The sequence below is a fragment of the Moraxella sp. DOX410 genome (assembly GCF_032248735.1).
Taxonomy (GTDB): domain Bacteria; phylum Pseudomonadota; class Gammaproteobacteria; order Pseudomonadales; family Moraxellaceae; genus Faucicola; species Faucicola tetraodonis.
Genome location: NZ_CP135138.1, coordinates 2,016,110 through 2,131,452 on the forward strand (window position 1 = coordinate 2,016,110; position 115,343 = coordinate 2,131,452).

Genomic DNA, 115,343 nt, shown 5'->3' on the forward strand with positions numbered 1-115,343 from the left:
TAGCTTGTTACAACCCATCATTTAGTCATTGGTATGAAATAACAAAAACAACTCAACGATGTTTTTTTCTATGGCTTGTGCCATTTGGCTCATGGTTTCTGGGTCTTTGAGTAGCTCTTGCATATCCGGTTGGTCTTCATCAATGCCACTAAACAAAATCATCGGTAACGTCAGCATTGCCACATCTTCTTCGCTGTCGTCATCATCAAACCAATCATCTTCTTCGTCATCGCTGGCATACATGGCATCAACAAAGCCCACTGACCATTCGCTGATTTCTGAGTTTTCAATATCGAGATAGTCAGTTTCGTCGACATCAAAAGGCAGCTCAATTTCACGCTCATCTTGCAGCATGGCTTGCAGCTCATCACGCCACTGTTCAATGGCTGATAACACCTCTGGCTTGACTTGTTTTTCATGCCCTTCAAAAAGATAGGTTTGCCAATTGTGTAAAGGTTTGCCGACGATAGAGGCGGTTAAAAAGCCGTGTGTAGCGATACTCGATAGCCCAAATTCGTTGTCATCACTGTCTAAAAAATCGATTAAATCATCAAAATCCATGGTGGTTATCCTAGTATGCTATCAAAAAAGCGGATTGAAAAAAGAAAGGTTAATACCTAGTGTATTAACCTTTTGCTTGACTTACAACTCATCATCGTCAAAATCGTCGTCATCGTCTAAGTCATCAAGATCGTCATCAAAACTGTCTTTAAGTGAGCGCTCTAGACGCTTTTCTTCCAATAAATTATCAATCAAACGACGTTTTTCAAGACTACTTGCCCGACTTCGACCCGATGCGTCGTCATCTACGAGTCGCGCGTCATCGTCATCATCAAAATTGTCATCTTCAAAGCTATCATCAATATCTGGATCAGCCATTTATTGCTCCTTTCGCTGGTCGATTCGATAAATTTGCAATTTCATAAAGCCTTATAATGGGTTTTGTCGGTCAAGTCAAGTGGCGAAAGAAAAAATAGCCATGATTCTTTTATTTTTCTGTGGCGGTCAAAATATCATCGCGTTTGGCAATGAGTTCGGTCATCAAGGATTCTGATAAACCGTTGTACCAAACCATCTCACGCTCTGTGATAGTGGTCGGATGTTGCAGGTTTTTAAACTGCACTTTACCATCTAACGTTTTAAGTAAATCCAGCGGATACAGGAGCAATAAACCATCTTCTTTGGCGTGGTTTGCCATCAGTTTTTGTACGTCATCGAATTGATGACTGATACTGGTACCGATGGTTAATGGCAAGGCAAAACGCGATAGCTCACGGTGTTTTTCGTATACCACTTGGTTGAGGATAATCAACAATTTTGACAACAGCACCGCTGCCAGTGGCAATTGCTCGGCTTTACCTGCTAGATGAATGACCGCGCCTTTGGCATTAAAATGCGAGTTGCCTTTGATATACACGTCTTTGATATAGCGATTTAACACATTGTTTGAGGAATTAAACAAGCTGTTTGATGCGCGCATCAATAGCTGATTACACAATTGAAAATACGGTTTTGCAACTTCAGGTGCCACCCGTTTTAGCAGATGATACTGGTCGTAAAAATGAATTTGTAATTCGATTTCAGGCTGTTTTTGACTGTCTACTGTCGTTTCTTGAGCCAGATTGACAGTCGCCTCAGTCGCTGTGGGCTGGGTTTGGGGAATGTCTTTAGCAGATTTTGATTTTTCTCGATTTAAAAAATCATTGATGGTTTTGCCAGTGGCGGCAGGTTGCGCGGTCGCGCTGCTATCCCCTGCTTTATTGTACAAGGTGTCTTCGTCTAACTGCAATTCACCACCCGCTGTCAATGCAGGGTTGGTGGATGCTAGGCTACCACGCGCAAGCGCGATATGCTGCTGGACTTTTTCCCCCAATTGCGCAAGCTGTTCCTGCGTTGGGCGCGCCATATAGCCATAAATCAACCATAAGAACCCATGCAAAATTGCTGACCCTAATACAAACAACCATTGACTACTGACAATCTCGCCTTTGGAGACCGCTTTCATGATGATGGTGGCGTGACCGAGGACTTGGTTGTTTTGGATAATGGGTTTGTCAATCACCTGCCCCACTTCGTTTTGTGCTTGTCCCGTTTGCACCAGCGGCTGATTGTTTTGGTCACTGATGACAAGCTTGGCGACTTCCTGATCAACTTGGTAGCGGTTTGCCAAGACGCTCAGGCTAATTCTATCTTGGCTCGTGATGCCCACCATGGCTTCTTTGGCTAACTGTTCAACAATTTTTTCACCCTTTTGGGTACGCTGCTCGTATTGGGATTTTTCACTACTAAAAGTAAGCATCAAAAAATGTAAACAAAAACTAATAAGGAGCACAATAGCGAATTTGCCTTGACGGGGGGCTAGATGATTCATGGGTAGATTAAACTTTCTTTAGGAGCGATTAAATGCTACATTATCATGTTTATTTTTTTGGCATACAAGGGGTAAACTACCATGACGACGAATTTTTTGTATCAACTTAATCAGCATTTCCCCCATAGTTACGCGATTACCCTAAGCGCTGCCAAGTTTGAATTGGGGCTATTGAACCAAATAACCCAAACCCTTGCAAGCCTTCACCCTGCCATTCGCCTCTTACATCAAGACACCCTAGTCAATGAGCTTGATTGGCAAGCCAATGACACGCTCGCCCAAGCTGAGCAAACCAGCCCTGTGACGACGATTCGCTGGATTGTGACGCTGGAATCAGATAGCGATATCAACGACTTACCGCAACGGATCAAACAAATCGCCACCAACAACCTCTATCACGTAGATATCAATGTCATGCCCCTTGCGACATTGGTACGCCCGCATAAACTGGCGTTGTTTGATATGGATTCGACGTTGATTGAGCAAGAAGTGATTGTGGAATTGGCAAAAAAAGCCGGGATTGGTGAGCAAGTCGATACGATCACCGAATCTGCCATGCGTGGGGAAATTGATTTTGCCGAAAGCTTTACTCGCCGTGTGACTTTGCTTAAAGGGTTATCAAGTGAGGTGCTCGAAGACATTATTGCCAATCACATTACCTTTAGCCCAGGGGCAAAACGCTTGATTAGCGCATTGAAAAATCATGGTTACTATGTGGTATTGGTCTCAGGCGGCTTTAACTATTTTGCCGAATACGTGAAAAACAGCTTAGGGATGGATGAAAGTTATGCCAATGACCTAGATATCGTCGATAATCTAGTGACAGGTGAAATCACCTCAGCGATTGTAGATGGCAAGCGTAAAGCCGAAATTTTGCAAGCCGTGGCACAGCGTCTAGGCATTAAGCTGTCAGAGACTGTCGCTGTCGGCGATGGCGCTAATGACTTGCCAATGCTAGGGCTAGCTGATATCGGTATAGCCTATCGTGCCAAACCGATTGTGCGCGACCAAGCGAATTATGCGGTAACGGTCGCAGGACTCGATGGGGTGATGACTGTCTTGGGATTGAGCGATTCATGTTAGCGGTTAGTTTTAAGCATTAGTGTTAAAGATGAGTTTTAAAGATTATAAAAAAGCCACCCAGATTATCGAGTGGCTTTTTTGTTTTTTTGGATAAAAAAGCTATATTGGCAATTTCGCCACGACTTTATCGACGATGACTTGTAATTTTTGCCTCACTATCGGTGATAAAATGACAATACCGCCTAGCACACCCATGAGACAGCCGAGCACGGTATCCCAAAACCGCGTGACGATAATCTCACTGATTGCGGTAGGCTGCACCGCGCTGTACTCTGCCAAAAAGATGGTCAGTGGGGTGATAAAAATAACCGCCACCCCATAATGGCGTACCACAAAAGTCTCAATACAAAACATCATGCCAAAAATGCCTAGTGCCACACCCATATCGCTCAAATGCACCGATAGCAATAGCCAAGCTAGCAGCATACCAATCGCTGTACCCACAATACGATGTATCTGCTTGATCCATATGCTTTGAAAATTCATCCCTTGCATGATGACATAGCAGCTCATCGGCACCCAATAGGGCTTAGGCATCTCTAGCCACAGCGCGAGCAGCAATGATAAAGCAATAAATGCCGATACAATGAGCGTATCACCCAAAATCACTTGCACGGGCATCGGTGCCTTTACCGGCAAGACAGGCTCGTTATAAATCAGTAGTAACGCATAAAAACATGCCACCATCCCCGCAAACAACGCGCCCAATGCCACCACGCCAATCAGCTGTGGGATTTGTGACACGGGTGCAGGCATAAACAGCGCAATCGCTGATGCCATGATGATAAACAGCCCAGCAGGCGGTGGTAACTTATAATAACGGCTAAAAAGCGTACACCAAAAGGTCACAAAAAACATCAGGGGAATTGTCAGGATGGGCACGTTATGGGCAACCAAGCCAACGGCAAAACACGCGACCATCCCAAAACTACACGCCAATACCGTGGTCATGCGAGACAATAAAGACCCAGTATAGGGTAAGTTTAAAATCACCATCGCACCGAGTGACGCGAGTAGCCCCATGCGCAAATCACCCAGATACGCCCCGACCATCACTGGAAAACTAATCGCAAATGCCACAAACAACGGCATATGCCAAGGTCTGGGATTGCGATTGAATTGGGTTAAGGTGGTGAGCGGGTGCTTGATATATTGGTGAGTGATAATGTTGTCCAAATGAAAGACTCTTTTGTTAATCATATTGAGGGCTAAAAATTTAAACTTAAATTTAAACTTAAATAACCTGCTAAAAACACAAAACTGGAGCAAGCCCCAGTTTTAGATGTTTATCTATTTCACATGTCATCCAAATTTAATTGGACTTAATTAGATTCGCTGTAGCGATTAGCTAGCTTGATGAATGCGTCCGATTTATCGACCTGACTCATCAACCAAAGACACGCCAATACGCTGGGCAACTTCTTCATAACCTTCGACCACATCACCTAGGCTTTGACGGAAACGGTCTTTATCCAGTTTTTTCTTGGTTTGTTTGTCCCAAACGCGGCAACCATCTGGCGAGAACTCATCGCCCAGTACGATACGGTCTTTGAATACCCCAAATTCTAGTTTGAAATCCACCAACATCAAACCACCGTCATCAAACATTTTTGATAACACGTCATTGACTTTAAAGGTTAAGGCTTTCATTTCATCCAGTTGAGCTTGCGTTGCCCAGCCGAGTGATACCGCTAACGAATCATTTACCATCGGGTCGCCCAGACCGTCATCTTTATAAAATAATTCAAAGGTAGGTGGAGTCAACGCTTGACCTTCTTGCAAGCCTAAGCGACGTACTAGGCTACCTGCCGCATAGTTACGTACCACACACTCGACGGGAATCATTGTTAGGCGTTTGACCAGCACTTCTTCATCCGATAATTGCTGTTCAAAATGGGTTTCGATGCCTGCTTCGCTGAGTTTTTGCATGATAAAGGCATTAAAGCGGTTATTGACTTTGCCTTTACGCGCTAACTGTTCGATACGCTCGCCGTTGAACGCAGAGGTATCATCACGAAATTCTAAAATCAGATAATCTGGATTGTCAGTTTCGAAGACTGATTTTGCTTTGCCTTTATAAAGTAAATCGAGTTTTTGCATGGTAATTCCCAAATGGCTGTTTAAGATTGGCTAAGGTTGGCTCAGTGTAGCTAATTTATGACAGTTGCATTGATTGGCTGATACGCGGTTAGCAACACCATCTGCAAACTATCATAGATGCTGTCAGCCACTCTCTATTTTACGGTACTAATTGGACGCGGTAGCTCAAAACGCTTACTGCCTTCTTTTGTGATTTTTAACGTATTTTCACCCGATTGCGGCACTGCATAAACTGGCGTAAAAGGTAGCGTTTGTGCATCTGCCGGTAATTGGATGGGTTCAAGTTTTTTGGTCTTTGTATAGTCCAAAGAATTGTCGCCAACTTTACGTTTAAAAGTAGTACAGCCTGTCATAGCAATGCTAGCAGAGGCAATGATAGCTAGGGCTAGCTGGGCGTTGAATCGATTGTGGTTGGTGCTGCGTGTTTTTTTCATAATAAACCTGCTTTGGCAAGTGCTTCATCCATCACTTGTTGGTGTTCTGGGGTAAGCCAAGTTAATGGTAAACGGATACCTTGCTCGATATGACCCATTTTGTATAAGGCATATTTTGCAGGAATGGGACTTGACTCGATAAATAAATCTTGGTGTAAATGGGCTATTTTTTGGTTTAATGCTTCGGCTTGTTCAAACTCACCTTTGAGTGCCAAGCCAAAAATTTGGCTCATGATTTTTGGTGCGACATTGGCGGTCACTGAAATATTGCCTTTTGCCCCATGACGCATCAGTGCTAACGCGCTTTCATCATCCCCTGACCATACAATCATGCGACCTTTTACTGCTTCAATCAGTTTGGCACCACGCGCCACGTCACCTGTCGCATCTTTAATCGCGATGATATTTTCGATGTCCGCTAAGCGCTCGACCGTTGCTTGCTGCATATCAACAACAGTGCGCCCGGGTACGTTGTATAGCACTTGGGGAATGTCTACGGCTTCGGCAATGGCTTTATAGTGTAAGTATAGCCCTTCTTGGGTCGGTTTGTTGTAGTAAGGCACTACAAGCAGCGCGGCATCAGCGCCCGCCTGTTTGGCGTGCTGGGTCAGCTCAATGGCTTCAACTGTATTGTTAGCGCCGGTACCCGCGATGACGGGAATACGACCACCCACTTGCTTCATGGTAAATTCAATGACATCCACATGCTCTTGCATGGATAAGGTTGCGGATTCACCGGTCGTACCAACCGATACCAGTACGTCCGTACCTTGCTCGATTTGCCAATCAATGAGATTTGCCAATGATTGCCAATCGACGTCACCATTGCTATGCATAGGTGTAATCAGCGCGACCATAGAGCCTTGTAGTTTATCTAAAATGGGGGTCATAACAATACCTTGGACAAAACCTTAAGTAGAATATGTAACAGCTGCGACAATTTTTTGAAAATTTTTGTCTAGTGTAGCATACATTTGGGGCGAAGTTTAAGCGCTTTGATAGCAAACGCAAGTTTCTCCACCGCTGTAGCAAATCAGGTTATAGACCCCACTCAACCAGATAATAAGGCAGCAACTGGTTTATAGTGGCTGGCTTACAGTGGCGAATAATATGGGTTAAGTATCAGCCGTTTGAACTTGGATGGTTAGCACATCAATGGTAGGGGGACAATTAAAACGAAACGGCAACCCTGTCACCCCAATTCCGGTATTCACCCATACTTGGTAGCGTTTGCTAGGTTTGTTAGCCGCATTGAGTGGTTGGTGAGGATGGTTGGATTGTTTGGGTATATCGGGTTGACGTAACCCTGCCGCCAGTTTATTGCCTGTCAATGCTCTGACCATCAGCGGTGTCACTATAGGTATATTGACCTGTCCCCCATGGGTTTGTCCCGCAATCACCAACGTATCGTTGTTGGCGTCACTTAAGGTTCGCGGATTGGCTTCTAACTGCTTGATATCATGGGTGGCAATCACTAAAGGCTGCCCCGCGCTGCGCTGCTGTTCAATCACGCGCGGTAAATCCATTGTACTGCCATTATGAATACCTATGATGTTAATCCCTGCAATACGCAAGCCTTGCTCAGGCAATAATTGAATACCGAAGGTTGGCAAAATGTTCATTAATTGCATATTGCTAGCAGGTTCGCTATTTTGCGCATCATCGACAACCTGCTGGGTATCGGCATCGCTAAGGACGGTATAGCAAGGCTTGTTGAGCGTTTTAAATGGGCTTAGTTGAGCATCCAAAGTTGTCGCTTGATATAACCAATCACCCAAAATCAGCACCGCATCAACATCTAAGCGATTAAGGCATTTTACCAAACGCGCTAACTGATGCGGGTTAGAAAATATACCGATGTGGATATCACTCAGCACCGCAATTTTTGCAGCTTGTCGTTTGATAGGTTGTCGTTTGATAGGTTTTGACGATGACGCAGCCAGTGAAATATCGGTCGCGGTCTGATAGGTCGCAGATGCGGTCAAATTGATTGAAAAACGCGAAACGCGCAGCCGATTGGGCTCAACCCAGCTCATATAGATATACAATAGCGATAACGCGATAAGCAGCCAGTAGATGGCTTGGTTGTCATACAGCAGTTGCACGTTTGCCCACAGCAACAACCAAACAAACCAATAGCGCGCGTAGAAACTGACCAGTTGTAGCAGGATTTGCAGGTTATCCGTCCGGGCTTTGAGTTGCACGGTTTTTAGGCACGACCATAGGATTACCAAAACGGCAATGAGCGCTCCAAGATGACCTAGCCAACTGCCAATCATGCTACCACCCATATAAAGCGTTACCTAAATTTACTGAATAATCAATAATTTGCATGACAAATACGTATAAAAAAAAGCGCCCATTATAAATGGCAATGATGAATATGACAATTTAAACTATCATCATATCGCAAAAAATGGATGAACAGCTAGGCGAGTTTTTTGTATTTAACTCATCCAAAAATGCCTAAATTTGCGTTTTGATCGCGTTGTCTGGTAGCGACGGCAAAACAAAGACGAGCGCTTTTTCTACATCGCACCCTGTTTAGCCTTAACCATGGGCTATTTAGATGGGCTAGCTACTTAAAAAACAAACCGTGCAAAAAATCCGCCATCATTTATAAAAGCTGATATGATAGCTTATTTTCACATGGCTTTTTAAACCTAGCTTTTTTAACCATAGCCTTTTAACCATAGCTTTTAAAATAGCCTTTTAAACACAGCCTTTTAAATGTAGCACGCTGATCCAATTTTCTCAGCGCTTGCTTAGTTTTTTTGGCTCTTTAACTCATTAATTTGAAGGACGTCAGCGTTATGACAGCAAGCGTTAATGTGTCAAACTCCCCTATCAAAGAAACTCTCCAGCCGCAAGCACAGGCTAACCATCGCCACGCGTTTGATGTGGTAATTGTTGGCAGTGGCGGTGCAGGTTTATCGTTAGCTTTATCCTTGCCAAGCCATCTATCGATTGCGGTTTTGGCAAAAGACAAGCTCACCGAAGCCAGCACTTTTTATGCCCAAGGCGGCGTGGCAGCAGTACTATCGGATGATGACTCGGTTGATGAGCATGTCGATGATACCTTGATTGCAGGGGCAGGTCTTTGCCATGAAGATGCGGTACGTTTTACGGTAGAGCATAGCCGAGAAGCGGTGGAGTTTTTGCTCAAACAAGGTGTCAAGTTTACCTTGGATGAGAACGAAACCTTGCACCTGACCCGTGAAGGTGGTCATACCAAACGTCGTATCATCCATGCGGCAGATGCCACTGGGGTGGCCATTTCTACCACGTTAGTCAAACGTGTCAAACAATGTCCGAATGTCAAACTGTTTGAGTATGTCGCTGCCATTGATGTCATCACCACCAACAAACTTAGCAAACACAACTACAGTCCGATTAGCGAGCCCAATCGTGCCGTGGGGCTGTACGCCCTTGATTTGGCCACCAATCAAGTCATTACCTTTACCGCGCCCTTTATCGCCTTGGCATGCGGCGGGGCATCAAAAGCGTATTTGTATACATCCAACCCAGATATTGCCACGGGCGATGGTATCGCGATGGCATGGCGCGCAGGTTGCCGCGTTGCGAATTTGGAATTTAATCAGTTCCATCCTACTTGTCTATATCATCCAGAAGCGCGTTCGTTTTTAATCACCGAAGCCATGCGCGGTGAAGGTGCCTACCTGCGCCTGCCAGCAACCAAAGAACATCCAGAAGGTGAGCGCTTTATGCTTCGCTTCGATGAACGGGGTGAGCTGGCACCGCGTGACATCGTGGCTCGCACCATCGATTTTGAGATGAAGCGTTTGGGAATACGTCATGTTTGGTTAGATATTACTCATAGAGACCCAGCGTTTATTAAAGGTCATTTCCCTATGTTATATGAGCGGCTACTAGAGCTGGGCATTGACATGACCCAAGATAAAATCCCCGTGGTACCCGCCGCTCACTACACCTGTGGTGGGGTGATGGTCAATGAAAACGCCCAAACCGATGTGTTCAATCTATATGCCATGGGCGAAACGTCATTTACGGGTCTGCATGGCGCCAATCGCATGGCGAGCAACTCGCTATTAGAATGTTTTGTGTATGGGATGACTGCAGCGCGCCATATTGCCGCCGCATTTGCAGAAAATCGCGTCCCCCCCATTCCTGCTATTCCTGATTGGGACAGCCAACATGTAACCGACCCTGACGAAGAAGTCATCCTACTACAAAACTGGGATGAATTGCGCCAAAGCATGTGGCACTACGTTGGTATTGTGCGCTCAGACAAACGCCTACATCGCGCACTCAACCGCATTTTGTTGTTAAAACAAGAAGTAAATGATTACTACGCCAACTTTGTGGTCAGTAAAAATCTGATTGAATTGCGTAATTTGCTGCTAGTCTCTGAGCTTATTGTGCGCTCCGCGCTACGTCGCCACGAATCGCGCGGACTGCATTACAACAAAGACTTTCCACAAACTTTGCCAATCGCGGCAGACGTGATTTTAACCCCATCTATGCCATAGTATGGGTTGAATAAAAAAGGGGAAGTTTATCATCCCCTTTTTTTATAATAATTCTAAAAGCTTTATGATACTAAGTAATAACACTAAATAACGACATTAAATACCCAGCTGTGTTAGCACTTTTGCCAACACTTCATCAGGAGTACCCTGCGCATCAATGCGTTTGACGCGCTGCGGTTCTTGCTGTGCTTGATAAGCAAACCCTTGATGCACCCGCTCAAAAAACGCTAGCTGATTTTGCTCAAAGCGGTCTAGTTTGCCGCGATTTTTGGCACGGCTCATCCCTTCTGTCACCGGTAAATCTAGCCAAATGGTCATATCTGGCATTTTTGCCACAAAATGCCTAATCAGTAATTCAATTTTGCTAAGTTCTGCCCTATCGCCCTGTTTGCGCCCAAACCCTTGATAGGCAATGGTGGAATCGGTAAAGCGGTCGCACAGCACCCATTTACCCTGAGCGAGCGCTGGCAAAATCACTTGCGCCACATGATCGGCACGTGCCGCAAACATCAATAAGAGTTCACTGTCCTCTGTCATGGTGGTTGCAGGGTCAAGTAACATGGCGCGTAACTGCTCAGCAAACGGACTGCCGCCCGGTTCACGGGTCTGGATAAAGTCGATGCCTTGCGCGGTCAAATGCGCTGCGACATTGGCAATCAAGGTGGACTTACCCACCCCTTCGGTACCTTCAAATGAGATAAATTTTTCGCTAATGGGGGCTTTCGCAGCTGTTTGCATGGGTATCGTTTTTTACTGACCTGATTGGCTGTTTTGGCTGGCGCGTTTTTCACGCATCACCCGCAGATAATCTTGCACCGCTTGGTTATGGTCTTCTAAATTACTGGTAAATTTATGACCGCCATTGCCCGTTGCCACAAAATATAGCGAATCGGTTTGATTTGGGTGGAGTGCCGCTTTAATGGATGCAATACTTGGCAAGGCAATCGGTGTCGGTGGTAAGCCGTCAATTTGGTAGGTGTTATAAGCGGTTTTTTCTTCAAGGTCAGATTTGCGAATATTGCCATCGTAACGATCGCCCATGCCATAAATCACGGTGGGGTCGGTTTGTAGGCGCATATTATTCTTCAGACGATTGACGAACACGCCTGCCACTTCACCCCGCTCACTTTCGACACTGGTTTCTTTTTCAATAATGGATGCCATAATTAGCGCTTCATACGGTGTCTTGTACGGGAGATTGGCTTGGCGATTGTTCCAATTTTCCATCAACGCCGTGTGTTGACGGGTAAATAAATCCGTTAGCACTTTTTTATCGCTACTGCCTTCATTAAAATAATAGGTGTCCGGTGAGAACCAACCTTCAAGGTTGCCATTCGGATGGTAGTCAGCAGGGATATTGAGCCCAAGTTTATCGACGTCAACTTTGCTACCATGGATAACTTCGTTTTTAATCCCTTTATTGTCCGTCAAATGTTGATATAAATCTTTGGCTGTTTTGCCTTCAATGATTTGCACTTTAATAAAAGCGACTTTTTCACCTTGTTGCAGCATGGCTAAATAATTGGCAAAACTTGGATTTTCAGGCAGTTGATAGACCCCTGAATGGAGCGGTTTATCCACCGTCATTTTGATATATAGTTTGGCAAGTGGCGCGACGAACAGCTTTTTCTTTTTATCCCAGTCGTCTACCAGTGCATAGTAGGTTTGACCTTTATTGATAGTCACCATCTGCTTTGGTTGGGTGATAGTGCCATATAAGGTGTTATACCAAGCAAATAACAACCAGCCTAGCACCAATACAATAAACCCCACTAGCCCCAGTAGACGGTATTTATTTTTTTTGTTTCTACCGGTGATGTTGTCATTGAATTCTCGCGTTGAACGATTAATCAGACAAGCATCGTTAATATTGATGTTTTTGCTATGAGGGTCTTCGTCATCCTTATCCTTGATATCCTTATCTTTGCTATGATTGTCCTGCAATTGAGAATCTGGAATATCCGCGGCGTGAGGTGCGTCACTGTGCTGAGTAGGATGATGCTCAGAACCGTCTGAGTTACTAGACATATTATTATTAGATTGGTCGTTCATAGAGAAAGCTTGTATTAACTCAATTAGCGAGAATTTAACAATTAATGACAAAAATAGCAATTTTTTTTGGTTACCAGCAACACGATTTAAGTTAATTTTTGCGCATAGATTGGGGCCAAATCAAGCGCCTTCGACTGCCCATTGGGTAGCATCAATGCTTGAATGGGCAAAATCCCCCGTACCGCATTGCAAAAGAACAAGCTTGTGATATTGGCTAAATCCTCGCTGGTTAAATATCGCTCTTCATGCGCCCTATCGGACTGGGCAAACTTAGCCAATAACACCTGCCGCATCACCCCTTTTACCCCTGAGCGGTTGATGGGCGGTGTGTACCACATGTTTTCATGATTAAGCTGATAAAACACATTGCAAAAGGTACCTTCTACCCAATACCCCATCACATCTTGTACCAGCCCATCAATCATTTGCGCATTTTGGGTTTGGTGCTGCCACAGCTCGTGACTTGCCATCACTTTATCTTGGGCGTTTAGTAGCTTAAGCCCTACCAAGGGTTTGGGTAGACACGCAATTTGCTGCGTAAGACAAATCGCGGTAGCGGGAGGTTGGATGATGACTTGATTGGCTTGCTGTGCTAATGGCTTATCCGTGGGCATAAGCTTAATAAAAGCGTCAAATTGACAGTTACAAAATCCATAGCCTTTGATAGGTTGGTTTTTTCGGCAAACTATCAGCTTGAGCATACCGTGATTGAGGGTTTTGGCAAAATTGGCTAACTGGCTATTAAAGTACGCGCGGATAGTGTGATTGGGGGATTCTAAATTGCAGGCGTCTAAATTGGAGGCGTCTAAACTGGCTGCGTCTAAGTCCGCGTTGGTTAAATTGAGTTGTAACGCCTGGGCACTCTCGTCGATTCTATCTAAATGGTAATTTAGCCAATTGATTTGTCCTGCCACCACCGCCATGGTGGTAAAAAACCCATCGCCATACGCTATCACCCGTGAGTCAATATCGATAGCGGTGATTGGCTTGGCATACTGAGTATCAGATAATGAATACCACATGGTTATTTGGCTACTTGATTAAATTGATAGTTGACCGTATGACAGTGAAAGCCGCAGCAATTAGCCGCTTTTTTTAGCGGTCTTGGCGGTGACAGTCGGTTTTCTGACCACCAAATCACAATGATAATTGTCACAGCGTGCTAATTCTACCAAAATTCCGTGGTAGCTCGTATTTTTAATCGGCTGTCCTTGCACCATTTGCGCAACAATGTCTGAGCCATCTTGCCCAAACCAATTTTGGGTCAGATGAAACGCTGTTTTGGCATGCTGGATACTGATGTTTTTGACGCTGGCATTGTCATAGGCACTGGCATAATACCACTGTAGCTCAATATACATAGGCGAATCAAGTAAATCAAAATACGGCTCACCGATTTTGGCAAAACTATATTTACTTGCCACATTGCTTCGGTAGTCCAAACTTTGCTTATCAATGGTGATGGGCTGACCTAATAATAACGTCATGGCTTCGGTATCGTGGATACTGACTTTATTTGCCAGCGTTTGTTGCTGCCACTCATTGATGGGATAGACCACAGGCGTTGGCTGCGAGTTAGGGTTGATAGACGGATTGGCGGCTGTGGTCGATGCGGTAGTGCTAGCGGTCACACTGGCATTGCGTTGTGAGGCGATTTGTTTGACCTTATCACAGCCAGTTAAGGTGAGTGCTAAGATAACCCACCCCCAGCCAAGATTGTTTGGCCAAGTGGGTTTATTTTGGCTAGCGCCTTTTTGGGCAGCGCATTTTTGGGTAGTACCTTTTTGGGTCGCGCCTTTTTGGGTAACGTTTATCGGATGTTCTGAGCGGTTTTGACGCGGTAAAAAAAGCGGTTTGCGGGCAATTAGCTTCATTGTGTAGTATATAACGGGTTGGTGTGAATAGCGCATTGTAACAAGGCATTGGTGGCGGTTAACAGTACGCTTTTGTTGTTATTTTTAGCCAAATCGATGAAATGCTGCGCTTTACACCCACCCAATCAAAACCTAGCCAATCAAAACCCAGCATTGATATAGTAGCCACAGTTATTGTAAAGTGAGGGGGATTGCTAATTTTGCTCATCGTATTATAGGTTTTCTCATGTCATCAGTTCCTGATTCAAATGTCCGTTATCATTGCATGGTAATCGGCAATCCGATTGCCCATAGCAAATCGCCTGATTTGCACCAAGCCTTTGCCCAACAAACGGGCATCACCTTGTCTTACCAACGCCAATATTGTCCCAACGATGTCGACAGCTTTACCGCGGTCATCGAAGCATTTTTTGCAGGTGGTGGCACAGGGGCAAATGTGACCGTACCTTTTAAAGAGATGGCATTTGCGCTGTGCCAGCAGCGCGGTCAACTATCTGAATACGCGCGCTTGGCAGGTGCAGTCAATACCCTTGCCATCAAAGCCGGCAAACTGTATGGCGACAATACCGATGGTCGCGGTTTGGTGGCGGATTTATTGTCGCAAGGCGTCAGGTTAAAAGACGCAAACGTGGCTATTTTGGGGGCAGGTGGGGCGACTCGTGGCGCGATTTTGCCGTTGCTAGATGCGCAAGTAAAATCGCTGCATATTGCCAATCGCACAGTAGAAAAAGCAAAGAATTTAACCCGATTATTTGATACCGATAAGCTCACCTTTTCAAGTTTGACGGATTTGCCCAACGATATTGAGGTGATTATCAATGCAACGTCGATAGGTCTAAGCGGTGACACATTGCCGTTCGCCAAGGATATGACGGTCGATTTTGCCTATGACATGATGTATGGCAAACCATCCGCGTTTTTGGACTTTTTTAAGGCGAAAAATACCAAAACCTCAGATGGCTTGGGAATGCTGGTCAATCAAGGGGCATTAAGTTTTGCGCTTTGGACGGGTAAACAAGTCGATTTGACGAATTTTCACTTTTAGCTGTTTTATAAAAAAGCAGTCAGCACTCGCCTACGCTTTAGATAAACGCTTTAGATAAAATAGACAAAACCAAAATTTGACCAAGACAGCGCAATAAAACCCAATAAAAAAGCCAGTTTTGTCACTGGCTTTTTTAGTCATGCTAATTTAGCGATTCGCCTTGCCTAATTGCGCCAAAATATCACTGATTTCATTATTGGCCTGACTCTCAGTTTGGGTGTCGCCATTTGGCGTCAAGTTGTCAAATAACTGTGGCAAAAGCTCCGCCATACTTTGACGGACTTCGCTTTGGTCGACACCAGTTTGTGCCGCAACTTGCGCCAACTCATTATTATCAAATAGCTGATTGATATCATTGGCATCCAGCGGTTGGTTTGATTGGTCCGCACTCATCCAAGAATTGGCTTGATGCCCAAATCCCATATTTTGGATTTTATTAAAAGCACCTGATAGACCCCCATTACGCTGAATAAACATCAGCGCGATTGGCAACAAAGCCGCCATTAACATACCTTTACCACCAAAGCCACTTTGGCTTTGTGGAAATTGGTTCATACCCACGTTATTGCCCATACCACCATTTAGGCCGCCGCCCATGCCACCGCCTAGCACGCTACCTAATACTTGTCCTAGCACGCCACCCTGAGACATTTGCGACATACCTTGATTTTGGTTCATCGCCATACCGATGATATCATCCAACCCAAAACCATTTGATTGCATTTGTGGCTGCTGCACTCCGCCGCCTAAAACATTACCAAAAATATTCCCTAGGCCGCCCATATCTGCTTGGCTTTGACCGCCCATTTTGCTTTGAATGGCATTTTGCGCCACTTGTGTTACTAGACTTGTTAATAGACCCATGGTCATTCCCTTTTATCTTTTTCAATGATTGTCGTATATCACCAATAATAATGCACTGATGCACGCCCATTGCCAACTGCACTTAAGTTCAAGCTAAAATGCGCAGTCGCCTCAACACTTGGTTGATTTAATTGTAGCAATATTGAATATAACTTATATACCATTTTTGTTATCGCTCCAGCGTGTTCGCTAGCACCTTAAATTGCCGCCATGTATCGCGGTCCACTTGGTCTTGCCAAATGGTTACGCTGATTTTAGCTGGGGCTGATTCTATCAAGCCAAATGTTAAAATCACCAAGCACCCCATATCAGCGATGCCCAGCAAATTTGCCTGCCACACCGCTTGCTTATGATGTCTAGGTACTTTGACAACCCCACGTACCCACTGGATTTGCCAGGTTAAAAAATCAAAGTTGTCATAGGGTGAGGTTTGATTGTTACTTTGCGGTTTGGCGTGTAACGATGAAATGGCCAATAAGTGACAACTAGAGACTTGCCCGAACCAAAGACTGGCTATAGCGACCATACCTAGCAATAGTTTATAAATAAGCGCTAAAGGTACAAGTGTTAAAATACCAATTACCACCCATAAACAAGCCCCCCAAAGCAGTTTTTTATCCACACTGGGTTTGAGCGTGGCATCAATGTCAATAAATGAGGTGTTATGACGCGATAAGTAGCGTTCGTTCATCTAAGTCAATTAAGAAGATGCTTTTAATGATTTGAGCTTGGCTATCAAATCAGCAAATTCTGGCTTGGTCGGCTGATTGTGTAAAAACCAGTCTAGCAAATCAGGATCTTCTTCTTTCACCAATTCTGCAAAAATTTGCTGCTCTTGTGAGTCGGCTTGTAAATAGTGCGCTCTCACATACGGGTCAAAATAATAATCGAGTTCTTTTAGCCCCCGTCTGGCACGGTAGATAACTTTGCGCTGCTCTAATGTAGGTTCGGTCATAGTCTTCTCTGATTATATTTATCGTCAGTCTAAATAAAAATCAAATTCCATTCGTTTCGCAGTTTCATTTGCCATAGCAATCTTGGATAGCTTGGCTACCGTATATAGGCTAGCATGAATACCTGATGAAATACCACCTGATGTGATAATTTTGCCATTATCAACATAGCGTTGATTCGTTACCACTTCAATCTTTGGATAATCTTTTTGAATTTGCGCTACATCCATCCAGTGGGTCGTCGCTTTAAGATTATCCAATAAGCCAATTTTTGCCAGCAAGAATACCCCTGTGCAGATAGATAATAGAATGCTTACTTGGTTAGATTGCTGTTTTATCCATTCTAATAATACAGTGTTATGAATCTCAATCTGTTCAGCACCATAACCACCAGGTATTACCAAAACATCGATTTTTGGATGGTTGGTCAAATTATAATCTGCCAAAACTGTTAAGCCGTTTCTAGCTTTGATTACGTTATTTTGGCTAATGACAATGACATTAAACAGTTTCTCACCTTGTTCGTTTTCAGCTAATGAAAACACTTCAAACGGTCCTGCAAAATCCAATACTTCAACTTCATCAAATAAACAAATACCCACTGTTAGCATAGATTTCCTTTACTTAGTAATTTATAGAAGTAGTATTACTACAATTGATCGCTTGCCACATAGCTAATCCTGCTTTGGTCGCAGCCACATTGTGAGTGCGTACGATACATGCCCCTTGCTGAACCGCAAGTAATCCTGCAACCATACTGGCGATGTCTCTATCAGTCGCTTCATGGGGCAAATTAGTATGTTTAAGCACTTCACCGACAAAGCGTTTACGTGATAATGCTACCATAACCGGTAGATTAAACGTGTGCAACCGATAAAATTCATTCAGCCATGCCAGATTTTGCTGGGCGTTTTTGGCAAAGCCAAACCCTGGGTCAATGATAAGATTATCACGTCTGACCCCACCCGCCACAACTTCATCAATGCGCTGCTGTAACTCGGTAATAACATCGGTATATAAATCTTGATAATTATCCAGCTGATTCATGGTCGTTGGCTCACCGCGCATATGCATAAGCATGACAGGGATATCAAGTTTGGCAGCGGTAGCAATGGCATCGGGGCGCGTCAAGGCTCGTACATCATTCCAAATTTTGGCACCGACTTGACTGGCGAGGGTCATCACGGTCGGGTTACTGGTATCAACCGACACCCACACTTGCTCACCAAAGTTATGATTAATCGCTTCAACCACTTTAATAACGCGGTCAATTTCTTCTTCCTCACTCACAGGACTGGCGTTTGGGCGAGTAGATTCACCACCCACATCAATAATCGTCGCCCCGTCTTTGATCATCTGCTCGGTATGACGCAAGCCTTGGTCGATATGATTATATCGACCACCATCAGAAAATGAGTCTGGGGTGACATTTAAAATACCCATGATATGGGGATAAGATAAATCAAGCGTTTGATTATGATAATGAATGGCAAAGTTGGGAATGGGCTGTAACTGCATGATGTCCACAATGATGGCTAAAATTTTTTACTATTTTAAGTGAAAAACAAAAAAACCGCTATCAAGTTGGTAGCGGTTTTTGGGTAACTCATATCATGGATAATTTACATTGCAGGTAACGGCGGCGGGGTTAAGCCCGAACCACTTGAGGGTGGATTACTTGGTTTATCAAAATTTACTCTAACAGGCTCTTGATAAACTTTAGGCTCGCGTGGTGGGATACCTGCCATAATGTCTTGCAATTGGTCACGGTCAATAGTTTCCCATTTCATTAACGCATCGACCATGGCATGCATTTTGTCCGCATTACCTTCAATTAATGCACGTGCGATATCATACTGCGCTTCTAGGATACGACGAACTTCATCATCCACTTTTTGCTGGGTCGCTTCTGAGATAGTACGAGATGAGGCACCAAAGTAACCTTGATTTTCATCTTCTTCATACACCATTACACCCATGGCATCTGACATACCGTATTTGGTAACCATCGCACGCGCCATTTTGGTGGCACGTTCAAAGTCATTTGACGCGCCAGTCGATTGCTGATTGATAAAGACTTCTTCAGCGATACGACCACCAAATAAAATCGCAATGTCATTTAGCATTTTTGATTTATAGACGCTAGTCTGATCATGCTCTGGCAATTGCCAAGTGACACCCAATGCCCAGCCACGAGGCATAATAGTCACCTTATGCACAGGGTCAGTACCCGGTAGCATTTCAGCCACTAAGGCATGCCCTGCTTCATGATAAGCCGTTGCACGACGCTCTTCTTCACGCAGTACCATCGATTTACGTTCTGGACCCATATAAAGCTTGTCTTTGGCTTCTTCAAAGTCATTCATATCGACTGACGCTTTGTTGTTACGTGCAGCAAATAGCGCTGCCTCGTTCACCAAATTCGCTAATTGCGCACCACTAAAACCTGGGGTGCCACGCGCCAATGAACGAATATCGACGCCAATTGTTGAGGGCAATTTTTTCATGTGTACACGAAGAATTTGCTCACGGCCTTTGATATCAGGCAACCCGACTTGCACTTGACGATCGAAACGACCTGGGCGCAACAATGCTTTATCGAGTACATCGACGCGGTTGGTTGCAGCAATCACGATCACCCCATCATTGCCTTCAAAACCATCCATCTCAACCAATAACTGGTTTAAAGTTTGTTCACGTTCGTCATGACCACCGCCCATGCCTGCGCCACGATGACGACCGACAGCATCAATCTCGTCAATAAAGATGATACAAGGGGCATTTTTCTTGGCTTGTTCAAACATATCACGCACACGGCTTGCACCGACACCCACAAACATCTCAACAAAGTCAGAACCTGAAATTGAGAAAAATGGTACTTTGGCTTCCCCTGCAATCGCTTTGGCAAGCAAAGTTTTACCAGTACCAGGCGGACCTACCATCAACACACCACGTGGAATAGTCGCACCAAGTTTGGTAAATTTTTCTGGGTCACGTAAAAAGTCGACAATTTCTGTCACTTCTTGCTTGGCTTCATCACACCCTGCCACATCCGCAAATGTCACTTTAATTTGGTCTTCTGATAACATTTTGGCTTTAGATTTACCAAAACTCATCGGACCCATGCCGCGACCACCACCGGCACCACCACCGCTCATGTTACGCATGATGAACAAGAACAAACCAATGATCAATAGCACTGGGAAACTTGCAATCAGTAATTGCATCATTACGCCTTGACGTTCAGGGGTGGCGCCTTGAACTTCAACATTATGCTTGATAAGCTTTGGCATTAGCTCAGTGTCAGTGACCGCAGGACGCACTGTCTCAAAGGTTGAGCCGTTTTTCTTTTCGCCAGAAATTTGCTCACCATCAATTTTGACACTTTTGACCTGGTCAGTTGCCACTGCAGTGACAAATTGGGAGTAATTGAGCTTATCAGGTTCATTGCGGGTATCAAAATTGCTAAAGACTAGCACTAATACCCCTATCACAACTAACCACAATAAGGTATTTTTTACCATGTCGCTCACGTTGTTTTTCATCCTTCGCGTTAGGGGGTTGATTAAAAAGTGGGGTTAAATCAAAATGTTTACCAAAGATAGGTAGATGTTTCACCAAAAATAGACGTTACATTAATCTTTCAATATAGCATGATATATGGATTTACCTTAACATTATCAAGCGAATTCTCTGTTATTTTCTAGTAAAAACATATTACCAATTTTTATCCAGTCAACTTCACGGATACACTGAATCAAATTACATTATTTGGTGGCAATCCAATACATTTCTTTTGAGCGTGCGCGTGACGCTGCAGGCTTGATACTGCGCACTTTACTAAAACGCTGCTGCATATTTTTTCGTAAGGCATCAGAGCCTTCGCCCTGGAATACCTTAATCACTAGGGTGCCACCTTCAGGGAGCACTTGCTCGGCAAAGTCCATGGCAAGTTCACACAAATAAATCATGCGTGGCTGATCGACTGCCGTAAAACCAGAGGTGTTGGGCGCCATATCAGACAGTACCACTTCCACTTTTTTATCAGCGACTTCTGCCATAATGTTGTCAAACACTGATTGCTCACGAAAATCCCCTTGGATAAAGGTCACATTCTCTAGCGTATCCATCGGCAGTATGTCTGAGGCAATGAGTTTGCCATTGTCACCGACTAGTTTGCCAGCAACTTGCGACCAGCTGCCTGGGGCAGAACCCAAATCGACCACCGTCATGCCTTTTTTAATCAGCTGCAGTTTTTCGTTGATTTCTAGCAATTTGTAAGCCGCTCTTGCCCGATAGCCATCGCGCTGGGCAAGTTTGACATAGTGGTCGTCAATGTGCTCTTTCATCCACGCACGGCTACTTTTGGACAATTTTTTGTTGGTAATACGCGTTGCCATAATTCTCTACAAACTACCCTTTATAGTTTAAAAATTCTTCACTTGGGATTTGGCTAAAAAACCCAAAGCCATCCTAGAATGACCATCGGCAAATTTTGACAATCTCAAGACTTAAGGCTGTTATTTTAGCATATTTCACCCAGTTAGCTTATGTTAACTCATGGATTGGCTATTGATTTTTTTAATTCAGTGATTTTTACAGATTGATAAATCATGGCAGCATTTTTGCCTATGTGTTTTTGCCTATGTATTGCCCATAATTTATTAGGCAAAATGATTAATATGGTATAATGCTAGCTAATTTTTTTATAGGTCAATTGACAGTTATGGCAAATTCAAGCTTATCAAATACGGATATCAAACATTTAAAAGGCATCGGTCACCAGCTAAACCCTGTGGTAATGATTGGGGGTCAAGGCGTTACCCCAACCGTTATTGAAGAAATTGGGCGCGCACTGACCGATCATGAGCTGATTAAAGTAAAAATTCCAGCCGGTAGCAAAGCAGATCGTGACGCTGTGGCAAATGCGATTGCTGAAGCCACTGATGCGACTTTGGTCACCAGTATCGGTCGTATGGTGCTATTATTACGTCGCAATCCAGAAGCCAATCCTAAGTTATCAAACTTGGCACGTTTTGGCTAAGGCTACAATGGACGCGTTACAGGGTGTGACATTCGCACTGACGAGCACGGTTGAACCACTCACCGTATCGGCAACACTGGATTACCGGCTCTCAGTACATGTGGTTGCTGATAGTAAATTTTTAACGCTCTTATTTGATGCTACCCATCCCAAGATTGATGATAGTCAAATCGCTCTACAAGCTGGTCTATGGGCAAATTTTCCGACATTTAGCCCATTGGCACTTGAACATGTGATGCGCCAAGATTATTTATGGCAAGCAGATTGTTTTGAGTGTTTTATTGCCAAAGATAGCCAAGCGGATAGCCCGTATCTTGAGGTCAATTTGGCGACCAATGGTGAGTTTAATCTTTATTATTTTGACAGTTATCGGACACCGAATACATTACCCCCTCGGCGCTTGCCTATCACAGCGCTGACTTATGGTGAGGATATCAATTTTTTTAGCCAGGCAGTTACACAAGATACCGAGCTTCCGCTTGTTTTTTGGTGTTCTGCAAGTCCAATGCTCCTCACCCATGTACGAGCGGTACAGCAGCAATATGCGTTTAGCAGCGGTACATTTCGTGTCGGTATGACATTTGCCAAATCAGCATTGGACAAGTTGGTTGGTGCAAATAGTAATTATGCGCTAAATCCAACGCGTGTGATTCAGCAACCGCCAGACAATAGCTTAGCAGATAGCTCAGCTCCAACCGTCGATGAAATGAGTTATTGGGCCATACAGCATGCACACCCAGCGGACTTTCATACCAAGGCACACTGGATAAACATCTAAATTATGATGGTTTTAAACCGTTTTAAACCATAGCCCAGCGAAAAATAAAAAACTGGCTTAAAGCCAGTTTTTTTATATACCGAGATAGTGTAACGATTAACGCGCTGGCGCCATTGCCAAGTAAGTTTGTGGATTGACGGTTTGACCATTTTGGCGTACTTCATAATGTAAGTGGGCGCCTGTTGAACGACCCGTGTTGCCTACCGCCGCGATTTGCTGATTTGCATACACCGTATCGCCAACGTTAACATAGTTTGCAGAGGTATGGGCGTAACGGGTGACAGTACCGTTGCCATGATCCACTTCAACATAACGACCATACCCGGTACCCCAACCTGAGAAAGTCACCACACCATTACCGGTGGCATAAATAGGGGTGCCAATGGGAGCAGCAAAGTCCATCCCTTTATGAAACTGTGATTTACCAGTGACCGGGTGGATACGATAGCCAAAACCTGAACTCATGCGTGCAGATGACGTAATTGGGCGCAACGCTAACATGCCATTACCCGCATAGCTGCCCGTGGTAGGCATATTGATGATGGTGGTGGTTGGCTGAGTCGATAGCTTTTGTGCTAAACTTGCGAGGCGGTCTTCTTTTTGCTGGGTTTGTTGGCTTAAATTTTTGATGGCGGCATTGACGGCATCTGAAGGCAGATAATAATCTTCACCATCATCTTCACGGACAATAACTTGACTGGTTTTACCGGCATTGGTAATCGATAGAATTTGAGCTTGTGCAACACTCATTGTGGTTAAAGCAACAACTGGTAATGCGATTAGAGCTAACTTCATCTTTTATCCTTTGTTAAACCTTATGCTATTAAACCTTGTGCCAATATTGTATAAGCGCTACTACAGCGCATTGGCAAGATTTAATTCACTATAATTTGGTCTTAAAATCACCTACACTAACACTAAGACCCAATACTAAGACTAAATCAAAATTTTTGTCGCTTAACTACCCACCACACTGCTCATTGACTATGAAAAAACCAACCAACCATCTTGCTTCCCGCACTGAGCGTCTTGCCAACTATCAATTACCGTTTCAAAAAAAGCTGCAGCAGTTACAGCAATTGACGAACGATGTTCGCAGCGCTTGGCAAAACGTGTTGCCTCAAGAGGTCTTAGCAAGCTTACAAGTAATTGCTTGTGAATCGTTTAGACTTGTGGTGAGTACGACCAGTCACACCCTTGCCAATCATCTCAATTACAACCAGCAGCACCTACTGTCAACATTGCAAGCGTTCGACAACAATTTTCATCATTTTAATCAGTTACGATTTCGCGTGGTGATTGTCAAAGCTAGTTATGGCTCGCAAATACCAGATTTACAGTGTAATCATAATGTTAGCAATGTAAAGAATTGTGAGCTAAGCGAATCTACGAAGCGAAATATAACACAGCTATGTGACCTTGTCACGGACAACGAGCCACTTAGAATGGCGTTACAAAAACTGATAAAAGACTAAAGCTGCTGATTTACAATGTAACTTTATGTAAATTATGTTACTGATGTCGCAAGATTTATCAATAGATTAATAGCTTGTGCAAGTGAAAGTAAAAAACCAGAAAAAAATTTACAATTAATAGGATAGATGAAGATATCTTTTTTTTTATTTTTACTGCGCTTATAGTAGCCAATGGCTAAAAAAAAGATATCCAAAAATGAAATGTTAAAGTTGGTTGGTTACGTTTATTTAGTGTAATAAAATGATAACTTCTTGATAAAAAAATGTTACTAATCAAGCCATCTGTAAAATTTTTTCATTAGTAAAAATACACAATAAAATTAATAAAGTTAAATAAATCTAGTTAACATTGTTATACTTTGTTACAACTTTATAGTTATTTTCATCACTAAATAAGGCTCGTAACAATTTATTATTGAGCGCATGCCCTGACTTATACGCATAAAACTCGCCCAAAATCTGGTGCCCGGCAAGGTATAAGTCACCAATCGCATCTAATACTTTATGGCGTACAAATTCATCGTCAAAGCGTAACCCTTCAGGATTAAGTACGCCGCTATCATCTAAAACAATGGCGTTTTGCATACTACCCCCTAGCCCTAAGTTATTGCTTTTTAGGTACTCAATATCTTTTAAAAAGCCGAATGTGCGCGCTTTGGCAATATGCTCGATAAAATTGCCTTCATTAAAATCCAATTTAAACTTTTGATGTGAGCCATTAAACGCAGGGTGATTAAAGTCAATTTGGAAATCTAACACAAATCCATCGTAGGGACGAAATCCAGCGACTTTATCCTCCACGCGAACCTCAATCGGTTGCAACACCTGAATATAGCGTTTGGCAGACGTTTGCTCGGCAATACCCGCTTGCTGCAATACTTGTACAAATTCGATGGCACTACCATCCATGATTGGAATTTCAGGCGCTGACACTTCGATTTGTAAGTTATCAATTTGAAGCGCAGCGATGGCACTCATCAAATGCTCGACTGTCCCAATGCGCTGACCTAATTCATTGGTGAGATTTGAGGACATCATGGTATCGGTTACCGCATGATAGATAGCGGGTATGGGCTGTGCATCTGCCACATCGCTACGTAAAAATTGAATCCCATAGTCAATGGGTGCAGGAGAAAAGCGCAGGTGTACAGGGTTACCGCTATGTAAGCCGATGCCTTCAAGATTAATGGGTTGTTGAATAGTACGCTGCTGCATAATGCCCCCTAGTAGATTGCACTCATCCTTAGCCAAAGCTAAGTTGATATAATTTGTTACATTTGGCTATTCTACCATTGTCCCTTTCCACATCATAGTGATGCTTGATTGATTTTATCGACCTTTATGATTAACTCCATTGATAAAAAAACCCCACAACGATTAAGCTGTGAGGCTGTTAAAAGTCATACGGTATTTTAGCGATTTTGCTGACGACGTAGATAATCTTGAATACTGTTGCCTGTGCGTTGTGGCTGCGATGATTGCGGTTGCGCTGGCGCAGGCTCAATAGCTTGCTGTACAGGTGGCTGAGGTGCAGGGATGGGTTGTGGTATATCACGGCGTGCCGCATACGCAGGTTCATGCGTGCCTGCTTCTACTTTGTGGGTGCTAGAGGCATCTGAGACAAAATCTCTAGTTGTATGCTTTGGGGTATTATCTAGTGTAAGACCTGTTGCCACCACGGTCACTTGGATTTCATCGCCCATGTCTTCATCAAATACCACGCCATAGAAGATGTTGGCTTCATCAATATCCACCAAGCTATGCACTTTTTGGGTGATGCGCTCTTGCTCTTCAAAATTGAAGTCTGAGCTAGCCACCACGTTGACCAAGAGACCTTTGGCATTTTTAAGTAATAAGTTGTCAAGTAATGGGCTTTTGATGGCTTTTTCGGCAGCGATCTCAGCGCGGTCTTCACCACTGCCTTTACCGATACCCATCATCGCATGGCCTCGGGAAGTCATTGCCGTGCGAATATCGTTAAAGTCGATGTTAATAAAACCATCTTTTGAAATCATATTAGAGATACCTTGCACCGCTTGAAGTAAGACTTCATCGGCTTTTTTGAAGGCATCTTTCATAGAGATTTTGCCATACACTGTCATCAATTTATCGTTAGGGATAGTGATGATGGAGTCGACAAAGTTAGAAAGCTGCTCAATACCTTCTCTAGCCACTTTATTGCGTCTGCCACCTTCAAAGGTAAATGGCATGGTCACCACCGCAACGGTCAAAACGCCCAGCTCTTTGGCTAGTCTGGCGATGACTGGCGCAGCGCCTGTACCTGTACCACCGCCCATACCTGCGGTAATAAATACCATGTCAGAATTTTCTAGCAATTGGCGAATTTGTTCTTCATCGCTCTCAGCTGCTTCACGACCTACTTCTGGGTTGGCACCTGCGCCCAAGCCGCGGTTGTTATTTTTGATACCGAGCTGGATTTTATTGGGCGCTGACAGGCGGTCAAGCGCTTGTCTATCAGTGTTGGCACAGACGAAGGTAATGCCTTTTACACCATTTTGTACCATGGTTTCAACGGCATTCCCACCGCCGCCACCGACACCGATGACGGTTAAACGGGCTGAATCGGCAAATGTATCAGTGTGATCTTGTACAATACTAAACTTCGCTTCCATAATTGAAAATCTCCGTATACTGTCAAGTAGGCTTGAGCAGCATAAATAGCAAACATATTAAATTAAATATCAAATAAATCATTACACAATTAGTGGATTTTAGAGTCAATCATAACATGAGCACTCTTAAAATACTAAACATCTCTTTTTTAGAAAAATTTACCAAAAAATTTATTCACAATTTTGAGTTTTTCTCGCATGGGCTGAACCTGCAAAGAGTCGGGTGAGCTTTTCTCGCTATGATGAAATGCCTCACTTTGACTATATAACAGTGTGCCAAACGCGGTTTGGTATTTACGCTCACCAATCATCGTCGCAATGGTGCGAAGCTTGTCATCATCACCATATTGGGTGTAGGCAGAAATCGCTGAGTGTTGATTGACCTTGTTTACTTTATTGGCAAAGATTTTTTTGGCTAATGGCAATAATCCACGCATTTCAGCACCACCGCCCGTGATCACATAGCCTTGTTGTAAAAACTCATTTAGTCCTTCTTTATCCAGCTCTTTTTTAATATGACCTAAAATACTGATATAGCGGGCTTCCGTGACTTCAAGTAGCTCAAGCATATTAATGGTTTTTTCATCGTCATGCTGTGAACGCTTGATGGTAAAAAATTGGCTTGAGTCAATCCCATGACGATCAACATTGGCTTGGGATTTTTTCATATTCTCTGCTTCAGCAATGGTGACATCTAGCAGCATAGAGATATCCAGTGTTGCGTGATGTCCGCCTTCGGCAAAACAATGGGTATAAATCAGCTTATCTTCACGGTAAACGCAGATACTGGTCGTCGATGCCCCAATATCAATCAGACATACGCCATGGTATTTTTCTTCAGGCAATAGGCCGTATTCGGCGGTAGATACCGCATCAAATAGCATTTGGTCGATACTGACATCACATTCTTGCAGCAGTTGCTGTAAATTTTGGCGACCTTTGACCGGCATCATCATCAGATGATAGAGTACCATCAAGTCACTCGCTTGCATCCCAATCGCATCATCAATCATCTCAGCATTGCCATCTAAAGCAATACCTTGCTGGGCATAATGCATCAAATACAAATCATCTTGGAGATGTTTATTTTTGGCTTGGGTTAGCGCGGCGACCACGTCTTTGGCTTGTACGATATCGTGTTTGATTTTGACTTCGCCCACACTATTGACGCTTTGTAAATCTGGGGTAGAAAAACTAAGCCAAACACTGTTTACGCGGCAATTTGCCATGTCTTCAGCGTTTTGAATAGATTGTTTGATGGCAGATTTTAGACGTTCGCGGTGGCGAATGGTGCCTTGGGCGAAATCATGGTTTTTGACGGTAGATAAACCGATAATACGAATATCTTGCGCACTGTGGATTTGACCAATCACAGTATGAATAGCGGTAGCACTTAGGTGGACGACGACGATCAGATCTGGCTTTTTCATAGAACACTACAAAATTATGTTTCACCTAATGGCTGGGGTTGGCGGTGGTTTTTAAGGCGTTAGTTTTCGAATCGGTTGTTGAGTTGGCATCGGTCACGGATTTAGTATCATCCGATTTGGCATTGACGGCAGCTGTATCACCAGCTTGCTGTATCACAGGTCGTTTGGTAATTGCCATGCCGTTTTTATAGCGTAAATCCACCGTTTGCAGCGTTTTGAGCTGTGGTTTAAGCTGATTTTGTAACATGATGCTTAGTCGATACAGTTTTTCTGACGTATTGTCATTATCAACCAGTACCCGAAGTCCGTTATCAAAGCGAAATAACCATGCCATTCTGGGCGTTACGATGACTTCTTCAATTTTCATACCCAGTGGCATAAACCAATCACTAACTTGCTTGATTTGCTGCATCATGACAACGGCATTTTGGCTATCGCCTTGTAGCTGCATCAAGCTGGCATTATTTAAGTCATTGCTATCGGCAGGTTTAAATACCGTACCATTGGCATCGACTAAACGTTCACTACCAAACTTGGCAACGGCTTGGCGCGGTACTACATTGACCACAATACCTTGTTGCCAATCACGGCGCACATCGGCTTGCCCTACCCAATCTACCGTCTCAAGTTTTGCTAGATAGCTTTGTAAATCAGCCTTGAGTAAATTTGTGTCTGCTTTTTCGCCCAATAATTGCTGAAGCTGCAGAGTTTGCTGGGTATTTAACCCTTTATGCTGCAAACTAATTGCTGCATTGGGTAATTTATTGAAAACATTAATCGCCAAAGCCGCTAATATCAGCAACAATAACACAACGCCAAGCATTAACAACTTTGGCAGCAGCTGATGAAAGCGATTAGGGAGCGTAGTATCTAGAGAAGCAGTTGCCACAAATGAATTTGCCATATTGACCAATCATAACTCGGTCTAAAATTATTAATTACTAAAATCTCAACAACAAAAATCAAAATAACTAAAAATATTACAAGGATTTATGCTTAGAAGCATATCATAGCAAATTCAATGAAATGAATGGTAAATAGATAATACGCTTCTAGACAATTCAAGTACTTTTTTTGTAAACAAATATAAACGAAAACGACTTAATTGCTCAACGTTTGTTCTAAGATACGCACGCATAGCGTCGCAAAATCCATGCCACGCGCTTTTGCTGCCATCGGCACCAGACTATGACTGGTCATACCTGGCACCGTATTGAGTTCAAGTAGATATAGCGTGCCTTCGTCATCTCGTAAAAAATCCACGCGTGACCAACCTTTGCCCCCAATGGCGGCAAACGCTTTTCTGGCGATTTGTTGCATGGTTTGTTCTTGCGCCTCGCTCAAATCTGATGGGCATTGGTAGACGGTATCATCACGATTGTATTTGGCTTCGTAGTCATAAAACTCGGTCGTTGGGATGATGCGAATACTGGGCAACACCTCATCACCGAGGATTGAGCAAGCATACTCACCGCCTGTGATGGCTTTTTCTGCCAAAATAGCGCCGTGGTATTGTTTAAGCTGTGGGTAGGTCTTGGCAAGCTCACCCGCTTCTTTAATTTTAAAGACGCCGACACTACTGCCTTCGGCGGCGGGTTTGACAAACAGCGGCAAACCTAGCTGCTGTTCGATAGCGGTAAAATCGGTATTGTCATCAAGCACGACGTAAGGTACGTTTGGTAAATCTAACGCTTGCCAAACTAGGCGGTTGCGAAACTTATCCATGGCAATTGCAGAGGCTAACACGCCACAACCGGTATACGGAATATTAAAACCGTCTAGCACCCCTTGTAGGCTACCATCTTCACCAAAAGTGCCATGCAGCACATTAAATACGCGGTCATAGTCGCGCAGTTTTGAGATATCTGTTTCTTTGGGGTCAAAGTGATGGGCGTCCACGCCTTTAGCGAGTAGCGCATCAAGCACAGCTTTACCGCTAGTTAGCGACACTTCACGCTCGGCACTCCAGCCGCCACAGACAACCGCCACTTTACCAAATTGTTTGACATCGATAAGCTCTGACATATTGATTCCTAATCTTTTGTTAACCGAATTTATTGCTATAATTATTTCACACAAATTTTTTAAACTATCGCTTGGCTATGACTTGGCAATTTTTTTCACCCATAAAATAATCGCCTGCTGGCAGCATGGGCAAGCTACAACAGCTTTTCAATAGCTTAGTTTCATAACCGTTTACCGCCTGGTTTTCAATCAAGCGGTTGTTCAATCAAACGGTTATTTGTCCGCGAGAAATAAATTGTTTTTTGCCAAATCTAGACAAAGTTGACCCACGTTACCCGCCCCTTGGGTAATCAGCAAATCATTGCCTTTTAACATACTGCCTAGCACCTGACGGATTTGATCCATGTCATTGATGTTCAGCATAATTGGCTCAACTTGTCCGCGGGTACGGATGGTACGGGCAAGACTGCGACTATCCGCGCCTTCAATCACCGCTTCACCCGCGCTATACACATCGAGTAGCATCAACACATCGACTTGTGACAATACGTCCACGAAGTCATCGAAGCAATCGCGGGTACGGGTAAAACGGTGGGGTTGGAAAATCATCACCAAGCGGCGATCGGGATAGCTTTGGCGAGCGGCTTTGATAGTCATTGCCACTTCGGTTGGGTGGTGACCATAGTCGTCAATCAATAGCACATCGCCTGCGCCATCTTTGACAGGGTAGTTACCATTGTTTTCAAAACGTCTGCCCACGCCGGCAAATTTTTTGACCGCCTGACAAATGGCTTCATCACTGACACCTTCATCGGTGGAGATGGTAATAGCCGCTAAGGCGTTATAGACATTATGAATACCGGGAATGTTCAAAGTAATCGGCAGTGGCTCACGGTCTTTACGCAGTACGGTAAAATGGGTTTTGGTGCCGTCTGCCACCACATCAATGGCTTGTACATCGTTATGTTTTTCTAACCCATAAGTCAACACAGGGCGCGCGATTTTATCAATCAGTCCGTACAATTCTTTGTCATCACCGCACAATACCGCCAACCCATAAAACGGCATATTTTGTAAAAACTGCACATACGCCGCTTTTAGTTTGTCAAAACTGCCGCCATAGGTTTCCATATGGTCTTGGTCGATATTGGTGACAATCGCTGCCATTGGACGCAGCGATAAAAATGACGCATCTGACTCATCCGCTTCCGCCACCAAATAACGGCTTTGACCTAATGACGCATTTTTGCCTGAGGCGTTAAGTTTACCACCAATCACGTAAGTAGGATCTAACCCTGCTTCGGTTAAAATCATGGTAAGCAGACTCGTGGTGGTAGTCTTGCCATGCGCACCCGCTACTGCAATACCATGACGGTAACGCATCAGCTCACCTAGCATATCGGCGCGGCGTACCACAGGAATACGTCCTGACAAGGCGGCTTGGATTTCTGGGTTGGTATGATCAATGGCTGATGACACCACGACCACATCGGCTTCACTGATGTTTTTGGAATCATGCCCGATAAACACTTGAATGCCCATTTGGGTCAAACGGTCAGTCACTGGGCTTTTTTTGATGTCTGAACCGCTAACCATATAGCCATGATTATGGACAACTTCGGCAATACCGCACATCCCTGCCCCACCAATACCGACAAAATGCACGTGGCGAATACGACGCATCTCTGGAATTTCGACCACACGCTTGGTAATTTTTTTGGTGACAGTTTTGGTTTTTTCAGGTTTTTCAGTAGATTGGGCAGTGGCAGTTTTGGCTGATTTTGACATAGACAGGCTCAATGATAAATGACTTATAAGTTGTAAAAAATAATTAGGGTTTTAATTGGGATAAAATGGCATCGGCAGCCAGCTGTGTGGCATTGGGTTTGGCAAATTCACGTGCTTTTTCTGCCATCGCTAAGATTTGATGACGGTCGAGCTTGGCTAAAATAGCACTTAAACTCTCTGCCGTTAATTCTTTTTGCGGCATTAAAAACGCGGCGCCATGTTCTGATAGGGTTTTGGCATTGGCCGTTTGGTGATCATCGACTGCATGGGGCAGCGGCACAAACACCGCAGGCAATCCAACCGTAGCAACTTCTGTGACCGTGAGCGCCCCAGCACGGCAGACAATCACATCTGCCCAGCTGTATGCTTCTGCCATATCTTTGACAAATGGCAAAATCTCATATTGGGTTGATTGGAGCTGTGCTTCGCTATATACCGCTTGAGTAGCCTCTTGGTTGTTTTTACCACATTGATGCCGCACTTGCCACGGCTTGGCGTCTGGCATACTTTCTAATTTTTTTAGCGTGGGCGCGATATGATTATTTAGTGCCTGAGCACCCAGAGAACCGCCAATCACCAATAGCTTTAAAGGACTGGTATCATTGACATCGATACGGGCTTCTGGTGGCGGTACTTGTACGATAGCTTCACGTACGGGGTTGCCAACTGTCATTACTTTATTAGAAGGTAGTTCGGTAAAGGTATTTGGGAAGGCTTCTAACACTTGATTAGCAAGCTTAGATAGATAGTTATTACTCATGCCTGCGATGGCATTTTGTTCATGAATGAGAATTGGTATTTTACAAAATTTGGCGGCCAATCCGCCAGGTGCGGTCACATAACCACCAAACCCTACCACGATGTCGATTTTATTGGTTTTGATGATTTTGATAGCCGCTAATGTTGCTTTGAGTAAGGTTGACGGGGCTTTAAATAAGCGTTTGATACCGTTACCGCGTAACCCCTGCATATTGATGGCATGGTAGGTAAAGTCGTAATGTTGTAGTAACTCATTTTCCATACCGACTAGGGTGCCGAGCCAATGCACTTGGGCGCCTGATTGTTGTAACGCTTGAGCCACCGCAATCGCTGGAAACACATGCCCACCCGTGCCTGCTGCCATCATCAGCACGCGCGGTTTTTGCATCGTTGGCTCACTCATTACAAAATCCTTATTCAATCGATATATTCATTGGGATTATCCCATCATAAAAGACCGATTATTTGGAAAAACAATCACCATAAAAATGGCAAAATCATAGCATTTTTTTTATACCTTTAAAAGATAAAAGGTTATTTTATAAAAAAACCCTTGAATCACTGTTCAAGGGTTTTTGATAACTTTGTTGCGTGTTTAACTTATGTTAATGACTCACCTAAAATCACACCGCCGTCTTTTTTGGTAATCATCACCGTCGCTGAACGTGGTGTAGTACCACCAGTAATCGCGCCCCATGTGACCCCTGGTTGATCTTCGCCTGGATGTTGGATATTGATGAAGAGTGTTTTAAAGTCTGGCGTTAAGGTGATACCCGTTACTTCACAACCTTTTGGACCCACAAAGAAACGTTTGATATTTTGTTCTGTAGCTTGCATACCAACGCGGGTTTTGATACCCGCTGATGTGGTTACTTCTTTACCATCATTGACTTTACCTGGCAACGCAGCTAGTAGCATACAGTTGGTTCTGCTAGTGTAAGCACCGTCATCGGTTTGAATCCATAATACGCCACGTGGGTCGAAGTATAAGCCATCTGGTGAAGACAAATCGTTATTGGCATTTAAACCAGACAAATTTTCTGCGGTTAAATCATTTGGCGCTGCAAATAGGTAGATATCCCAGTTAAAGCTGGTAGCTGTATGGTCGTTACCTTTTTCAGCCCAACGAATGATATGTCCGTTACGGTTACCCTTGTTGGTAGCATAGTTACGTGGGTTAGCTGCATCTACCGGATATGAAACGCCACGATTAGAATTGTTGGTTAATGTGACATAAACTTCACCCGTCACAGGGCTGACCGATACCCATTCTGGACGATCCATTCTAGTTGCACCTAGTGCGTCACCCGCAATACGAGCATGTACCAACACATCAGCTTGGTTAGCAAACGCGTATTTTGCATAAGACGCAGTTAATGCGCCTGTACCAAACGTTAATGGTTTCCATTCACCTGTACCATCATCTTTAAATACTGCAACGTACAAAGTACCTTTATCTAAGAACCTGTTCACGATTAAAAAATATGTTAGGATAGACGCTGCTCAGTGGCCGGTTCTGCCAAGCGGTGATGTCATCCAAGATGTTGTCAGTGACTCTGGAAACCAAGCTGCTTGAGATGTCGACGTCGTAGATGTCCTTGATGGTTTCGACAATCTCAGTAGTGGTTTGACCTTTGGCGTAAAAGCTGATGATTTTGTCATCAAGACCTGAAATACGGGTTTGGTGCTTACTGACAAGTACAGGCTCAAAGCTACTGTCGCGGTCTCTTGGGGTGGAGATCTCAAGCTCGCCTGTGTCGCTACGGACTCTCTTTTTAGTGTGCCCATTGCGCTTATTAGGCCTGTCTGCCTTTTCATGCTTGGGGTAGCCGAGATGCTCTTCCATTTCTGCTTCTAGGGCAGTGTCGATGAAGGACTGCATGAGCTGCTTTTGAAAGTCTTTGATGTCATCGAAGCTTTTCATGCTGCTGGCCATTTGCTCAGCCAGTTTCTTGATGTCAGATTGGTTAGTCATTGCTTATTCTCCTGTTAGTGGATTATAAGCAGTTACACAGAGTTTGGGAAACTCTCTGCCTTACATTTCGTATTTTCTATTTGTAACGTAATTTCAGTAATATTATGATTATGTTTTAGAACTTCTAAGGCCTTTTGATAGAGTTGATCTGTATTGCTATTCGGAGCAACCAAATGAGCAGTTAAATGAATATTTTTTGAGGATATAGCCCAGACTTTCAACTGATGAATCCCTTCAACGCCCTCTAGCTTCAATAAATCATTTCTTAACGACTCAATATCAATCTCATCAGGAACTCCTTCAAGCAGAATATTAATACTTTGTTTTAATAAAATCCAAGTTCGAGGTAAGACCCAGAAGCCAATTAACACAGCGATTACGGTATCAACCCACATCCACTGGGTAAAATAAATAACTATTCCTCCGATAATCACGCCTATCGATCCTAGAGCATCACTAAGAACTTCTAAATATGCACCTTTTATATTTAGACTTCCTTCAGCACTAGCAGAAAGGATTTTCATTGAAATCAAATTTACGACCAAACCAATGACCGCGACAATCATCATTTCAACACTTTGAATTTCAGCAGGGTTCGTAAAACGTTGATAAGCTTCATATACAATATATATTGCTACCACAAAAAGCATCACCGCATTAAACAGAGCCGCTAAAATTTCAAATCGCTGATAGCCAAAAGTTCTTTTATCATCTGCGGCTTTTTTACCAATTTTGATAGCGGCAAGAGCAATAGCTAAAGCGGCTACATCAGTAAACATATGAGCTGCATCAGATAACAAAGCCAAACTTTGGGTAATAAAAGCAGCGACAACTTCTACTATTAAAAAAGTAGTCGTTAAACCTAAGGCAACCATTAACTTCTTACTATTTTCTTCAGTAACAACCGCATGGCTATGATCATGATGTTCTGACATAAAATATTTTCCTTATTCTATTTATGATGAGCAGAGATATTGGATAACAGCCAATATCTCTGCTGTAAATCGACTAATCTATTGGATTAAGAAACTTTTTTTTCATTTATCCAACGATAAAGCACGGGTAACAGCACCAAAGTTAGTAATGTTGAAGAGATAATCCCGCCAATCACTACGGTTGCCAGTGGCCGTTGAACCTCAGCCCCTGTTCCGGTTGCCAGCGCCATTGGTACAAAACCCAGTGAAGCCACACAAGCTGTCATCAACACTGGTCTTAAGCGCAAAATAGCCCCTTGCCACACGGCTTTATGCACTGGATATTTGTCCCTTAATTCCTTAATAAAGGTCAGCATTACCAGTCCATTGAGGACTGCAACACCAGATAAGGCAATAAAGCCAATTCCAGCTGACATCGATAATGGAATATCCCTTAGCCAAAGGAACAGCACACCACCGGTCAAGGCAAAAGGTACCCCGGTAAAGACCAATAGACTTTCTTTGACATTGTGAAAGACCGCCATCAGTAAAATAAAGATAGTGATTAAAGCCAGTGGAATCACGATTTGCATCCGTGCTTTGGCTGAAGCCAAATTTTCAAACTGACCGCCATATTCTATCCAATAACCACTTGGCAAAGTGTATGCTTTGAGCTGTGTCTGTACATCAGAAACAAAAGACCCTAAATCACGCCCTTCAACATTCGTTGTAACCACAACTCGGCGTTTACCATTTTCTCGACTGACTTGGTTGATTCCTTCAATGGTCGAGACTTGCGCGACATCCGACAATAAAATACTGCCACCATTTGGAAGCTGAATAGGTAACTGGGAAACAGATGCGACACTACGGTCTTGCTCTCCAAGACGGATAACAAAATCAAAACGACGATCGCCTTCTAAAATCTCTCCCACGCTTTGTCCACCAATACTGGTTGCCACAAGGTCTTGAATTGAACGCACACTCAAACCATATTGTGCAGCCAAAGTTTTATTTACCTCGACATTCAGTAATGGCAAACCTGAGGTCTGCTCAACTTTCACGGCACTGCTACCCGATATTTGCTGAATGATTTTGGAGATTTTAGTCGCCTCAGTATTGAGGACATTCATATCATCACCGAAGATTTTCACACCAACATCACTACGCACACCTGAGATCAATTCATTAAATCGGAGTTCAATCGGTTGTGAAAATTCACTATTATTGCCTGGAATCGTGGCTAAATACGTCACCATACGGCCACGTAATTCATCTAAACTTTCTTTAGGATTTGGCCATTCTGAACGAGGCTTTAACATGATATAGCCATCTGAAATATTGGGTGGCATGACATCTGTTGCAACCTCGGCTGTACCCGTTCTGGCAAATACTGCCTTAATTTCAGGGAAACTCTTTAAAAGAAGTTTTTCAGTATTCTTCTGAATACGTAAAGACTCTTCTAAGCCTGTACTTGGTGAACGTAACTGTTGTATCGCAAAGTCTCCTTCACTGAGCTGTGGTGCAAATTCACTGCCGAGTTTGGTACTGATAAATCCCGTAATCACTAATACACACAGTGCAAAAGTCAGCACAACTGCTTTGTATTGATACGAAATATCAAGAGTTTGCTGATATTTAGCTTTTAGCCATAACATCCAACGACTTTCTTTTTCTTGAATATCGCCTTTGACCCACAATGCCACAGCAGCAGGCACAAAGGTGATCGATAAAATAATGGCTGCAACAAGGGCGAGTACCACTGCCAATGCCATCGGATGGAACATTTTTGCTTCCACACCACTTAAAGCAAAAATCGGCAAATACACCACCAAAATAATAAGCTGACCAAAAATAAGAGGACGACGTGCTTGGCGGGCAGCCAGAAAAACTTCCTTAAAGCGTTCACTTTGTGTGAGAGGTCGTTTTAACAGTTGCTGTGTATGGGCTAAACGCCGGATACAGTTTTCGACAATCACCACAGCACCATCGACAATGATGCCGAAATCGAGTGCACCTAAACTCATCAGATTGGCACTGATATTTTTCTGTGCCATCCCGGTTAAGGTAAACAGCATAGAGAGTGGAATGACACAGGCAGTAATCAAGGCAGCACGGATATTCCCTAAAAACAGGAACAGAATGATGATGACCAGGATTGCTCCCTCTACCAAGTTTTTCTGAACGGTTTTAATCGCCTTCTCAACCAAGGTAGTACGGTCGTACACCGTTTCAATCACTACCCCTTTAGGCAAACTATTCTGAATATCTTGAAGCTTGGCATCCACAGCTTTAGAAACAGTCCGGCTATTTCCACCCATCGCCATCATGGCAACCCCTAAAACGGTTTCTTTGCCGTTATAGGTTGCCCCACCGGTTCTTAAATCATGCCCAATAGAGACTTGCGCAATATCACCAACCCGAATTGGGCTGCCATTTGGGCTACCCAGCATGGTGTTCTCAATATCAGAAAGCCCATTGAATGCACCCGGTACACGTACCGTCAGTTGCTGACCATTGTCTTCAATATAACCTGCACCTCGGTTCTCATTATTTTGCGCTAAAGCCTGTTGCAGTTGTTCTAATGAGATATTCAGTTGCTGCATCCGGTTTAAATCGGGAGAGACCACATAGGTTTTTTCAAAACCACCAATACTGTTGACCTCTGCAACTCCCTTAACACGTTGCAGTTGAGGACGCACAATCCAGTCCTGAATCTCACGTAAATCCATCGGCGTGTATGCAGTTCCATCCGGCTTTTTCGCATTCGGATCTGCCTTCAGTACCCATTGATAAATCTCACCGAGACCCGTAGAAACGGGGGACATCGTCGGTGCGATTTGTGCAGGCAACTCAGATTGCGCCTCCTGTACCCGTTGGTTAATCTGCTGACGGGCCCAATAAATATCAGTCCCATCTTTAAAGACAATGGTGACTTGAGAGAGTCCATAACGGGATATGGAACGGGTAAGCTCCAGATTCGGAATGCCAGCCATGGCATTTTCAATGGGATAGGTAATCCGCTGTTCGACTTCAAGCGCAGTAAAACCCTTGGCTTGAGTATTAATCTGGACTTGGGTATTGGTAATATCGGGTACAGCATCAATCGGGAGTTTCTGATAGCTATACACCCCGACCGCAATCCAGGTACAGACAAAGAGCAACACCCAAATCGCATTTTGTATGGAAAACTGAATGATTCGTTCGAATAAACCTTCTGGTTTTGGCAGATCAGAATTAATGTCCATGGCCTGCCTCGTCTTTTTCTAATTCAGACTTTAATAGAAAACTGCCATCCGCAATGTATTTCTGCCCTTCAGTTAATCCAGAAATGACTTCTAGCCATTGCCCATCCTGACTGCTCACGCCCACTTCTATTGGCTGTGCTTTAAGATGAACCAGTCCCTTTTCTTCAGACTCAATCACAAATACCACAGGTTTTCCTTCAACCTGCTGTAAGGCTTTTTTCTGGACTCTTAACGCTGTTTTTGCTTGTGCATCAGTCACAAAAACATTTACCAAAACATTTGGACGCAGTACATCCGCTTGTGTGGTGACTTTGGCACGCACTTGTAAACGTCCAGTTTGTAAATCTGCCTGTGAATTCAGCGTTTGTACTTTTGCTTGGTAATTTTGATCAGAACCATTGGTTTTAAAGTTTAAAATTTGCCCTACTTGAAGGTGAATATTTGAGGTATTTGGTAGATTAAATTCCAACCAAAGGTCTTTTAGATTTTCAATCACAAAAAGCTGATCCGCCAGTTGGACATTTTCACCGACCACAATATCTTTTTTACTGATCACCCCAGAGATCGGTGCTTTAATCAGAAAACGCCCATTGTTATTGCCACTTGCACTTAATGCATTTAAACGTGCTTGTGAGGACTGGACAGTAATCTGCGCTTGACGGTAGGCATTTTCGGCACGCTGGTAATCCTGTTTGGCAGAAATCCCCTGTGACCAGAGTTGCTGTTCGCGCTGGTAATCTTTACGGGCCAAATCCAGATTCACCTGTGCCATACGCAGATTTGCCTGTTGGTCGATCAGTTCAGGCACGATTAGTACAGCCAGCGTTTGTCCTTTTTGCACGCTCTGTCCTAAAGCCACATTGACCTGCTCGATATAACCACTAAAATTAGGCGATATATGCGCTTGTTGATCGGTATTCACCACCAATTTACCTGGCAGGGTTGTCAGCTTTTCAACCAATCCTGTGGATGCAACAGCAACTTTTAAACCTTGTTCAACCATTTGTTGGCTGGTCAGTTGTATTTCGCCTTCTTCAGCATGTCCTTCTTCAGAACTATCTTCATCAGAATGTTCGGCATTTCCCTCATCATAACCACGCCCCTCAGATTCAGTTTTTTTTGAACTTAACCAAATAGCCAGACTGACCAAGACCGTAATCAGAATCAAAACTACAATCATGAGAGACTGGGATATTTTTCCGTTTTGCTTGGCGTTCATTTTATCGTGCTCCCCCATTGATTAAATTTTGCGATGCTTCGACTGCCTTTTTATTCAGTTGTGTATAGGCATCCGAACGGCTAATTTCTTCATAACTTGTGCCAATACTGAGTGCCTCAGCTGCTAGGGCAGTTTGCCAAGCTTGACGTAGAATTTGTAATTGACCCAATCGAAGATTCTGCAGTTGGGTGGTTGCTTGCTGAACGTCGGTAATGGACAGTTTCCCTGCCTGAAACCCTTGTAAAGTACGGCTCTGAACTTTGGTCGCCAAAGTAACTTGTGCTGTTGTGGCATCGAACTGGCTACGTAAACCTTTGAGCTGATGCATGCTGTTGGCAATATCGAGTATTTGTTGCTTCAGCTCACGCTGCTGCTGTTGGTTCAGCAATATTTGCTGTTGCTGGACCATCGGGATCGCATATTGCTGGCGATTGAAAATATTCAGTGGAATAGCCACGCCGATTGCTAAAGTCGTATCGTTGCTTTTATTAGGGGTTTTGCTACGTTTCATGCCTACATTTAAAGTCGGATTGGGACGTGCCTGAATTCTTAAATTTTCAATTTGATGATCCGATTGCTGAATGTTCAAGGCATAGAATTTTTCTAGCCACCCTTCAGCAATATACCGTTGCACAGTTTGGAGACTTTGCTCTGGCCAAGGGATAGCGGTTTTATTCAATTGAAGATGTGAAGATGTTTCTCCCCCCCACAAATTAGACAGCTGACGACCGGCAGCTTGTTTATTCAGCATCGCTTGCTCATAAAGTCGTTGGATTTCTAGCGCTTCAATTTGGGCACGCTCAAAATCAACCAGGGCAATACTGCCTGCCTGATAGCGTTTCTGGGCACTGTCCAGATTGGCTTTACTTGTTTTTAACAGTACTGAATAAACAGACTGCTCAACCTCAGCAAGTACAAATTGCGACCATGCAAATTTAACAATCAGTTGGCTTTGTGCCTTCCATAATTGCTGTTGCAATTGGATTTGTTGATTCGAGGTATTGGCAATCACCTGGTTCAGCTTACGCTGACCAAATAGATCTAGAGGTTGACTAACGCCAACATTGAATTCCTGTTCTTGACCTGAGCCAAAGCCAGACTGTTCTAAACTTATACTTGGATTCTGCCATAACCGACTTTGCTGAATATTCAATTCAGATATTTGCTGAACTTGTTGCCACGGCTTGTCTTGAGTCTGGTAACTTTGTACTTTTGCTAAAGCGGATTCAAAGCTGGTAACGTTTTCAGCATAGCTATATTGCATAGCCGCTGCACATATACAAGCAACCAAGCTATGACGCAAGAGTATAATTGATTGTGAAGACATGATTTTTCCCACTTATTTAAATAACCCCACTCTCAACTTGAAATAAGCAATTCAAACTGAAGTGGGGGATTACCTAACTGTTTGTTGATTACAAAGCAAACGTTATGAGCCAAGATTTTACGCATAAATCTGTGAGACAAATGCCATAAATCTCTCGCTCTCACCTTTTGCATGTTAAATCGCTGTGATAACTGACCAATCACCGTCTCAATATTGCGACGAGCATTTTTAAGGCGATTAAGTACACTGAGTGGTCGTTTATCGGGCATATTGACACACAGGAATGGGAAAGCCATCAATAAAATGAATGTTGTCTTGCCCATGCTATTTAACGATATGCTGTTGTATCATCTTTTTGTAGTAGTCATCTACCATTAGATAGATTTTAATGATAAATTCGTCGATGGGCATGGCTTATCCTCTAATCTTTTTGGTCATTGATTAAAGTTTAAGTTCATGCCTTTTTTGTTTCAATCCCCTCTAAAAGTGTTGAGAGTGGGGTTTAAATAATAAAAGTGGTGGGAATGTTTTAGGCTACCCCACCATGAGCGGGGAAAATTCGGGAGGTGGGCTTTGTTGAAACAGGTCAGGAGCCTGATAGCTGTTTTTCCAATGAAATTGTGGATTCACTTTAACTTCAGAGCTTGGATGAAACACATCTACTTTTTCATTTTGTACAATCACATGCATCATCGATGGTAGATGATCTTGATGATCTTCACCGATTTCTAAATCGCTACTGAATGTTTTTATGTTTTCTGACTGTCCATTATGATCGTGTTGACGACTATCGCTGGCACACAAGGTATTTTGGTGATGACCAAAATGATAACTCTGCTGTGATTGAGGCTGTTGTTCATGGACACAAAAGGCCGCCGCCACATTCCAAAAGCTTTGGAACATGAACAATCCAACCAAGACTGTAATCCATGTAGTAGAACGCATCATCATAACAATCGAAAAATTTGTACCAAGTATAAGGCTTAGAGCCACTCCAAGGTCAAGCTTAATAAATTAAATTAAACATTCAATGAACACTGAATAGCCGGCACTTTTGCAAATTTACCTTGTCTCTATAAGCTCACATCAATTTCAGGTAAGAATAACAATAGATAGTGAACCGTACCGGGTTTGTCGGAGACTTTTTATTTAAGTTAGGCCACCTGACCTAACGGGTTAATCTTATCATTATACATTGCTTCAAACTCAAAAGGCAATTTCCATGAGAGTTTCCCAAACTTTGTGTAACTGCTTATTATAATCCACTAACAGGAGAATAAGCAATGACTAACCAATCTGACATCAAGAAACTGGCTGAGCAAATGGCCAGCAGCATGAAGAGCTTCGATGACATCAAAGACTTTCAAAAGCAGCTCATGCAGTCCTTCATCGACACTGCCCTAGAAGCAGAAATGGAAGAGCATCTCGGCTACCCCAAGCATGAAAAGGCAGACAGGCCTAATAAGCGCAATGGGCACACTAAAAAGAGAGTCCGTAGCGACACAGGCGAGCTTGAGATCTCCACCCCAAGAGACCGCGACAGTAGCTTTGAGCCTGTACTTGTCAGTAACCACCAAACCCTACCACGATGTCGATTTTATTGGTTTTGATGATTTTGATAGCCGCTAATGTTGCTTTAAGTAAGGTTGACGGGGCTTTAAATAAGCGTTTGATACCGTTACCGCGTAATCCCTGCATATTGATGGCATGGTAGGTAAAGTCGTAATGTTGTAGCAACTCATTTTCCATACCGACTAGGGTGCCGAGCCAATGCACTTGGGCACCTGATTGTTGTAACGCTTGAGCCACCGCAATCGCTGGAAACACATGCCCACCCGTGCCTGCTGCCATCATCAGCACGCGCGGTTTTTGCATCGTTGGCTCACTCATCTTATTATCCTTGATCAATCCAATCCAATTTAATCTAGGTGAGGTGGGGATTAGAAAACCCCGTATGACTGACCGTTTATCGGAAAAAACAATCACCATAAAAATGGCAAAATCATAGCATTTTTTTTATACCTTTAAAAGATAAAAGGTTATTTAATAAAAAAACCCTTGAATCACTGTTCAAGGGTTTTTGATAACTTTGTTGCGTGTTTAACTTATTTTAATGACTCACCTAAAATCACACCGCCGTCTTTTTTGGTAATCATCACCGTCGCTGAACGTGGTGTAGTACCACCAGCAATCGCGCCCCATGTGACCCCTGATTGATCTTCGCCTGGATGTTGGATATTGATGAAGAGCGTTTTAAAGTCTGGCGTTAAGGTGATACCTGTTACTTCACAACCTTTTGGACCGACAAAGAAACGTTTGATGTTTTGGTCATTGGCTTGCATACCGACGCGAGTTTTGATACCCGCTGATGTGGTCACTTCTTTACCATCATCGACTTTACCTGGCAGCGCAGCTAGAAGCATACAGTTGGTTCTGCTAGTGTAAGCACCGTCATCGGTTTGAATCCACAATACGCCACGTGGGTCGAAGTATAGACCATCTGGAGAAGACAAATCGTTATTGGCATTTAAACCCGACAGATTTTCTGCGGTTAAATCATTTGGCGCTGCAAATAGGTAAATATCCCAGTTAAAGCTGGTAGCTGTATGGTCGTTATTTTTTTCAGCCCAACGAATGATATGACCGTTGCGATTACCCTTATCGCCAGCGTAGTTACGTGGGTTAGCAGCATTCATGCCATGTTTTGTAGGTGTACGGTTTGAGTTATTGGTCAGTGTTACATACACTTCACCCGTTACTGGGCTTACTGATACCCATTCTGGACGGTCCATTTTGGTTGCACCCAATGCATCACCCGCTAAGCGCGCATGGATTAAAACATCGGCTTGGTCAGCAAAGGCATATTTTGCATTGGCATTGGTTAATGCACCTTGACCGTGCGTTAACGCTTTCCATTCACCTGTACCATCATCTTTAAATACTGCAACGTACAAAGTACCTTTATCTAAGTATTTATCACCTGCTTTTAGACCAGCACCGATATCAGCGTTTGACCATTTTGCGTCTGAGACAAATTTATAAATATATTCACCACGCGCATCGTCACCCATATACATCACAACTGGTTTGCCTTCAACGACAGGTGCATAGGCACAGTTTTCATGCGCAAAACGACCTAGCGCCGTGCGTTTAACTGCCATTGCTGACTGATTAAATGGATCAATTTCAACGATATAACCAAAGGTGTTAAATGCGTTTCGATAGTCTTCTAATGCGCTTGCGCCTGTGGCTGCACTGTTCCAACGTGCAAATTCATCGGTAAATTTTTCATCAGCTTTAGCTGGGGTATGCCATCGGTAACCACCGCCTGTACCATTTTCTGGTAAACCATAACGCACACGAGAACTATCTTCTTTTGCACTGATAATGGCTTTGTCTGCACCACGGGCAAACACGTTCAAGAAGTTCTCTTCGGTGGTTAAGTAAGTACCCCAAGGTGAAAGACCTGCACCACATTGGTTGTTGATACCGCGGGTTTTGGTACCTGTTGGGTCATACTTGGTTTTTAACATATCTGAACCAGCGGCTGGACCCGAAATTTTAATTTCTGAGGCACTGGTATAGCGTTTATTGAACTTTGAATCTTTAACCATTTCATAGCCGATACCATTGGCGCGGCGCTTCATCTCAACAACACTCACACCATGGGCATAGCACTCACGACGTACGTCAGTTGCCTTACGGATATGTTTGAAAATAGCTGGCGCAGTGGTATCTGGATTTGGTGTTGCAAAAGTACCTGCAGGGTTGATGGTCTCATTGGTATATTCGTGATTCATCACCAATAAAGCATTGTTTGACGATTTTGGATCATATTTTTCGCCGTTTTTACCAAAGAACCACATACCGTCATGATTATCACCCATACGATATTGGAAAGATTCACCCGTTTGTTCACGGTTATCCTTCCAATCTTCGATACCGCTCATAAAAGGTGTACCAACGTGTAAGATAGCCTCAGCATTGTAGCCGTCAGCAACCACCATCTCATTACCTGTATAATGAGCCACAGCAGTGAAGTTTAATTGTTTTGGTGTTTTTAAATCGCCAGTAGCGGGTACAGCAGGGCTTGTACCATTACCCGTTGAACCTGTATTACTATCGTTATCGCTACCACAGCCTACGAGCGGCAATGTGCCAAAAAACGCTGCTGCAGTCAGACCTGTACCACCTTTCAACATGGTGCGACGGCTCATACGTTTGGCAACAATTTGGCTAAATTCTGGATTTTTTGATGTGTTAGAGTCTTCTACGAAGTCATGATCAAAATGGTTATGTTGGGTCATGGCGATACCTCCTCAGGCTAATAATTGATAAATTTATGAAATAAGTTAGTAAGCTGTTAGACACACTTATAAAATTATGGAAACAGCGTAGCAAGATTATGTGACAAATGATTGAACGTTAAATGACAGTCTGATTAAATTATTCATAATTAATACAGCTTGCCATACCAATGGTATTACAAGCCTTAAAAATGCATTATTTTTGCATCAGTTATTAAATAATCAAACTAAAAAGAGGATAACAATACTCATAAAGTTATCCTCTTTCTAATGTAAATTAGTTTAATTAATTTGATTTTCAATAAACGCAATAAAATCCTCTGCGATATGCGTGCCGCATTGGTCGTCAATCTCACGCACGCAGGTGGGGCTAGTCACGTTAATCTCTGTGACTTTACCACCAATCACATCGAGTCCGACAAAGTACAAGCCTTTTTGCAGTAGCACAGGCGCCACTTGCTCAGCAACTTGGCGCTCTTGCGCTGACAGTGGCATGGCGACCCCACGACCACCTGCGGCTAGATTACCGCGCGTTTCGCCTTGGCTTGGGATACGCGCCAAACAATAATCCACGGGCTTACCACCGACAATTAAAATGCGTTTATCGCCGTCCTTGATTTCGGGCAAGTATTTTTGCGCCATCACAGGCAAGCTTTCAAGCTGGGTTAGCATCTCAAGGGTTGAGCCGATATTAGGGCTATCGGCGGTCAGACGAAAAATGCCCATTCCCCCCATGCCATCAAGCGGTTTAACGATGACATCTTGATGGGTTTTGATAAAATCACGGATATGGGTTTGTTTGTTGGTGACAATCGTCGGTGTCATCAGCTCAGGGAATTGCGTCGCAAACAGTTTTTCGTTACAGTCACGTACGCTTTCTGGGTTGTTGACCACCAATACACCTGCTCGCTGAGCGTATTCTAGCAAGTACAGGCTATACAAAAACCGCATGTCAAACGGCGGGTCTTTACGCATCAAGATGACGTCAAATGCGCTAGCAGGCTGCGTGGTTTTTTCACCCAGCTCATAAAAATGCGCAGGGTCTTTAAACGTTTTAAGCGGCTGGCTATCAATTTGCAATGCGCCATTATCGAGCCACAAATCGTGAATTTGGCAATAATGCGCCGTGTGACCACGATCTGCAATCGCCCATAGCATCGCAAGCGTGGTATCTTTTTTATAATTAATGGTGTGGATATCGTCCATGACGATCAGAAAATTCAATGGTTTCATTTAGTATCCTTATTAGTATGCTTGTTCAATTGTTATCAATTATTCGTTTTGCTATTAAAACATCGATTCGACCGCGTTGCCATTATTATCGTAGCGCATACCGCTGGTCGGTTGTTCATTGGTAAACCAAAAATGGTATTCAGGATTTCCCGCTTGGCTGTAAACAATCGCTTCTTGGACTACACCCTGACGGAACAATACTTTTTGTTTGATACGGCTATCAGACAATCGATACGTCACCCAACCATGATATAAACCGTTAACCAAATCGGTGCGAAGCTGGGTCACAAAGTTTGGGTAGTACACCACCAAAAATTCATCGAAGTAACCGTTCTTCACAAAGGTGGTAAATTGCTCCCCTTCTGGCATCACGCCATTATAAGGACCATCGGCAATGCCTTGTGGCGCAGCTTGCGGTGATTTTGGCGGCAACATAAGGCTATTTAACGCATCATAAAACGGCTGTTGGTCAGTTGCCACATTGACAATCGCAGGCGGTTTGCTACCCTCTGCCATCAGTTCATTAATACTACTACAACCTGCAAGCGCAAATAATATTGCCGATAAGGTAAGTGCAGTGCCAACACGTAAAAGGTGTGCAGTTATTAGTGTGGTGGGCAAGGCTTTTGTCAACATAGCCGTCCTCTTCAATGGTTAATTAAAAACAATCTATAATTAGCGGGGTTGGGTGATAGCAGCCGCTTATTGAACGCCGTATTGCTCGCGGTAGGCTTGCATTTTGGCAAGTTCCTCCTGCGTGCCATTTTTGGCGACATACTCAGTAATGTCATCCATCGTGACCAAGGCAAGTACCGGTACATTGAGGCTTTGCGCCAATTCTTGAATGGCAGATTGTTCGCTTTGACCTTTTTCTTTACGATCCAGCGCAACGATAATCCCTGCGACTTTGGCCTCTGATTTTTCTAGGAGTGCAACGACTTCGCGCATCGCCGTACCTGCGGTCATCACATCATCAATCACCCAAACTGATTTGCCTTTGAGATCGGCGCCAACCAGCATACCGCCTTCACCGTGGTCTTTGGCTTCTTTACGGTTGTAGCCCCAATCGGCATTGATTTGGTGATTGTTCCACAGTGCTTGCGCGGTCGCCGCCACAAACGGAATACCCTTGTATGCTGCCCCAAAAATCACTAAATCGCTACTTTCGGTAGATTGTAGCTGCTTGGCAAGCGCATCAGCATACCCATTTGCCAACACCGACAATAGCTCACCTGTTGATAACAAACCTGCGTTAAAAAAATACGGGCTTATACGACCTGATTTTAGGGTAAATTCGCCAAATTTTAATACATTGTTTTTGAGTGCCACTTCAATAAAATGCTGGGGAATAAACTGCGGTGCGTGAGCGGCTTGGGTTTGAGAGGATGGGGTTTGAGATGCTTGGGCTTGAGATAATTGCGACATACGCGACTCCAAAAAAGAACAAGTTAAAAAATACTATTAGCCGCCTGTTATCGGGTTTTGCGAGCTAATGGTGATAGTACGTTTGCTGATGGCTGTTTGCTTACCCACTTGCCAGTCGATGGCAATGGCGGCGAGCGCAACATGCGTCGGCTCGATATATAAATCGTCATGCCGGGTCAAAAAATGCAATTGGGTGCGATGCGCCTCGATGTATTGATTGATAGCATCAGCCAAGTCTTGCAAGGTGATTTGGGGGTTGAGTGATTTGCGTGATTTGCATTGGCATAGCAAAAATACACAAAGCATAATATGGTACATTTGTCCCATCAGATACAGTTTGGTTTCGATATTAAGTAGCGCTTGATTATAGGTGGCGTCAGACTGTGTGCTGGGGGCATCGTTGGCTTGATGTGCGCAGGAATTTTGCAATGTCTGCTGTGACAAGGATGTTGTAAGCTTATCCATACTCGCTAAATGCGGGTATCGACCCATAACCTCTTTCATCAGTGAAACACTGCTGTCATTGACGAGCTGTGGCAACAAAGACAGCGGTAAATGCAATGATGGGTGTTTGCTTTGGCTGCTATTTGCCTGCTGTTGCTGCTGCTGGATAAAGTGCCGCATCTCAATGCTTTGCTCAGATAGTAACTGCTCTAGCATGTCAGATTGATGACTTTGCGGAATTTTTTTAAGGGTTTTTGTTGTGCTGCCCTTCATTCGGTATGGCTTGGCAACGTCTTTTCCACTAGCGGTGTTGTTGTTAGTATCCGCCACTGGCAATGAAAGCGGTTTTTGCATATAGACGTCAATGGTATGACGCGCAGGTATGACGCGCTTATCAATCGGGCGACAAGGATCGGGCAGAGCCAATCTTTCTGTTTCTGTCATCACATTGGGATGGCGTAGCTGGTGTTTGTCTTTAGCCACTTGGTTTTTTGCGGCGTGGCGCTCGGTGTTGGAATAAGTCATGGCATACACGGCTATAAAATCACTGATAGGTAAATGCTGAAAAATTTTTGTTGAAGCTTACCACCCATCACTATTCGCCTAAACTCGACAAAATATACTGATAGCCTGACTGCCAATCTGGGTAGTTGAGCCAAGTAGCTGGCAAGTTAGTGATAATGCGTTTGCCCGTTGTTGGCTCCATACAGGGCAGCGATAAGCTCAAGCCCTGTGCAGTCGCCAAATAGTTTAGCACAGTATAGAGCGGGACTGGCGCGTTATCTGTCGCCAAGTAAACTGGCACGGTTTCACCCGCATTGATGACAGTGACAATGATGCTCACCAAGTCTGTATCCATAATACGATTAGTCCATGTGTTACTAGGATAATCGCTAGCCCTATTTGGCGACTGCGCTGCTAACTGTTTTGCCATGGTCAGTAAACGCAGCCGTGACTGCCCATAAATCCCACTTGGGCGAATGATAACGCTCTTATCTTCAAAGTGCTGCTGCAACAACTGCTCAGTCTGCAAAATCACTTGAGACGTTGCACTCGCTGGCGCGAACACAGGGGTATCGATATCAATAACTTCGCCCGCGTTTTGTCCGTAAACGCCTGTTGAAGAAATAAATACCACACGCTTGAGGTCTGGCAGATGGTCACCCAATCGCACCACATGCTCGGCAATCGCATAATAACTGTCACGGTAACCTTGTAGCGACAAGGTATCTGGACTGACAATAATGCAGATTTGGCTAATTTGGCTTGACCATTGACTTAGCTGCGCAACGGCTAACGTGCGCGCATCACTGGCAACAAAATGTAGATTTTTCTGATATAGATTATCACTATCGGGCGGTAGCTTGGGTGTTCTGGGGCTGCAGAAAACCAAATCTGTCGGCGTGGAGCGGCTGACACCAATCACGCAATGCCCCTGCAGCGCTAATTGCTTAGCAACTGGTAAACCAATTTTGCCCAGTCCAATCATTAAAATGGTTTGCATCATGCTATGACCTATCGAGAATGGCATTAAAAAAGCCGACTATTTTTAATCGATGTATGTTTAATGGATGTATTGTTGAAAACGCATCGATAAATCAATGGCTTTGATATGCTTCGTCAACGCACCCATTGAGATAAAATCCACCCCTGTTTCTGCCACTTGGCGTAGATGGGTAAGGCTAATATCACCTGAAGCTTCAAGCTGGCAAGGCTTGCCAAGACTAGCAACCAGCTCGACCGCTTTTTGGGTATCTTCAATGGTAAAATTATCGAGCATGACGACATCAGCATTGGCAGCGATGGCTTGATGCAACTCATCAAAATTTTCTACTTCAACTTCCACTGGCTTATTGGCAATCTGACGCGCCTGACTGACTGCTTGGGCGATACCGCCACACGCCATGATATGGTTTTCTTTTATCAAAAAGGCATCGTATAGCCCGATACGGTGATTATTGCCGCCGCCACATAGCATGGCGTATTTTTGCGCATGGCGTAGCATTGGCAAGGTTTTACGCGTGTCTAACAATTTGGTCGGTAGTTCTGCGATGACCGCCACATGGTTGGCAACCACAGTGGCAGTGGATGATAAAGTCTGTAAAAAATTGAGCGCGGTACGTTCACCCGTCAGTAGCGCCCGGGTGTTACCGATGAGCGTCACCAAAATTTGATTGGCTGCCACAGCATCACCATCTTTGACTGCCCAATCAAGCTGCATGTTGGGGTCAAGCTGGCGAAATACTTCATCCACCCATGCCTTGCCCGCGACTACCATCGGTTCACGACAAATAATCGTTGCCGTATCGCGCTGTGTGTCAGGTATTAACTGGGCATTAATATCCCCAGTCGCGATGTCTTCTTGCAGCGCAAGTGCGACTTGTTTGGCGATTTCAATACGTAGTAGTGAGCTAATGTGCGGCGCGGTGGTCGAGGTGTCACTAATGGTTTGGCTAGCAGCAGGCATGCAAATAATCCCTTATTTTTGATGGGGTATTTTCGATGAAGTATGTTTGATTGTATTATCGCTTATTCTTTGGGGGCTTGGGTAGTAGTTTGTTGATATAAACGCAGGGCAATCAACGCCAAAGCCGCTACAATCGCGGCGAGCACACCCCACAGTGCCCATTTTTTGTAGCGTTCAAATGACGCGTTGGGATTGTTCAATGCCTCGATATTTTGCATTTGTCCTTCAACGGTATTGCCGAGGCTGGTTAGTTGTTGGTTGGAGAGAGTGATATTGGGTTGTTGTAATACACCTGGCTCGTTAATCACCAGTCGGTAAGGCGCTGTGCCTTGTGCTAAAAAGTACATCTCATACATGGGCGTTAACAGATCAACCGGTAAATCGTCTTGCTGCATTTGACCACCCAATTGCAGCGACTTGGTCAATGTGGGTTGCCAACTGACCGTGGTATGGTTTTTATCAATTTGTGAATTGGCTAGAGTTTTATCCTCACTTACATTGGCGGTCTTGTTGATTTTAGCCAATTGATTGGCTTCTTGCTCAGGTACGTTGATGCTCACTTGCCACAGCTGATTTTCGGGGACAAAAAAACTCACCCCTGTGGTCAACATGGGTTGAGCAAGGCTAAGCCGCCATTGGTTGGCGTTATCTTTGGTTTTTGAAAAATTGGCGCGGGTCAAGAAGAAACTTGCCTCACTCACCATGCGATTTAAGCTTGCTGCCTCAAGATTGATAGGCTGATTTGCCACCACTTGCCAATACCGATAATTGGTTTGCTGCGGCTCGATGGCAATAGCATTGCCTGTCGCTATCGGCTGATTGGTACCGTCAGCTTGCGGCGCTACCATTTGGCTATGTTGAGTAGCCTGGCTAGGTTGACCACGTTGGCTAGGGTCAAAGGGGCTGACCACCGTTTGGCTGACCATCTGCCAGCTTTGCAAGTCATCACTGCCATAAATTTGCAGTTGTAGTGGGCGCTTGCTGGGCTGGGCTGAATTCACGGGTAAAAATTTTAGCCAAAGATTGACTGCTTGCGCGGTTGATAAAGTAGATTGATTTTTGGCAAAGTTGGGATTGGTTAACCACCAAGTTCTGACTGGGCTATTGGTAACAGCGGCGACTGGGTTTGAAGGTAAATTACTAAGGTCAATGTTAATCGATTGTTGGTTGTCTGGGTTATCAAGCTGTACGGTCAACGCATGGCGTAATTTTTCCACCGCATTGGGGTTATCCGTCTCCACGCTCACTACTTGCAATACTTGATTGACGGATGATTGTTTACTGACCGGGCGAATCGCCATCGGCATAATATGACCTTTGGCATCAATCAAGCGGTAATTTTGTTTATCGCTAATAGTTGCCCCATTTTGCTGCATGATTAAAGCTAACAAACTGGGCGTTAACGACGAAAATTTTACCAGTTGGGCACTGTTAGGGTTGTCATCTAGGTTTTCGACCGGTAAATCAATATCGATTGCAAAGCTATTTTGCAATGCCTCAAAGCCATAGTTGATACTGTCAGTGTCATGCTCTTGCTCTGAATTGTCAACGATGGCGGGCGCTACCGTGGTCGTGTTGGTTTTTTGCGAAGCAACAGTGATGGATGCCGTTTGCGTGGGATTTTGGGCATCTGCTTGTGTGTAAATGATAGCTATCAACAATAGCGGCGAAAATAAGGTTGCCGATAAAATACAGGCGCGGTGTTTGGCTAATCTTACGTGACAGTGCTTATTGTTTTTCATTTTAGCTTCATTGTTACTTCATTTTAGCTGCATAGCTACTTGATAATTTATGTTGCTTTATAACTTAGCAAATTGCGAAGCACATTGACAAAACCCCGACCTACCAGATTAATCATCCCAAGAAGCAGCGTAGCGTGTGTTTGGGTATCAACATAAAGCCATCAGTTGCAGTTAATCTAAAAAAATTTAAAAAAACCATGGCCTCGCATTGTAAGCATCAGTAGACAGTAACAACATTAATTTTTTATGTTAGAAACGCGATAAGTGTTTTTCTAACTTATTGATAGTAATTAGATTTATACTTTAATTGCTGTTGCACTTTGCCCTATAAGGATATTAACAATACCCACTCAAAACTTCTATACCGTGCTACAAACCACTAACAAGACGACTGATATTTTGGATAAATTCTAGCCAGATGTTACAATTTAAAGACAATTAGGCAGAAAGTCCTTGTACATTTATCTAAGCCCGCCTGCCGTAAATACGAAAAATAACCCATGTTATTCACGATTTTTAGCAGGGGTTTACTTAGCTTTTTTTGGCTGCATTGGGTTTGCCTGAATTGAGTTTACCTGCCTTAGGTTTACTTGACTTAGGCGGTAAGGGTGCAAGATAACCAATGACGAGCATCAATAAGCCTGCCCCGATAAAAGACACCACACGTAATACCGCACTGGTATTCGACATATCAATCAATACCAACTTGGCAACCACAATGGTCAATAATGCGATACCGGCAAACCATACCAAGCGAATGGCTTTTTTGTTTGCCAAGAACATCAATACCATCGCAATGACGGTCCATAAGATAGTCAGCCCCGTCTGTACCATACTGACTGACCAAGCCCCATGTTCCCACGTCGGTGTGCCCCAAACGCTGGCAAACCCACGCACCAACATACTGCTGACCGTCAAAAATGCCCCTAGACCGCAAACCACCAAAACGATAGTACGATAGTTGCTATCAACTTTGAGTGCCACATAAGATTGGTACAGTAAAATGCTGATTAAGGTCAAATCCAGCGGATTGAGCAGGGGCAGATAAACGCCCAATAGCTGACCGTCTAACGAGAAATTGGCAGATAAACTCCAAATAAAGGTCATCGGTACCAAAATATAAGCGCTGTGTTTCAGTAGCGTATCAACCTCTAACCAACCAAGCAAACGACCACCAAGCGCCTGCAATCTTGGCAACAACAACAAACTCATCAAACCAAGCACAGCCAACACGGTCGGTAAAATAGTGATAATGGCTCGAAGCTCTTGGGCATGCTGCCAATAGTTAAATGGCACTTGTTGCAGCATCCAAGTTAGCATGGCAATCAGTGTCAAAAACCAAACGAGCGCGTCAACGCTTGTATCCAGTCGGTCGCGGTGCCAGCGACTAAGCAGCCACGCGCCTAGCAATTTTGCGATGGCTAAACAGCCAAGCATGGCGAGCAAATAACGCCCCAACCCGCTAAATGCTTTGATGTGATAATCGTTTAGGTCTACAACCGTCTCGACCTTAACATGGGTGAGACAGACTAGCACCCAGCTCATCATCGCAAACGGTAAAATAAAGCGGCTCACCTTACGCATACTGCGCCAAACAAAACGCTGATGTATCAGTTGTCCCACAATTAAAAATACCGCCATACCCACGGCAAGTTTGATAGTGGTGGTTTTGCCACCGTTGTTCCAAAAGGGGTCAGCGGATAAAATCGCCGACAGATACAGCACAAACCCGACAACCACAAGCGCGGTGGCAACAAAGCTGTGACTGGCATTATCAGCGATTTGTTGAACCCGTTTATGCGTCGTTTTGACTGTCGCAGGTTGAGTTTGAGGCTGACCTTTAGCTTGGGATGTGGCTGCCGCGATATTGGCTCTACCGTGACGCAAAATAAAAGCAGACAGCAGCACACACGCTGTCAATACGGTCAGTGGCAAGGTGGATGAAGCCGCTACTATAGATGTTTGGTGCGGAATAGATAATTGATCCAGTAGCCCATACCAATGCCGCATGAGGGTATCAAAGCCCACCAATAACACGATACTAAAGGCTTGCAATGCCAACCCAAAATATACCGTCCAGCGTCTTTGGGTACGCGCACCGAGCCACACCAATGCAGCACCCTGCACTGCCCAACCGATACTAATCCATTTGGCTGATAGCGCCAGTGGTATCACCAAAGCCAAAAACCCACAGCCGAGCGCAAGGCTGGCTTCAATGAGCAGCTCAAAGCTGTTATCAAATTGATTGTTGGCTTGTGGGTCGCCTGCGATGCTACGACGATGATGTTTGAGCAGCCACAATCCTAGACTCAAATAAATCGCTGATAACGCACTGCTAGCAAAGGCAAGATGATAAGGCAAATCATTGAGCAAGCTTGCCATCAGCCCAAACCCCAGTAACGCTGTACCAAACAACAAGCCTGAATCTATCGATATAATCGGGCGTTTGGCTACCCCCGTGTTCATTTGCAGTAGCGTTTGGTTATAACTCACGACCTGCTGAGAGTATCTAACCGCAATAAACAGATACAGCGCCATGTGCCCAACCAATAACCCCAGCAGTTGCCAGCGTAATGACAGCCAGCCTGCACCTCCACTATTACCACTAAATGCACGAAATCCCCACGCATAAGCAAGCCCAAAAGTCACCGCTAGACTGAGCGCATTGAGCAATTTCCAAGTGCGATAATGGGCAATCACCGCAACCGCTATATTGAGTAATAAATAATAACTAAATAACATCACCACACTACCGTCAGGTCGGCTGACCAGTATTGGCGCAAAAAACGCCCCACCGAACGCCAAGACCGCAAGCGGCAGCGCATTTTGCCACACCGAAAACATCACTGTTAACCCTGCCAGTAACGCGAGCACGCCGAAGGTTAAGGTTGATGGCAGTAGTCCATACAATTTAAAACTTGCAAACACTGTCAAATAAATCACCGCAAAGCCGACACCTTGCAAAGTCAACCCATAACTGCGTTTTTTGGCAGTGGTGCGATAGCCGACTACCGTTATCACCAAGCCACCCAACGCTACCAGCGCCATGCGCACGGGCATCGATACCTCAATATATTGGCTGGCAAGTTTGAGTAATAGCACCACGCCCACTAGCAGCACCAGTGCCCCGACACGCACCACCAAGTTTTCCCCAAAAAACCATTGAGTGGCACTTGCCCAAAGCGATGTCACAATATTGGTAGCGCTTTCATCATCTTTTAAAGAATGAGATGATGGCTGTGATACGATAGGTTTATGCGGTGGGGCTGCGTCATTCATTGACGGCTGCGTTGCCGTTGGCGGAGCTGAACTAACCGAAGCGTCAAGCGTATTCGCCATTGGCAAAGAGGCAACTATTGGGAGGGGCGCTGGGAGTGGCACTAGAAGGGGCGCTGAGACAGGGGCTTGACTGATGGGCTGCGTGATGGGGTCAGTAACAGGTTCAGTGACAGGCTGATTTTGGCGAATATCGCTTGCCGATTGCTGGGTAGACGATGGCTTTGCCTCGCTGCTTAAGATATACACGGTTGCCATGACGTCAGCGAGTTGTTTTTGCAGGTTGTCGAGCTTGGATTCAAGCCGGGTGATTGCTTTTTGTTGGGCAAAAATTTTATAAAGCGCCCCCACCACTGCCAGTATCAATGCCGCTATAATCGTATCCATCAGATGCCCTACCCTTGTTGTCAGCTTAGCGATAGCATACCATTTTTTTGGAAAATTGCTTTTTTTTAACTGTGTCTTTCGGTTAAGGTGATGATAAGCCCATTTTATGCTAAATTAGCCACATGATTGAGTAGCGTTTTACCAACTATTTTAAACACCATTTTGATGATTGGGCAGGGTATGGTTATGTCGGGATTTAGCATTGAGCAGGGTTTATTAAGCCCATGCGAGTTTGTGGCGTCACCCAATTTTGGTGAGCGACCCGACCCTAACGATATTCACCTGATTGTGATTCATAACATCAGCTTGCCGCCCAGTGAATTTGGTCTAAAAGATGACCAAGGCGAGCATTTTGTTCGTGCATTTTTTCAAAATCAGTTAGACCCCAAAGCCCATCCGTATTTTGCAACCATCTATCAGCAGCAGGTCTCCGCGCATTTGTTTATTGAGCGTGATGGCAGCATCACGCAGTTTGTGAGCTTTGATGAGCGGGCTTGGCATGCTGGCAAATCTAGTTATTTGGGCGTGCCAAACTGCAATGACTATTCGATTGGGATTGAGCTGGAGGGTGATGATTATAGCGAGTTTGATGATAGGCAATACCAAGCGTTAAGTGGCGTGATTGCCGCGATTTATCAAGCTTATCCCAAAACCATTAATCATCTAGCCGGTCATAGCGATATCGCGCGCGGTCGCAAGTCCGACCCGGGGCTGTATTTTGATTGGGTGAAACTAAGAAAAATGGTCAATAGAAACATTGTCAATAAAAGTTAAATCAGCCATTAGATGCCATTAGATGACTTTCAAAAATTTATCGTATGGCAATTTTGTAGGATAACGATTTTGTAAGATAACAATTTTGCAAAGTAACAGCGCCCAAATCAAACTACGAAATCCCATCACCACACCCACTTCTCGGCAAAACTTGCAGCGATTGTTTCATGTCAAAACTTATCAAATCCACCGCTATTGTTAGTTTTTTTACCTTATTTTCACGTATCTTGGGCATGATTCGCGACATGGTATTGATGAGCGTATTTGGCACAGGTGGCATGATGGATGCGTTTTTGGTAGCCTTCAAATTGCCCAATTTTTTGCGGCGGCTGTTCGCTGAAGGCGCTTTTGCCCAAGCTTTTGTCCCTGTACTATCCGATTATCAACACCAAGCCCAAAATAACGACATGACCGATAGCAAAAAAGCCTTGCTCGGCATTCAAATTCTTATCAGTCGGGTGGCAGGTACGTTATTGTTGATTTTATCAGGCTTAACCGCCGTGATAGTCATCTTCGCGCCCGCCGTGATTGCTGTGTTTGCGGTCGGTTATCTGCATGAGCCTAGCAAATTTGCAACGGCTGTTGAGCTGCTTCGTATCACTTTTCCTTATTTGTTATTTATCGCCATGACCGCGTTCGCTAGTAGTATTTTGCAAAGCGTGGGGCGGTTTGCCTTGCCTGCCTTTGCACCGGTGCTTTTAAATGTGTGTATGATTGTGGGCGCGATTTGGGTAGCACCGCTGCTTGCCAAGCCAATTTTGGCGGTCGGTTACGCAGTTGCGGTGGCAGGTTTGCTGCAGCTATTGATTCAATTACCGCAATTGCACAGCCATCAGCTACTCGTGATGCCAAAGGTCAGCTTTCGTCATCCTGGCGTGCGACGGATTTTAAAACTCATGCTGCCTGCGCTGTTTGGGGTATCAGTCACCCAAATCAATATGCTGGTCAACACGGTGCTGGCTTCAACCATGGTCGATGGCTCGGTCTCTTGGCTGTACACCGCAGAGCGGATGAGTGAGCTGCCACTAGGACTGATTGGGGTGGCGATTGGCACGGTGATTTTGCCCAGTCTATCCAAAAGTATCGCAAGCGACGACCATCAACAATTTGGACACACCCTAGATTGGGCGACGCGATTGACGGTGTTGGTCGGTGTACCTGCATCCATCGCGCTTGGCATGATTAGTAATGTGCTTATGATATCCCTGTTTGAACATGGCGAATTTGTGCGGCAAGATGCCATGATGAGTGGGCTTGCGCTACAATGCTTATCGGGTGGGATTTTGGCATTTATGCTGATTAAAATATTTGCCCCGGCTTTTTTTGCCCGTCATGACAGTCGCACCCCTGTCAAAGTCGGTGTGATTAGCGTGATTGCCAATGTCGTGCTAAGCCTGGTACTGGCTGGGTTATTTAAAAAGTGGCAAATCGCACCCCACGCCGGGCTAGGGCTTGCCAACACACTGGCGTCTTTTATCAATGCGGCGCTGTTATATTTTTATTTACATACCCAAGGTATTTACCGGTTTGGTGCGGCTTGGCGACGATTAGCGGTTATCTTTGCCATCGCAAATGGCGCAATGGGATTGGCACTTGCTGCTGGTATTCATTTTTTCCCGGTTACCGCGCATCAAGGTATTCGTATTGTTGCGCTATTAGCGCTGTGTGTGTTGGGCGCTGTGGTGTATGGCGCAGCGCTACTAATCGCTGGCTTTAAACTATCAGAACTAAAACCGCATCATAGCATTCAATAAACAATAGAAAATAGACGACGGGCAAAAAAAACGGCTAAATAAAATTTATCTAGCCGCTTTTTTAATTGATTTTTGTGACTGATTTTTGCAAGTGAGATTTTTTAACCTATTCATCTATTAAGGCGCCAAGGCATTAGCGTTTTACTGAATTTTGGCAGTCTTTATTATCACAAATTCCATATAGTACCAGCGAATGCCCTGATAGGGTAAAGCCAAAGTCTTTGGCGACTTTTTCTTGCAGCGCTTCGATTTCTTCATTGTGAAATTCAATGATTTTGCCGCATTGGTCACATACCAAGTGGTCATGGTGCTCATCTTTGGCGATTTCAAATACCGACAAGTTGTTTTCAAAATTGTGACGCTCGACAATCCCCGCTTGTTCAAACTGGGTTAACACGCGGTAAACAGTCGCAAGCCCCACGTCTTCACCGTGCTCCATCAAGGCTTTATACACATCTTCCGCGCTCATGTGATGGGATTCGGACTTTTCTAATAATTCTAAAATTTTCAAACGCGGTAACGTGACTTTCAAACCGGCACGACGCAAATCTTGGTTGGTAAAAGACGACATATAAATCCTTACACCCTATCAGGTGTCGCTTATAAACTGAAAATTATAACTATAATAACAAATTCGATAAAATCCCACAGTAAAAAAACGTGACATCACTGGCAAAAGCGCCCGTTGAAAGATAACGGGCGAATGCAGACTATAGACAAAGTACGCCAACCACTAGAACGCCAAATACCAAAACACCGCGGCGTTTTACACCCAAACATTAACTGTATGTAAAATAATTTAAATTTTGGGGTCAATAGGTAGGCAAAAAAACCCAAATCACGTATGATAAGTCGTAAATTTTATCGTTCACCATCTCAAAGCGGTTTGACAAATGACATCTATCACAACACTATCAAAAAAACTGGCAGTCCTGCCTTTGGTTGCCGTAATTAGCAGCGTCAGCGTATTACCAGGTTGCTCATGGTTTAGCGTGTACAAAATCGATATCCCACAAGGCAAGCCGATTCATGAAGACAAATTAAGCCAAGTGCAAGTGGGTATGAATGCCAATCAAGTGCTGTATATACTAGGTAGCCCAACCTTTAGAGACACCCTAAATCCAGTACGTTGGGATTACCTGTATGATTTTACCCCAGGTACTAACGCCAAACGCGCCAACAAGCCAGCGATTCATAACGCCCAACAATACGCCAAAATTTATTTTGACCAAAATGGTATTGTCACCCGTATCGAGCGCCCAGCGGTGACTCAGTAAGTTTTTTTGACTAAAAAAGCCAATCATTGCCGTGATGCTGTGATTGGCTTTTTTTGTGAGATACACAATAATACCGGCTCACACCCTCATCGGTTGGATTTTTTGGACAGTAATTTGCGTTTGTTTTGCGGGTCGATGGTCAAAGGGCGATAGATTTCGATTCTATCGCCTGTGTTGATAGCACTTTGCCAGTCTAGTTTATGGGAAAACACACCGACACTATAGCTAAAAATCTGCGGATACTGCTGTTGCCAGCCTGTGGCATTGACTGCATCAATCACCCGGCTATTATCGGCGAGTTGCAGGGTTAACCGCAACTGTGTTTGGCTATCGGGCGCAAAGGCTATATCAACAGTAATCATTTTGCCAATCCTAGCACCCACCCCACCATCGCCAAAATCACCGCCAATGGCACAATAATACGCACCGCAATGCGCCAAAGGTTATATAAGCCTTCTGAGCTAAAATTCAATGATTTGCGCAGATGGCTGATTTTCATTTGCCAGCCTGCAAATACGGCTAGCCATACCGCCGTGACTAAACTTATTACAATAATTAGCTGATTGAGCCAAGCGGTTGGTACCATGGCTAGCGCAAGACTAAGCACTGCCAATACCACCAATGCCAAAAAATTAAATTGCTGTTGCTGCCAGCGTAGTGACACTTGATGGGTCAAGATATGCAGTAAATACGCCGCCCCTGCCAGCATTGCCAATGTATTCAGCACTGCCGCCATCGCGCTGTTTGGCGATAAAGTCATGGCAATCAGCGCACCCGCTAGTAACTGAAAACTCCACACCGGTAATACATAGCGACTCGCGGATTCGCGTGCTTGATCTGTCGCCGTAGTGTTCATCGTGAGCATTTGGTGGGTACGCGCATGCCAGTATAGTCCCGTACCTGCGCCAACACAGACCAGCGCCAACACTACCGCCCCTGCCCACTCCGTCAAGGACGTCGCTGTCATCTGCCACGCCACAAACCCACCCTGCATGACATTGACCACCAAAGCGGCAACGGCAAAGCCGACCGCCAACCAACCTGCCAAATGCTTGATAAAACTCAGACCAATCACTATCAGCACCATGATGGCTAACAAGGCAGGCAAAGCAATATTGCTTACTAGCGGATGGATAATCTCGCCACTACTTGCCAGTAAATGCCCCACGACCGCCAGCAACAGCACAATAGTCAACCAACCAAACCCGCGCCAAACCGTTGACACGTCAGCTTCACGGGTCAACATGGGCAGACCGACCAGCGGTGACGTACCACTACGATGTGCTAAACCAATCTCTGCAAACACCAATGGCAACCCGACCAAGGTCATCGCCACTAGCCACAGCAACCAAAAATCAACCTGCCCAATGTAGTCACGGCTAAACCAAGTAAAAACCAGCAGCGGCAGCAAGCTTGCTATCAACATCGGCTGTAAACGATTAAATGGCATGGTGTTGGATTCCTTTGTAGCGGTGGGTGGTTGTCATGAAATTATTTGATTTGAGTCGCTAAAGTGATTTTAAAAAAGTGACTTTTAAAAAAGCGACTTGAAAAAAGTCACTTGAAAAAAAATGACTGTAAAAAAAGCGACTTTGAAAAAAGTAACGTTAAAAAAAGTGATTTAAAATTAAACGCTGCAAAAACTAAATCGCCGCTATTTTAGCAAACCCACACCGTATGCAAAACCCACCAACGCAAAATCCACACAAACTTATCAAAAATAGCCGTCAAAATAAAAAACCCTGCGTGTCACAGGGCTTCTTTTATGGCTGCACATTAAAAAGCGCGGTTACACGTGCGGTAAAATCGCAGGCATCAAATCATGAAAGGTACGACCTGACGCAGTTTCACCAATAGCATGCATTTTCCACTCACCGTTATGGCGATAAATTTTTGCCAAAATCAGCGCGGTATGACTGCCTTGGGCTGACAAATCATAACGGGCAACTTCACTATTATTGCTGGCATTCACCAAACGACAAAACGCATTATTGACCGTGGCAAAAGTTTGACCTGTAAAGCTATTGACAGTAAAAACCAAGGCTTGCACATGGTCAGGGATACGAGATAAATTGACATTAATCACTTCGTCATCACCATCGCCAGCACCGGCGCGGTTGTCGCCTGTGTGTTGTACGCTACTGTCTTTTGACTGCAATTGTCCAAACCAAACCGCATCCACCATTTGTTTGTTGGCATCAAGCATGATACACGACGCATCCAAGTCAATGCTACCGCCGCCACTACCACCACCGCCGAACAAGCCACCCAAAAACCCACCTGATTTTTGCGGCGCAGCACCGACATCCCAACCCAGACCCATTTTGATTTGGCTAAGTGCACCACCTGTTTCTTTTTCTAACGAGATTTTTTGACCTTTTGATTAAATTCACTGCCATGTTGATTTCCTTATTTTATTTTTTTACTATTCTATCTATGTTTTAAAAGGTCGATAACGGCTTGGCAGAAACTGACTATAACAAACCGCCCAAAATACCTTCATTGCCACCGCGTCCGCCTGAGTTTGACCCCAGTAAACTTTGAATCCAGCCTTGGTAAGTATCACGGTTGCGCGAGCAAATCACTACTTTGCCTTGACCTGAGAATTTTAGTACCATGCCTTCGCCGCTGGTGACTGAATTGATGATATTGCCCAAAAAGCCTTTTTTCTGGCTCGTTGCCATTGACAGGCTATATTGCAGTCGGCTATCCCAGCATACCACGTGACCATTATCAATAATCACATCTTTATCAGGCGTGATATCAATCTCAAACAAAGAACCAAACCCCGATACCACGAGCTGACCTTGACCTTGCGTTTGCATGACCATAAAGCCACCCGTATCCCCAAATACAGCGCCGCCTAAATTGCGCTGGATATTGGCACGTAAATCAACGCCATTGGTTGCTGCCACAAAGGCACCGTCGCTGAGCGTATACTGATTGGCGCCGACGTCTAAAATTTGCATATCGCCATCAAGTGTGGGCGCGAGCAAGCAGTCACCCTCACCATTGACCGCTTCAATTTGCTGCTGAAAAATCGACTCGTCATTGGCAAATCGGCGCATCAAAGCTTGCATGATGCCGCCACGCATTTGACCTTTGAGCTCAAGATTTGACTCCATCATGACCATGGCATTGGATTCGCAATAAATCGAATCACCTTTTTTGAGATTACAATGCAAAAATGGCTCAATCGTCCCAATCATACTAAACGTCGCTGCCATAGGTTAAGGTATCCTTATACAGTAGATGACAAAAATGATGATAAAAGTAGCTGCACTTAAAAAAGCGCTCAGGCTGAAAAAAGTGCTGAAGCTTAAAAAGTGCTCGGGCTAAAAAAATGGTTATGTTGAAAAAAGGGGCAAGCCGATGCCACCCCATTGTTAAAAAAATATTAAAAAATTTTAGCAAAAAACCTAAACAGCAACGCCATATGACGCAGCCAATGGCCCTAAACCGCCAGCAAAACCTTGTCCAACCGCGCGGAATTTCCACTCGCCATTGTTCTTATAAAGCTCACCAAAAATCATTGCTGTCTCGGTGCTGCTGTCTTCTGACAAATCATAACGAGCCACTTCAGCGCCGCCTTGGGTATTCACGATGCGAATATAAGCGTTTGCTACTTGACCAAAGTTTTGGTTACGCGCTTGACCATCATAAATCACCGCACAAAATACTACTTTGCTCACATCGGCTGGGACTTTAGTTAAATCCACTTTGATGACTTCATCATCGCCATCGCCTTCACCAGTGCGGTTATCACCCGTATGCTCTACTGCGCCATCGGATGATTTTAGGTTGTTAAAGAAAATAAAATCTGCATCTGCCCGTACTTTACCCGACTCATTGACCAAAAACGCGACCGCGTCTAAGTCAAAGGCTTGCCCGTCAGTGGCACGTGGGTTCCAGCCAAGACCAACGGCCATGTTGGTTAAATTCGGTGCTTCCTTTGATAAATTAACATTACCACCTTTGGTTAAGCTAATTGCCATTGTTTTATCCTTTGTAATAAATTTTTGAAATCAAATAAGAAAATCGATGTCCGTTGTCATGCGCTGCGCCTTTCACGCTCAGACTACAAGTGCCTAGAACAAAAGCGCGCCCAGACTAAAATCGCCCAAAATAAAAGGCTCAAACACCATAAAAAATCGCCTAAAAAAACAAAACGTGAGCCGAAACCCACGTTTTAACTATACCTTTGGTGATAGAATTTGTCCACCATTCGGCTACATTAAGCTGTTATATTTATGTGTCAAAAGCTTAAGGGATATTAAGCTCAAGTCAGCATCCTACATACCGCTACGGTTACGCATGAGCCCCAGTCTTTTTAGCATCTTTTAGTGTTTCGTCAAGGCTTCTTCGCGCTTACGGTAGCTGATAGAGTTAATCACTGCCCATACGATAAAGGCAATCCCAATCAAACCCGTCACGATTTCTGGCACTTCGATATGCACAGTTGCCAATAGCATGATGACCGCCAACGCGCCAATCGCATAATGCGCACCATGCTCTAGATAAACAAACTCATCGAGCGTGCCTTTTTCTACCAAGAAAATGGTCATGGAGCGCACAAACATCGCACCAATGGCAAGCCCAAGCATGATGATAATCACGTCATTGGTAATGGCAAACGCGCCAATCACCCCATCAAAACTAAACGATGCATCAAGTACTTCAAGGTATAAAAAGCCTGCGATACCGCCTTTGGCAATCGCGCCCGCTACTTCTTTGCCTTCAATCACATCGGGGGTTGATTCATCATCATCACTCGCCCCTTCTAACAGGCTTGATAACACATTGGTGGCTAGATAAATCAAAATACCAAATACCCCTGCGGTTAACACCACCGATTTTTTGGCGTCTTCCACCCAGTATAAAGCGGTCATTAGTAGTACCAATGCCACAAACACGCTCATGGCATCGACCTTGCCAAATCGTGCCAATTTACGCTCTAACCATTCAAACCACATCACTTCTTTTTCATCAAAGATGAAGTTTAAAAAGACGAGCAACAAGAACATCCCACCAAATGCGGCAATCTCTGCATGATGCTCCATCAGTTTGGCAGAGTATTCTTTCGGGTTGTTGAGCGCCATATTGATGACATCCATCATGCCCATATCGGCAGTCACTGCGACGATGACAATCGGGAATACCAGACGCATACCAAATACCGCGATGAGTATACCCACAGTTAAGAAAATCATTTTCCAAAACTTATCCCAGGTTTTGAGTACCGAGGCATTGACCACCGCATTATCAAACGACAGCGAAATCTCCATCACTGCCAAAATCAGCGTGACAAACAGCGCCGACATCATAGTGCCAACACCACCATGTGAAAAACCCCACCACGCTGCAATTGCCAGCGCAATCGTGGTAAAGACAATATCAAAATAAAAATGTCTCATAACAATCCTACAAATTGAAAAAATTAACGGCTAATAAAGTCATCTAACGCGTAAGATGATTGGATGTGCCTATCTTACACAACTATTTGTTCAATCATACTACAAATGTGTTACCAAACAATTGATTGCACGCTTAAACCACGCATTATGGCAAATATTCGCCAACTTGATGCATTTATGGGTACAATAGCGACTTTTAATTTTTTAAACCAAGCGCTGACTGCAAAATATTGCGATTAGCCTGTGTTTAAACCCTGTTTGGAAGCGTCGCGGTATGTTAGAAAACTTTATCACCCTTGTTCTGATTCTTACCCCATTGGTGGTCGGGTTTTTGCTGCCATTACCGCAACGATTCATGCCGCTGGTAGACAAGCTACTGACCAACTTGGTGTTTGTGATTTTAACCTTTATTGGTCTTTCGTTGTCGCAGATTCCTGACTTATGGGCGCAGATTGGGTTTATTGGCACCAATGTGGCGATATTGGCGATTTGTACCCTAGGGGCAGGTTTTATCAGTTTGCTGATATTTGACAGGCTGCATCCTTGGCAACGTGCCCTCCCCCATGAGCATAGCCAAGCAGGTTTTAGCATCACCGGAAGTCTCGTTCAGTTGGGCTGTGTGGTATTGGGTTTTGTACTAGGCAAATTATTGCCAATAACGGATTTGCCGATTGATGGCATCATCAAGGGCTTGTTGATTTTGCTGATTTTGTTGGTGGGTTTTCAGTTGTCGCATTCGGGGATGACGTTGCGGCAGGTATTGGTCAATAAACGCGGCGTACAAGCCTGTGTGATTTTTTGTCTCAGTGTGGCAGTCGGTGGTTTAGTGTATGCACTGATAATGCCTGATGTGACCTTCACCCAAGGCTTAGCGCTATCCTCTGGCTATGGCTGGTATTCGTTGTCGGGAATTATCATGACTGATGCGTATGGCGCAGTTTGGGGAAGTGTGGCATTGCTCAATGATTTGTTACGTGAGTTCACGGCGCTACTGTTTATCCCTATGCTGATTGGCAAATACCCAACCACAGCGGTGGGTTTAGGCGGGGTAACCACCATGGATTTTACTTTGCCGGTCATCCAAAGCTCAGGGGGGAATGAAGTAGTTCCGCTTGCCATGAGCTTTGGATTTTTGGTCAATATCATCTCACCGGTGTTAATGGTGGTATTTTCAAGTTTTGGCTAATAGCACAATCCTTATTAAATTAATATGCGCAAAACTCAACTTGTTGGTCGCCATACGGGCTGCGTACGGTCACATAATGCAGACCTTTCATGATAGATAAGTTTAGTAAAAAACATTTGTTTGTGTTATTAGCCCAATAAAAAACCCCGCTCATGTCGTCACACAATCGGGGTTTTCATATTCGCTAATACGATTATTTTTGCTAGTACAATTATTGGGCTAACGCAGGATAATCGGTATAGCCTTCTTGATCACCACCATAAAAAGTGGCTGAGTTCGCTTTATTAAGCGGCGCATTTTGCTGAAAACGCTCAACCAAATCTGGATTTGCGATATAACTGCGACCAAATGCGGCGGCATCAATTAAGCCATCACGAATTAGCGCGTCTGCTTTTTCTGCGGTATAGCCACCAGCACCGATAAGTACGCCGTGATAAGTATCACGAATTTGGCGACGGAATTCTGCGGTAAAGGGTTTTCCACCTGCCCAGTCTGGCTCAGAAATATGTAAATAGGCTAGGTTAAAGCTATCAATCAATTTGATGATTGCTAACGCATCGTCTTCGCTACCGGCATCCACACCATTGAATTGGCCCAGTGGCGAGATACGGATACCCACTTTGTCACTGCCAATCGCGCGAGTGACTGCAGTTAGAATTTCTTTCAAAAAGCGCATACGGTTCTCTAAGCTACCACCGTATTCATCGCTGCGTTGGTTGACGCTCTCATACAAGAATTGATGAATCAAATAGCCGTGTGCGCCGTGGATTTCAATAACATCCATGCCCGCTTCAATCGCATTACGCGCGGCGCTGGCAAAATCATCGACGGTTTGTTTGATTTCTGCGGTGGTCATCTCACGCGCTGGCGTGGCAGTCACACGGTATACTTTGCCTTCGTCATCTTTTAACGAGGTGCGTACCGCATCACCCAAATCCACGGTCGATGCTGATACAGGCGGCTGACCTTGTGGGCGTAAGCTATAATGCGATACTAGCCCCGTGTGCCATAGCTGCATAGCGATATGACCGCCTGCTTGGTGTACGCTATCAGCAATCATTTTCCAGCCTGCAATTTGTGCGTCACTAAAAACACCGGGCGCACCTGCGTAGCCTTTGGCATCGGCTGAGATATCAGTGGCTTCTGTGATAATCAAACCACTGCTAGCGCGCTGGGTATAATAGGTTGCCATGAGTGGCGTTGGCAAGCCACCAATATTTTTTGTTCCATTTGGCAAATCAGCACTACGCAGACGGGTCAATGGCGCCATAAAGACGCGGTTTGGCAAGCGCATCGCGCCCACGTTAATCGGTGATAGAAGAGCGGAGTAAGACATACATTCCTCGTGATTGTTGATTCATCTTTCGTTGAGTTATTGGACGCTGCTAGCTTCAAGTTATAACAAAAAGTCATAACAAACTTGATAAAAAAATTGTTGCAGCATCCTTGTTTATAAGGATTTTAGACTTATATACGTTGCTATCAAACTTCGTCACAGCATAATTTTCACAGGTTAATCTGCTGTTAGAAGCTTGAGCAAAGACTACGTTTTAGCAAGCATTTGTTTTACAAATCATTTGTTTTTAAAAAGCTTTTGCGAGTTTTAGACAAATTATTGCAATTGCTTTCACTATTTTATTCTATGATAGCGCTGTGTTTGAGCGTAACGTTTACTTAATAAGTGCCATGGTGCATTTTTACAAGTGGCAATGTTTTAACAATAACAATTTCTTAAGGATCGGCATGAATAATTTCCAATATTACAACCCTGTGCGTATCGTATTTGGCGAAGGTCAAATCAAAGAACTCGCCAATCTTGTCCCTGATAATGCCCGTGTACTTATCACCTATGGCGGCAGCTCTGCCAAAAAAACCGGCACACTCGATGAGGTCAAAACCGCGCTACAAGGTAAACAGCGTGAAATCTTTGAATTTGGCGGCATTGAGCCAAATCCAGAATTTAATACCTTGATGAAAGCCGTCGATATGGTACATGCCAACAATATTGACTTTTTGCTCGCTGTCGGTGGTGGCTCAGTACTGGATGGCACCAAATTTGTTGCATTGACTGCCACCTTAGATGACGACAAAGACCATGAAAAAGCGTGGGAAGCGTTAAAAGGATATACCCGTGATATTCAAAATGCGCTACCGCTCGGTACTGTACTCACCATTCCTGCAACAGGTTCAGAGATGAATTCAGGCGGCGTTATCAATCATAGCGAGCGTCATGCCAAATTGCCTTTTGGTAACCCGCTAGTATTCCCACAGTTTTCGATTCTTGACCCTGCCAAAACCTTAACGCTACCTGAGCGTCAAGTGATGAATGGCGTGGGCGATGCGTTTGTGCATGTGATGGAACAGTATCTGACTTACCCAGTCAACGCCAAAGTCCAAGATAGTTTCTCTGAAAGTCTGCTCAAAATCTTGATTGAAGAAGGCCGTGCCGTCAAAACCAATCCTAATGACATGGAAACGCGGAAAAACATCATGTGGACAGCGACAATGGCACTCAATGGTCTCATTGGCACTGGCGTACCACAAGACTGGACCACCCATATGATTGGACATGAACTCACGTCCCTACACGGCATTGACCACGCCCGCACCTTGACCATTGTGTTGCCTGGGGTGATGCGTGAGCTCAAAGATAGCAAAAAAGACAAGCTGCTGCAGTACGCCAAAAACGTTTGGCATATCACTGAAGGTAGCGATGAAGATAAAATCGAGCAAGCGATTGTCAACACCGAAAACTTTTTCCGCGAGCTTGGCTTACCGGTGAGATTGTCAGATGCCGACCTTGATGCGTCTGCAATCGCGCCAATTTTAAACCAATTAGAAGAACATAATATGGTCAAACTCGGTGAACATCGTAGCAATGATTTGGCAGTGTCTGAGCGGATTTTGCGCGCAGCCATCTAATCATCTAATGGTATAAAAAAAGACCTAGCGATTGGCTAGGTCTTTTTTTGTGGTAGCAACAGTTAAAAACCATTGGGATGGGCTAATTCATCATGCCCATCTTTATCAATCACTTTTGGCAGTGGCAATGCCATACCGACACTACTAGGCGTCTCTTGAATCACCACAGGCGGCGGCTGGTAACGGGTAATGACTTCATTGCCCTGCTCATCCTCGCTGAGCACATATTGGTAGCCTTTGCGATTAAAGCGTTTAACTAGCCTTTGATACCACCCTGCAAAACCTGTCGTGGGCTCGTTGGGGTTATGATAAAACGCATTCATCACCGCAGGTAGCCCAAGACCACATACCACGCCCGACATCAATACCACGATAAAGGTATAACCTACCAAAAAGCTGCTATAAGGCTGCAATTCAGGGACGTTAGAAACCGATAAAATCAACGCCAAAGAAATCGCCCCGCGTACCCCGCCCCATGACAAAATCGTCAAACTGCCGTTATAACTGGTTTTTCGGACATCGGATAGAAGGCTAAAAGACGCAAAATTTGCCAAAAAACGGGATAAATGCAGACAAATAAATGCCACCACACCGCCCAAAATCAACGAGGTGTTCAGCTCTAAAATAAATAGCTCCAGACCGATAAGGGTGAATAAGAATGAATTGATAATCCCCTCAATGGCGTGCCAAAAGTGATTCACATAGGTGATTTCCCTTTCTTCTAAAATCTGGTGCCAACGGTTACCAACAATCAAGCCCCCGACCACACAAGCAATGGGCGCGGAAGCATGCGCATACAATGCTACTAAATACGACCCACACGCCAAAAATGCTGTGGTCAAAATCAGTGATTCCATCTCGTGTTTACCGCTTAAAATACGCAGCGTCATCTGCCCAAAAAACCAACCAATAATCCCTGCGACCACGATTTCATACAACAACACTTCTACTGTGGTCACGATGCTAAAGCCATTGCCTTGCAGACCATGCAAAATAGTCATAAACAGCGCAATACACACCGCATCATTGAACAGCGATTCGCCTTCTAGCTTAATCATCAAATGGCGCGGCGCTTTGATAGAGCTAAGCACGCCTTTGATGCCAATTGGGTCAGTCGCGCCCAGTGCTGCACCCAGTAACAACAACACCGCAAACGGAATACTTGCCCCTATAAGCCACTGAAAGCCAAACATAAGGCTTGCAAAAAACAGCGCACATAGTGCCAATGCGATACTTGCCAAAATCCCAATCGGTTTCCAATAGTTTTTGAGATCGGACACCTTAAACGTCAGCGCCGATGCCGTCAAAATAAAACAAATCACCCCATTGATTAAAAAATCGTAAAAATCGATGTCACGCACCGCATTTTGGATACTGGTGATATTGATGGTAATAAACTCGTTGCCATTGAGCAGGCTTGCACTCCACTGCAAAATAAAAACCAGTACCGCCGACACAATGGGCACCCCAATGGCTTGTGGAAAGTCCAAAATCCGCTTGTTAAATAGCGTGGTAATGATGGACAAGGCACAAACCGCTGCCAAGATTTGTAAAAAAATAAAATTTCCCATAGGCGTTTTTTTAGCTCTTCATTCTATAAAACACTGTCACCAAAGCCATTTTTAGCCGTGACAAAGCAAAAATACTTCGACAAAAATAAAACCCTACGACAGTTTGTCGTAGGGTTTTACCGTAAGCAATTGTTTGCGCAAATGCAAGCAAATTTTTTGATTAATATCTCTTAAACCGTGTTGGCGACATGATGCAGCCAGCGCTGAATCATCACATCAAGCGCTTCAGGCTTATAGGGCTTGGTACAGTAATCTTGCATACCCGCGTTAAGATATACTTCTTTATCCCCATGCATGGCATGTGCCGTCACTGCAATGATAGGCGGCAACTGATTGAATGATTGTTTGAGTATCTTGGTGGCTTCCACCCCATCCATGATGGGCATTTGATGATCCATCAAAATGATATGATATTTGCTAGGGTCAGCTTTATAAAAATTGACGGCTTCGAGCCCATCTTTGGCTCGAGTAACTTCATAGCCATATTTTTTTAGGCTTTTGACCGCGACCATGGCATTTAGCTCATTGTCTTCTGCTAGCAGAACATGGGCAGGCAGACGTTCTAGCGGTTGTATTGTAGTTTCATCATGACGTTGGTGCCACTGCTGATAGCTGATTTCATCAGTTGCTATCATTGGTAGAGATAGGGTAAAGGTTGAGCCTTTGTTTTTTTCACTGGTTACCTTAATCGTGCCGCCCATCCCTTCTGCTAACGCTTTGCACACAGATAGCCCTAGCCCTGTACCCCCATATAACCGATGGGTAAACTTATCAGCTTGATTATACGCATCAAAAATCACCGCCAACGACTCAGGTTTGATGCCAACGCCCGTATCAATCACATTGAATTTGATTTGGTGCTTATCACCACCATTCATGGCTTGAATGGTCACTTTACCTTGTTTTGGGGTAAATTTGATGGCGTTATTGACTAGATTCATTAAAATCTGTCGCACCCGAACCGGATCGGTGTTGACATATTTGGGCAAGTTGTCAGGGTAATCGAATGCTAGCTCCACGCTGTTGTCTTTTGCAGTGGCTAAAAAGCATTGATACACGTCTTGGCATAGCTGTGCTAAATCAACGGGGATACTCTCAAAACGTATTTTACCTGATTCTACTTTGGATAAATCCAAAATATCGTTGACGATGGTAAGCAGATGCTCATTGGATGTTTTAATCGATTTGATATAGTGTTGCTGCTGCGTATCGAGCGGCGTCTGCTCAAGTAATTCAAGTATGCCCATGATACCATTCATCGGCGTGCGAATTTCATGGCTCATATTGGCCAAAAATGCGGTCTTTACCTCATCAGCGCGCTCAGCTTGGTAACGCTGCTGACGTAATTTTAAGGTATCACTCACCATCGCTGCCAAATCTGCTAGCACGCGTTGTTGATTGGCATCAAAATCTTGATGCGGCTGGTCGTCAATCACACACAGGGCACCCAAAGCAAATTCCCTACCTTGACTGTCGTGAACTACGATGGGTGCGCCAGCATAAAACCGAATATAAGGGTAACCGGTAACCAAAGGATTGTTTTTAAATCGGGTATCTTGGTGAGTATCAAGCGTGACAAAGGTGTCATTTTGTGTAATGGTGTAATTGCAAAAAGCAACATCACGGCTGGTTGAAGGTTCTTTTAGACCAATTCTTGACTTAAAAAACTGGATATCAGCATCCAAAAAAGTAATAGCGACAATCTTAGTCCCAAAAAATGCCTTAGCCAAAGCACTAATACGCTCAAATTCGGCTTCTTTGTTCGTCTTGATGATATGGTACTCATCCAATACCGCTAGACGCTGTTTTTCATTGTTTGCTATAGGATATGATATCATCTCATTAGCACCGTCCTACTACGTGATAAAAATTAAACGCTGAGGTTATTTTAACGCTTCAGCAACCAACATCATCCCCACAACTGAGGTTACTGCAACGGCCGATCCATAGCCGCCACAATGCAAACCACCTGTTTGACAAGACTTATCAACAATCGGCGGCTGTGACGAAAAAACACAACGAATGCCGAATTTTTCTTTCATCGCACGATTGATGCCATAATCTTGACGAAGTCGCTGTCTGACTTTAGCCAGTAGCGGATCTTGGTAAGTATCCTTAAGATCTGCCACCTGAATTTGGGTCGGGTCCGTCTTGCCACCTGCCCCGCCCGCCATAATTAACTTTAATTTATTAAATCGGCAATGAAGCGCAAGCGCAAGCTTGGCATTCATATCATCGACACAATCTAATACCACAAGCTGTTTACCTGACTGTTTAAGCTGTGATTGCAAAGCACGATTAGGTATTAACAATTGTACGTTATCTTTACTCAAAAAATCGTCAATCAAATGTAATTTGATATGGGGATTGATTTCTTTGATACGTGCTGCCATGGCTTCAATTTTGCTTTTACCAAAATTGCTATCGGTAGCGGGTAATTGTCGATTGACATTGGAGGCTACTAGCACATCCATGTCAATTAATGTCATCTCGCCCACACCTGTACGAGCCAGTCCCTCAGCTGCCCACGAGCCCACCCCGCCCACGCCCACCACATACGCATGCAGATTCTCAAACTTACTAAATTGCGCGGCACCATACAGTTTTTGGGTGCCCGCAAAACGGCGTTCGTATTGGGCATCAGTTAATGTCATATCAGGCGTCATTTCGGCTGTCATTGTCATGGTTTATCTTAATCTTGGTCAAGGGTTATATTCAATTTGTTTGGGATAGGATAATCCCAGGTGACTTGTAGTGCAGCGCAGCTATTTTGCCACAACTGTTCGGCGAGCCGGGATTGATCTTTTTTTAATAAATCTGATAACGCTGTCAATACATACGGCAGATTGGCAGGTACATTGCGCCTGCCGTGCGTCCCATGACAGGGTAGCGGCGTAAAGTCTGGGCAGTCCGTCTCAATCACAATAGCATCAAGCCCGACAATTTTGACAAGTTCTGTAAGGGTATGGCGCAGTTTTTTGGCATTCGGATTGGTCACTTGCCCGGTGATGCCGATTTTAAAGCCCAGATTAACCAACGCTTTGGCTTCTTGGATGCCACCACTAAAGCTATGGGCAATCCCGCCTTGGGTGAATTTTTGTGCTTTTAACATCTTAATCACATCGCCATGCGCGCGGCGAATATGTAGCAGCGCTGGCAGTTGGTAGTGTTTTGCCAATTCAAGTTGCTGAGCAAAAAAATCTTGCTGCCTAGCGTAATTCTCCGCAGTTTTCATCGGCGCAGTAAAAGTATCAAGCCCGATTTCCCCAATCGCAATGGGAGAATATTGCTGAATAAACTGCTCTAGCCGCTGCAAATCGCTGTCTTTATGCTCAGTGATATAAAAAGGATGCAACCCAAAAGCTAAATGCGCCAAAGGTGTGGCTTTGCCTTGCTGCCCATAACCTTGCATTTGCTGTTGGCACGCCACCATTTGTGCAAAATACTTTGCTAAAAAGCCTATCAAAACCAGATGATGAACGCCATTATCCCATGCCAATTGGGATTGGATTTCACGGTCATGATCGAAGCTATCCACATCAAAATGGGTATGCGTATCAATTAATGGCAAATCAAACGAGCAAGCCGTATCATTTAATATAGTCATATCATTTCAAATACTGTGGTTTGACAATGCCGTTTAACTGGCTGTATGGCACGGTCAATTGCGGGGCACCCAGCGCATAAAAACCAATCTCATACGGTTGGTATAAAAATGTCATGCCCTGCCCATTAAAACTATAATTGTCGGTCAAACTAAACGGCCAAGTGTTAAAATGCGCGTTAGGATTAATCTCATGGGTTTTGAGATATTGAATGAATTGGGCTTTGACCAAGGCTTCAAGTTTTGTTTTTTGCTGTGGTAACAGCACATCGACAAGCGACAATTGTTTTTTTTGGCGCATATCAAATACATAATAGTTGGTCGTACTGATACCATGGGCGCCGCCCGTGAATTGATAAAATTCTGTGGCAAATAACTCTAAATCATTTTTATGACCCAAATAAATCGGCTTTGCCATTATTTGCACAGGCGCTATACCATTATCAAAATCTTTACCACGTGCTGCCACCATGGTTTTATTTTCTGCTATTAATCGGCTAATCCCCGTATTAAGAAGCTGCGTATATTGGCTATCACTGGGCGTCGCATTACGGGTAAAATCTTGCCATTTTTTCGCTTGTGCTTTATCTTTGTTATCATCAACCATTGCGATGGCTGCGGTGACATCTTTATTGATAATGGCATCGAGCCAAGCCTGTCCTGTCTGTACAAAATAATAGTCAATCTCTGGGCAAATTTGTCCACAGCTATCAAAGAGTTTTTCATTGACTTTAGGATAATGCTTTGCCATATACAAATCTTGAGCATGAGCTTGTGCTGCCATGAGCGTCATCAGGGCTGTCAGGCAAATGCCACTGAGGCTTTTATGTTTCATGAACGTCATCTATTTATCCTTTATTTGTTATCTGCACATAGGTTTACATAAAAATTTTAGCCATTGCTTTAGTTATGGTTATCCTGCTCAGCATTTTTATTGATAGGCTGCTCAACTGTATTTTTAGCGGATAGACTTTTAGGCGACTTGGTAACTTTATCGGCCCGTGGACCACTGCGTCTAGGTAGCAACAATAAAGCTGTCGCAGCAACCGCTAGTTTAATCACCCTCGATATGCTCATATCTTGCCTCGCCTAACCTTGGTTTTTAAACCTTAGTTTTTAACAGTATTGCCATAAAAAAACCCATCAGTCGATACCCGTTTAATGGTGGACTAATGGGCTGTTTTCAAATGCCGTTATGTATATAGCTGTTATATGATAACGTAATTTGATAAGTATTTGATAAGTTTTAGAATTTTTTACCCAATACTTTTGCAGCTAGCTCTTTACCCATGGTAAATGCGGTAGTCTTGGCAGGTTTCGTGCCATTTGAATTTGCCGCAGTATTGTCAGCAGGCTCATTATCAACCGGTGCCGGATTATTTGCTTTGTTTTCAATGGTTGGCTGGGTTTTATTACGACCTTTTAACATATAATAAGCGGCACCAAGTACGCCAAGTTTAATAAGGTTTGATTTGTTTACACCATTAGGAAATTGCATAGTATCCTCACTTGTTATTGTCGATTATTCAAAAAAATATAGTAGTTGCTAAACTAAGCTAATGCCTATAGTTTAACAAATTATAAAGAATTTTACTAAAGTAGTTGAGTTAAGAATCTTTATATTTTGCCATAGTTTAGTTACGGTTTGGTAAATAGATAAATTCATGTCCAATGCTCATATATTGACCCATCATCTTGCGGAAATAGCCAAACAAATCCCGCAGGACATTCTTCAAGAAAAAACCAAATATAAAACAAGCCATCGTCTGTTAATAAAGCCTTTTCATGACTGGGAAAAGCGGTTTCCCATAACTTAAGTTGCTCATCAATCGAACCCGTTAAGAAACAGTCATTTTTGCCAAGTTTAAAATAACCATTTTCAAGAGCATAGCGTATAAAGTCAAAAAAAAATTTTTTCTTAAATTCGAAATCGTGCGTATCCCCAAACTCAGATAAATATTCATTATCCACAATACTTTGCCAAACATTATGGGATGTTAATCCCTTAACGTCATTTGCAAAAAAATTCAGAGCTTGTTTATACTTAGCTGAATTCAACTCGCACATAAAAATCAATGCTCACGGGTGGCGCTAAAGGTAATTTCTGGATAACGCTCTTGCATCAATTTAAGATTAACCCGGCTTGGGGCAAGATAGGTCAAATAACCACCGCCATCAACAGATAACTGGTCGTGGGCTTTTTTCTTAAACTTCTCAAACGCCACTTTGTCATCACAATGCACCCAGCGCACTGTCGCAATCGAAACAGGCTCAAAGGTACATTGTACTTTATATTCTTCAAGCAGGCGATGCGCGACCACCTCAAACTGTAGCACCCCTACCGCGCCCAAAATCAAATCATTGTTGATTTGCGGCATAAATACTTGGGTAGCGCCTTCTTCTGATAGCTGCTGTAGACCTTTTTGCAGTTGTTTTGACTTAAGTGGGTCTTTAAGTACCACACGGCGAAACAATTCTGGCGCAAAGTGGGGAATGCCTGTGAAGTTTAAAGTTTCGCCTTCGGTAAAGCTATCGCCAATTTGGATGGTGCCGTGATTATGTAAGCCAATGATATCGCCCGAATACGCTTCTTCCAGCGCTTCGCGGTCACCTGCCAAAAAGGTCAAGGCATCTGAAATGCGTACTTCTTTGCCCAAGCGCACATGTTTCATTTTCATGCCTTTTTCGTACTTGCCTGAACACACCCGCATAAAGGCAATACGGTCACGGTGTTTTGGGTCCATGTTGGCTTGAATTTTAAAGACAAAGCCCGAGAATTTTTCTTCATCGGCTTTGACGGTGCGTTCAACGGTGTCATGGTCTTTAGGGGCTGGGGCGTATTGGGTCAGTACATCAAGCACCATGTTAATCCCAAAGTTACCCAACGCAGTGCCGAACAGCACAGGCGTTTGTTTACCGGTCAAAAATTCATCGACATCCCAATCTTCATGTGCCATTTTTGCAAGCTCTAGGCTTTCTTCAAATTCACGGAAGGCAATTTCACCGATTCTCTCGCGGACATCTGGATAGTCATAGCCATCACGGCTCTCAATCTCGACAATCTCAGTACCATGACCTTTTTGATAAAAGTAAGTTTTATCTTCGCTGATGTTATACACCCCAACAAAATGCTGACCTGTACCAATCGGCCACGTCATCGGCACACATTGGATTTTGAGGACGTTTTCAATTTCATCAAGCAGTGATAACGGGTCACGGATTTCGCGGTCAAGCTTGTTGACAAATGAGATAATCGGCGTGTCACGCATCCGACATACTTCCATCAGCTTGATAGTTCGTTCTTCGACCCCTTTTGCCCCATCAATCACCATCAGTGCGCTGTCCACCGCGGTTAAGGTACGATAGGTATCTTCTGAAAAGTCGGCGTGACCTGGGGTGTCTAGCAGATTGACCATGTTGTCGGCATAGGGAAACTGCATCACAGAAGTGGTAATCGAGATACCACGCTCTTGCTCCATGCTCATCCAGTCAGATGTCGCGTGTTTGTCGGTTTTGCGTGATTTGACTTCACCTGCGCGCTGAATTGCTTGCCCCCATAGCAGTAATTTTTCGGTCATGGTGGTTTTACCGGCATCGGGGTGCGAGATAATAGCAAAAGTGCGGCGTTTGGCGATTTCAGAATGTAGTGACATAGTATTTGACTTAAAAGTAGCGAGGCTTGATAACCGATAAAAGAAAGAATAAAAAAGATGGCTTATTGTAGCCGATTTTACGTTTGATTGCGATTTTCACCGGTTATTATTGCGCATCACGCGCGCGATTTTGACAAAATTTTGTCATAAATCTAATACTTTAATCAGTAAAATTGTGTTAGTTTTATCTCATCTTTTTTTACCGACTTATGATATCCGCTATGACCCTTGAATCAGCTTCAACAAAACCCTTACGACCTAGCTCACCTCAACTTATCGAGCCTGTAATGACGGATTCTGTTGTACCGACGATGCCAACCTCTCGGTCAAATTTACCTGATTTAAAAACCTTCTTTTTTGCCATCAGTAGTGTGATTATTGTTTGGCTGCCTGTACTGGTTTTAAAGCTTGGCATGGTGATGTTCTCGGGGCTGATTGTCTATGCGCTGACACGCGGCATCGCCAATTGGATACGGCGTCATGTGGTGGCACCCAAGCCGCAATTTTCAGAACGTATCAAGCTAGACCAACGCGCCGAAGGGATTGCTATCTTCTTGTTGGTATTACTCACCAGTATCGGTATTTATTTGTTTGGTGATTGGGTGGCAGAAAAAGCCAGCGTCGAGCGATTTAACAGCCTGCTTGCTCAGGTTATGCTGGTGATTGACCAACTGCATCGTTTATTGCCCGATTCTGTGTCACAGCATTTGCCTGAATCGGTCAGTTCCATCAAACGTATTTTTGCCCAAACTATCAAAGACTATGCGCCACAGTTGCAGGTTGCAGGTATTCACACGCTCAAAGGGTTTGGCTATGCTATCATTGGTGCGGTGATTGGTGGCATTATTGCCATACAAGTCCCTGCCCATGCGCATTTACATACTAAACCCCTAACGCGTCACTTTCGTCAAAAATTTGATGAGCTGATGGCAGGTTTTACCGATGTATTTTTTGCCCAAGTCAAAATCTCATCAATTAACACGATTCTCACCGCTATTTATTTATTGGGTATTTTACCTTTGGTAGGTCATCCCCTGCCCATGGCATGGACTGTGGTGCTTATTACTTTTATCGCAGGTTTGCTGCCTGTGATTGGGAATTTAATCTCAAATACCATTATTGTGTCACTCAGTCTGACCCATGGACTCATCGTTAGTATTTCATCATTACTGTGGCTAGTGACCATTCACAAACTTGAGTATTTTTTAAATGCGCAGATTATTGGTAGCAAAATCCGATCGACCGCCTGGGAGCTTTTGCTATTTATGTTGGTATTAGAAGCCACCTTTGGACTGGCAGGCTTGTTAGCTGCGCCGATTATTTACGCCCAAATCAAACGCATTTTGGCAGATAGGGGCTGGATTATATAAACGCCCCTACTGGCTACAGGACTCATTAATAAATAATTTGCCCAATAAATTAAATTTTTAAATCTTATCGCCATTAATAACAGAACACGGCTTTATTGTTACAGTGTTGTATGGTTGAATGATTAAAAATGTGTTTTAAAGTCTATAACTGCCAAACTTTTAATGATTGATGTTACAATTTACACTAACATTTTTTGGCGTATTTTGAGGTTTAACCAAAAGTTGAGAGATTTCCACGGTAATTATAGTGAAAAATCCTAGCAATTTTTAATTTATTGTGCCAAAAAAGCGATTTGCCAATCCATTCATTGATTCATAAGGAATTTTAGCGATGTCTACTATCAATAATAACAACGTTGTACATTTTCATTACACTTTAAAAGACGACGAAGGTAACGTCATTGACCAATCACCAGAAGGTCAACCTTTAGCGTATTTACATGGCTACCAAAACATTATTCCAGGTCTTGAATCACAATTAGCGGGCAAATCAGTGGGTGACAAATTTACTGCAAGCATTGAACCTGTAGACGCTTATGGCGAATTCGATGACGCGGCAGTACAAGAAGTTCCACGCGAAAACTTCCAAGGTGTCGAAGATATCCAACCAGGTATGCAGTTCCAATCACAAACTGCAGACGGTCATGTGATGTTAGTCACTGTAAAAGATGTACAAGAGGACAAAGTGATTGTTGATGCGAACCATCCTTTAGCCGGCAAAAAACTTCATTTTGATGTAGAAGTGGCAAACATTCGTGACGCATCCGATGAAGAGTTACAACACGGTCACGTACACGGTGCAGGCGGTCATCACCACTAAGTCGTCATTAAAGCTTAGAAAGATTAAATGGAAGGCTATATTTATAGCCTTCTTTTTTTGGGCAAAATTTTAGATTGGTTAGGCTGTAAAGTTATTGTCTGCCGTGTAAGAAAAGCCTAATATTATTTACAAAATCATTGATTTAGTTACTTTTTTTGATGCTTTACTACAGTTTTTACCACACACTGTGCGCTAAATTTTGGCATACTAGCTCTATACCCAACAAACAATCCAAGCAATAATAAAGACCCATGATTGGGTATATATTTTTAGTTATTTATATAGCATTAAATTAATTACAAAAAAGGATACTAATCATGAACGAGAATACAATTAAAGGTCAATGGGAACAAGTTAAAGGCGCTGTAAAAGAAACTTGGGGTGACTTAACTGATGATGAAATTACCCAGTTGGAAGGTAATCGCCAAAAACTATCAGGTAAAATCCAAGAGCGTTATGGTCGCGCCGAAGATGTGGTAGAAAAAGAAATCGATGACTGGTCAACCCGTCACAACTATCGTTTCTAGAATAGATTAACCCCTCCTCCAAAGTAAAAAAGCCATATCCTTTGATATGGCTTTTTTACCTGCTATCCTAGCATCACTGACCTCATCCTTAAAGTCCTTACTAACTGGTAGTGAATTTCTTGACTCATCCTAAGTCTCACTCCACGTGTTTATCAAGCATCATTTCTTAATACTACGATAAACCATTCCCTTATTGGCAATTCTGTCCTTATCTCAATCCTTGAGAATCATCCCTGTGCCGTTGAATGTATTATTACAAAATTTACCATTCGGTAACAGTCGTACAAACGTCAATGCATGTAAGCTTTTGCTTACACGCATTTTGGCATTAGGGGCGCTGGTTGTTGGCTGCCTGTGCATCAAGCATGACATTAGCCGCTTCAATCACAAATGCTTCACTTTCAGGAAGCTTTGGACGTTCGGCTTGTTTTAGACGGCTACGGACTTCTAATTCTGCATCTTGCGCAGCTTGGTACGCTGTCCACGTGCTATAGGGGCTTTCCCCATTGGCTTGGCGTCTCGCATTTTCTGCCGCCAACGTTTTCGCCTCAATGTTTTTGCGGAAAGTACGGCGGTCATTGATGTCCAATTTGACAGGCTTGTTATCATCTTCCTCATTACGGATTCTGTTGAGTTGGCTTAGATAAGCAAACTGGGCATTGGCTGCTTGACGCTGCTGTGACAAGGCATTGAGCGATTGCAATGTCTCACGGGAATAGTTGCCAGCAGGTTGGTACGGCGCGGCACGAATGGTATCCCATGCCAGTGGGTTTTTCATGCTACGTTCACCAAACTCCATGCCTTCATAGATATTGACTAAGCGGACATCGGGTACAACGCCTTTATTTTGGGTACTGCCGCCAGTAATACGGTAGAACTTGCGCTGGGTTAAGGTTGCTGACCCTAAGGCAAGGTTATCAAGCTGAATTTGTGCTGAGCCTTTACCTGTGGTCGTGCTGCCGACAATCAGACCGCGGCCATAATCTTGAATCGCTGCGGCAAAAATCTCGCTGGCTGACGCTGAGCCTTGGTTAATAAGTACGGTCATCGGGCCTGTATACAGCTGCTTACCTTTATCTTCGTCTTCATACACTTGGATATTGCCGCGATTATCACGAATTTGTACCAGCGGACCTGACTTGATGAACAAGCCAATCATTTTGGCGACTTCATCGAGTGAGCCACCTGGGTCATCACGCAGGTCTACCACTAGGCCATCAATGTTTTGCTGGTTTAAAGCTTTTAACGCGTTTTCCGTATCAATGCTGACACTACGATAGTCTTCTCCCGCACGGCGGGCTTTATAGTTGAGATAAAAACTTGGGATTTCTAGCACACCGATTTTTTTGGCTTGTCCGTTTTTATCTTTGATACTAATCACCCGATGATTGACGCCCGATTCTTCTTGCTGAATCACATCACGTATGAGGGTGACATTACGCGCGCTACTGTCTGGGGTATTAGGCGCTTTGACGCGCACGGTGACGGATGAACCTTTTTTACCGCGAATGAGGTTCACCACTTCACGTGTCGAATAACCGACGGTATCGACCATGCCTTTATCTTCAGTGGATACGCCGATGATTAAGTCATTGGGTTTGATTTGACCCGAACGAGCGGCAGGCCCGCCATCAACTAGGCTGATGATACGGGTGTAGTCAGGATTCTTGCGATCGGGCTGAATCGAGACACCGATACCGACCAATTCAAGGGTCGATTGGATTTGCATCTCATTAGCTTGCACGGGGGCAAAATAATTACTGTGCGGGTCATAGGCTGCCATCGCTGCATTTAACAGGGTTTCAACGATTTGGTCGCTATCGATACGCTGTAGCTGCGCATATTGGCGCTTTAAACGCTGGTCTAGCACTTGGCTTGGTGAGCGCGTTTCGTTTTTGACTAAATCACTGGCGTTGTATTTATCAGCATTTTCTTGCAAAAACTTGTCTTTGTTTTTGTCTTCATCTTGATTGATGGTCATACCAATCAGCTGGTAGGTCAGCTGTTTGCGCCAAAAATCGCGTTGCTCGGCAACGGTTTTAAAACGTGGCAATTTTTCACGGTTCATAATGACCGTTTCATTGCTCTGTAAGTTCACAGGGGATTTTAACAAGCTATCGGCAAAGCTGTAATACGCTTTTGAGCGTTCAATAAAACGCTGATAAATTTCAAAACCCGCTTTTAAATCACCGCGTTTGAGATAATCGGCGAAACTATTGCCATATTTTTGGGTAAATTCATCAATATCCGACTGCAAAAACACGCTATGGTTGGGGTCAAGCGCATCAAAATAGTCGCCTAAAATTTGCCTGCCCGTTGCAGCATCCATTTTTTTATCTAGATAATGGCTACGATCCAACAACGCTGCGACTTGCCGAGTCACCTGCCGCTGCTCGTTATTGATCTGTCCGACGCTCGTCGATGCTGCAATGGCGGTTTGGTAACTTTGTCCCAGGATCGCCCCACCCATCAACAGGACAAATACACTGGCGGTAAGTTGTTTGTATTGCATGACTTTCCTTACTCTATTTAATGAAGCGATAAACAGAAAAAACTGACAGCCCATCTTAGCACTGTCAGTTTTTCCACACCATACAAAACGTGTAAATGTTCGACTCAAATCATCCATCAAACCTAATCGTTTGTAGCGGTAAGTTGCTCTGTTAGCCAATCAATTGATTGTCTTTAAACAGTTGGTTTAATTGCGCAGCAGTGAGCAATTGTTTTTCACCATCTTGGCGATTGACATATTCGTATTTCACCTCGCCTGTTTCACTGATATTTTTCTCTGAGATAACAATACGATGAGGAATGCCGATGAGCTCTAAATCGGCGAATTTTACCCCCGCACGCTCGTCTCGGTCATCAAGCAGCACATCAACACCTTGGGCTTTTAGCTCTGTGTAAAGCGCTTCGGCAAGCTGCATTGCTTTGTCTGTCGCGGCATCTTTCATTTTGCCTTTAATCATCGGCACAATCGCCACAGTGAATGGCGCAAGGCTCTCACCTGTGCTACTGGTTTTCCAAATGATACCATTGTCATCGTGGTTTTGCTCAATGGCGGCAGCGACGATACGGGTAACCCCGATACCATAACAGCCCATCATAGTAATGACAGGTTTGCCCTGCTCGCCCATCACCGCACAGTTTAATGCTTTGGCGTACTTGTCACCCAATTGGAAAATATGACCGACTTCGATACCGCGGCGGATTTGTAAAGTACCTTGTCCATCTGGGCTTGGGTCGCCTTCTACCACGTTGCGAATATCGGCAATTTCGGTAATGGACGCATCACGCTCCCAGTTGACGCCCGTGGTATGAAAATCTGGCTTGTTGGCACCGCTAACAAAATCTGATAACACCGCAGCCGCACGATCTACAATCACTGGCATGTTCAAATCAAATACCCCGATAAACCCTTTGTGCAGGCCCGCTGCTTGCATCGCCTCTTCGCTCGCCATGGTGAGTGGGGCTTTGACTTGCGCCAATTTTTCGGCTTTGATTTCATTTAGGGTATGATCGCCCCGTAACACTAACGCGACTAAGGTGGCTTTACCTTCTGCGGTAGCTTCACCTTCGACGATTAAAGTTTTGACCGTCTGTGACAATGGCAAACCTAAATGCTCAGCCACTTGCTCACAAGTTGGCATATTGGGCGTACTGACCGCTGTTTTATTTTGCGTTGCGGCGGCGCGTTCGCCCAAAGTGACTGCCTCAGCAAGCTCAATATTGGCCGCATAAGCTGAGCTATCTGAAAATACAATATCGTCTTCACCACTGCCAGCTAGGACTTGAAACTCATGCGAGGCAAATCCACCAATCGAGCCAGTATCGGCTTGCACCGCACGAAAATCTAACCCAAGACGGGTAAAGATATTATGATAAGCGCGGTACATATCATCATAGGTGCGCTGTAGTGAGGGCTGGTCGATATGAAATGAATAGGCATCTTTCATGATAAATTCACGCGAACGCATGACCCCAAAGCGTGGGCGAATTTCATCACGAAATTTGGTTTGTACTTGGTAGTAGCTCACAGGGAGCTGTTTATAGCTTTTTAGCAAGTTACGCGCGATATCGGTTATCACTTCTTCATGCGTTGGGCCTAACACAAAGTCGCGTTGGTGACGGTCTTTAAACCGCAGCAGTTCAGGGCCATAAGCTTCCCAGCGACCTGATTCTTGCCAAAGCTCGGCCGATTGCACCACAGGCATTAGCAGCTCTTGGCAGTTGATGGCATCCATCTCTTCACGGATGATTTTTTTAACTTTTTGTAAGGTTTTTAGACCCATCGGTAGCCACGTGTAGAGACCCGACGCAGATTTACGAATCATCCCTGCACGGAGCATTAATTGGCTGGAGATGATATCGGCATCACTTGGGGTTTCTTTTAACGTTGCAAAAGTAAATTGACTGGCTCGCATGGCACACCTTGTTTGTACGGCTTGAAATAAGAAAAACGAGAATGGATAGACTATTTGGTAAACCGATTATCTTATTTTATGCCACTGGGTGGTGCAATAGTTTTTTTAATTTTTGCCAAATCGATGCAGTATTTTTGGTCTTAGCATTTTTATAAATTAGGACAATAATTATGACAATTTGGTCATACCCATTGGCTATTTAAACTAGCTACATTGAAATTATGGCGAGTCATAACCATACAAAATAGCATCCACTATTAAATAAACGATTAGGAATGGATACATGACCCAACTCCCCACTTCGTCTTCCACGCCATCACCTGAGGCAAAACCGACTACGAACTTGCCAGAACCGCCCGCATCGGGCAACAAAAAGCCGGTTTCTTTTTGGGTGAGTTTATTTTTACTGGCTGTGATTGCGGTGGCGGGTTGGCTATTTTTGCAATGGCAACAAAAAAATACGCCTAAAAAAGTTGAGGTATTAACCCGCGAAGGGGTGGTCACTAAGATTCAAAGCCTCAATCGACTACAAACCGTGGCATATAACATCGATACCGTTATCACCAGCCAAAAAGAAGGCAATTGGTACGCTCTGTGGCAAGATCAACAAAAGGGGCTTTTTGTCGCTCATGGGCGGGTGACCGCGGGGATTGACTTAAATCAATTAAAACCCACTGATGTACAAGTGACCCCAGATGGTAGCCATGTCAGTATCACCTTGCCCGCTGCGCAGATTTTGGATAGTTATTTAGATAACATTGAAGTGTATGATATTCAAACAGGGGTATTTGGCATGGTGCAAGCCGACCCACAAATATTTAACCAAGCCCAAGTGGCTGGCAAAGACCAAGTGCTGACTTCCGCTTGCCGCTCTGGCATTCTACAAACTGCCAACGATAATGCCCAAAAGCAAGTGCAATCGCTATTTGCACTGGCAAATGTACAAGTCACTGTGAAAGTCACCGCGCCCACTAACAGTTGCCGTTAAACCAATTTTTTGCGCCTAAATAAGATTAATTTAAGGATAAAAGCGATTTTTAGTTTTGTATTGTTTTTTTGCCCTGTCAGAATTGGTATGAAAGGCATAAATAATAGATATGTAACCTACCTTAATAATAAGAATGTTGCTAAAATCTCAACTTTATAGCCCGCTAGTTTTAGACGACATTTATTTGCTACATCATCAAAAATTGTAATCATCATAGCCAGTTAACGTATCCCTAACCCAGGGTTACGATAATTTATTGCAGGGATGCTTGATGGCGTTTTAGTTGTGTAAAAGATCAATTCGCTAGCTGTTGGAGAGTTTACTCAATGAATGTCACATCTGCCTCAGATCGTCTAAAAAAAGTGATGCGGATTGCTTTGGTTGGCATCAAGCCTGGCGACCAAGTGATGCTAAAAGGGTATCTACGCATCTTGCTTAGACTCGAAGCAGACCTTGAATGGGTATCAGCGAACAATCAGCAAATTGATTTATTCATGGTCAATCATGATTTGCGTCATGCTGAAAGTGTTCAAAACTTAATTAGTAACAAACCCAATACCGCCACTATTTATACTGCTCGTAGTGAGACGGAAAACGGCTATTTATCGCAAGATTTATTGGTGTTACCCATCAAAGATTTAGCGCCATTGAGCGAGTGGTTGTTTTCACAATTGCCGTTCTTGTCTGGTATGCCTGTCAGCAATAAGGTATCCACTGCCGCTAAGCTCACCTCTGATGCCGTTGACGCTTATCAATCAGCGACAGACAATACATTAACACTAGCGCTTAGTCTTTAATGCGCCTGCTCTAGTTGGCAATCCATCATCTGGTGTTGCCCAGTCTACGCAATTTTTAGCTGTTACCATCAGTGATACCCCAATGCCCCTAACCCACTTGCCAAAACTAGTCAGTCGGTGAATTAGCGCTAGAGGGCGGCATTAATATTGGCTATATGGCATACCTGGGCAAGAACGCTTTAGCTTTATTTGGCCGATACTATCGCGAAAAGCGATGGGTATTTTTAAAACCGTTACGCTAGTAAATATTTGGATACAAATATGAATGATTAGTTGTTTCAAATGGACAGCCGTATTAAGCCCAGTGAGCCATTTATTGTGCTATCTAATGAAGAATTGCACGAATTAATCCATACCATAAGTGGCTATGAATAAAGCAGCTAATCGTTTGACAGAGCACGATAAAGCATCTCATTAATGTAGCGTTAGTTTACACGGTAACCATTCACCATTAACTATTAGCCATGGAAAAGCGCTCAACAGCATTCAGGGCTTTTTTCATGTCCATCCTATCACACTATCCTATCACACAATGAATTCGTAACATTTTCTGCATTTCATCCGACTTTTTATACAACTTAAGTTTAATAATTTAGCAAAATGCGATTTAAAATTTGCTATGGATTGCCCCATTACCTTTCATCGGTATAATTCATCATTTTGTCATATAACCTGACTACACTACCGTCACCGACGGACGATGGTTTATCGATTTTCTCAATAGGATGACGCAATTTGGGAAATTGAGATGAACCATCGTTTTTATTTTGCGTTAACGGCGGCTTTAAGAGTTTGTAAGCTTTTTTACTTGCGGCTAAGCGGTGCAATAGGTCATTTAATTAGCCAATCAATTTGCCAACAGATAAGTGACAATGATGAATTTTTCCAACCTTACCACACGTTTGCTATGCGTATTATTGCTGGTTTTTTTGGTGTTTTTGGCGATGGTGTATTGGATTATTGACCAACAAGCCAAGCCTAACGTCGCCAAACTGACCTCTCAGACTATCATTGAAACTGGCAATGAGGCGGTGAATGGTATTTTGTCGCGTGTGAGTCAAATTGATGGCATGGCAGTGACAGCCAGTCGTATGACTGGCAGTTTGCCCAAGAATGCCGATATCATCAACACCAGTGTTGGCAATTTAATGGCAAATATGGATAAAGGCATTGTCGGTGGTGGTGTGTGGTATGATCCTTTGATGTACAAACCTAACGTCGATGAAGCCGCGTTTGTTTGGCAACGCGATATGCAAGGTGTCATGCAGTCTGCCAGCCAATATCAAGCCATCAATCCAGGCTATCAAGCACCAAGCAAACTTACCGCAAATCGGGTAGCCGACCAAAAAACCCAACCACAGCTTGCCATGCCCTATTACCGTGATTGGTGGTATGTGCCCGCCGTATATGCCAATCATGACCACTGTGTGTGGAGCCGTGCTTATATTCACCCGGCGACCAAACAGCCCGTCATGACCTGTGCCAAGGCGATTTTTAATGCGCAAAACAATGGCTTTGAAGGGGTGGTGAGTTTTGATGTGCTGCTCGGTCGTATGCAGTCGATGGTCAAAGAATGGCAGCGCAAAACAGGCGGTTACGTGTTTTTGGTCGACATGAACAACAACTTTTTGACTTTCCCCAATGAAGCCCAAGTCAAACAAGTGACTGCTACTAACCCGCAAGGCGAAATGATGGACGTCAATAGTTTTGCCAAGAAAAACCCTGATTTTGCCCCCATTGCCAAAAGCTTAGACAACATCAATGACAGCATCATCAAACAAGCGCAAAAAATAGACGGTGGTAAATTTGATTTTACCGCCAATACGCTAGTAAGTAGTACCAACCTACAAAAAATCTCTCCCTCAGAGGCACGCATCATTTCAGCCATGCTAATGACCCAAAGCGGGCAAAATGAAAATCTCAACGCTACCCATTTTGTCGAAAAAGTCAGCTTAGACAACGATTTATTACTCAAAACCCCTTCCACAGCGTTTATTTTTGCCATGCCGATGACCAATTGGAAAATGGTCATCGTCAAACCCAATCAAGAGCTGATGTTATTTGCCAATCAGCTAGGTAAACAGCTGCAATGGTATATGCTATTGGGTTTCTTACCGGTACTGCTATTAAGTGGTTATGTTTTCCACCGTATTTTGGCGGTACCACTGCACCAAGTCGCTCGTAACGTCCGTGAAATCGGTCAATTGATTGCACAAAAAAAATATCTGTCACTCAGTGATCACAAATTGCCACCGGCAAACATTCAAGAAATTGGCGTGATTACTGACTCGATGAACCAGCTGGTTGATCGGGTGGTCGAGAACGAAGGTGCATTAGCACAAGTCAATGAACGCTTAGAGCAGCAAGTGGCAGAGCGTACCGAAAACTTGCACCAAGCATTAAAAGATTTAAAAGCCTCTCAAGTGCAGTTGGTACAATCAGAGAAAATGGCAACCATCGGTCAAATGGTCGCAGGTGTTGCCCATGAAGTGAACACGCCATTGGGCTATGTGGGTAGTAACTTAGAGTTGATTGATGAAAATATCGTACGTTATGACGAATTGATTGACCATACCCAGCAGCTCAAACAACTGATGCAAGCGTCGCCGACTGATACAGCAACCATCAATCAAACGATTGAACAAACCATTGCTTGCAGTGATGAATTGGTCGCCGATGCGGTGAGTGATGATTTGCATGGATTGGTGGATGATGCCAAATTTGGGGTTAGCCAAATCTCAGAATTGGTCGTCAATTTACGTGATTTTTCTCGCATCGACCAAGCCAAAATCAAAGCCGTCGATATCAACGACTGTATCAAAAACTCCCTAGTCATTGCCCGTAACAATATCAAACATTTAGAGGTGATAACTGAGTTAACTGCTATCGAACCGGTTAGTTGTAACCCATCCCAGATTAACCAAGTGCTGCTAAACCTATTTAATAACGCAGCACAAGCGATGGGGCAAACTCAGCACCCTACATTACACATTACTAGCACAGAAGACGGCGCCAATGTGTATATCAGCGTGGCGGACAACGGTACTGGGATGAGCGCTGAGACCCAAGCCAAGATTTTTGAACCATTCTTTACCACCAAAGCGGCAGGCGAAGGTACGGGACTGGGTCTTGCCATTTCGACCCAAATCATGCAGCAGCATAACGGCGATATTCATGTGCAATCACACCTTGGCGAAGGCACGACATTTACCATCAGATTGCCCAAAACAGCGATTAGCAGCGAGCAATCACCCAAGCTTTTAATCGCAGAAGAAAGCTAATGCTAATGTTAGATAACCGATAACCGATGGCTGACAGGCAATCTGCTCAGCCATACACGAGCCACACTTGATTGTGGTCAACCTTAATTGTAGTCAACCTTGATTTTAGTCAACATACCTAAGTGACATGACCATGATAACGACTGTAACCAAACCCAAAATCGCCTTTATCGATGATGAAGACCGCATTCTACGCAGCCTAAAAATGCATTTTCGCGCCACCCATGATGTGTTTACCACTACCGAGCCCGATGAGCTACTAAGCTATGTGCAAAATAACGAGGTCCAAGTGGTGATTAGCGACCAACGCATGCCAAAAAAACTGGGTGTCGAAGTACTAAAAGATATCAAAGACGTATCACCCCATACCATCCGTATCTTGTTGACCGGCTATGCAGACTTAACTGCGGTAATTGATTCCATCAACGAAGGGGAGATTTTTCGCTATATCACCAAACCTTGGCAGACGGATGAGCTTAAAAATATCGTCAATCAAGCCACCCAAATCGCGCTGCAAACCAAAGATGTATTCAAAGAAAATCTGCAGGTCGCTCAGCCAACCATCGCCAAACGCAAAGTGTTGGTGATCGATGACAGCGAGATGGTATATTTACAGATGCAGCAAAAATTCACCCAGTTTGAAACGCACTGGGCAAATTCATTAGAAAAAGCGATTGAGTTACTTGAAAATGACCGTTTTGGCGTGGCCATCACCGATGTGTCATTGGGTGGCGAGAACATTTCACCCGTAATCTATGCATTAAAACAAAGCTTTCCAGATTTAGCGGTATTGGTACTCACCTCACTCAACGACAGCCACACCTTAATCGACTTGATCAATAAAGGGCAAGTGTATCGCTACCTGCCGCGTCCCAGTAATTTATCATTATTAGAAATTAGTATTCAGCGCGCTTATGATTATCACCAAACGTTAGTCAATCAACCAAAATTACAAGCGCGACATGTCGTTGATGCCGTAACCGAAGTTGAAACGCGTAGTTTTGGTAATAAAGTCAAAAAATTCTTATCACGCTTTGGTATTGGTAAATCGCGCTTTGCCTAGCTTAAAATCTAGTGGGTAAGATAACAGGTTCAAAGCGTCGCGTTTGAGCCGTCTCAATCAATGAATGTTAGCCATAAAAAAACCGCCTAGAGTCACGACTTAGGCGGTTTTTGAGCGGTTTTTAATAGCCGATGATTAAGCTGTTTGCTCGTACACTGGGTGTTTGGCGCAAATTGCTTGGACTTTTTCACGCACTTCGCCGATAACTTTTTCATCACCGCGGCTATCGAGCACATCACAAATCCAGCCAGCCAATTCTCTTACTTCCGCTTCACCAAACCCACGGGTAGTGACTGCGGGCGTACCAATACGCACCCCAGACGTTACAAACGGTGATTTAGGGTCATTTGGTACCGCGTTTTTGTTGACGGTGATGTGGGCATCGCCCAACCATTTATCCGCTTCTTTACCGGTGATTTCTTGTTTGATTAAGCTAATCAGCATTAAGTGATTTTCTGTGCCGCCCGAGACGATATCATAACCACGCGACATGATGACATCTGCCATGGCTTTGGCGTTTTTAACCACTTGTTGTTGGTAGGCTTTGAAATCTTCGCTTAACGCTTCTTTAAAACACACAGCTTTACCCGCAATCGCGTGCATTAATGGACCACCTTGGTTTCCAGGGAACACGGCAGAGTTGAGTTTTTTCTCAATCTCTGGGTTGGCTTTTGCCAAGATTAAGCCTGAACGTGGACCGCGTAGGGTTTTGTGGGTAGTGGTGGTAGTAACGTCAGCGATTTGCACAGGGCTTGGATAAACACCTGCAGCAACCAGTCCTGCTACATGTGCCATGTCGACCATCAAGTATGCGCCAACGCTGTCTGCGATGTCACGGAATTTTTGCCAATCAACCACTTGGCTATAAGCAGAAAAACCCGCGATAATCATTTTGGGTTGGTGCTCTTTGGCTAGGCGTTCGACTTCATCATAGTCGATGATGCCTGTTTCTTTATTTAAGCCATATTGTACAGCTTTATAGTTGATACCAGAAAAGTTCACATGCGCACCATGCGTCAAGTGACCGCCATCGGCAAGGCTCATGCCAAGTACTGTGTCACCCGCTTTTAATAAGGCTAAAAATACCGCGCTGTTGGCTTGGCTACCCGCGTGTGGCTGTACGTTGGCATAGTCTGCGCCAAACAATTCTTTGGCACGGTCAATCGCTAATTGCTCGACCACGTCAACATATTCACAGCCACCGTAATAACGTTTGCCTGGATAACCTTCCGCGTATTTATTGGTCAATTGGCTACCTTGCGCTTCCATCACCGCTGGTGAACAGTAGTTTTCTGAAGCAATCAGTTCAATATGGTCTTCTTGACGTTTGGCTTCATTGTCCATCGCTTGGGCAAGTTCAGCGTCAAACTGGTGAATAGTGACATTTTTAAACATGGCAATTTCCTTTGAGTAAGTCAAAAAATGGGCGGATAAAACCGAAAAATATGGCTTAGTTTAGCATGGTTTGGTTTTTTTTAGTGAATAATCCAGCCATTTGGCGCAATTTGTCGCATTAGTTAAGATTATTTTCAAATGCAGGTAAAAAGATCTCACTAATCAAAAAATGCCTGCCTTGCCACTGGTAAAGGGTGGTGCGCCGCCAGCCTTGCGCTGTCACATCAATCCAGCGATTGGTCATCACTGCGCCATGCCGACGAAACAGTATATAGCCAATCGGTGTTGTACCCAGATTTGCCAATTTTCGCGCATTACCAATGAGGCTAGCAAACGGAAATACTGACCGCGCCACCACCCACGCATCTTGATTAGGCTTGCCAAATAATAAGGCTTCGCGCACCCATGCCGATTGGCTCACCCCAAGCGGTAACTGCAGTTGGTGCTTTTCGCTCAGGGACAAGGTTTGCCGCCCTTCAAACGTCGGCTGTACGATGAGTTTATGCTGAGATAAGGCTTCAAATTTGGCGGTGAGCGACCCTGTTGACGTCAGCCAAGGGATGAGTTTCGGCGGTATCTGCTGTTTGTGTGCCGCGCTCAAATGCGCGAAAGCTAAGTTTAGGTTTAAACCAACATTTATCATTATTTTTTCAAAAACTCATTATCGGGTATTGTGCCTTGCGCGGCAACGTCGCCAAAAAATTGGCTTTTATAGGTGTCATTAAAAGGTAACGCGGTCATCGCATCGGCTTGGTACGCCAGTATAGCGTGCTGTTCGTCTTGGCAAAACTGGGCAATCGCAGGGGCAAACACCTTGTCGTAGACGCGGTGTAACGAATGGGTCAACACCGGATAAAAGCCGCGAATCAACTTGTGCTCCCCTTGGGTACCAGGGTCAAAGTAGCGAAGGCCTTGCTTGATAGCAAACTCAATACCTTGGTAATAACACAGCTCAAAATGTAAACAATCATAGTCTTCTAGGCAGCCCCAATAGCGACCATATAACGTGCTGATAGTGGCATCGTCATCGAAAAAAAACAAACTACAAGCCACGATATCACCGTGCGCGTTATGCGCTTGAGCGAGCATCAGCTTGTCTGCCATAGTCTGCCCAAGCTGCTTAAAAAATGCTAAATTCAAATACGGCTGCCGCCCTCTGACCAGATAGGTCATGGCATAGCATTGATAAAAAACTGCCCAATCCGCCTCGGTGATATCGTCACCGATTTTAACCTGACAACTTAGATTTTGTTTGAGCACCTTTTGGCGTTCCACTTTAATTGATTTGCGTTTTTTGGCAGTTAATGTTGCCAAAAACTCATCAAAATTGGCGAATTTTTTATCCTGTAGATTGCGATTTTGCCATAAAAACTGACAGCTTAGCCGCTCGCAAATATTGGGCATATTGTGCAACGCTTGGACATCTTTTGGGGAGAAAAACAGTCCGTGCCAAGTGGATGCTTGATAGCGGCTTGCCAATTCATCAATCGCTTGTAGTAAGGTCTGATACAGTGGCGCGGTTAATGACTTGCCTTGTGCCACCCAAATCCGCTCGCCGGTGACGGGGGTAAAGGGGACGCTTGTCACCAATCTTGGATAATAATTTCTACCATAGCGATCAAAGGCTTCTGCCCAGCTAAAATCAAACACATATTCGCCTTGGTGATGCTTTTTGATAAACACGGGCATCACGGCAATCAGTTGACCACTGTCATCGACAATCTGCACATACTGCACCCACCAATCGCTGCGCCCGCCAATCAGCTTTGCATCTATGAGCGCTTGCCAAAAATCAAAGTGCATAAAGGGCGTATCAGGCGTCTGCCACTGTGTCTGTGAGTGCCAGTCAAACTCGCTGGTAAATTGATAGCGATAGAGCATATGTTAATATTATTGTAGTTGTATGAACGGATTATTATACCTTGTTTTTAGTCAAAAATACGGGCTTATCCTTTTACGCAATCTGGCACAATTTGGCACAATTTTGCAAAATATGTATGGCGTTGGGCAGTGTGGTTTATAAAGGTGACTTTGTTGCAATAACCAAATTGCAATAGCCAAGATTAGCGTTTACACTGAACAACTTATCTGCTCGATGCGCTCTAAGCTTTTTTTCACTCACTTGTCATCCTTTACCATGCCGACACTGATTTTATTTAACAAACCTTATGGCGTGCTCAGCCAATTTCGCAGCGATGATAATAACAACTTTGCGACGCTCAGCGATTATTTTAGCGATAAAAGCTTACGCGTGGCGGGGCGATTAGATGCCACTTCCGAAGGATTGCTACTGCTAACCGCTGATGGACAAGTCAATAAAGCCTTGACCCATCCACCCAAAGCCAATGCAGGCAAACAACAAGGTAAAACCTACTGGATACAGGTGGAAGGCGATGCAAGCGATGCCCAGCTACAGCAACTACAAACAGGGGTGCCACTCAAAGACGGTATCACCTTACCTGCCGAAGTTGCACGGCTGAGCGAAGCACAAATTGCCGAGCAAATTTGGCAAGCCCCTGACAAGATTGCCAAACGCAAAATCACCACGTGGCTCGCCATCACCATTTTTGAAGGTAAAAATCGTCAAGTACGTCGCATGGCGGCCCATGTGGGACTGCCTTGTCTGCGGCTGATTCGCATGGCATCAAGTGGCTTTAGCTTGGGGAATTTAGAGGTTGGCGCATCCACACAAATACCGCTATCACCTGCCGATTTAAAGCGACTGGGTGTCCAACCTTTATCCACAGCAACGACAACGCCACAATCGCGCAAAAAACCTCGCGTGTTAACGCCTAAATCGCTACAATCAAAGCACCCAACAAGCCGACGTAGGCAGCCATGAGCAGGCAGCCGTGAGTAGACAGATATAAGGAAACCGCTATGAGAAAACAGCCATGATCGGTTACATCTATCGTTTTTTTCAAAGCCGCCCTCGTCTACTGTTAGGATTTGCCACCATGGTGGTGGTGTATTTTGGACTATCGACGCTGGTTGGTCTATTGCCCAAAGATTGGACGTTGGCGGTAGCCTACGATAAATTGAAGTTTGTGACGCAATTTTTGCTGGCTTGGAATATCGGACTTTGGGTGTATCTACTGGCTATTTTTCGGATGATGTATAAAGCCGATCGAAATGCAATTTTGGATAAAGCCCATGCTGAAGACGAAGGCACGGTGTTAATGCTGATTTTGGTTTTTGTCACAGCCATTGTCAGTATGCTAGCGATTGTCGTAGAGTTGGGCGCGAGCAAGGACGCCAAAGGCGCTTTGATGCTGTTTCATATCGCGCTCACCGCCATGACGATTTTGACGGCCTGGCTGTTTATTCATACCATGTTTGCTATTCATTACACCCACGAGTATTTCTTGCTTAAAGAAGAAAAAAACGCAGAAATGCTAGATTTTCCTAACGATGATGACCCTGCCTACTGGGATTTTTTATATTTTTCCTACATCATTGGTACATCTGGTCAAACAGCGGATGTCGCCTTCAACACCCAGCAAAGTCGGATCATCGGTACCATCCATTGTGTGTTATCATTTTTCTTTAATACCGCAATTTTAGCCTCATTAATCAATATGTCAGCGGGTCTAATCGGTTAAAGTTAAATAAGTCAGCTAAATGAGTCAGCCCAATACAGCTAAATGAGTCGGTCAATTCAAGTGAATACATCGTCAAAATCGCTTGCTGTATGAGGTATACTATCCTCGCTTGTGGTCCTCGTCTTAACATAAAGTGATAGGACTGTCATATCCCACTACGCTAATATCTCGCTACTTTATAACTAGGAAATTGTATGATCGCACAATATTTGATGGTCGATAACGCCCTGCTCGAGCAACTGCAAAATGCCACTGATACAGCGCGAACGGCGTTACTTGAAAGTATGAGTGAGCAGCCTCAAGCGCAATTGGTAGATTTGGGCAAACTGTGGGACATTATCCATTTTGTGTTAACTAAACACAGTGCCACCCAACCTGTACCTGATGAGCCTGTTAGTGAGTTTGTGGTGGGTGTGGAAACCTTTAGTGACAGTGAAGACGCCGATTTCATTGCTTTTACCCCGTGGGCACATATTGTCGAAATCGTCGATGCACTAGAACAAATTAACTTTAAAAAACGCTTAGAAAAAGTCTCGATGAAGTCACTACGTGAGCAGGCTATTTTTCCACCCAATATTTGGCAAGACAAAAAGGAACACTTGGATAAAGAATTGCTGGCTTCATATAATGAGTTATTGGCGTTTTATAATGACGCCTTAGACCATGGCAATAATATTGTGGTGAGTATTTTATAACGTCGATATAGTCCTTTTTTCATTTTTTGAACCAAAAAAGCACCTTATAAAAGGTGCTTTTTTTATCAATTCACTGATGAACATATCATCTAGCTTGACTTAATTAGTTAACCGACTGATTAGTTAACTGACTGGGGTGCAAGAATAGTCATCTCTACACGGCGGTTTGGTTCATAGCTTGAGCCAAATTGTGTTGTCGCACCGCGACCAATAGCGCTGATACGGTTACCAGAGATGCCACGATTGACTAAGTAATTAGCGACTGCTGATGCACGGCGTTGTGATAACTCTTGGTTTCTATTTGCATCACCTTCCACTGAGGCGTAACCATTTACTTGAATGTTAGTTTGGTTATAGTCACGTAGTGTGGTAGCTACTTTGTCTAACGTATTATAGAAGTTAGGTAGAATAGTAGAATCACCAACGCGGAAAGTTATCGCTTCTGGGATAGACAAGTTAATGTTATTAGTCACTGGGTCACGCGTTACCGTCACGCCAGAACCTGCGGTTTCTGCACGAAGTTTTGCTTCTTGTTGCTGCATGTAGTAACCCACGCCCGCACCTAGTACGCCACCGATTGCCGCATCACGACCGGTTTTTTCACCGCCCGTTGCTTTTGAAATACCCGCGCCTGCGGCTGCCCCTAATAGACCCCCCATAAGCGCTTTATTGTCGGTAATGCCTGTTGTTGTCGTACCAGTTGGCGTTGTTGCACAACCTGTTAAGATAACACCTGATGCTAAAGTAGCTGCTAATAATTTAGTACGCATGAGTAATCTCCTTTGAATTCCTCTAGTTATAATGGCTTAGTTATAATTGCCACGCACCAACTTGTTGTTTTTATCTCATTTGCCAGATAAACCTGACAACACTCAGTTGCTTTGTGATTGAGCTCATTATGCAATAAACTTTTCCTTTATATGTAATGATTTGTCTTAAGGATGTTGTAGGATGGCATAATTTGTTACAAAATATTTTCAAGTATTCATTATTTATATTATTTATTCTTATATATTAAATGCTTTGTGATTTTGTTGAAAACTATGCTGCATAGTCAATCTATCATCTACAGATTATTCAATAACTTGTTAATTTTTAATAAAAATTTTTGACAATTAACTTTACTGGAATGTATAGCGTAGCACCAGTAAACCTGCAAGATTTGTGCTTGCCAGTGTATAAAAATTTATTAGTGAACATTTTTGACGTTTGCTAAACTAACACTTATTTTTACAATTAACGAAGCCAAATTAATGAAGCCAAGTATTTTTTCTTATGTCTCATTCAAATAAGCTTTTTTGAATAAGCTTTGTGGGAGCCAAATATGACAAATAACAATAAACCATCATTGCTCAAAAACACGTTAAATAAACTGCGTAAAACATCATTACCTTTGGCGCAAAACGCCAGCTTAGCGGTGGCGGCAGGCACCATTACCGGCAATTCAGTGCTGTTTAGTCTACCGCTTTGGGCGATGGGCGCGGTAAAAACATTAACGGGTCATACATTGGCAGATAAATCCGTGTTAAAAATAGCCAATCACTGGATCAATACCAACAATCGTTTGATTGACAACATCCTGCCCGATATTGATTTTCGCGTCAACCTGCCTGATGACTTGTCAGTCGATGGCAAATATATTTTGCTGAGTAATCACCAATCTTGGGTCGACACCACTGTCATTCAATATATCAGTGAAAACCGACTGCCGTTAACGCGGTTTTTTGCCAAATACGAGCTACTGTATATCCCAATTGTGGGGCAAGCCTTTTATTTTTTAGACTTTCCGATGATGAAACGCTACTCGAAAACAGCGATTGCTAAAAATCCAGCGCTAGAAGACCGCGATATCATCGAAGCCAAACGCGCTTGTCAAAACTTAATCGACAAGCCTTTTACCTTACTTAACTTTATCGAAGGCACGCGGTTTACCCAAAAAAAACGTGACTTGCAACAATCACCGTATCAACATTTGCTAAAACCCAAAGCGGGCGGCATTGCACTTGCATTAGGTGCGTTGGTTGACGATTTAGATGCTGTGCTTGATATGACAATTGTATATCCTGACGGTATTCCTACCTATCAGGATTTATGGAAAGGTAATATCAAACGCATCGGGGTGGATATTCAAAAAATTGTATTGCCAGATGACTTACTACAGCGCCTCATGGATGGCAAATACCAGCAGGATGAACAAACCAAAATAGATATGTACCGTTGGCTTGATGACTTGTGGCAGCAAAAAGATCAACGTATCCAAGCCATGCTCGATGATTTTACCCGTCATCCCTAGCGACACATCACTAGTGACACTACTAGTTAAAAACTCAGGTAAGCCATGCGATATATGAATTACCTACCTTGTACCCACTCACATTTTTTGCGGTATTGACCCCATTTTGAGCACTTTTTTATGCCAACTGCTAATTTAGACCCAAAGCCCAACCCAATGCCAAGCTCGAATATTAGCCAACCGCTCGCTGCCCACCCTGCCAAACCCAGTCGTTGGCAGTTAGCCTACGATACCATCATGATGGTTGCCATCGTGTTGGACTTGCTGCTCATGGGGTTTGACGCTTTGATGCTAAGTAGCTTTATGGCAAAAATAGCAAATTGGCTAGGGTTTTTTGACAGTATCATCACTTATCAGCAAGGATGGCACGAGCCAATCAAAGTAGCTGGGGGTCTATTTACCATCTTTTTGATAGCCGAGCTTTTGGTTCGCTGGTTGATTGCCATCGCCCAAAAACGCTATTACCGCTGGTTTTTCTTTCCATTCGTGCATTGGTATGAGGTGTTGGGCTGTGCACCGCAGCTGCGCGCATTACGACTGCTGCGCGTTGGCGTGATTGGTTATCGTCTGCATGAACTGGGCTACAAAGTTTTGCCCGCCAGTTGGCTTGCGACAATCAAATTTTATTACCAAATGATTATGGAAGAGATTTCTGATCGGGTGATTTTAACCGCGATTGACAATATCCGCACCGAAATAAGCAACACCGATGGGCATTTGGTCAAAAACATCATCGACAAGCATCGGGATGACATACAAAAGGTCATTGTCGAAGTGCTGCAGCAAGAAGCCACACCGTTATTACAATCCACGCCCGCCCACCCTGCCATCTTTGCCAAACCATTGGCAGAACAAGTGGGCATCGCCATTCAGCAAGCGCTAACCGATACGCCCGAGCTGCACCGCATATTACGATTGATACCGATTGCCGGTAGTCTGATAGAAAACCAAATGCACAGCATCGGGCAACACATTGGGGAAAATCTGACATTAAGCTTGACCACCAACCTTACCAAGCCGCAAACGCTCACGCTGATGTATGAAGAAATCGCCAAAAGCTTGGTGCAAATTGACGTCACTAGCCCTGCGCTAGAAAAATTAATTAGCGATATTATTGATGATAGTTTGACGTCACTTGCCAACCAAGTTCGCATTCAACAATGGAAGCACCAAATACGCTGATTGAATCCACCAATTTTGCTGGCCGATAGCCGCTATTCAACCCTTTTTTATCGCCCTACTACAGCTTTGGTTGCCAAACAATAAATAGCGCAGTGAATGGTTGTTGTTTTAAATAATACTTGCTAATATGCGGTATGAATCGATTTTGATGTATAAAAAGTTATTATAAAAAGGTTTTTCATGACACAGCCCGCTGCCCTTGACTTGACCCAAGATAGTTCATCACAAAAATTACAAAGTCTACCTAACCTATCCGAGCAGGGTTCACCGCAAAGTCAGCAGCCAGCCAACCCATTACCCACCGACCCTGTAGCCACTAGCGTGAAACTTACGGGCAGACTCCTCAACTTTACCCGCCTAAATATTGAAGGCAATGACATCAAAGTAATTTTGACAAAGATTGCACAAAAGCTAGGTCGTCAACGCCAGTCCAACTTACCGGTGATTGTCAGCTGTCATCACCCGTTAAATTTAGCGCAGCTTTGGGGCGGCTTATGGGCACTAGGGTTACAGCCGATTGGGTTGGTCACAGGCGCCAATGACGCCCAAGCCAATGAGCTTCGCATTGCCATTTTTCCAGCAGATGGGCAGCGCATTGACGGCAAAGCACCAAAAAATGTGGCGACGGGTAGAGAGCGAAAATCAGACAGCACAAAAAGTAACCCATCCTCTCAACACGTGGCGCAGCCCCCTACCCAATCACCCGCATCCGACAGTCAAGTGACTGAGCGACAAAATCAAACCGCTAATGATATCGCAGCCAATAATACCGCAAGCAATGAGACCACAATCAATGAGACCGCAGCTGCACCTGAAAAATTTGTCGCCTCACCGCATCACCAATCGCAGCCTGAAGGCGATTTGGTGCATAGTCAAATGCTGCGCTCCGGTCAAAGTATCAATCATGTAGGCGGTGACGTGATTTTGACCAAAGGCATCAATGCCGGCGCGGAAGCGATTACCGATTATAGCTTACACGTGTATGGAAAAGCCGAAGGGCGATTGGTCGCAGGGGCGACGGGCGACACCAACGCTAAAATATTCTGTTTACGTTTTAACCCGTCACTGGTGTCAGTTGCGGGCACTTATTGCCTAAAAGAAAATATTCCCATTGAGTATTTGGATAAAGCGGTACAAGTCAGCTACCTTGATGGTCAAGGCTTGGTGTTTGAATTGATGGAATAACAATCACCTAAACAACCACTTATACCATAATCTATGCAAAAATCGCCAATCTCTCGATTAACTTCGAAAAGTTTTTTATGCTAAACTAGTCCAATTAACCAAATTTGGGCTAACTAAAATTTAAGCCTTAACTTTTAACGATTTACGTTAATTTATATCCATATTTTTCAAACCAGTTTAGCGTGAATGTGTGTATGGCTTGATGATTAACCAATACAGCCTCACTGACACCGTGCTATGAATAGGAGTATGCCAAAGTGGCAAAAATCGTTGTTGTAACTTCAGGAAAAGGCGGGGTAGGCAAAACCACCACTAGCGCCTCTTTCGCTACAGGTCTAGCCCTTCGCGGCTTTAAAACTGTAGTGATTGACTTTGACGTGGGTCTTAGAAATCTTGACCTCATTATGGGCTGCGAAAACCGTATCGTGTATGACTTTGTTGATGTTATCTCAGGGAACGCGCGCCTGTCACAAGCTTTGGTAAAAGACAAACAGCTCAATAATTTGTTTATCTTACCTGCCAGCCAAACCCGCGACAAAGACGCCTTGACAGATGAAGGAGTCGCCGAAGTCATTAATGAGTTAGCCAAACAATTTGACTACATCGTGTGTGACTCGCCCGCTGGTATCGAGCGCGGTGCCCAGCTAGCTATGTACCATGCCGATGAAGCCATCATCGTGACCAACCCAGAAATCTCGTCGGTGCGTGACTCAGACCGTATCATCGGTATTTTGCAAAGCCGTACTAAAAAAGTTGAAGAAGGTACAGGCGTGGTACGTGAGCACTTGGTCATCAACCGCTACAACGCTGAGCGTGCTGAGCGCGGCGAGATGATGGATATCAACAGCATCTCTAATGACATCCTAAAAGTGCCACTACTTGGCGTGATTCCTGAAAGCAATAGCGTACTTGAGGCATCAAACCAAGGTGTGCCTGTGGTGCTAGATCAAAATTCAAAAGCCGGTCAAACTTATGATGACATGGTCGCTCGTTTCTTGGGGGAAGAACGTCCCTATCGCCATATCGAGGTGAAGAAGAAAAGTTTCCTACAACGCTGGTTTGGAGGTTAGGCTATGGGATTTTGGAGTAATTTATTTGGCGGTGAGCAAAAGTCAAACAGTGCCAATACTGCCGCAGAGCGCCTAAAGGTCATCGTTGCCAGCGAAAACCGCTTGCACAATCGGTTAACCCCAGAGCGTATTGAAAAAATGAAACGTGAGATTTTGGCAGTGGTCAATACCTACGTATCAGGTGTCAACATTGATGACGTCAATATTCAACATCACAATGAAGCAAACATGGAAGTGCTGGAGATGAATATCAGCTTGCCTGATAGTACACGCCAATAATTCATGTTGCGCTTAATCTAGGCTGCATTTAAAAAATTGTGACTAAAAAGCCCATGATGACATGGGCTTTTTTATACTATGGGCTGACTTAGCGCATACGGCGAATTAAATGGTCTTTTTGGATAAATTGGTGATACAGCGCGCCGATGATGTGCAAGGCCGTGAACACCAGCAGCAACGTCCACAACAGATTTTTATGAATTTTTTCTAACGTGCCTGACAAATCACTGTTTTCACTGACAAAGGCTGGGATATCAAACAGCCCAAACATACTCACCCCTTCCCCATCAAACATAACAGAAAACCAGCCCGCCAAAGGCATGGCAAGTAAAATCAAGTACAGTGCCAAATGCGTTAAATGCGATAGTTTATTTTGCCATTTTGGCATCGGCACATCGGCAGGTGCTTTGGTGACAAAACGATTGATAATCCGACCTACTGTCCAAAATAACACACTGAGTCCAAACGCTTTATGCAAATCAAAATAGGTAAAGTCAGTTGCATCTTCATTCAGCTCAATCATTGCCCAAGTCGCAATCAACAACACCACGCTAATCCAATGGAAAATACGTGACGATAGCGACCATTTGTTGATACCGTGTGGGGCAATCGGCTGTGGCGCTTCATTTGCAGGAAATAATGCCATAATGAATTTTACCTTATCATGATTTGTTTTGGGTTATTCTAGCAATGTTTGGGCAAAATAAAAGTAACAGACTGTTGGCAAAATAGCACAAAGGCGGACTGCGTCTAACTATCTAAATCCACCAAGAAATGCGAGAGCTTGTCCAAATCTGGCACCACACATAGCTCACCTGCCAACATGACTGGCTGAAAAATATAGTCCTGCTGTAAGCTATAGTCTGCCAAATTCGGTGCGCGTGAGCGCTCGACGACCTCATCATCTGGCGCGTTTAAGGCGGCTAATAAGTCAGGGTAGTGAGTCGCTAATTCAGCTTGGTAAGTCGCGTCATCAGCGTCTTTGAGATCAGCAATACGCACAGAATGAAAAGTCACTTCGCCATGAATCTGCAAGGCAATCCGATGGATATCGGTGACGCTTTCTAACACCACTAAGTGGGTGGGCTTATCATCTTTTGGCAACAAGTGATACACCGGCACTTCTTGACCGCGCCAAATATAATTCCAGATGCGCTCATCATAGTTATCAATGCTCAAAATCAAAGCTTGCGGCACAATCCAGTCAGGCGAACTGCTAGAAGGAATTCGAGCAATGGTTAATTGACCTGTGGTGATACTTAGGACGCCTACATCCTCATCTTGCTTAAAATAACGGTTTAAATCGTTTGCCATAGCCTGCTCATTTACTGATTAATAAGAAGTTTAGGGGTCGCTGCTAGCCTGCCGTATTAGCCACACAAGGCGATTAGCTGCTGAGCTAACTGCTTAGGGGTGCCAACAAAAGTGACTTGGTTGCTTTCAATCATGCTTTGTGGCTGGCTCGCGCAGGTGCTACTGTCAGGGGATTGCGCCCAAATAATGCTGCCATTTTTTTTGACCGTCGCTGCCACATCACTGCCATCATTGCCCATACCAGAGAACACAATAGTGATTAAATTATTGCCAAACGCTTCACTGCAGTTACGCATGACGTCACTGATTGGCGGTTTGTAACTGCCTTGCCAAGGTTTACGCTGCAAAATCACCCGTCCATTGGAATCACACACCACGCTGTGTTCAATCGGTAAAATCAAACAACGTCCTGTCAATAATTGCTGGGTATTGGTCACTATGTCACAGCGCCACTCATTGTGACGATTTAAAATTCTTGGCAAGGTGTTTAGCGTATTTTGGTTAAAGTGCTGCGCTAGTAACAGCGCCACTGGTAAATCTTCGGGCAAATTATCTAAAAATTCCTTAATCGCCAGTGGTCCGCCCATCGAGGCTGCGAGCAACACCACATATTTCCACGGTTTGATTTCGCTCTTGGCAGCATCATAGGGCTCTAACAAATCGCTACGTTCTAGCATGTTGGCAATTTTTCGCTTGAGTTGGCGTTGCCATTTGGCATATAACAGACTTTCATTGATATAAGGCGCAGTGACAAAGCCCAGTAGCACAATCTTAGTCAAATTGACATTCTGTTGTTTTTCAACATTTTGAATGACTGCGTAATCGTCTGGGGTATCGATTAGCCACACATCAACTTTTTGCTGAAAATGTTTTTCGAACAGCTGTGATGCTGCCAAGCATGCCACGATTTCAAATCCCCAAGAACGAATGGTATCGCTAAAGGCGAGCCGTTGCTGATTTTCCTCAGCAACGATAAAAAATCGCAGCGGCGGTGAGTGCTTTGACAGCATGAATGATTGTATCCTTTACATGGTCGGCTTAGTCAGTTTTTGCTTGTTGGGTAAAGCGCGTTAACGTGTCTAACAGCATTTGTTCTTGGAATGGTTTACCCATGTATTCATTCACCCCGATATCAAACGCGCGTTCACGGTGTTTTTCACCGGTACGCGATGTAATCATGACAATAGGAATATGCTGGAGCCGTGAATTATGGCGAATATGGTTGGCCACTTCAAAGCCGTCCATACGTGGCATCTCAATATCCAATACAATGACTTCAGGTAGCATTTCTTGCAGTTTTTCTAGCGCATCAATACCATCCGTTGCCACTTGGGCCTCATAGCCGTGACGTTCTAGTAGGCGCGAGGTGACTTTACGTACGGTTACTGAGTCATCCACAATTAGTACCACGGGTTTGTGCGCTTGTTTGACCGACTTATTGGCTTTTTGCTGCTCGACTTTGGCGATATTGCTGACATTACGCATCAATGCCACCAAGTCAAGAATGAGCATGACCGAGCCATCACCCATGATGGTGGCAGAAGAAATTCCATCGATATGGGAGAGCTGACGACCGAGCGGTTTGACGACCACTTCAATACGAGAGCCTGCAATCATATCCACTTGTAGCGCCATGCGCTGACCTAAGTCAGTACGAATAATAATCACTGGCACACTGCTTGACTGGTGCGCTAGTGCATCCACCGGGTCACTGCCGTACAAAATCTGATTAAGATAGCGCAAACGATAGGCTTGTCCATCGATATTGATAGTATCGGCATTCGTGGTATAAAAGTTAGCAATCGCATCGATATTGACCCGCATCACACGTTCAATTTGCACCAATGGTACAGCAAAGTATTTATCCCCTGCCCTCACCATCAAGGCATCAGACACCGCAACTGTCAATGGTAGACGCATGGTAAAGCGTGAGCCTCTGCCAGGCTCAGAGTCGACGGTTACTACACCACCCAGCTGCTTGACTTCGCTTTGTACCACGTCCATACCGACACCACGACCCGAGATTTGTGATACGGATTTGGCGGTGGATAGACCCGCGTTAAAGATATATTGCATGATATCCAGTGTCTTTAGACTGGTATCTTTGGCAGAAATCAAGCCTTGCTCAATCGCTTTTTCGCGTACCGCATTCACATTAATACCGCGTCCATCATCGGTTAAGTTGATAACGATTTCACCGCCTTCACGCAGCACTTCAAGCGTGATTAAGCCTGTTCTTGATTTACCACTTTCAATACGTTCTTGCGATTTTTCAATACCATGGTCAACGGCGTTACGTAGCATATGCTCAAGCGGCGAGGTAATACGCTCAAGGATATTACGGTCAATTTCACCTTCATCGTTTAGGATTCGCAGTTCAACAGACTTGCCAAGCTCGGTGGCTGTTTGACGGACGACCCGTTGCAGACGTGGCGTGATACGCGAGAATGGCACAGTACGTGAATCCATCAACCCCTCTTGCAAATCGGACTGGGTGCGTGATAATTGCAGTAGCAAGTTTTCGGTTTCACGGGTTTTATCGAGCATGGTGGTTTTGATGTCTAACAAGTCCGATGCCGATTCCGAGAGCGATTTTGACAGTTGGTTGAGCGCTGAATATTGGTCCATCTCTAACGGGTCAAAGTCATTTTCTAATTCATGTTCCTCACCAATTTGTGACAAAATTTGAATCTCAAGCTCAGTTTCCATACGGCGTAGCTGATCTGCTAGACGCTGTACGGTTGCGCCCATCTCTTCGATATTGTTTGATAGACTCGATATACCCATCTCGATTCGTGAGCGGTTGATCGCGGACTCACCTGATAGGTTAATCATACGCTCCATGGTACTTGCAGAAATCCTAAGCGTCTCAGCATTAAGGCTCGATTGATCTTGCTCAGATTCAAAGTTACCCGTCATCAGCGGCATGACGCTTAGGTCGCGCTGTTTGACTTCTAACGTGTCTTGCCCGAGACTACTGCGATAGATATCAATTTGTTCAATTTGGCTGGTGAGGTTAACATTGGGGATTTCTTTTAAGCTATCAGGCTTTCGCGAGAATTGTTGCAGCGCTGCAACCAACGCCACCGGCGTTTGTGGGTTAAATTTATTTTCTAATACATAAATCGCACTTGCTAACCAGTCATGACACACCGCCAATAGGTTACCAATCATCCGAGTGGCAGGTTTGCGGCGGCTGCCTAGCTCTTCGTAGATGGTTTCCATTTCGTGCGCTAATGTAGCAATCCCTTCTGCACCGACCATTCTTGCGCCACCTTTGATGGTGTGCAATTCACGTTGCAAGGCTTGTAATGCTGCAAGATCACTGTTATTACTACGGAACTCTTGTAAATGCAGGCTGCTGCTATCAATCAGCTCTTTGGCTTCTTCAAGATACACTTTTAAGATATCTTCGTCAGGCTCTTGACCTTTCCAAGTCTCTAAACGACGCTCTTCAAAGTTGTTAATAATTTCTTCGATGTAGAGTGGATCATTTTTCGCAAGTGCGCTATCACCCTCTTTGGCAGGTTGTTTTTGCTCTATCGACTCTTCAGGATTGGCTTCAACAATCAGTGGCACCGCAAATACCAAGTCCCGACTTTGTACTGTGCCGGCGATGACCTCATCGATTTGGCGGGCAAAATCTGTGGCTTCAAAAGAGCGACTAAATTGTCGAACTTGCTTGAGCTGTGAGGCAATGGTTTCATGCAGTTTTTGTAGCAATGAAGCGGTATCGGTATCACTAGGTAAAATACCTTTGTCAATGGCGTCATACACTTGCTCACCACGTAGCGCCATCTCGACGATACTCGATACCCCGATTAGCTCTGCACCCCCTTTTAATATGTGCATATAATTAGCTAGTTCTTTGACCACCTCTAGATTGCTAAGGTTATTGAGCCATTGGTTGTAGTAATTTTGCACATCGGGCTGAATGGTTTGCACTTCATCTAAGAAAATCTGCAACAGTTCATCGTCGGTAGCGATTGTCTGGTACTCGATAGCATCCATCTCAGCTTGGTACTGACTTTTTGCCAATAATTTTCTTAAAGTTTCAATCGCCTCTTCATTGATATTGACGCGCAGTCCTGCTGCAATGGCGTCAAACATATTGATGAGCTGATTGTGTAAGCCCATTAAGCCATCATAAATGGCTTCATTTTTGGCAAATTGCGGATAATCAGCAAGTTTTTTATAGGCAAACTGTAAGGTACTTGGAATGATAAAATAGCTCAAACCTTCAGTCGCTTGCGCAAGCCTTGACGCTTGCTGTTCAAGCTGCTCGGCATAGGCACTAACTTGTTCGCTCTCACCAGCAAACCTAGCCTGTGCTTGCTGATCGGCATCGAGTAAGTCATCAATCCCAAGCGCTATCAAGTCTTTGACCGTCAGTTTTGTGCTTTCATAAGATTCGGCATTGGCATCTGTTAGCCGCTCAATCAAGTCGGACACAATGTCGGTGTTATCTTCTACCACCGTCACATCATGATGGATTTTATGCTCATCAATGTAGGTTTGTAGCAGATCTTTGGCCTCTTGCAAGGTCAATAGCTGGCTGGCCGTGAGCGGCATTTCATTATGTAATAGGTCGCCCAGTGCTTGTTCTACCGCGGCGCTTAAGTGATAAACATTATTAAGTCCAATCAGGGCTGCGCCACCACGTAAGGTATGGAATGCACGTAATATGGCATCAGGCACATGCGTTGCAGGCTCACCCAAATGGTGAGTAATAAAGTTATCAATATCGGTCAATAACTCGTCCGCTTCTTCAATAAATACGTCATCAGCGACATCCATTTCACTACTGATGTCACTAATGCCACTGACATCCTGTAGCGCTTGCGTTTGTGCGGTGGCGTGACCAGACGAAAGCGCCACATCTGTGTGTGACGCACTTGGCGAAGCTGCTACTTGTCCCCCAAAGGCGGATAAGGCTTGATGGTAGCTAAAGCTGTCGCCATGTTTTTTGGCATAGCTATTAGCGACAGCTTGCCATAATTGAATCACGGCGGGATAGTCTGTACGATTTTGGGCAAAAATCGTGATGAGCCCACCAAATGCCTCAATGACATCACTAACTAGACGTAAAACCCCCTCATCAACCGCTATGGTATGATCAAGCACGCGATTGAGCATGTTTTCAATCGACCAAGCAAGCTCCCCTAGCTGATTGGCGCCAACCATACGACCTGAGCCTTTTAAGGTATGAAAACCTCGGCGGATTTCTTTTAAGGTATCAAAATCATTGGGCTTGGCTTGCCAAGCTTGGTTAAGCGGTGCAATCGTCTCGATAACTTCATTGGCTTCTTCGATATAAATTTCTTGAATATCGGCATCGCTGACCGCATCTGTGACCGTCGTTAGCTGTTCATATTCGCGAGCCACCACCTCAGGTAAGGCATGAATATCCCCTGTAGTTGATGGCGCAGTGTCACTTGCAACCTCAATGCCTTGAGCCATATTATCACTGTCTTTAGCCTCATTAGCACTGACTGGTACAAGGCTATCTAAGCCATTGGTTTCTGGCAGACCTGTGTTAATCGGCTGCTGCTGTAATAGATTAGTCGCTTGCAATACCGTAACCGCAGGGTCAATACTTGGCGCCCGCCGCTGCTGAAAATCTTCAACCAATATCGGCAGTTTGCGATGGGTATCTTTGATAAAGCCCACTAACGCATCACTAACCGCTAAAGTACCATCTAGCACACGGTTGAGCATGTTTTCTACTGCCCAGCACATCTCACCAATTTGATGAGCGCCCACCATACGACCTGAGCCTTTTAAGGTATGAAAACCTCGGCGGATATCTTTGAGCGCGACTAATTCACGAGGGTCCACTTCCCATACCAGAATTTGCTCACCCAACTCAGCAAGGACTTCTTGCGCCTCTTCAATAAAAATATCTCGGATATCTTCATCCATACTATAGTCATCAGCTTTGAGGGCTTGCCTCGCAGCCGCTAGCGCTTGCGATTCTTGCACGCCAGTCGTTTGCGTGACAGCCGTTTGCTTGATAGGCGCTTCTGAAGCCGTAGCTAGCACTTGTGTTGGTGCTTTCATATCACTGGCAATATATTCGCCTCCATCATCGTAAATCACCGTATCACTGCCAAAGTGCTTGGTTGGCGCTATCACTTCGGCGGCGGTTAATGGCATTTCGATTAAGCGATTAAGCAATAAATTGGCACGGTTAAGCTGAGTTTGGGTTTGATCCAAAAATTCTTCATTAACAGACTGATTGGATAAATAATCCAAAAATAGCTCAAAGCGGGCAAGCATGTCGGCGATGGCATCACTGGCTTCCGCGCTTAATACCTGTACCGAATTTTTATGCATACGACTAAATAATAAGCGAATTTGCTCGACCAATTCTTTGGGACGTGTTAATCCTAATGCCCCAAAAACTTGAATAGTGGCAATCAATTCGTCATTGACAGTTAATTTATTTAAATCACGGGTTTGGATATATTGATTAAACGACTGTTTGATATGTTCAATATGCACGCGCGTTTGGCGCACCGCTTCATTTTGCGGATTGCTGGCATAAGCAAAATGCTTTAAGCCAATTTGGCTATCAAGGATTTCAACCGTTGACAACAACTGGCTGTAAAAATCTTGCAGCTGGCGTTCTACCTGCCAACTGAGTGATGACGCCATAAAAGTATCTTGCGTCATCAAGCGCACGTCATCGATAATTTGCGCCATTTGGTTTTCATAAAACACCCAACCGCGATTTGCCAAACTGTTTTTGACCGATTCAAGCAGCGGCAAAATGGTGAGCGGCTCATGCACTTGGTAAATAATTTTTTCAAGTTTTTCTAATACTTGACTAAATAGATTATCAAGCGTGTCACTACTATTGATATCCAAGCTTGATAGCAGGGCTTTAGTATCATGCGATTTATGGGTTAACGCATTGAGCGCTAACAACACATCAACTGCCAGACGCGACACGGTAATATCAGGGGTGAGAGTCAAATCATGCGTCAGCAGCAATGACAGACTGTTTAACAGCGAAGCATTAGCGGTTGGCGCAGGTTGCTCATTGATGGTTAGATTATTGCACCAAACCGCGACCAACTGCCAAAATTGACGCCAGGCAGGATTGATAGCAGCCTGGGACAAATAGCCCGCAACTTTGCTCAGCGCATCTAAATGTTTGCTATCGTTGGTCGCGTTTTGTAGTAGTTGCAAACTGTTATAACGCCAGACTTTGAGTAACTCATCGGCTTGGGCACTGTCCCATGGGTGTTTGATGTCTGGTGTGGCTAATTGGCTTAAAAATAATAAAGCATTGTCTGTGACAGGTGGGATGGGCTCATAAGTTGATGCTATGCCAAGCAGCTGCTCAAAATAAGCGATTCGGTCATTGACCCAATCGGTATGAATCTGCTGTTTAGCTTGTACTTGTTCAATGTCAAATTGCAGCAATCTCACCGCATGGCTGATTTGACTAAAATACTGCGGGGATAAAGTTTCTTGCTGAATGGCGATAGTGGTTTTATCAAGCGTTTTCGCCAGTTTTGATAAGGCTGGCTGGTTGGCAAGCGCGAGTGCACCGGTGATTTGGTGCAAATGTTGACCGATTAACTGCCACGCTGGGGGCGCGTCATGTCGTTGTAGCAACTGGTTAAGCTCACCAAATACGTCTTTTAAAACCGGCATCAACCAGTCTAAGGCGATCAAATTACGTTGTTTACTCATACCATATTCCTAGGACAACGACTGTCAAAAACGATGACGATTTTTCTCGATTTTAACTTAGCTGTAACGCAGTCGTTTATTAATTTCTTATATCACTTAAAATAACTTACCCGCTGTCTGGCGTCAACTCAGGTTGATAGCTTTTATACCCTTCAATATTGACTTAACTGGTTAGCGCTCAATATTTGCTACTGCTTTGAGCCAATCTGGTGCAACCGTTTTGCAATAGCCATTGATTGTCGGCATGGCAATTTGCTGTAAATCTGGATCACTAAACCCCAGACTTTCACCTGCGCCTAACAACAAAATACCATCATCCGCCAAATAACGGGCTAAATAACGCACGATATCACGCTGCTCAAATTGGCGAAAATAAATTAACAGTCTTGCCTCTACCCCAGTTGTTATCGGTGAATAACTTATTATCGGTCATGACTTGGCGTTAAAAAATCTCAATCAATGATTAAAACAAGCGCTTCCAACCCCTCATCTAACACTTATACCCTTATCTACTACTTATACATTTATCTACTTATAAATTTATCTAACAGTCATAAAAAGAAAGGTGGTTAAAACCACCCTTTATTTTAGCCAACTGTTGATTACTAAACCTAATTAAGCATTAGCCATTAAGCGTTTGCTGAAGCATCATCTGGCAATTTAAAGCCCGATACTGATTCTTGAAGCGCCGCCGCCATCTCATTAAGCTGACCGATTGAACGAGCGACCGCCATGGTACCTGAAGTAGTTTGCGAGGTAATATCTTGAATGACGTTCATGGTATTTGAAATATGACCCGCTGAGGCTGCCTGCTGACGCGCCGCATTCGAGATACTCTGAATCAATGATGCCAAGTTGTTAGATACAGCTTGTACTTCTTCAAGCGCCTCACCCGCGTCTTTTGCAAGTTTTGCACCGCGTACAACTTCTGCGGTGGTTGATTCCATCGACATCACCGCTTCGTTCGTATCTGCCTGAATGGTTTTAACCAGTGTTTCAATCTGTTTGGTCGCTGTGGCTGAACGTTCTGCTAGGCGCTGAACCTCGTCAGCAACAACCGCAAAACCACGCCCTGCTTCACCCGCCATCGATGCCTGAATCGCCGCATTAAGCGCAAGGATGTTGGTTTGGTCAGCAATGTCATTAATCAGTCCAACGATATCGCCAATCTCTTGCGATGATTCACCGAGGCGCTTAATACGTTTTGAGGTTTCTTGAATCTGATCACGAATGGTATTCATACCATCGATGGTACGTTGTACCACTTCTGCCCCGTTATAGGCAATCGCAACCGAACGGTCCGCAACCGCAGCAGATTCGGCGGCATTTGAAGATACTTGGTCAATAGACACCGCCATCTCATTAATCGCTGCAGAGGCTCCCGCAATCTCTTGCGCTTGGCTTTCAGAGGCTTGGGCTAGTTCAACTGCCTTTGCCTGGGTTTGGTCAGAGGCGCGAGCGACTCGCTCTGCGGTGACGTTAATCGCAGAAACCAGTTGACGCAATTGGTCAATTGCAAAGTTGACCGAGTCTGCAATCGCACCTGTAAAGTCTTCTGATACCGTTGCGTTCACGGTCAAGTCACCTTCCGCTAAGTCACCTAACTCATCAAGCAAACGCAAAATCGCCATTTGGTTACGTTCGTTTTCTTCTTGGATTCTGCGGGCACGTTCAGATTCAACCTCCATCTCATGACGCTGACGCAGCGTTTCACGTTCACGTTCTACCATTTCGCGATGGGTTTTGGCACTAATCTGGCGGGTCAAAAAGTAAATCGCCCCAATGACGCCTAATACAATCAAAATAGAGGGCAACCAAATCGTCAAAAAATTATGGGCAACACTATTCTGTTGACGTACCAAAATCATCAATTGGTAGAGTCGATAAATAAATGCCAAACTAGCAACACCACCACAAATACTTGCCCAAATAATCCAGTTGATTGAGTCCCCTCTATTCAAACGATAATTACTCTTGCCAGGCCCGACCGCGACAGGGGAGTTGGTATTGGTACTTAGGGTCGAAGTTTTAGTATCCATGATATGGTAAACCCTCAATTGTTTTAATGAGTTAGAA

General features: G+C 44.2%; 97 protein-coding genes and 5 pseudogenes. 28 read left to right on the top strand and 74 right to left on the bottom strand.

What is annotated here, in order from left to right:
• Window positions 1-21: 21 nt before the first annotated feature.
• The 3 genes from RNZ41_RS08995 to RNZ41_RS09005 all read right to left on the bottom strand — a co-directional run bounded on the left by RNZ41_RS08995 (window position 22) and on the right by RNZ41_RS09005 (window position 2,371).
• On the bottom strand, window positions 22-561 hold the full coding sequence (locus tag RNZ41_RS08995; protein ID WP_060995305.1) for a YecA/YgfB family protein: 540 nt from the start codon (window positions 559-561) through the stop codon (window positions 22-24).
• A gap of 81 nt (window positions 562-642) precedes the next feature.
• Window positions 643-879 (bottom strand): PA3496 family putative envelope integrity protein, encoded by a 237-nt coding sequence (locus tag RNZ41_RS09000; protein WP_007116151.1) that lies wholly within the window; start codon window positions 877-879, stop codon window positions 643-645.
• A 109-nt stretch (window positions 880-988) separates the two neighbouring features.
• Window positions 989-2,371 (bottom strand): hypothetical protein, encoded by a 1,383-nt coding sequence (locus tag RNZ41_RS09005; protein ID WP_099807576.1) that lies wholly within the window; start codon window positions 2,369-2,371, stop codon window positions 989-991.
• An 81-nt stretch (window positions 2,372-2,452) separates the two neighbouring features.
• On the opposite strand from RNZ41_RS09005, the gene serB reads away from it, so the two are divergent.
• Entirely contained in the window at window positions 2,453-3,454 is a 1,002-nt protein-coding gene (gene serB / locus RNZ41_RS09010) for a phosphoserine phosphatase SerB (RefSeq protein WP_314027126.1), read from the top strand.
• A gap of 99 nt (window positions 3,455-3,553) precedes the next feature.
• Here serB and RNZ41_RS09015 read toward each other — a convergent pair whose 3' ends face one another.
• The 5 genes from RNZ41_RS09015 to RNZ41_RS09035 form a co-directional block, all read right to left on the bottom strand.
• Complete coding sequence (locus tag RNZ41_RS09015) at window positions 3,554-4,654, bottom strand: FUSC family protein (RefSeq protein ID WP_314027127.1); 1,101 nt, start codon at window positions 4,652-4,654, stop codon at window positions 3,554-3,556.
• A 171-nt stretch (window positions 4,655-4,825) separates the two neighbouring features.
• Entirely contained in the window at window positions 4,826-5,554 is a 729-nt protein-coding gene (gene purC, locus RNZ41_RS09020; RefSeq protein WP_050325481.1) for a phosphoribosylaminoimidazolesuccinocarboxamide synthase, read from the bottom strand.
• 134 nt (window positions 5,555-5,688) lie between these two features.
• Window positions 5,689-5,988 (bottom strand): hypothetical protein, encoded by a 300-nt coding sequence (locus RNZ41_RS09025; protein ID WP_159768745.1) that lies wholly within the window; start codon window positions 5,986-5,988, stop codon window positions 5,689-5,691.
• Complete coding sequence (gene dapA / locus RNZ41_RS09030; protein WP_065253609.1) at window positions 5,985-6,878, bottom strand: 4-hydroxy-tetrahydrodipicolinate synthase; 894 nt, start codon at window positions 6,876-6,878, stop codon at window positions 5,985-5,987. Before dapA ends, RNZ41_RS09025 begins: the two co-directional genes overlap by 4 nt.
• A 225-nt stretch (window positions 6,879-7,103) precedes the next feature.
• Entirely contained in the window at window positions 7,104-8,267 is a 1,164-nt protein-coding gene (locus RNZ41_RS09035; RefSeq protein ID WP_314027128.1) for a metallophosphoesterase, read from the bottom strand.
• Between the two features lie 534 nt (window positions 8,268-8,801).
• Between RNZ41_RS09035 and nadB the strand changes: the two genes are divergently transcribed.
• Window positions 8,802-10,499, top strand: a complete 1,698-nt coding sequence (gene nadB / locus RNZ41_RS09040) for an L-aspartate oxidase (protein WP_314027129.1) — start codon at window positions 8,802-8,804, stop codon at window positions 10,497-10,499.
• 96 nt (window positions 10,500-10,595) lie between these two features.
• On the opposite strand, the gene tmk is transcribed toward nadB, so the two are convergent.
• From tmk to RNZ41_RS09060, 4 genes are all read right to left on the bottom strand, one after another.
• Window positions 10,596-11,237, bottom strand: coding sequence for a dTMP kinase (tmk, locus tag RNZ41_RS09045; protein ID WP_314027130.1), 642 nt, complete (start codon window positions 11,235-11,237; stop codon window positions 10,596-10,598).
• A 12-nt stretch (window positions 11,238-11,249) separates the two neighbouring features.
• Window positions 11,250-12,551: an endolytic transglycosylase MltG gene (gene mltG / locus RNZ41_RS09050; protein WP_314027131.1), complete on the bottom strand. Its 1,302-nt coding sequence runs from the start codon at window positions 12,549-12,551 to the stop codon at window positions 11,250-11,252.
• Between the two features lie 86 nt (window positions 12,552-12,637).
• Window positions 12,638-13,573, bottom strand: coding sequence for an aminotransferase class IV (locus RNZ41_RS09055; RefSeq protein ID WP_314027132.1), 936 nt, complete (start codon window positions 13,571-13,573; stop codon window positions 12,638-12,640).
• Between the two features lie 60 nt (window positions 13,574-13,633).
• Window positions 13,634-14,425, bottom strand: coding sequence for a hypothetical protein (locus RNZ41_RS09060; RefSeq protein WP_314027133.1), 792 nt, complete (start codon window positions 14,423-14,425; stop codon window positions 13,634-13,636).
• Window positions 14,426-14,651: 226 nt separating this feature from the next.
• On the opposite strand from RNZ41_RS09060, the gene aroE reads away from it, so the two are divergent.
• Window positions 14,652-15,470: a shikimate dehydrogenase gene (aroE, locus tag RNZ41_RS09065; RefSeq protein WP_314027134.1), complete on the top strand. Its 819-nt coding sequence runs from the start codon at window positions 14,652-14,654 to the stop codon at window positions 15,468-15,470.
• 147 nt (window positions 15,471-15,617) lie between these two features.
• Here aroE and RNZ41_RS09070 read toward each other — a convergent pair whose 3' ends face one another.
• From RNZ41_RS09070 to rlmE, 7 genes are all read right to left on the bottom strand, one after another.
• Window positions 15,618-16,334, bottom strand: coding sequence for a YidB family protein (locus tag RNZ41_RS09070; protein ID WP_314027135.1), 717 nt, complete (start codon window positions 16,332-16,334; stop codon window positions 15,618-15,620).
• Window positions 16,335-16,503: 169 nt separating this feature from the next.
• The gene (locus RNZ41_RS09075; RefSeq protein ID WP_312177796.1) at window positions 16,504-17,025 is read right to left on the bottom strand and encodes a hypothetical protein; all 522 of its coding nucleotides are present in this window, start codon (window positions 17,023-17,025) and stop codon (window positions 16,504-16,506) included.
• A gap of 9 nt (window positions 17,026-17,034) precedes the next feature.
• A complete protein-coding gene (locus tag RNZ41_RS09080; RefSeq protein WP_312177795.1) occupies window positions 17,035-17,289 on the bottom strand; it encodes an FAD assembly factor SdhE in 255 nt (84 codons plus the stop codon).
• A 24-nt stretch (window positions 17,290-17,313) separates the two neighbouring features.
• Window positions 17,314-17,898 carry a DJ-1/PfpI family protein gene (locus RNZ41_RS09085; RefSeq protein ID WP_036594505.1) on the bottom strand — a complete coding sequence of 195 codons (585 nt, stop codon included), beginning with the start codon at window positions 17,896-17,898 and terminating at the stop codon, window positions 17,314-17,316.
• Window positions 17,899-17,911: 13 nt separating this feature from the next.
• Complete coding sequence (gene folP, locus RNZ41_RS09090; RefSeq protein ID WP_314027136.1) at window positions 17,912-18,805, bottom strand: dihydropteroate synthase; 894 nt, start codon at window positions 18,803-18,805, stop codon at window positions 17,912-17,914.
• A gap of 104 nt (window positions 18,806-18,909) precedes the next feature.
• On the bottom strand, window positions 18,910-20,811 hold the full coding sequence (gene ftsH, locus RNZ41_RS09095; RefSeq protein ID WP_040403605.1) for an ATP-dependent zinc metalloprotease FtsH: 1,902 nt from the start codon (window positions 20,809-20,811) through the stop codon (window positions 18,910-18,912).
• Window positions 20,812-21,054: 243 nt separating this feature from the next.
• Complete coding sequence (gene rlmE / locus RNZ41_RS09100) at window positions 21,055-21,687, bottom strand: 23S rRNA (uridine(2552)-2'-O)-methyltransferase RlmE (protein WP_050325460.1); 633 nt, start codon at window positions 21,685-21,687, stop codon at window positions 21,055-21,057.
• Between the two features lie 326 nt (window positions 21,688-22,013).
• Between rlmE and RNZ41_RS09105 the strand changes: the two genes are divergently transcribed.
• Together RNZ41_RS09105 and RNZ41_RS09110 are read left to right on the top strand one after the other, a co-directional pair.
• Complete coding sequence (locus RNZ41_RS09105; protein ID WP_314027137.1) at window positions 22,014-22,331, top strand: YhbY family RNA-binding protein; 318 nt, start codon at window positions 22,014-22,016, stop codon at window positions 22,329-22,331.
• A gap of 7 nt (window positions 22,332-22,338) precedes the next feature.
• Window positions 22,339-23,109, top strand: coding sequence for a DOMON domain-containing protein (locus tag RNZ41_RS09110; RefSeq protein WP_314027138.1), 771 nt, complete (start codon window positions 22,339-22,341; stop codon window positions 23,107-23,109).
• 96 nt (window positions 23,110-23,205) lie between these two features.
• Here the strand turns inward: RNZ41_RS09110 and RNZ41_RS09115 are convergent, their stop codons facing one another.
• Window positions 23,206-23,904: a M23 family metallopeptidase gene (locus RNZ41_RS09115; RefSeq protein WP_065253598.1), complete on the bottom strand. Its 699-nt coding sequence runs from the start codon at window positions 23,902-23,904 to the stop codon at window positions 23,206-23,208.
• 191 nt (window positions 23,905-24,095) lie between these two features.
• On the opposite strand from RNZ41_RS09115, the gene RNZ41_RS09120 reads away from it, so the two are divergent.
• Complete coding sequence (locus RNZ41_RS09120; RefSeq protein WP_314027139.1) at window positions 24,096-24,584, top strand: DciA family protein; 489 nt, start codon at window positions 24,096-24,098, stop codon at window positions 24,582-24,584.
• 339 nt (window positions 24,585-24,923) lie between these two features.
• Here the strand turns inward: RNZ41_RS09120 and lpxC are convergent, their stop codons facing one another.
• From lpxC to RNZ41_RS09195, 15 genes and pseudogenes are all read right to left on the bottom strand, one after another.
• On the bottom strand, window positions 24,924-25,799 hold the full coding sequence (gene lpxC / locus RNZ41_RS09125) for a UDP-3-O-acyl-N-acetylglucosamine deacetylase (RefSeq protein WP_096488458.1): 876 nt from the start codon (window positions 25,797-25,799) through the stop codon (window positions 24,924-24,926).
• A gap of 197 nt (window positions 25,800-25,996) precedes the next feature.
• Window positions 25,997-27,217: a cell division protein FtsZ gene (gene ftsZ, locus RNZ41_RS09130; protein ID WP_065253596.1), complete on the bottom strand. Its 1,221-nt coding sequence runs from the start codon at window positions 27,215-27,217 to the stop codon at window positions 25,997-25,999.
• 149 nt (window positions 27,218-27,366) lie between these two features.
• Window positions 27,367-28,647 carry a cell division protein FtsA gene (ftsA, locus tag RNZ41_RS09135; protein ID WP_314027140.1) on the bottom strand — a complete coding sequence of 427 codons (1,281 nt, stop codon included), beginning with the start codon at window positions 28,645-28,647 and terminating at the stop codon, window positions 27,367-27,369.
• A 25-nt stretch (window positions 28,648-28,672) separates the two neighbouring features.
• The gene (locus RNZ41_RS09140; protein WP_314027141.1) at window positions 28,673-29,551 is read right to left on the bottom strand and encodes a cell division protein FtsQ/DivIB; all 879 of its coding nucleotides are present in this window, start codon (window positions 29,549-29,551) and stop codon (window positions 28,673-28,675) included.
• A 197-nt stretch (window positions 29,552-29,748) separates the two neighbouring features.
• Window positions 29,749-30,672, bottom strand: coding sequence for a D-alanine--D-alanine ligase (locus tag RNZ41_RS09145; RefSeq protein ID WP_201664835.1), 924 nt, complete (start codon window positions 30,670-30,672; stop codon window positions 29,749-29,751).
• 213 nt (window positions 30,673-30,885) lie between these two features.
• Window positions 30,886-32,295, bottom strand: coding sequence for a UDP-N-acetylmuramate--L-alanine ligase (gene murC, locus RNZ41_RS09150; RefSeq protein WP_216635165.1), 1,410 nt, complete (start codon window positions 32,293-32,295; stop codon window positions 30,886-30,888).
• A 148-nt stretch (window positions 32,296-32,443) separates the two neighbouring features.
• Window positions 32,444-33,562 carry an undecaprenyldiphospho-muramoylpentapeptide beta-N-acetylglucosaminyltransferase gene (gene murG, locus RNZ41_RS09155; protein WP_065253591.1) on the bottom strand — a complete coding sequence of 373 codons (1,119 nt, stop codon included), beginning with the start codon at window positions 33,560-33,562 and terminating at the stop codon, window positions 32,444-32,446.
• A 197-nt stretch (window positions 33,563-33,759) separates the two neighbouring features.
• Window positions 33,760-34,629, bottom strand: a pseudogene (locus RNZ41_RS09160) (PhoX family protein); the annotation flags it as partial.
• A 4-nt stretch (window positions 34,630-34,633) separates the two neighbouring features.
• A pseudogene (locus tag RNZ41_RS09165) lies at window positions 34,634-35,134 on the bottom strand (transposase); the annotation flags it as partial.
• 32 nt (window positions 35,135-35,166) lie between these two features.
• Window positions 35,167-36,069: a cation diffusion facilitator family transporter gene (locus RNZ41_RS09170; protein ID WP_065253590.1), complete on the bottom strand. Its 903-nt coding sequence runs from the start codon at window positions 36,067-36,069 to the stop codon at window positions 35,167-35,169.
• A gap of 86 nt (window positions 36,070-36,155) precedes the next feature.
• On the bottom strand, window positions 36,156-39,296 hold the full coding sequence (locus RNZ41_RS09175; protein ID WP_007116547.1) for an efflux RND transporter permease subunit: 3,141 nt from the start codon (window positions 39,294-39,296) through the stop codon (window positions 36,156-36,158).
• A complete protein-coding gene (locus RNZ41_RS09180) occupies window positions 39,286-40,515 on the bottom strand; it encodes an efflux RND transporter periplasmic adaptor subunit (protein WP_007116546.1) in 1,230 nt (409 codons plus the stop codon). The genes RNZ41_RS09175 and RNZ41_RS09180 overlap by 11 nt, the downstream gene beginning before the upstream one ends.
• A 1-nt stretch (window position 40,516) precedes the next feature.
• The gene (locus tag RNZ41_RS09185) at window positions 40,517-41,842 is read right to left on the bottom strand and encodes a TolC family protein (RefSeq protein WP_040403790.1); all 1,326 of its coding nucleotides are present in this window, start codon (window positions 41,840-41,842) and stop codon (window positions 40,517-40,519) included.
• Between the two features lie 32 nt (window positions 41,843-41,874).
• A pseudogene (locus RNZ41_RS09190) lies at window positions 41,875-42,114 on the bottom strand (IS982 family transposase); the annotation flags it as partial.
• Window positions 42,115-42,376: 262 nt separating this feature from the next.
• Window positions 42,377-42,793 carry a cation efflux protein, CzcI-like gene (locus tag RNZ41_RS09195; protein WP_227522854.1) on the bottom strand — a complete coding sequence of 139 codons (417 nt, stop codon included), beginning with the start codon at window positions 42,791-42,793 and terminating at the stop codon, window positions 42,377-42,379.
• Between the two features lie 332 nt (window positions 42,794-43,125).
• Here RNZ41_RS09195 and RNZ41_RS09200 point away from each other — a divergent pair.
• Window positions 43,126-43,422: pseudogene (locus tag RNZ41_RS09200) on the top strand (transposase); the annotation flags it as partial.
• On the opposite strand, the gene RNZ41_RS09205 reads toward RNZ41_RS09200, so the two are convergent.
• The 10 genes from RNZ41_RS09205 to RNZ41_RS09250 form a co-directional block, all read right to left on the bottom strand.
• On the bottom strand, window positions 43,406-43,831 hold the full coding sequence (locus RNZ41_RS09205) for a UDP-N-acetylglucosamine--N-acetylmuramyl-(pentapeptide) pyrophosphoryl-undecaprenol N-acetylglucosamine transferase (RefSeq protein WP_472828386.1): 426 nt from the start codon (window positions 43,829-43,831) through the stop codon (window positions 43,406-43,408). The pseudogene RNZ41_RS09200 and the gene RNZ41_RS09205 overlap by 17 nt on opposite strands.
• Before the next feature lie 116 nt (window positions 43,832-43,947).
• Window positions 43,948-46,149, bottom strand: coding sequence for a PhoX family protein (locus RNZ41_RS09210; protein ID WP_314027144.1), 2,202 nt, complete (start codon window positions 46,147-46,149; stop codon window positions 43,948-43,950).
• Window positions 46,150-46,431: 282 nt separating this feature from the next.
• The gene (gene gshB, locus RNZ41_RS09215; protein WP_314027145.1) at window positions 46,432-47,382 is read right to left on the bottom strand and encodes a glutathione synthase; all 951 of its coding nucleotides are present in this window, start codon (window positions 47,380-47,382) and stop codon (window positions 46,432-46,434) included.
• A gap of 54 nt (window positions 47,383-47,436) precedes the next feature.
• Window positions 47,437-48,018 carry a toxin-antitoxin system YwqK family antitoxin gene (locus tag RNZ41_RS09220; RefSeq protein WP_314027146.1) on the bottom strand — a complete coding sequence of 194 codons (582 nt, stop codon included), beginning with the start codon at window positions 48,016-48,018 and terminating at the stop codon, window positions 47,437-47,439.
• A gap of 66 nt (window positions 48,019-48,084) precedes the next feature.
• On the bottom strand, window positions 48,085-48,807 hold the full coding sequence (pyrE, locus tag RNZ41_RS09225) for an orotate phosphoribosyltransferase (protein WP_219331900.1): 723 nt from the start codon (window positions 48,805-48,807) through the stop codon (window positions 48,085-48,087).
• Window positions 48,808-48,843: 36 nt separating this feature from the next.
• Window positions 48,844-49,776 carry a hypothetical protein gene (locus tag RNZ41_RS09230; RefSeq protein ID WP_314027147.1) on the bottom strand — a complete coding sequence of 311 codons (933 nt, stop codon included), beginning with the start codon at window positions 49,774-49,776 and terminating at the stop codon, window positions 48,844-48,846.
• A 70-nt stretch (window positions 49,777-49,846) separates the two neighbouring features.
• Complete coding sequence (locus tag RNZ41_RS09235; RefSeq protein WP_314027148.1) at window positions 49,847-50,758, bottom strand: NAD-dependent epimerase/dehydratase family protein; 912 nt, start codon at window positions 50,756-50,758, stop codon at window positions 49,847-49,849.
• A 57-nt stretch (window positions 50,759-50,815) separates the two neighbouring features.
• Window positions 50,816-51,718 carry a carboxylating nicotinate-nucleotide diphosphorylase gene (gene nadC, locus RNZ41_RS09240; RefSeq protein WP_314027149.1) on the bottom strand — a complete coding sequence of 301 codons (903 nt, stop codon included), beginning with the start codon at window positions 51,716-51,718 and terminating at the stop codon, window positions 50,816-50,818.
• A 62-nt stretch (window positions 51,719-51,780) separates the two neighbouring features.
• Entirely contained in the window at window positions 51,781-53,460 is a 1,680-nt protein-coding gene (locus tag RNZ41_RS09245; protein ID WP_314027150.1) for a DUF3999 family protein, read from the bottom strand.
• A gap of 531 nt (window positions 53,461-53,991) precedes the next feature.
• On the bottom strand, window positions 53,992-57,123 hold the full coding sequence (locus tag RNZ41_RS09250; RefSeq protein WP_314027151.1) for a DUF2339 domain-containing protein: 3,132 nt from the start codon (window positions 57,121-57,123) through the stop codon (window positions 53,992-53,994).
• A 180-nt stretch (window positions 57,124-57,303) separates the two neighbouring features.
• Between RNZ41_RS09250 and ampD the strand changes: the two genes are divergently transcribed.
• Together ampD and murJ are read left to right on the top strand one after the other, a co-directional pair.
• The gene (ampD, locus tag RNZ41_RS09255) at window positions 57,304-57,897 is read left to right on the top strand and encodes a 1,6-anhydro-N-acetylmuramyl-L-alanine amidase AmpD (protein ID WP_172823609.1); all 594 of its coding nucleotides are present in this window, start codon (window positions 57,304-57,306) and stop codon (window positions 57,895-57,897) included.
• A gap of 167 nt (window positions 57,898-58,064) precedes the next feature.
• Window positions 58,065-59,651: a murein biosynthesis integral membrane protein MurJ gene (gene murJ, locus RNZ41_RS09260; protein WP_314027152.1), complete on the top strand. Its 1,587-nt coding sequence runs from the start codon at window positions 58,065-58,067 to the stop codon at window positions 59,649-59,651.
• 133 nt (window positions 59,652-59,784) lie between these two features.
• Here the strand turns inward: murJ and fur are convergent, their stop codons facing one another.
• Window positions 59,785-60,222: a ferric iron uptake transcriptional regulator gene (gene fur / locus RNZ41_RS09265; RefSeq protein WP_099833444.1), complete on the bottom strand. Its 438-nt coding sequence runs from the start codon at window positions 60,220-60,222 to the stop codon at window positions 59,785-59,787.
• Between the two features lie 322 nt (window positions 60,223-60,544).
• On the opposite strand from fur, the gene RNZ41_RS09270 reads away from it, so the two are divergent.
• Entirely contained in the window at window positions 60,545-60,928 is a 384-nt protein-coding gene (locus RNZ41_RS09270) for an outer membrane protein assembly factor BamE (RefSeq protein WP_227522670.1), read from the top strand.
• An 86-nt stretch (window positions 60,929-61,014) separates the two neighbouring features.
• On the opposite strand, the gene RNZ41_RS09275 is transcribed toward RNZ41_RS09270, so the two are convergent.
• The 6 genes from RNZ41_RS09275 to RNZ41_RS09300 form a co-directional block, all read right to left on the bottom strand.
• Window positions 61,015-61,290, bottom strand: coding sequence for an RnfH family protein (locus tag RNZ41_RS09275; protein ID WP_007115779.1), 276 nt, complete (start codon window positions 61,288-61,290; stop codon window positions 61,015-61,017).
• The gene (locus RNZ41_RS09280; protein ID WP_159675842.1) at window positions 61,287-62,378 is read right to left on the bottom strand and encodes a hypothetical protein; all 1,092 of its coding nucleotides are present in this window, start codon (window positions 62,376-62,378) and stop codon (window positions 61,287-61,289) included. The genes RNZ41_RS09275 and RNZ41_RS09280 overlap by 4 nt, the downstream gene beginning before the upstream one ends.
• A 339-nt stretch (window positions 62,379-62,717) precedes the next feature.
• A complete protein-coding gene (locus tag RNZ41_RS09285) occupies window positions 62,718-63,251 on the bottom strand; it encodes a TerD family protein (RefSeq protein WP_409950577.1) in 534 nt (177 codons plus the stop codon).
• Window positions 63,252-63,402: 151 nt separating this feature from the next.
• A complete protein-coding gene (locus RNZ41_RS09290) occupies window positions 63,403-64,155 on the bottom strand; it encodes a TIGR00266 family protein (RefSeq protein WP_100270627.1) in 753 nt (250 codons plus the stop codon).
• Window positions 64,156-64,347: 192 nt separating this feature from the next.
• Window positions 64,348-64,923, bottom strand: coding sequence for a TerD family protein (locus RNZ41_RS09295; protein ID WP_076775111.1), 576 nt, complete (start codon window positions 64,921-64,923; stop codon window positions 64,348-64,350).
• Window positions 64,924-65,268: 345 nt separating this feature from the next.
• Window positions 65,269-66,342 (bottom strand): DUF475 domain-containing protein, encoded by a 1,074-nt coding sequence (locus RNZ41_RS09300; protein WP_314027153.1) that lies wholly within the window; start codon window positions 66,340-66,342, stop codon window positions 65,269-65,271.
• Between the two features lie 274 nt (window positions 66,343-66,616).
• On the opposite strand from RNZ41_RS09300, the gene RNZ41_RS09305 reads away from it, so the two are divergent.
• On the top strand, window positions 66,617-67,528 hold the full coding sequence (locus RNZ41_RS09305) for a LysO family transporter (protein ID WP_050325433.1): 912 nt from the start codon (window positions 66,617-66,619) through the stop codon (window positions 67,526-67,528).
• Window positions 67,529-67,739: 211 nt separating this feature from the next.
• On the opposite strand, the gene nemA is transcribed toward RNZ41_RS09305, so the two are convergent.
• Window positions 67,740-68,864 (bottom strand): N-ethylmaleimide reductase, encoded by a 1,125-nt coding sequence (gene nemA / locus RNZ41_RS09310; RefSeq protein WP_314027154.1) that lies wholly within the window; start codon window positions 68,862-68,864, stop codon window positions 67,740-67,742.
• Between the two features lie 407 nt (window positions 68,865-69,271).
• On the opposite strand from nemA, the gene RNZ41_RS09315 reads away from it, so the two are divergent.
• Complete coding sequence (locus tag RNZ41_RS09315) at window positions 69,272-70,450, top strand: iron-containing alcohol dehydrogenase (protein ID WP_314027155.1); 1,179 nt, start codon at window positions 69,272-69,274, stop codon at window positions 70,448-70,450.
• A 62-nt stretch (window positions 70,451-70,512) separates the two neighbouring features.
• On the opposite strand, the gene RNZ41_RS09320 is transcribed toward RNZ41_RS09315, so the two are convergent.
• From RNZ41_RS09320 to RNZ41_RS09360, 9 genes are all read right to left on the bottom strand, one after another.
• Window positions 70,513-72,021, bottom strand: coding sequence for a cation:proton antiporter (locus RNZ41_RS09320; protein ID WP_099833439.1), 1,509 nt, complete (start codon window positions 72,019-72,021; stop codon window positions 70,513-70,515).
• 170 nt (window positions 72,022-72,191) lie between these two features.
• A complete protein-coding gene (locus tag RNZ41_RS09325) occupies window positions 72,192-73,859 on the bottom strand; it encodes a GAF domain-containing hybrid sensor histidine kinase/response regulator (protein WP_314027156.1) in 1,668 nt (555 codons plus the stop codon).
• A gap of 45 nt (window positions 73,860-73,904) precedes the next feature.
• Window positions 73,905-74,705, bottom strand: a complete 801-nt coding sequence (locus RNZ41_RS09330) for a tRNA threonylcarbamoyladenosine dehydratase (RefSeq protein ID WP_286130697.1) — start codon at window positions 74,703-74,705, stop codon at window positions 73,905-73,907.
• Window positions 74,706-74,713: 8 nt separating this feature from the next.
• A complete protein-coding gene (locus RNZ41_RS09335; protein ID WP_159675834.1) occupies window positions 74,714-75,628 on the bottom strand; it encodes a TatD family hydrolase in 915 nt (304 codons plus the stop codon).
• A 1-nt stretch (window position 75,629) separates the two neighbouring features.
• The gene (locus RNZ41_RS09340; RefSeq protein ID WP_314027157.1) at window positions 75,630-76,460 is read right to left on the bottom strand and encodes an RsiV family protein; all 831 of its coding nucleotides are present in this window, start codon (window positions 76,458-76,460) and stop codon (window positions 75,630-75,632) included.
• A 68-nt stretch (window positions 76,461-76,528) separates the two neighbouring features.
• A complete protein-coding gene (locus RNZ41_RS09345; RefSeq protein ID WP_156652285.1) occupies window positions 76,529-76,702 on the bottom strand; it encodes a hypothetical protein in 174 nt (57 codons plus the stop codon).
• Window positions 76,703-76,871: 169 nt separating this feature from the next.
• Window positions 76,872-77,123, bottom strand: coding sequence for a hypothetical protein (locus RNZ41_RS09350; RefSeq protein ID WP_065254141.1), 252 nt, complete (start codon window positions 77,121-77,123; stop codon window positions 76,872-76,874).
• 164 nt (window positions 77,124-77,287) lie between these two features.
• On the bottom strand, window positions 77,288-77,692 hold the full coding sequence (locus RNZ41_RS09355) for a DUF596 domain-containing protein (RefSeq protein ID WP_083106467.1): 405 nt from the start codon (window positions 77,690-77,692) through the stop codon (window positions 77,288-77,290).
• A gap of 5 nt (window positions 77,693-77,697) precedes the next feature.
• Window positions 77,698-79,278, bottom strand: coding sequence for a peptide chain release factor 3 (locus RNZ41_RS09360; RefSeq protein ID WP_050325426.1), 1,581 nt, complete (start codon window positions 79,276-79,278; stop codon window positions 77,698-77,700).
• A gap of 287 nt (window positions 79,279-79,565) precedes the next feature.
• Between RNZ41_RS09360 and RNZ41_RS09365 the strand changes: the two genes are divergently transcribed.
• The 3 genes from RNZ41_RS09365 (at window position 79,566) to RNZ41_RS09375 (ending at window position 81,995) form a co-directional block, all read left to right on the top strand.
• Window positions 79,566-80,648: an AI-2E family transporter gene (locus RNZ41_RS09365; protein WP_227522668.1), complete on the top strand. Its 1,083-nt coding sequence runs from the start codon at window positions 79,566-79,568 to the stop codon at window positions 80,646-80,648.
• Window positions 80,649-80,979: 331 nt separating this feature from the next.
• Complete coding sequence (locus RNZ41_RS09370) at window positions 80,980-81,468, top strand: FKBP-type peptidyl-prolyl cis-trans isomerase (protein WP_314027158.1); 489 nt, start codon at window positions 80,980-80,982, stop codon at window positions 81,466-81,468.
• Between the two features lie 317 nt (window positions 81,469-81,785).
• Complete coding sequence (locus tag RNZ41_RS09375; RefSeq protein ID WP_036593367.1) at window positions 81,786-81,995, top strand: CsbD family protein; 210 nt, start codon at window positions 81,786-81,788, stop codon at window positions 81,993-81,995.
• Between the two features lie 328 nt (window positions 81,996-82,323).
• Here the strand turns inward: RNZ41_RS09375 and RNZ41_RS09380 are convergent, their stop codons facing one another.
• Together RNZ41_RS09380 and RNZ41_RS09385 are read right to left on the bottom strand one after the other, a co-directional pair.
• Complete coding sequence (locus RNZ41_RS09380) at window positions 82,324-84,507, bottom strand: carboxy terminal-processing peptidase (protein WP_314027159.1); 2,184 nt, start codon at window positions 84,505-84,507, stop codon at window positions 82,324-82,326.
• 151 nt (window positions 84,508-84,658) lie between these two features.
• Complete coding sequence (locus RNZ41_RS09385; protein ID WP_007115431.1) at window positions 84,659-86,419, bottom strand: proline--tRNA ligase; 1,761 nt, start codon at window positions 86,417-86,419, stop codon at window positions 84,659-84,661.
• A 283-nt stretch (window positions 86,420-86,702) separates the two neighbouring features.
• Here RNZ41_RS09385 and RNZ41_RS09390 point away from each other — a divergent pair, with 283 nt between their 5' ends.
• The 5 genes from RNZ41_RS09390 (at window position 86,703) to RNZ41_RS09410 (ending at window position 92,548) form a co-directional block, all read left to right on the top strand.
• Window positions 86,703-87,407: a DUF4230 domain-containing protein gene (locus RNZ41_RS09390; protein WP_314027160.1), complete on the top strand. Its 705-nt coding sequence runs from the start codon at window positions 86,703-86,705 to the stop codon at window positions 87,405-87,407.
• A 326-nt stretch (window positions 87,408-87,733) separates the two neighbouring features.
• Window positions 87,734-88,204: a hypothetical protein gene (locus RNZ41_RS09395; protein ID WP_076775092.1), complete on the top strand. Its 471-nt coding sequence runs from the start codon at window positions 87,734-87,736 to the stop codon at window positions 88,202-88,204.
• 748 nt (window positions 88,205-88,952) lie between these two features.
• Window positions 88,953-89,168, top strand: a complete 216-nt coding sequence (locus RNZ41_RS09400) for a hypothetical protein (RefSeq protein WP_314027161.1) — start codon at window positions 88,953-88,955, stop codon at window positions 89,166-89,168.
• Window positions 89,149-91,485: a sensor histidine kinase gene (locus tag RNZ41_RS09405; protein ID WP_314027162.1), complete on the top strand. Its 2,337-nt coding sequence runs from the start codon at window positions 89,149-89,151 to the stop codon at window positions 91,483-91,485. The genes RNZ41_RS09400 and RNZ41_RS09405 overlap by 20 nt, the downstream gene beginning before the upstream one ends.
• A 133-nt stretch (window positions 91,486-91,618) precedes the next feature.
• Window positions 91,619-92,548: a response regulator gene (locus RNZ41_RS09410; protein WP_314027163.1), complete on the top strand. Its 930-nt coding sequence runs from the start codon at window positions 91,619-91,621 to the stop codon at window positions 92,546-92,548.
• A gap of 135 nt (window positions 92,549-92,683) precedes the next feature.
• Here RNZ41_RS09410 and glyA read toward each other — a convergent pair whose 3' ends face one another.
• The 3 genes from glyA to RNZ41_RS09425 all read right to left on the bottom strand — a co-directional run bounded on the left by glyA (window position 92,684) and on the right by RNZ41_RS09425 (window position 95,824).
• Window positions 92,684-93,943 carry a serine hydroxymethyltransferase gene (gene glyA / locus RNZ41_RS09415; protein ID WP_065254133.1) on the bottom strand — a complete coding sequence of 420 codons (1,260 nt, stop codon included), beginning with the start codon at window positions 93,941-93,943 and terminating at the stop codon, window positions 92,684-92,686.
• Between the two features lie 118 nt (window positions 93,944-94,061).
• On the bottom strand, window positions 94,062-94,586 hold the full coding sequence (locus tag RNZ41_RS09420) for a chorismate--pyruvate lyase family protein (RefSeq protein WP_314027164.1): 525 nt from the start codon (window positions 94,584-94,586) through the stop codon (window positions 94,062-94,064).
• The gene (locus RNZ41_RS09425; protein WP_314027165.1) at window positions 94,586-95,824 is read right to left on the bottom strand and encodes a GNAT family N-acetyltransferase; all 1,239 of its coding nucleotides are present in this window, start codon (window positions 95,822-95,824) and stop codon (window positions 94,586-94,588) included. The genes RNZ41_RS09420 and RNZ41_RS09425 overlap by 1 nt, the downstream gene beginning before the upstream one ends.
• Window positions 95,825-96,080: 256 nt before the next feature.
• Between RNZ41_RS09425 and RNZ41_RS09430 the strand changes: the two genes are divergently transcribed.
• The 3 genes from RNZ41_RS09430 (at window position 96,081) to RNZ41_RS09440 (ending at window position 98,240) form a co-directional block, all read left to right on the top strand.
• Window positions 96,081-96,785 (top strand): pseudouridine synthase, encoded by a 705-nt coding sequence (locus tag RNZ41_RS09430; RefSeq protein ID WP_314027166.1) that lies wholly within the window; start codon window positions 96,081-96,083, stop codon window positions 96,783-96,785.
• A gap of 52 nt (window positions 96,786-96,837) precedes the next feature.
• A complete protein-coding gene (locus tag RNZ41_RS09435; RefSeq protein ID WP_040403240.1) occupies window positions 96,838-97,545 on the top strand; it encodes a DUF1345 domain-containing protein in 708 nt (235 codons plus the stop codon).
• Window positions 97,546-97,739: 194 nt separating this feature from the next.
• Window positions 97,740-98,240, top strand: a complete 501-nt coding sequence (locus RNZ41_RS09440; protein ID WP_096488434.1) for a YfbM family protein — start codon at window positions 97,740-97,742, stop codon at window positions 98,238-98,240.
• 119 nt (window positions 98,241-98,359) lie between these two features.
• On the opposite strand, the gene RNZ41_RS09445 is transcribed toward RNZ41_RS09440, so the two are convergent.
• Window positions 98,360-99,010, bottom strand: coding sequence for an OmpA family protein (locus tag RNZ41_RS09445; protein WP_099833422.1), 651 nt, complete (start codon window positions 99,008-99,010; stop codon window positions 98,360-98,362).
• Window positions 99,011-99,564: 554 nt separating this feature from the next.
• Here RNZ41_RS09445 and RNZ41_RS09450 point away from each other — a divergent pair.
• The 5 genes from RNZ41_RS09450 to minE all read left to right on the top strand — a co-directional run bounded on the left by RNZ41_RS09450 (window position 99,565) and on the right by minE (window position 104,249).
• Entirely contained in the window at window positions 99,565-100,533 is a 969-nt protein-coding gene (locus RNZ41_RS09450) for an acetyltransferase (RefSeq protein ID WP_314027167.1), read from the top strand.
• A 120-nt stretch (window positions 100,534-100,653) separates the two neighbouring features.
• Window positions 100,654-101,715 carry a hypothetical protein gene (locus RNZ41_RS09455; RefSeq protein WP_138018704.1) on the top strand — a complete coding sequence of 354 codons (1,062 nt, stop codon included), beginning with the start codon at window positions 100,654-100,656 and terminating at the stop codon, window positions 101,713-101,715.
• A 180-nt stretch (window positions 101,716-101,895) separates the two neighbouring features.
• Entirely contained in the window at window positions 101,896-102,900 is a 1,005-nt protein-coding gene (gene minC, locus RNZ41_RS09460; RefSeq protein ID WP_314027168.1) for a septum site-determining protein MinC, read from the top strand.
• A 257-nt stretch (window positions 102,901-103,157) separates the two neighbouring features.
• Window positions 103,158-103,970 (top strand): septum site-determining protein MinD, encoded by an 813-nt coding sequence (minD, locus tag RNZ41_RS09465; protein ID WP_036592750.1) that lies wholly within the window; start codon window positions 103,158-103,160, stop codon window positions 103,968-103,970.
• Window positions 103,971-103,973: 3 nt separating this feature from the next.
• Window positions 103,974-104,249, top strand: coding sequence for a cell division topological specificity factor MinE (gene minE, locus RNZ41_RS09470; protein ID WP_007115412.1), 276 nt, complete (start codon window positions 103,974-103,976; stop codon window positions 104,247-104,249).
• Window positions 104,250-104,337: 88 nt separating this feature from the next.
• On the opposite strand, the gene RNZ41_RS09475 is transcribed toward minE, so the two are convergent.
• The 6 genes and pseudogenes from RNZ41_RS09475 to RNZ41_RS09500 form a co-directional block, all read right to left on the bottom strand.
• The gene (locus tag RNZ41_RS09475) at window positions 104,338-104,895 is read right to left on the bottom strand and encodes a cytochrome b (protein ID WP_062332532.1); all 558 of its coding nucleotides are present in this window, start codon (window positions 104,893-104,895) and stop codon (window positions 104,338-104,340) included.
• Between the two features lie 104 nt (window positions 104,896-104,999).
• Entirely contained in the window at window positions 105,000-105,563 is a 564-nt protein-coding gene (locus tag RNZ41_RS09480; protein ID WP_065254125.1) for a hypothetical protein, read from the bottom strand.
• A 56-nt stretch (window positions 105,564-105,619) separates the two neighbouring features.
• On the bottom strand, window positions 105,620-106,573 hold the full coding sequence (locus RNZ41_RS09485; protein ID WP_314027169.1) for a chemotaxis protein CheB: 954 nt from the start codon (window positions 106,571-106,573) through the stop codon (window positions 105,620-105,622).
• 28 nt (window positions 106,574-106,601) lie between these two features.
• Window positions 106,602-113,267 carry an Hpt domain-containing protein gene (locus RNZ41_RS09490; protein WP_314027170.1) on the bottom strand — a complete coding sequence of 2,222 codons (6,666 nt, stop codon included), beginning with the start codon at window positions 113,265-113,267 and terminating at the stop codon, window positions 106,602-106,604.
• A gap of 171 nt (window positions 113,268-113,438) precedes the next feature.
• Complete coding sequence (locus RNZ41_RS09495; RefSeq protein WP_083106461.1) at window positions 113,439-113,693, bottom strand: CheR family methyltransferase; 255 nt, start codon at window positions 113,691-113,693, stop codon at window positions 113,439-113,441.
• 203 nt (window positions 113,694-113,896) lie between these two features.
• Window positions 113,897-114,931 (bottom strand): annotated as a pseudogene (locus RNZ41_RS09500) (methyl-accepting chemotaxis protein); the annotation flags it as partial.
• Between the last annotated feature and the right edge of the window lie 412 nt (window positions 114,932-115,343).

Excerpts from the sequence above, each read along its gene's own strand:
- murC (WP_216635165.1), bottom strand. The coding sequence starts at position 32,295 with ATGCGTCGTATTCGCCACGTGCATTTTGTCGGTATTGGTGGGGCAGGG.
- RNZ41_RS09185 (WP_040403790.1), bottom strand. The coding sequence starts at position 41,842 with ATGTCTTCACAATCAATTATACTCTTGCGTCATAGCTTGGTTGCTTGT.
- RNZ41_RS09220 (WP_314027146.1), bottom strand. The coding sequence starts at position 48,018 with ATGTTGACAAAAGCCTTGCCCACCACACTAATAACTGCACACCTTTTA.
- ftsZ (WP_065253596.1), bottom strand. The coding sequence starts at position 27,217 with ATGGAAGCGAAGTTTAGTATTGTACAAGATCACACTGATACATTTGCC.
- RNZ41_RS09425 (WP_314027165.1), bottom strand. The coding sequence starts at position 95,824 with ATGCTCTATCGCTATCAATTTACCAGCGAGTTTGACTGGCACTCACAG.
- minC (WP_314027168.1), top strand. The coding sequence starts at position 101,896 with ATGACACAGCCCGCTGCCCTTGACTTGACCCAAGATAGTTCATCACAA.
- lpxC (WP_096488458.1), bottom strand. The coding sequence starts at position 25,799 with ATGCAGCAGCGTACTATTCAACAACCCATTAATCTTGAAGGCATCGGC.
- RNZ41_RS09410 (WP_314027163.1), top strand. The coding sequence starts at position 91,619 with ATGATAACGACTGTAACCAAACCCAAAATCGCCTTTATCGATGATGAA.
- tmk (WP_314027130.1), bottom strand. The coding sequence starts at position 11,237 with ATGCAAACAGCTGCGAAAGCCCCCATTAGCGAAAAATTTATCTCATTT.
- RNZ41_RS09475 (WP_062332532.1), bottom strand. The coding sequence starts at position 104,895 with ATGGCATTATTTCCTGCAAATGAAGCGCCACAGCCGATTGCCCCACAC.
- RNZ41_RS09450 (WP_314027167.1), top strand. The coding sequence starts at position 99,565 with ATGACAAATAACAATAAACCATCATTGCTCAAAAACACGTTAAATAAA.
- RNZ41_RS09080 (WP_312177795.1), bottom strand. The coding sequence starts at position 17,289 with ATGACCGAACCTACATTAGAGCAGCGCAAAGTTATCTACCGTGCCAGA.
- RNZ41_RS09070 (WP_314027135.1), bottom strand. The coding sequence starts at position 16,334 with ATGGGTCTATTAACAAGTCTAGTAACACAAGTGGCGCAAAATGCCATT.
- RNZ41_RS09035 (WP_314027128.1), bottom strand. The coding sequence starts at position 8,267 with ATGATTGGCAGTTGGCTAGGTCATCTTGGAGCGCTCATTGCCGTTTTG.
- RNZ41_RS09400 (WP_314027161.1), top strand. The coding sequence starts at position 88,953 with ATGAACCATCGTTTTTATTTTGCGTTAACGGCGGCTTTAAGAGTTTGT.
- RNZ41_RS09055 (WP_314027132.1), bottom strand. The coding sequence starts at position 13,573 with ATGTGGTATTCATTATCTGATACTCAGTATGCCAAGCCAATCACCGCT.
- nadC (WP_314027149.1), bottom strand. The coding sequence starts at position 51,718 with ATGCCTGCTGCTAGCCAAACCATTAGTGACACCTCGACCACCGCGCCG.
- RNZ41_RS09380 (WP_314027159.1), bottom strand. The coding sequence starts at position 84,507 with ATGCAATACAAACAACTTACCGCCAGTGTATTTGTCCTGTTGATGGGT.
- RNZ41_RS09120 (WP_314027139.1), top strand. The coding sequence starts at position 24,096 with ATGAAAAAACCAACCAACCATCTTGCTTCCCGCACTGAGCGTCTTGCC.
- RNZ41_RS09270 (WP_227522670.1), top strand. The coding sequence starts at position 60,545 with ATGACATCTATCACAACACTATCAAAAAAACTGGCAGTCCTGCCTTTG.
- RNZ41_RS09115 (WP_065253598.1), bottom strand. The coding sequence starts at position 23,904 with ATGAAGTTAGCTCTAATCGCATTACCAGTTGTTGCTTTAACCACAATG.
- RNZ41_RS09355 (WP_083106467.1), bottom strand. The coding sequence starts at position 77,692 with ATGTGCGAGTTGAATTCAGCTAAGTATAAACAAGCTCTGAATTTTTTT.
- RNZ41_RS09180 (WP_007116546.1), bottom strand. The coding sequence starts at position 40,515 with ATGAACGCCAAGCAAAACGGAAAAATATCCCAGTCTCTCATGATTGTA.
- gshB (WP_314027145.1), bottom strand. The coding sequence starts at position 47,382 with ATGAAACCATTGAATTTTCTGATCGTCATGGACGATATCCACACCATT.
- RNZ41_RS09455 (WP_138018704.1), top strand. The coding sequence starts at position 100,654 with ATGCCAACTGCTAATTTAGACCCAAAGCCCAACCCAATGCCAAGCTCG.
- RNZ41_RS09235 (WP_314027148.1), bottom strand. The coding sequence starts at position 50,758 with ATGATGCAAACCATTTTAATGATTGGACTGGGCAAAATTGGTTTACCA.
- RNZ41_RS09350 (WP_065254141.1), bottom strand. The coding sequence starts at position 77,123 with ATGCAATTTCCTAATGGTGTAAACAAATCAAACCTTATTAAACTTGGC.
- RNZ41_RS09105 (WP_314027137.1), top strand. The coding sequence starts at position 22,014 with ATGGCAAATTCAAGCTTATCAAATACGGATATCAAACATTTAAAAGGC.
- RNZ41_RS09430 (WP_314027166.1), top strand. The coding sequence starts at position 96,081 with ATGCCGACACTGATTTTATTTAACAAACCTTATGGCGTGCTCAGCCAA.
- murJ (WP_314027152.1), top strand. The coding sequence starts at position 58,065 with ATGTCAAAACTTATCAAATCCACCGCTATTGTTAGTTTTTTTACCTTA.
- RNZ41_RS09005 (WP_099807576.1), bottom strand. The coding sequence starts at position 2,371 with ATGAATCATCTAGCCCCCCGTCAAGGCAAATTCGCTATTGTGCTCCTT.
- RNZ41_RS09170 (WP_065253590.1), bottom strand. The coding sequence starts at position 36,069 with ATGTCAGAACATCATGATCATAGCCATGCGGTTGTTACTGAAGAAAAT.
- RNZ41_RS09485 (WP_314027169.1), bottom strand. The coding sequence starts at position 106,573 with ATGCTGTCAAAGCACTCACCGCCGCTGCGATTTTTTATCGTTGCTGAG.
- RNZ41_RS09395 (WP_076775092.1), top strand. The coding sequence starts at position 87,734 with ATGAATGTCACATCTGCCTCAGATCGTCTAAAAAAAGTGATGCGGATT.
- glyA (WP_065254133.1), bottom strand. The coding sequence starts at position 93,943 with ATGTTTAAAAATGTCACTATTCACCAGTTTGACGCTGAACTTGCCCAA.
- ftsA (WP_314027140.1), bottom strand. The coding sequence starts at position 28,647 with ATGAAAAAGCCAGATCTGATCGTCGTCGTCCACCTAAGTGCTACCGCT.
- RNZ41_RS09345 (WP_156652285.1), bottom strand. The coding sequence starts at position 76,702 with ATGAGCATATCGAGGGTGATTAAACTAGCGGTTGCTGCGACAGCTTTA.
- RNZ41_RS09230 (WP_314027147.1), bottom strand. The coding sequence starts at position 49,776 with ATGACTTATTCCAACACCGAGCGCCACGCCGCAAAAAACCAAGTGGCT.
- purC (WP_050325481.1), bottom strand. The coding sequence starts at position 5,554 with ATGCAAAAACTCGATTTACTTTATAAAGGCAAAGCAAAATCAGTCTTC.
- pyrE (WP_219331900.1), bottom strand. The coding sequence starts at position 48,807 with ATGTCGCAATTATCTCAAGCCCAAGCATCTCAAACCCCATCCTCTCAA.
- RNZ41_RS09075 (WP_312177796.1), bottom strand. The coding sequence starts at position 17,025 with ATGAACGAACGCTACTTATCGCGTCATAACACCTCATTTATTGACATT.
- RNZ41_RS09370 (WP_314027158.1), top strand. The coding sequence starts at position 80,980 with ATGTCTACTATCAATAATAACAACGTTGTACATTTTCATTACACTTTA.
- dapA (WP_065253609.1), bottom strand. The coding sequence starts at position 6,878 with ATGACCCCCATTTTAGATAAACTACAAGGCTCTATGGTCGCGCTGATT.
- RNZ41_RS09140 (WP_314027141.1), bottom strand. The coding sequence starts at position 29,551 with ATGGCAAATTCATTTGTGGCAACTGCTTCTCTAGATACTACGCTCCCT.
- RNZ41_RS09290 (WP_100270627.1), bottom strand. The coding sequence starts at position 64,155 with ATGGCAGCGACGTTTAGTATGATTGGGACGATTGAGCCATTTTTGCAT.
- RNZ41_RS09205 (WP_472828386.1), bottom strand. The coding sequence starts at position 43,831 with ATGGTGATTGTTTTTTCCGATAAACGGTCAGTCATACGGGGTTTTCTA.
- RNZ41_RS09330 (WP_286130697.1), bottom strand. The coding sequence starts at position 74,705 with ATGACAATGACAGCCGAAATGACGCCTGATATGACATTAACTGATGCC.
- RNZ41_RS09375 (WP_036593367.1), top strand. The coding sequence starts at position 81,786 with ATGAACGAGAATACAATTAAAGGTCAATGGGAACAAGTTAAAGGCGCT.
- minE (WP_007115412.1), top strand. The coding sequence starts at position 103,974 with ATGGGATTTTGGAGTAATTTATTTGGCGGTGAGCAAAAGTCAAACAGT.
- rlmE (WP_050325460.1), bottom strand. The coding sequence starts at position 21,687 with ATGGCAACGCGTATTACCAACAAAAAATTGTCCAAAAGTAGCCGTGCG.
- RNZ41_RS09320 (WP_099833439.1), bottom strand. The coding sequence starts at position 72,021 with ATGGGAAATTTTATTTTTTTACAAATCTTGGCAGCGGTTTGTGCCTTG.
- RNZ41_RS09145 (WP_201664835.1), bottom strand. The coding sequence starts at position 30,672 with ATGTCAGAGCTTATCGATGTCAAACAATTTGGTAAAGTGGCGGTTGTC.
- RNZ41_RS09480 (WP_065254125.1), bottom strand. The coding sequence starts at position 105,563 with ATGGCAAACGATTTAAACCGTTATTTTAAGCAAGATGAGGATGTAGGC.
- ampD (WP_172823609.1), top strand. The coding sequence starts at position 57,304 with ATGGTTATGTCGGGATTTAGCATTGAGCAGGGTTTATTAAGCCCATGC.
- RNZ41_RS09385 (WP_007115431.1), bottom strand. The coding sequence starts at position 86,419 with ATGCGAGCCAGTCAATTTACTTTTGCAACGTTAAAAGAAACCCCAAGT.
- RNZ41_RS09025 (WP_159768745.1), bottom strand. The coding sequence starts at position 5,988 with ATGAAAAAAACACGCAGCACCAACCACAATCGATTCAACGCCCAGCTA.
- RNZ41_RS09085 (WP_036594505.1), bottom strand. The coding sequence starts at position 17,898 with ATGCTAACAGTGGGTATTTGTTTATTTGATGAAGTTGAAGTATTGGAT.
- fur (WP_099833444.1), bottom strand. The coding sequence starts at position 60,222 with ATGTCGTCTTTTACCAACCAAGATTTGCGTCGTGCCGGTTTGAAAGTC.
- RNZ41_RS09325 (WP_314027156.1), bottom strand. The coding sequence starts at position 73,859 with ATGATATCATATCCTATAGCAAACAATGAAAAACAGCGTCTAGCGGTA.
- RNZ41_RS09285 (WP_409950577.1), bottom strand. The coding sequence starts at position 63,251 with ATGGGTCTGGGTTGGGATGTCGGTGCTGCGCCGCAAAAATCAGGTGGG.
- RNZ41_RS09250 (WP_314027151.1), bottom strand. The coding sequence starts at position 57,123 with ATGGATACGATTATAGCGGCATTGATACTGGCAGTGGTGGGGGCGCTT.
- RNZ41_RS09195 (WP_227522854.1), bottom strand. The coding sequence starts at position 42,793 with ATGATGATGCGTTCTACTACATGGATTACAGTCTTGGTTGGATTGTTC.
- aroE (WP_314027134.1), top strand. The coding sequence starts at position 14,652 with ATGTCATCAGTTCCTGATTCAAATGTCCGTTATCATTGCATGGTAATC.
- mltG (WP_314027131.1), bottom strand. The coding sequence starts at position 12,551 with ATGAACGACCAATCTAATAATAATATGTCTAGTAACTCAGACGGTTCT.
- RNZ41_RS09365 (WP_227522668.1), top strand. The coding sequence starts at position 79,566 with ATGACGGATTCTGTTGTACCGACGATGCCAACCTCTCGGTCAAATTTA.
- RNZ41_RS09275 (WP_007115779.1), bottom strand. The coding sequence starts at position 61,290 with ATGATTACTGTTGATATAGCCTTTGCGCCCGATAGCCAAACACAGTTG.
- RNZ41_RS09175 (WP_007116547.1), bottom strand. The coding sequence starts at position 39,296 with ATGGACATTAATTCTGATCTGCCAAAACCAGAAGGTTTATTCGAACGA.
- RNZ41_RS09490 (WP_314027170.1), bottom strand. The coding sequence starts at position 113,267 with ATGAGTAAACAACGTAATTTGATCGCCTTAGACTGGTTGATGCCGGTT.
- RNZ41_RS09315 (WP_314027155.1), top strand. The coding sequence starts at position 69,272 with ATGAATAATTTCCAATATTACAACCCTGTGCGTATCGTATTTGGCGAA.
- RNZ41_RS09445 (WP_099833422.1), bottom strand. The coding sequence starts at position 99,010 with ATGCGTACTAAATTATTAGCAGCTACTTTAGCATCAGGTGTTATCTTA.
- RNZ41_RS09295 (WP_076775111.1), bottom strand. The coding sequence starts at position 64,923 with ATGGCAATTAGCTTAACCAAAGGTGGTAATGTTAATTTATCAAAGGAA.
- RNZ41_RS09210 (WP_314027144.1), bottom strand. The coding sequence starts at position 46,149 with ATGACCCAACATAACCATTTTGATCATGACTTCGTAGAAGACTCTAAC.
- RNZ41_RS09420 (WP_314027164.1), bottom strand. The coding sequence starts at position 94,586 with ATGATAAATGTTGGTTTAAACCTAAACTTAGCTTTCGCGCATTTGAGC.
- RNZ41_RS09060 (WP_314027133.1), bottom strand. The coding sequence starts at position 14,425 with ATGAAGCTAATTGCCCGCAAACCGCTTTTTTTACCGCGTCAAAACCGC.
- nadB (WP_314027129.1), top strand. The coding sequence starts at position 8,802 with ATGACAGCAAGCGTTAATGTGTCAAACTCCCCTATCAAAGAAACTCTC.
- RNZ41_RS09245 (WP_314027150.1), bottom strand. The coding sequence starts at position 53,460 with ATGAAAAACAATAAGCACTGTCACGTAAGATTAGCCAAACACCGCGCC.
- nemA (WP_314027154.1), bottom strand. The coding sequence starts at position 68,864 with ATGTCTTACTCCGCTCTTCTATCACCGATTAACGTGGGCGCGATGCGC.
- RNZ41_RS09110 (WP_314027138.1), top strand. The coding sequence starts at position 22,339 with ATGGACGCGTTACAGGGTGTGACATTCGCACTGACGAGCACGGTTGAA.
- serB (WP_314027126.1), top strand. The coding sequence starts at position 2,453 with ATGACGACGAATTTTTTGTATCAACTTAATCAGCATTTCCCCCATAGT.
- RNZ41_RS09335 (WP_159675834.1), bottom strand. The coding sequence starts at position 75,628 with ATGACTATATTAAATGATACGGCTTGCTCGTTTGATTTGCCATTAATT.
- RNZ41_RS09440 (WP_096488434.1), top strand. The coding sequence starts at position 97,740 with ATGATCGCACAATATTTGATGGTCGATAACGCCCTGCTCGAGCAACTG.
- RNZ41_RS09015 (WP_314027127.1), bottom strand. The coding sequence starts at position 4,654 with ATGATTAACAAAAGAGTCTTTCATTTGGACAACATTATCACTCACCAA.
- RNZ41_RS09340 (WP_314027157.1), bottom strand. The coding sequence starts at position 76,460 with ATGAAACATAAAAGCCTCAGTGGCATTTGCCTGACAGCCCTGATGACG.
- RNZ41_RS09305 (WP_050325433.1), top strand. The coding sequence starts at position 66,617 with ATGTTAGAAAACTTTATCACCCTTGTTCTGATTCTTACCCCATTGGTG.
- RNZ41_RS09000 (WP_007116151.1), bottom strand. The coding sequence starts at position 879 with ATGGCTGATCCAGATATTGATGATAGCTTTGAAGATGACAATTTTGAT.
- RNZ41_RS09360 (WP_050325426.1), bottom strand. The coding sequence starts at position 79,278 with ATGTCACTACATTCTGAAATCGCCAAACGCCGCACTTTTGCTATTATC.
- murG (WP_065253591.1), bottom strand. The coding sequence starts at position 33,562 with ATGAGTGAGCCAACGATGCAAAAACCGCGCGTGCTGATGATGGCAGCA.
- RNZ41_RS09405 (WP_314027162.1), top strand. The coding sequence starts at position 89,149 with ATGGTGTATTGGATTATTGACCAACAAGCCAAGCCTAACGTCGCCAAA.
- folP (WP_314027136.1), bottom strand. The coding sequence starts at position 18,805 with ATGCAGTTACAGCCCATTCCCAACTTTGCCATTCATTATCATAATCAA.
- RNZ41_RS09280 (WP_159675842.1), bottom strand. The coding sequence starts at position 62,378 with ATGCCATTTAATCGTTTACAGCCGATGTTGATAGCAAGCTTGCTGCCG.
- RNZ41_RS09390 (WP_314027160.1), top strand. The coding sequence starts at position 86,703 with ATGACCCAACTCCCCACTTCGTCTTCCACGCCATCACCTGAGGCAAAA.
- RNZ41_RS09435 (WP_040403240.1), top strand. The coding sequence starts at position 96,838 with ATGATCGGTTACATCTATCGTTTTTTTCAAAGCCGCCCTCGTCTACTG.
- ftsH (WP_040403605.1), bottom strand. The coding sequence starts at position 20,811 with ATGGTAAAAAATACCTTATTGTGGTTAGTTGTGATAGGGGTATTAGTG.
- RNZ41_RS08995 (WP_060995305.1), bottom strand. The coding sequence starts at position 561 with ATGGATTTTGATGATTTAATCGATTTTTTAGACAGTGATGACAACGAA.
- RNZ41_RS09300 (WP_314027153.1), bottom strand. The coding sequence starts at position 66,342 with ATGAGACATTTTTATTTTGATATTGTCTTTACCACGATTGCGCTGGCA.